This window comes from Micromonospora humidisoli, assembly GCF_016900955.1.
GTDB lineage: Bacteria > Actinomycetota > Actinomycetes > Mycobacteriales > Micromonosporaceae > Micromonospora > Micromonospora wenchangensis.
In genome coordinates this window covers 173,015-286,647 of the sequence record NZ_JAFEUO010000007.1, presented here as the reverse complement: position 1 = coordinate 286,647, position 113,633 = coordinate 173,015, and the positions used below count along the sequence as shown (strand labels likewise).

Annotated in this window: 104 protein-coding genes (2 of these 104 running past the window's edge); 44 read left to right on the top strand and 60 right to left on the bottom strand. The window is 73.4% G+C overall.

Going from position 1 to position 113,633, the window contains the following annotated elements; genetic code table 11:
• From JQN84_RS24965 to JQN84_RS24955, 3 genes are all read right to left on the bottom strand, one after another.
• Positions 1-839: the 5' portion of an ABC transporter permease gene (locus JQN84_RS24965; RefSeq protein ID WP_088642602.1), read on the bottom strand. The gene continues 85 nt to the left of window position 1, outside the view; only the first 839 of its 924 coding nucleotides appear in the window; it begins with the start codon at positions 837-839; its stop codon lies off the left edge, out of view.
• A 10-nt stretch (positions 840-849) separates the two neighbouring features.
• Positions 850-1,854: a Gfo/Idh/MocA family protein gene (locus tag JQN84_RS24960; RefSeq protein WP_204960990.1), complete on the bottom strand. Its 1,005-nt coding sequence runs from the start codon at positions 1,852-1,854 to the stop codon at positions 850-852.
• A gap of 73 nt (positions 1,855-1,927) precedes the next feature.
• Positions 1,928-2,818: a S1 family peptidase gene (locus JQN84_RS24955; protein ID WP_204960989.1), complete on the bottom strand. Its 891-nt coding sequence runs from the start codon at positions 2,816-2,818 to the stop codon at positions 1,928-1,930.
• Between the two features lie 185 nt (positions 2,819-3,003).
• On the opposite strand from JQN84_RS24955, the gene JQN84_RS24950 reads away from it, so the two are divergent.
• Both JQN84_RS24950 and JQN84_RS24945 read left to right on the top strand, forming a co-directional pair.
• The gene (locus JQN84_RS24950; RefSeq protein ID WP_204960988.1) at positions 3,004-3,663 is read left to right on the top strand and encodes a response regulator transcription factor; all 660 of its coding nucleotides are present in this window, start codon (positions 3,004-3,006) and stop codon (positions 3,661-3,663) included.
• On the top strand, positions 3,660-4,763 hold the full coding sequence (locus tag JQN84_RS24945) for a sensor histidine kinase (RefSeq protein WP_204960987.1): 1,104 nt from the start codon (positions 3,660-3,662) through the stop codon (positions 4,761-4,763). Before JQN84_RS24950 ends, JQN84_RS24945 begins: the two co-directional genes overlap by 4 nt.
• Positions 4,764-4,820: 57 nt before the next feature.
• Here JQN84_RS24945 and JQN84_RS24940 read toward each other — a convergent pair whose 3' ends face one another.
• The 3 genes from JQN84_RS24940 to JQN84_RS24930 form a co-directional block, all read right to left on the bottom strand.
• A complete protein-coding gene (locus JQN84_RS24940) occupies positions 4,821-5,234 on the bottom strand; it encodes an SH3 domain-containing protein (RefSeq protein ID WP_204960986.1) in 414 nt (137 codons plus the stop codon).
• 134 nt (positions 5,235-5,368) lie between these two features.
• Positions 5,369-9,127 (bottom strand): nSTAND1 domain-containing NTPase, encoded by a 3,759-nt coding sequence (locus JQN84_RS24935; protein ID WP_204960985.1) that lies wholly within the window; start codon positions 9,125-9,127, stop codon positions 5,369-5,371.
• A gap of 130 nt (positions 9,128-9,257) precedes the next feature.
• On the bottom strand, positions 9,258-9,716 hold the full coding sequence (locus JQN84_RS24930; RefSeq protein ID WP_204960984.1) for a septum formation initiator: 459 nt from the start codon (positions 9,714-9,716) through the stop codon (positions 9,258-9,260).
• A 135-nt stretch (positions 9,717-9,851) separates the two neighbouring features.
• Here JQN84_RS24930 and JQN84_RS24925 point away from each other — a divergent pair, with 135 nt between their 5' ends.
• Both JQN84_RS24925 and JQN84_RS24920 read left to right on the top strand, forming a co-directional pair.
• Positions 9,852-11,153 (top strand): sensor histidine kinase, encoded by a 1,302-nt coding sequence (locus tag JQN84_RS24925; protein WP_204960983.1) that lies wholly within the window; start codon positions 9,852-9,854, stop codon positions 11,151-11,153.
• Positions 11,154-11,228: 75 nt separating this feature from the next.
• Positions 11,229-11,759 carry a PepSY domain-containing protein gene (locus tag JQN84_RS24920; protein ID WP_204960982.1) on the top strand — a complete coding sequence of 177 codons (531 nt, stop codon included), beginning with the start codon at positions 11,229-11,231 and terminating at the stop codon, positions 11,757-11,759.
• 135 nt (positions 11,760-11,894) lie between these two features.
• On the opposite strand, the gene JQN84_RS24915 is transcribed toward JQN84_RS24920, so the two are convergent.
• Positions 11,895-13,289: an outer membrane protein assembly factor BamB family protein gene (locus tag JQN84_RS24915; protein ID WP_204960981.1), complete on the bottom strand. Its 1,395-nt coding sequence runs from the start codon at positions 13,287-13,289 to the stop codon at positions 11,895-11,897.
• A 245-nt stretch (positions 13,290-13,534) separates the two neighbouring features.
• Between JQN84_RS24915 and JQN84_RS24910 the strand changes: the two genes are divergently transcribed.
• Together JQN84_RS24910 and JQN84_RS24905 are read left to right on the top strand one after the other, a co-directional pair.
• Complete coding sequence (locus JQN84_RS24910) at positions 13,535-15,475, top strand: sensor histidine kinase (RefSeq protein ID WP_204960980.1); 1,941 nt, start codon at positions 13,535-13,537, stop codon at positions 15,473-15,475.
• Complete coding sequence (locus JQN84_RS24905) at positions 15,472-16,161, top strand: response regulator (RefSeq protein WP_307821425.1); 690 nt, start codon at positions 15,472-15,474, stop codon at positions 16,159-16,161. Before JQN84_RS24910 ends, JQN84_RS24905 begins: the two co-directional genes overlap by 4 nt.
• Before the next feature lie 71 nt (positions 16,162-16,232).
• On the opposite strand, the gene JQN84_RS24900 is transcribed toward JQN84_RS24905, so the two are convergent.
• Positions 16,233-17,015, bottom strand: a complete 783-nt coding sequence (locus tag JQN84_RS24900; RefSeq protein ID WP_204960979.1) for an SDR family NAD(P)-dependent oxidoreductase — start codon at positions 17,013-17,015, stop codon at positions 16,233-16,235.
• Positions 17,016-17,160: 145 nt separating this feature from the next.
• Here JQN84_RS24900 and JQN84_RS24895 point away from each other — a divergent pair, with 145 nt between their 5' ends.
• Both JQN84_RS24895 and JQN84_RS32395 read left to right on the top strand, forming a co-directional pair.
• Positions 17,161-18,030: a hypothetical protein gene (locus JQN84_RS24895; RefSeq protein ID WP_204960978.1), complete on the top strand. Its 870-nt coding sequence runs from the start codon at positions 17,161-17,163 to the stop codon at positions 18,028-18,030.
• 13 nt (positions 18,031-18,043) lie between these two features.
• Entirely contained in the window at positions 18,044-20,065 is a 2,022-nt protein-coding gene (locus tag JQN84_RS32395) for an ATP-binding protein (RefSeq protein ID WP_204960977.1), read from the top strand.
• A gap of 44 nt (positions 20,066-20,109) precedes the next feature.
• On the opposite strand, the gene JQN84_RS24885 is transcribed toward JQN84_RS32395, so the two are convergent.
• From JQN84_RS24885 to JQN84_RS24875, 3 genes are all read right to left on the bottom strand, one after another.
• Positions 20,110-20,952, bottom strand: coding sequence for an AfsR/SARP family transcriptional regulator (locus tag JQN84_RS24885; protein ID WP_204960976.1), 843 nt, complete (start codon positions 20,950-20,952; stop codon positions 20,110-20,112).
• A 386-nt stretch (positions 20,953-21,338) separates the two neighbouring features.
• Entirely contained in the window at positions 21,339-22,661 is a 1,323-nt protein-coding gene (locus JQN84_RS24880) for an FAD-dependent oxidoreductase (protein ID WP_204960975.1), read from the bottom strand.
• Positions 22,661-23,245, bottom strand: coding sequence for a 4'-phosphopantetheinyl transferase family protein (locus JQN84_RS24875; RefSeq protein WP_204960974.1), 585 nt, complete (start codon positions 23,243-23,245; stop codon positions 22,661-22,663). The genes JQN84_RS24880 and JQN84_RS24875 overlap by 1 nt, the downstream gene beginning before the upstream one ends.
• Positions 23,246-23,456: 211 nt before the next feature.
• Between JQN84_RS24875 and JQN84_RS24870 the strand changes: the two genes are divergently transcribed.
• The gene (locus tag JQN84_RS24870; protein WP_204960973.1) at positions 23,457-24,476 is read left to right on the top strand and encodes a methyltransferase; all 1,020 of its coding nucleotides are present in this window, start codon (positions 23,457-23,459) and stop codon (positions 24,474-24,476) included.
• A gap of 32 nt (positions 24,477-24,508) precedes the next feature.
• Here JQN84_RS24870 and JQN84_RS24865 read toward each other — a convergent pair whose 3' ends face one another.
• The 4 genes from JQN84_RS24865 to JQN84_RS24850 are packed head-to-tail and all read right to left on the bottom strand — an operon-like array spanning position 24,509 to position 28,608.
• The gene (locus JQN84_RS24865; protein WP_204960972.1) at positions 24,509-25,438 is read right to left on the bottom strand and encodes an acyl-CoA thioesterase; all 930 of its coding nucleotides are present in this window, start codon (positions 25,436-25,438) and stop codon (positions 24,509-24,511) included.
• Entirely contained in the window at positions 25,435-26,694 is a 1,260-nt protein-coding gene (locus tag JQN84_RS24860) for a glycosyltransferase (RefSeq protein WP_204960971.1), read from the bottom strand. Before JQN84_RS24860 ends, JQN84_RS24865 begins: the two co-directional genes overlap by 4 nt.
• Positions 26,657-27,577: an SDR family oxidoreductase gene (locus JQN84_RS24855; protein ID WP_204960970.1), complete on the bottom strand. Its 921-nt coding sequence runs from the start codon at positions 27,575-27,577 to the stop codon at positions 26,657-26,659. Before JQN84_RS24855 ends, JQN84_RS24860 begins: the two co-directional genes overlap by 38 nt.
• Positions 27,574-28,608, bottom strand: a complete 1,035-nt coding sequence (locus tag JQN84_RS24850) for a ketoacyl-ACP synthase III family protein (RefSeq protein WP_204960969.1) — start codon at positions 28,606-28,608, stop codon at positions 27,574-27,576. Before JQN84_RS24850 ends, JQN84_RS24855 begins: the two co-directional genes overlap by 4 nt.
• A gap of 328 nt (positions 28,609-28,936) precedes the next feature.
• On the opposite strand from JQN84_RS24850, the gene JQN84_RS24845 reads away from it, so the two are divergent.
• Positions 28,937-29,215 (top strand): acyl carrier protein, encoded by a 279-nt coding sequence (locus tag JQN84_RS24845; protein WP_145920544.1) that lies wholly within the window; start codon positions 28,937-28,939, stop codon positions 29,213-29,215.
• Between the two features lie 153 nt (positions 29,216-29,368).
• On the opposite strand, the gene JQN84_RS24840 is transcribed toward JQN84_RS24845, so the two are convergent.
• The gene (locus tag JQN84_RS24840; RefSeq protein ID WP_204960968.1) at positions 29,369-35,824 is read right to left on the bottom strand and encodes a type I polyketide synthase; all 6,456 of its coding nucleotides are present in this window, start codon (positions 35,822-35,824) and stop codon (positions 29,369-29,371) included.
• 334 nt (positions 35,825-36,158) lie between these two features.
• On the opposite strand from JQN84_RS24840, the gene JQN84_RS24835 reads away from it, so the two are divergent.
• Positions 36,159-36,980 carry a glycosyltransferase domain-containing protein gene (locus JQN84_RS24835; RefSeq protein WP_204960967.1) on the top strand — a complete coding sequence of 274 codons (822 nt, stop codon included), beginning with the start codon at positions 36,159-36,161 and terminating at the stop codon, positions 36,978-36,980.
• Positions 36,977-37,675, top strand: coding sequence for a class I SAM-dependent methyltransferase (locus JQN84_RS24830; RefSeq protein ID WP_204960966.1), 699 nt, complete (start codon positions 36,977-36,979; stop codon positions 37,673-37,675). Before JQN84_RS24835 ends, JQN84_RS24830 begins: the two co-directional genes overlap by 4 nt.
• Here the strand turns inward: JQN84_RS24830 and JQN84_RS24825 are convergent.
• Positions 37,665-38,555: an NAD(P)H-binding protein gene (locus JQN84_RS24825; protein ID WP_204960965.1), complete on the bottom strand. Its 891-nt coding sequence runs from the start codon at positions 38,553-38,555 to the stop codon at positions 37,665-37,667. The two genes, JQN84_RS24830 and JQN84_RS24825, sit on opposite strands and share 11 nt — an antisense overlap.
• 71 nt (positions 38,556-38,626) lie before the next feature.
• On the opposite strand from JQN84_RS24825, the gene JQN84_RS24820 reads away from it, so the two are divergent.
• Positions 38,627-39,550 carry a LysR family transcriptional regulator gene (locus JQN84_RS24820; protein ID WP_239486099.1) on the top strand — a complete coding sequence of 308 codons (924 nt, stop codon included), beginning with the start codon at positions 38,627-38,629 and terminating at the stop codon, positions 39,548-39,550.
• 46 nt (positions 39,551-39,596) lie between these two features.
• On the opposite strand, the gene JQN84_RS24815 is transcribed toward JQN84_RS24820, so the two are convergent.
• From JQN84_RS24815 to JQN84_RS24795, 5 genes are all read right to left on the bottom strand, one after another.
• Entirely contained in the window at positions 39,597-39,857 is a 261-nt protein-coding gene (locus JQN84_RS24815) for a hypothetical protein (protein WP_204960964.1), read from the bottom strand.
• A gap of 125 nt (positions 39,858-39,982) precedes the next feature.
• Positions 39,983-40,393 (bottom strand): hypothetical protein, encoded by a 411-nt coding sequence (locus JQN84_RS24810; RefSeq protein WP_204960963.1) that lies wholly within the window; start codon positions 40,391-40,393, stop codon positions 39,983-39,985.
• 214 nt (positions 40,394-40,607) lie between these two features.
• Positions 40,608-41,282: a hypothetical protein gene (locus tag JQN84_RS24805; RefSeq protein ID WP_204960962.1), complete on the bottom strand. Its 675-nt coding sequence runs from the start codon at positions 41,280-41,282 to the stop codon at positions 40,608-40,610.
• 135 nt (positions 41,283-41,417) lie between these two features.
• A complete protein-coding gene (locus JQN84_RS24800) occupies positions 41,418-41,999 on the bottom strand; it encodes a TetR/AcrR family transcriptional regulator (RefSeq protein ID WP_204960961.1) in 582 nt (193 codons plus the stop codon).
• 13 nt (positions 42,000-42,012) lie between these two features.
• On the bottom strand, positions 42,013-43,521 hold the full coding sequence (locus tag JQN84_RS24795) for an MFS transporter (protein ID WP_281898429.1): 1,509 nt from the start codon (positions 43,519-43,521) through the stop codon (positions 42,013-42,015).
• A gap of 123 nt (positions 43,522-43,644) precedes the next feature.
• Between JQN84_RS24795 and JQN84_RS24790 the strand changes: the two genes are divergently transcribed.
• Positions 43,645-44,034 carry a YybH family protein gene (locus tag JQN84_RS24790; protein ID WP_204960960.1) on the top strand — a complete coding sequence of 130 codons (390 nt, stop codon included), beginning with the start codon at positions 43,645-43,647 and terminating at the stop codon, positions 44,032-44,034.
• 24 nt (positions 44,035-44,058) lie between these two features.
• On the opposite strand, the gene JQN84_RS24785 is transcribed toward JQN84_RS24790, so the two are convergent.
• The 5 genes from JQN84_RS24785 to JQN84_RS24765 all read right to left on the bottom strand — a co-directional run bounded on the left by JQN84_RS24785 (position 44,059) and on the right by JQN84_RS24765 (position 48,207).
• Entirely contained in the window at positions 44,059-44,943 is an 885-nt protein-coding gene (locus JQN84_RS24785; protein ID WP_204960959.1) for a fructosamine kinase family protein, read from the bottom strand.
• Positions 44,940-45,584: a hypothetical protein gene (locus JQN84_RS24780; protein ID WP_204960958.1), complete on the bottom strand. Its 645-nt coding sequence runs from the start codon at positions 45,582-45,584 to the stop codon at positions 44,940-44,942. Before JQN84_RS24780 ends, JQN84_RS24785 begins: the two co-directional genes overlap by 4 nt.
• Before the next feature lie 84 nt (positions 45,585-45,668).
• Complete coding sequence (locus JQN84_RS24775; RefSeq protein WP_204960957.1) at positions 45,669-46,907, bottom strand: hypothetical protein; 1,239 nt, start codon at positions 46,905-46,907, stop codon at positions 45,669-45,671.
• A 108-nt stretch (positions 46,908-47,015) separates the two neighbouring features.
• A complete protein-coding gene (locus JQN84_RS24770) occupies positions 47,016-47,597 on the bottom strand; it encodes a nucleotidyltransferase family protein (RefSeq protein ID WP_204960956.1) in 582 nt (193 codons plus the stop codon).
• Positions 47,598-47,640: 43 nt separating this feature from the next.
• Entirely contained in the window at positions 47,641-48,207 is a 567-nt protein-coding gene (locus JQN84_RS24765; RefSeq protein WP_204960955.1) for a kinase, read from the bottom strand.
• A gap of 125 nt (positions 48,208-48,332) precedes the next feature.
• Here JQN84_RS24765 and JQN84_RS24760 point away from each other — a divergent pair, with 125 nt between their 5' ends.
• The 3 genes from JQN84_RS24760 (at position 48,333) to JQN84_RS24750 (ending at position 50,671) form a co-directional block, all read left to right on the top strand.
• Positions 48,333-48,773, top strand: coding sequence for a YkvA family protein (locus tag JQN84_RS24760; RefSeq protein WP_204960954.1), 441 nt, complete (start codon positions 48,333-48,335; stop codon positions 48,771-48,773).
• 392 nt (positions 48,774-49,165) lie between these two features.
• Positions 49,166-49,741, top strand: coding sequence for a hypothetical protein (locus JQN84_RS24755; RefSeq protein WP_204960953.1), 576 nt, complete (start codon positions 49,166-49,168; stop codon positions 49,739-49,741).
• Between the two features lie 246 nt (positions 49,742-49,987).
• Positions 49,988-50,671 (top strand): lytic polysaccharide monooxygenase auxiliary activity family 9 protein, encoded by a 684-nt coding sequence (locus tag JQN84_RS24750; protein WP_204960952.1) that lies wholly within the window; start codon positions 49,988-49,990, stop codon positions 50,669-50,671.
• 104 nt (positions 50,672-50,775) lie between these two features.
• Here JQN84_RS24750 and JQN84_RS24745 read toward each other — a convergent pair whose 3' ends face one another.
• Positions 50,776-51,297, bottom strand: a complete 522-nt coding sequence (locus tag JQN84_RS24745) for a PspC domain-containing protein (protein WP_204960951.1) — start codon at positions 51,295-51,297, stop codon at positions 50,776-50,778.
• Positions 51,294-51,617, bottom strand: a complete 324-nt coding sequence (locus tag JQN84_RS24740) for a PadR family transcriptional regulator (RefSeq protein WP_204960950.1) — start codon at positions 51,615-51,617, stop codon at positions 51,294-51,296. The genes JQN84_RS24745 and JQN84_RS24740 overlap by 4 nt, the downstream gene beginning before the upstream one ends.
• 147 nt (positions 51,618-51,764) lie before the next feature.
• Between JQN84_RS24740 and JQN84_RS24735 the strand changes: the two genes are divergently transcribed.
• Positions 51,765-52,586 (top strand): ABC transporter ATP-binding protein, encoded by an 822-nt coding sequence (locus JQN84_RS24735; protein ID WP_281898445.1) that lies wholly within the window; start codon positions 51,765-51,767, stop codon positions 52,584-52,586.
• 3 nt (positions 52,587-52,589) lie between these two features.
• On the opposite strand, the gene JQN84_RS24730 is transcribed toward JQN84_RS24735, so the two are convergent.
• The 4 genes from JQN84_RS24730 to JQN84_RS24715 are packed head-to-tail and all read right to left on the bottom strand — an operon-like array spanning position 52,590 to position 56,507.
• Positions 52,590-53,402 (bottom strand): ABC transporter ATP-binding protein, encoded by an 813-nt coding sequence (locus JQN84_RS24730; RefSeq protein WP_204960949.1) that lies wholly within the window; start codon positions 53,400-53,402, stop codon positions 52,590-52,592.
• Positions 53,399-54,433 (bottom strand): FecCD family ABC transporter permease, encoded by a 1,035-nt coding sequence (locus JQN84_RS24725; protein WP_204960948.1) that lies wholly within the window; start codon positions 54,431-54,433, stop codon positions 53,399-53,401. Before JQN84_RS24725 ends, JQN84_RS24730 begins: the two co-directional genes overlap by 4 nt.
• A complete protein-coding gene (locus JQN84_RS24720; protein ID WP_204960947.1) occupies positions 54,430-55,470 on the bottom strand; it encodes a FecCD family ABC transporter permease in 1,041 nt (346 codons plus the stop codon). The genes JQN84_RS24725 and JQN84_RS24720 overlap by 4 nt, the downstream gene beginning before the upstream one ends.
• The gene (locus JQN84_RS24715; protein ID WP_204960946.1) at positions 55,470-56,507 is read right to left on the bottom strand and encodes an iron-siderophore ABC transporter substrate-binding protein; all 1,038 of its coding nucleotides are present in this window, start codon (positions 56,505-56,507) and stop codon (positions 55,470-55,472) included. The genes JQN84_RS24720 and JQN84_RS24715 overlap by 1 nt, the downstream gene beginning before the upstream one ends.
• Positions 56,508-56,606: 99 nt before the next feature.
• Between JQN84_RS24715 and JQN84_RS24710 the strand changes: the two genes are divergently transcribed.
• Positions 56,607-58,319, top strand: coding sequence for an ABC transporter transmembrane domain-containing protein (locus JQN84_RS24710; RefSeq protein ID WP_204960945.1), 1,713 nt, complete (start codon positions 56,607-56,609; stop codon positions 58,317-58,319).
• Positions 58,316-60,169: an ABC transporter ATP-binding protein gene (locus JQN84_RS24705; protein ID WP_204960944.1), complete on the top strand. Its 1,854-nt coding sequence runs from the start codon at positions 58,316-58,318 to the stop codon at positions 60,167-60,169. Before JQN84_RS24710 ends, JQN84_RS24705 begins: the two co-directional genes overlap by 4 nt.
• Here the strand turns inward: JQN84_RS24705 and rpsD are convergent.
• Positions 60,157-60,765: a 30S ribosomal protein S4 gene (gene rpsD / locus JQN84_RS24700; RefSeq protein WP_204960943.1), complete on the bottom strand. Its 609-nt coding sequence runs from the start codon at positions 60,763-60,765 to the stop codon at positions 60,157-60,159. The genes JQN84_RS24705 and rpsD overlap by 13 nt on opposite strands.
• Before the next feature lie 73 nt (positions 60,766-60,838).
• Between rpsD and JQN84_RS24695 the strand changes: the two genes are divergently transcribed.
• From JQN84_RS24695 to JQN84_RS24680, 4 genes are all read left to right on the top strand, one after another.
• Positions 60,839-61,573 carry a DUF2470 domain-containing protein gene (locus tag JQN84_RS24695; RefSeq protein ID WP_204960942.1) on the top strand — a complete coding sequence of 245 codons (735 nt, stop codon included), beginning with the start codon at positions 60,839-60,841 and terminating at the stop codon, positions 61,571-61,573.
• Between the two features lie 87 nt (positions 61,574-61,660).
• A complete protein-coding gene (locus JQN84_RS24690; protein WP_204960941.1) occupies positions 61,661-62,209 on the top strand; it encodes a hypothetical protein in 549 nt (182 codons plus the stop codon).
• Positions 62,210-62,232: 23 nt separating this feature from the next.
• Positions 62,233-62,628, top strand: a complete 396-nt coding sequence (locus JQN84_RS24685) for an Imm7 family immunity protein (RefSeq protein ID WP_204960940.1) — start codon at positions 62,233-62,235, stop codon at positions 62,626-62,628.
• 82 nt (positions 62,629-62,710) lie between these two features.
• The gene (locus JQN84_RS24680; RefSeq protein WP_204960939.1) at positions 62,711-63,247 is read left to right on the top strand and encodes a P-loop nucleotide/nucleoside kinase family protein; all 537 of its coding nucleotides are present in this window, start codon (positions 62,711-62,713) and stop codon (positions 63,245-63,247) included.
• A 35-nt stretch (positions 63,248-63,282) separates the two neighbouring features.
• Here JQN84_RS24680 and JQN84_RS24675 read toward each other — a convergent pair whose 3' ends face one another.
• Positions 63,283-63,798, bottom strand: a complete 516-nt coding sequence (locus JQN84_RS24675) for a cellulose binding domain-containing protein (protein WP_204960938.1) — start codon at positions 63,796-63,798, stop codon at positions 63,283-63,285.
• Positions 63,799-64,088: 290 nt separating this feature from the next.
• Here JQN84_RS24675 and JQN84_RS24670 point away from each other — a divergent pair, with 290 nt between their 5' ends.
• Positions 64,089-65,117, top strand: a complete 1,029-nt coding sequence (locus tag JQN84_RS24670) for a hypothetical protein (RefSeq protein ID WP_204960937.1) — start codon at positions 64,089-64,091, stop codon at positions 65,115-65,117.
• Positions 65,118-65,242: 125 nt separating this feature from the next.
• Here the strand turns inward: JQN84_RS24670 and JQN84_RS24665 are convergent, their stop codons facing one another.
• The 3 genes from JQN84_RS24665 to JQN84_RS24655 are packed head-to-tail and all read right to left on the bottom strand — an operon-like array spanning position 65,243 to position 67,667.
• Positions 65,243-65,707, bottom strand: a complete 465-nt coding sequence (locus tag JQN84_RS24665) for a hypothetical protein (RefSeq protein ID WP_204960936.1) — start codon at positions 65,705-65,707, stop codon at positions 65,243-65,245.
• Between the two features lie 5 nt (positions 65,708-65,712).
• Entirely contained in the window at positions 65,713-66,357 is a 645-nt protein-coding gene (locus tag JQN84_RS24660) for an RNA polymerase sigma factor (protein ID WP_239486098.1), read from the bottom strand.
• The gene (locus tag JQN84_RS24655) at positions 66,354-67,667 is read right to left on the bottom strand and encodes a S8/S53 family peptidase (RefSeq protein WP_281898456.1); all 1,314 of its coding nucleotides are present in this window, start codon (positions 67,665-67,667) and stop codon (positions 66,354-66,356) included. Before JQN84_RS24655 ends, JQN84_RS24660 begins: the two co-directional genes overlap by 4 nt.
• Before the next feature lie 188 nt (positions 67,668-67,855).
• Here JQN84_RS24655 and JQN84_RS24650 point away from each other — a divergent pair, with 188 nt between their 5' ends.
• Complete coding sequence (locus tag JQN84_RS24650; RefSeq protein ID WP_204960935.1) at positions 67,856-70,468, top strand: CHAT domain-containing protein; 2,613 nt, start codon at positions 67,856-67,858, stop codon at positions 70,466-70,468.
• Positions 70,469-70,511: 43 nt separating this feature from the next.
• Here JQN84_RS24650 and JQN84_RS24645 read toward each other — a convergent pair whose 3' ends face one another.
• Positions 70,512-71,294: an inositol monophosphatase family protein gene (locus tag JQN84_RS24645; RefSeq protein WP_204960934.1), complete on the bottom strand. Its 783-nt coding sequence runs from the start codon at positions 71,292-71,294 to the stop codon at positions 70,512-70,514.
• Positions 71,295-71,484: 190 nt separating this feature from the next.
• Between JQN84_RS24645 and JQN84_RS24640 the strand changes: the two genes are divergently transcribed.
• A complete protein-coding gene (locus tag JQN84_RS24640; protein ID WP_204960933.1) occupies positions 71,485-73,182 on the top strand; it encodes an aminotransferase class V-fold PLP-dependent enzyme in 1,698 nt (565 codons plus the stop codon).
• A gap of 77 nt (positions 73,183-73,259) precedes the next feature.
• Here JQN84_RS24640 and JQN84_RS24635 read toward each other — a convergent pair whose 3' ends face one another.
• From JQN84_RS24635 to JQN84_RS24605, 7 genes are all read right to left on the bottom strand, one after another.
• Positions 73,260-73,841 (bottom strand): hypothetical protein, encoded by a 582-nt coding sequence (locus JQN84_RS24635; RefSeq protein WP_239486146.1) that lies wholly within the window; start codon positions 73,839-73,841, stop codon positions 73,260-73,262.
• Positions 73,842-73,846: 5 nt separating this feature from the next.
• Positions 73,847-75,253 (bottom strand): hypothetical protein, encoded by a 1,407-nt coding sequence (locus JQN84_RS24630; protein ID WP_239486097.1) that lies wholly within the window; start codon positions 75,251-75,253, stop codon positions 73,847-73,849.
• Positions 75,250-76,050 carry an ABC transporter ATP-binding protein gene (locus JQN84_RS24625; protein WP_204960931.1) on the bottom strand — a complete coding sequence of 267 codons (801 nt, stop codon included), beginning with the start codon at positions 76,048-76,050 and terminating at the stop codon, positions 75,250-75,252. Before JQN84_RS24625 ends, JQN84_RS24630 begins: the two co-directional genes overlap by 4 nt.
• 79 nt (positions 76,051-76,129) lie before the next feature.
• Positions 76,130-76,933 (bottom strand): cupin domain-containing protein, encoded by an 804-nt coding sequence (locus JQN84_RS24620; RefSeq protein WP_204960930.1) that lies wholly within the window; start codon positions 76,931-76,933, stop codon positions 76,130-76,132.
• Positions 76,930-77,487: an RNA polymerase sigma factor gene (locus JQN84_RS24615; RefSeq protein ID WP_204960929.1), complete on the bottom strand. Its 558-nt coding sequence runs from the start codon at positions 77,485-77,487 to the stop codon at positions 76,930-76,932. Before JQN84_RS24615 ends, JQN84_RS24620 begins: the two co-directional genes overlap by 4 nt.
• 157 nt (positions 77,488-77,644) lie before the next feature.
• On the bottom strand, positions 77,645-79,492 hold the full coding sequence (locus JQN84_RS24610; RefSeq protein ID WP_281898464.1) for a putative bifunctional diguanylate cyclase/phosphodiesterase: 1,848 nt from the start codon (positions 79,490-79,492) through the stop codon (positions 77,645-77,647).
• Positions 79,489-80,295 (bottom strand): SAM-dependent methyltransferase, encoded by an 807-nt coding sequence (locus JQN84_RS24605; protein ID WP_204960928.1) that lies wholly within the window; start codon positions 80,293-80,295, stop codon positions 79,489-79,491. The genes JQN84_RS24610 and JQN84_RS24605 overlap by 4 nt, the downstream gene beginning before the upstream one ends.
• 373 nt (positions 80,296-80,668) lie before the next feature.
• On the opposite strand from JQN84_RS24605, the gene JQN84_RS24600 reads away from it, so the two are divergent.
• From JQN84_RS24600 to JQN84_RS24590, 3 genes are all read left to right on the top strand, one after another.
• Positions 80,669-81,772, top strand: a complete 1,104-nt coding sequence (locus tag JQN84_RS24600) for a sporulation protein (protein WP_204960927.1) — start codon at positions 80,669-80,671, stop codon at positions 81,770-81,772.
• Between the two features lie 104 nt (positions 81,773-81,876).
• Positions 81,877-82,098 carry a hypothetical protein gene (locus JQN84_RS24595; RefSeq protein WP_204960926.1) on the top strand — a complete coding sequence of 74 codons (222 nt, stop codon included), beginning with the start codon at positions 81,877-81,879 and terminating at the stop codon, positions 82,096-82,098.
• A 135-nt stretch (positions 82,099-82,233) separates the two neighbouring features.
• Positions 82,234-82,404, top strand: a complete 171-nt coding sequence (locus JQN84_RS24590) for a hypothetical protein (RefSeq protein ID WP_204960925.1) — start codon at positions 82,234-82,236, stop codon at positions 82,402-82,404.
• 124 nt (positions 82,405-82,528) lie between these two features.
• Here JQN84_RS24590 and sigJ read toward each other — a convergent pair whose 3' ends face one another.
• Positions 82,529-83,473 carry an RNA polymerase sigma factor SigJ gene (gene sigJ, locus JQN84_RS24585; protein WP_204960924.1) on the bottom strand — a complete coding sequence of 315 codons (945 nt, stop codon included), beginning with the start codon at positions 83,471-83,473 and terminating at the stop codon, positions 82,529-82,531.
• A gap of 221 nt (positions 83,474-83,694) precedes the next feature.
• Here sigJ and JQN84_RS24580 point away from each other — a divergent pair, with 221 nt between their 5' ends.
• The 3 genes from JQN84_RS24580 (at position 83,695) to JQN84_RS24570 (ending at position 85,493) form a co-directional block, all read left to right on the top strand.
• Positions 83,695-83,997 carry an antibiotic biosynthesis monooxygenase family protein gene (locus tag JQN84_RS24580; RefSeq protein ID WP_204960923.1) on the top strand — a complete coding sequence of 101 codons (303 nt, stop codon included), beginning with the start codon at positions 83,695-83,697 and terminating at the stop codon, positions 83,995-83,997.
• 285 nt (positions 83,998-84,282) lie between these two features.
• Positions 84,283-85,050 (top strand): hypothetical protein, encoded by a 768-nt coding sequence (locus JQN84_RS24575; RefSeq protein WP_204960922.1) that lies wholly within the window; start codon positions 84,283-84,285, stop codon positions 85,048-85,050.
• Between the two features lie 80 nt (positions 85,051-85,130).
• On the top strand, positions 85,131-85,493 hold the full coding sequence (locus tag JQN84_RS24570; RefSeq protein WP_088642527.1) for a hypothetical protein: 363 nt from the start codon (positions 85,131-85,133) through the stop codon (positions 85,491-85,493).
• Positions 85,494-85,544: 51 nt separating this feature from the next.
• On the opposite strand, the gene JQN84_RS24565 is transcribed toward JQN84_RS24570, so the two are convergent.
• Positions 85,545-86,216 (bottom strand): hypothetical protein, encoded by a 672-nt coding sequence (locus JQN84_RS24565; RefSeq protein WP_204960921.1) that lies wholly within the window; start codon positions 86,214-86,216, stop codon positions 85,545-85,547.
• A 133-nt stretch (positions 86,217-86,349) separates the two neighbouring features.
• On the opposite strand from JQN84_RS24565, the gene JQN84_RS24560 reads away from it, so the two are divergent.
• The gene (locus JQN84_RS24560) at positions 86,350-86,979 is read left to right on the top strand and encodes a DUF4291 domain-containing protein (protein ID WP_204960920.1); all 630 of its coding nucleotides are present in this window, start codon (positions 86,350-86,352) and stop codon (positions 86,977-86,979) included.
• Between the two features lie 120 nt (positions 86,980-87,099).
• On the opposite strand, the gene JQN84_RS24555 is transcribed toward JQN84_RS24560, so the two are convergent.
• The 4 genes from JQN84_RS24555 to JQN84_RS24540 form a co-directional block, all read right to left on the bottom strand.
• On the bottom strand, positions 87,100-88,620 hold the full coding sequence (locus JQN84_RS24555) for a hypothetical protein (protein ID WP_204960919.1): 1,521 nt from the start codon (positions 88,618-88,620) through the stop codon (positions 87,100-87,102).
• Entirely contained in the window at positions 88,617-89,162 is a 546-nt protein-coding gene (locus JQN84_RS24550) for a hypothetical protein (RefSeq protein WP_204960918.1), read from the bottom strand. The genes JQN84_RS24555 and JQN84_RS24550 overlap by 4 nt, the downstream gene beginning before the upstream one ends.
• Positions 89,163-89,409: 247 nt before the next feature.
• Positions 89,410-91,410, bottom strand: coding sequence for an ABC transporter permease (locus JQN84_RS24545; RefSeq protein ID WP_204960917.1), 2,001 nt, complete (start codon positions 91,408-91,410; stop codon positions 89,410-89,412).
• On the bottom strand, positions 91,407-92,843 hold the full coding sequence (locus JQN84_RS24540; RefSeq protein WP_239486096.1) for an extracellular solute-binding protein: 1,437 nt from the start codon (positions 92,841-92,843) through the stop codon (positions 91,407-91,409). The genes JQN84_RS24545 and JQN84_RS24540 overlap by 4 nt, the downstream gene beginning before the upstream one ends.
• 755 nt (positions 92,844-93,598) lie before the next feature.
• Here JQN84_RS24540 and JQN84_RS24535 point away from each other — a divergent pair.
• A complete protein-coding gene (locus JQN84_RS24535; protein ID WP_307821422.1) occupies positions 93,599-95,134 on the top strand; it encodes a cellulase family glycosylhydrolase in 1,536 nt (511 codons plus the stop codon).
• 28 nt (positions 95,135-95,162) lie between these two features.
• Here the strand turns inward: JQN84_RS24535 and JQN84_RS24530 are convergent, their stop codons facing one another.
• Positions 95,163-95,756, bottom strand: coding sequence for an ATP-binding protein (locus tag JQN84_RS24530; protein ID WP_204960915.1), 594 nt, complete (start codon positions 95,754-95,756; stop codon positions 95,163-95,165).
• Entirely contained in the window at positions 95,756-96,337 is a 582-nt protein-coding gene (locus JQN84_RS24525) for a hypothetical protein (protein WP_204960914.1), read from the bottom strand. The genes JQN84_RS24530 and JQN84_RS24525 overlap by 1 nt, the downstream gene beginning before the upstream one ends.
• A gap of 235 nt (positions 96,338-96,572) precedes the next feature.
• On the opposite strand from JQN84_RS24525, the gene JQN84_RS24520 reads away from it, so the two are divergent.
• Complete coding sequence (locus tag JQN84_RS24520) at positions 96,573-98,927, top strand: AbfB domain-containing protein (RefSeq protein WP_204960913.1); 2,355 nt, start codon at positions 96,573-96,575, stop codon at positions 98,925-98,927.
• Between the two features lie 46 nt (positions 98,928-98,973).
• On the opposite strand, the gene JQN84_RS24515 is transcribed toward JQN84_RS24520, so the two are convergent.
• The 4 genes from JQN84_RS24515 to JQN84_RS24500 all read right to left on the bottom strand — a co-directional run bounded on the left by JQN84_RS24515 (position 98,974) and on the right by JQN84_RS24500 (position 102,672).
• A complete protein-coding gene (locus JQN84_RS24515) occupies positions 98,974-100,185 on the bottom strand; it encodes a chitosanase (RefSeq protein WP_204960912.1) in 1,212 nt (403 codons plus the stop codon).
• A gap of 239 nt (positions 100,186-100,424) precedes the next feature.
• Positions 100,425-101,246: an alpha/beta fold hydrolase gene (locus tag JQN84_RS24510; protein WP_204960911.1), complete on the bottom strand. Its 822-nt coding sequence runs from the start codon at positions 101,244-101,246 to the stop codon at positions 100,425-100,427.
• A 19-nt stretch (positions 101,247-101,265) separates the two neighbouring features.
• Positions 101,266-101,835, bottom strand: a complete 570-nt coding sequence (locus JQN84_RS24505; RefSeq protein WP_204960910.1) for a DJ-1/PfpI family protein — start codon at positions 101,833-101,835, stop codon at positions 101,266-101,268.
• Between the two features lie 93 nt (positions 101,836-101,928).
• Positions 101,929-102,672 (bottom strand): GntR family transcriptional regulator, encoded by a 744-nt coding sequence (locus tag JQN84_RS24500; RefSeq protein ID WP_239486095.1) that lies wholly within the window; start codon positions 102,670-102,672, stop codon positions 101,929-101,931.
• A 414-nt stretch (positions 102,673-103,086) separates the two neighbouring features.
• Between JQN84_RS24500 and JQN84_RS24495 the strand changes: the two genes are divergently transcribed.
• The 7 genes from JQN84_RS24495 (at position 103,087) to JQN84_RS24465 (ending at position 111,318) form a co-directional block, all read left to right on the top strand.
• Positions 103,087-104,517 (top strand): extracellular solute-binding protein, encoded by a 1,431-nt coding sequence (locus tag JQN84_RS24495; RefSeq protein ID WP_204960908.1) that lies wholly within the window; start codon positions 103,087-103,089, stop codon positions 104,515-104,517.
• Positions 104,514-105,458 (top strand): carbohydrate ABC transporter permease, encoded by a 945-nt coding sequence (locus JQN84_RS24490; protein WP_204960907.1) that lies wholly within the window; start codon positions 104,514-104,516, stop codon positions 105,456-105,458. The genes JQN84_RS24495 and JQN84_RS24490 overlap by 4 nt, the downstream gene beginning before the upstream one ends.
• Positions 105,458-106,375, top strand: coding sequence for a carbohydrate ABC transporter permease (locus tag JQN84_RS24485; RefSeq protein WP_204960906.1), 918 nt, complete (start codon positions 105,458-105,460; stop codon positions 106,373-106,375). Before JQN84_RS24490 ends, JQN84_RS24485 begins: the two co-directional genes overlap by 1 nt.
• A complete protein-coding gene (locus JQN84_RS24480; RefSeq protein WP_204960905.1) occupies positions 106,375-107,442 on the top strand; it encodes an ABC transporter ATP-binding protein in 1,068 nt (355 codons plus the stop codon). Before JQN84_RS24485 ends, JQN84_RS24480 begins: the two co-directional genes overlap by 1 nt.
• On the top strand, positions 107,442-108,518 hold the full coding sequence (locus JQN84_RS24475; protein WP_204960904.1) for an ABC transporter ATP-binding protein: 1,077 nt from the start codon (positions 107,442-107,444) through the stop codon (positions 108,516-108,518). Before JQN84_RS24480 ends, JQN84_RS24475 begins: the two co-directional genes overlap by 1 nt.
• A gap of 88 nt (positions 108,519-108,606) precedes the next feature.
• Positions 108,607-110,067 carry an NAD-dependent succinate-semialdehyde dehydrogenase gene (locus tag JQN84_RS24470; RefSeq protein WP_204960903.1) on the top strand — a complete coding sequence of 487 codons (1,461 nt, stop codon included), beginning with the start codon at positions 108,607-108,609 and terminating at the stop codon, positions 110,065-110,067.
• A gap of 42 nt (positions 110,068-110,109) precedes the next feature.
• Positions 110,110-111,318 (top strand): iron-containing alcohol dehydrogenase, encoded by a 1,209-nt coding sequence (locus JQN84_RS24465; protein ID WP_204960902.1) that lies wholly within the window; start codon positions 110,110-110,112, stop codon positions 111,316-111,318.
• 49 nt (positions 111,319-111,367) lie between these two features.
• Here the strand turns inward: JQN84_RS24465 and JQN84_RS24460 are convergent, their stop codons facing one another.
• Both JQN84_RS24460 and JQN84_RS24455 read right to left on the bottom strand, forming a co-directional pair.
• The gene (locus tag JQN84_RS24460) at positions 111,368-111,898 is read right to left on the bottom strand and encodes a hypothetical protein (protein ID WP_204960901.1); all 531 of its coding nucleotides are present in this window, start codon (positions 111,896-111,898) and stop codon (positions 111,368-111,370) included.
• On the bottom strand, positions 111,888-112,619 hold the full coding sequence (locus JQN84_RS24455; RefSeq protein ID WP_307821421.1) for an NUDIX hydrolase: 732 nt from the start codon (positions 112,617-112,619) through the stop codon (positions 111,888-111,890). The genes JQN84_RS24460 and JQN84_RS24455 overlap by 11 nt, the downstream gene beginning before the upstream one ends.
• Positions 112,620-112,839: 220 nt before the next feature.
• Here JQN84_RS24455 and JQN84_RS24450 point away from each other — a divergent pair, with 220 nt between their 5' ends.
• Positions 112,840-113,633: the 5' portion of a 5'-methylthioadenosine/S-adenosylhomocysteine nucleosidase family protein gene (locus tag JQN84_RS24450; protein ID WP_204960899.1), read on the top strand. 85 nt of this gene lie beyond the right edge of the window; only the first 794 of its 879 coding nucleotides appear in the window; it begins with the start codon at positions 112,840-112,842; the stop codon falls past the right edge of the window.

The window sequence follows — 113,633 nt, the reverse complement described above, 5'->3', positions numbered from 1 at the left end:
GTGATCACGCAGGCCTGCACGACCGAGTAGTCGCGGGCGGCGATGGCGTCGGTCATCAGCCGGCCCACCCCCGGCCAGGCGAAGACGGTCTCGACGATCACCGCGCCGCCGAGCAGGCTGCCGAACTCCAGGCCGGCCACGGTGACGACGGGGATCAGCATGTTGCGCATGGCGTGCCAGCCGACGACCCGGGTCTCGGACAGGCCCTTGGCCCGGGCGGTGACCACGTAGTCCTCGTGCAGCACGTCGAGCAGCCCGGAGCGGACCAGCCGGAGCACCACGCTGAGCAGCGGCAGGGCCAGCGTCACCGCCGGCATGACCATCGCGGCCGGGGACGCGGCGCCGGAGCTGGGCAGCAGGTGCAGGAACCGGGAGAAGACCAGGATCAGCATGATGCCGACCCAGAACGTCGGCAGGGACTGGGTGAGCATCGACAGCACCGAGACCACCCGGTCCACCACGCCGTTGGGTCGGGTGGCCGCCAGGGTGCCCAGGGCGAACCCGAGGACCAGGGCGATGGCGAAGGCGGTCAGCGCCAGGGCGGCGGTCGCCGACAGGTGGGTGAGCACCAGGTTCGTCGCGGCGTCGTGCAGCCGGAACGACTCGCCGAAGTCGAGGGTGACGGCCCGCCGGAGGAACTGGACGTACTGCACGGGCAGCGAGGCGTCGAGCCCGTACTCCCGGCGCAGCGCCTCGACGGCCGACTGGTCGGCGTCCGGGCCGAGCACCGCGGTCGCCGGGTCGCCGGAGACCGCGCGCATCGCGAAGAAGACCACCGTCGCCGCGCCGAACAGGACCAGTACCGAGATCGCGAGGCGACGCAGCGCGTACCGCAGCATCCCGGACCCCTCAGTGGCCGGGCGGCGGGTCGCCGGCCAGCGCCGCCTCGATGTCCTCGACGACGGCGACGGCCGCGCGGCCCTCCTCGCCGCTGACCGGTGTCGGTCCGCCGGACAGCGCGGCGTCGACGAACGCCTCCAGCTCGGTGCGCAGGTTGTACGCTCCGCCGCCGTCGCGGCCGGGCCAGAAGTAGGTGTCCATGAAGCTGGCCACCCCGTCGCGGCGGGCGTACAGCAGGTCGTTGTGGGAGAGGTTCATCTCGAGGATGCCGTGCTCACCGACGATCCGCAGACCGGCGTCGGCCCGCGACGGGCGGGAGTGCGGCAGCGTCCAGTTGTTCTCCATCGTGCCGATGGACCCGTCGTCGAAACGGACCGTGGCGTGCACGACGTCGTGGCTGGGCGAGAGCACCTTGCGGCCGACCGCGCCGGTGACCTCGACCTCGCGGCCGGTCACGAACCGGAGCAGGTCGGCGTCGTGGATGCCGAGGAACCAGGCGACCGAGGTCCGGTCCCAGATCCCCTCGCCCACCGCCTGCGAGGTGCACCGCCACACCTTGACGTGCCAGATGTCCCCGAGTTCGCCGGAGCGCACCACCTCACGCAGGCGCAGCACCCGGGGGTCGAACCGCAGCACGTGGCCGATCATGAGGGCGTCGGGATCGGGCCGGCCGGCGATGATCCGGTCGCAACTGGCCCGCGACAGCGCCATCGGCTTCTCCAGCAGCACCCGCTTGCCCGCGGCGAGCGCGGCGAGGGTCGCGTCCTCGTGCAGGTGGTCAGGCGTGCAGACGCTCACCGCGTCGACCTCGTCGAGGAGGTCGCCGACGTCCGGGACGGCCCGGACGCCGAGCTGGGTCTCGGCCCATTGACGGTTGCGCGACGAGATGTCGGCGACGGCGACCAGTTCGGCCTGCCGGACGTCGCGCAGCGCGCGGGCGTGCAGCTGTCCCTGGACCCCGACTCCGACGACACCGATCCTTAAGCGGTCCACACCCGGCCCCCACTGTTGCATACCACCGAAAGCTAGATGTGTACCTAGCTGCGATAGTTGTACACCTGCAGCGAGGGCCGCGCAAGACGCGAATTCACTTCCCCATCCGGCCCCCGACCTGCGGGATCGACGATCGCCGGTGGCCGCCCGCTCGGCGGCGACGCACCACCACGAGGGCCGCCGACAGCAGCACCATCCCCGCGCCGACCCCGGCCGACAGCCACCGGGCCGGCCCCGGCGACGGGTCGACCGTGTCGGCGATCCACTCCCCGAGCACGTCGGTGCGGGCACTGAAGTCGGGGCCCGGATGGGGACATCCCGGCCCGGTGCTGACCACGGCCACCAGGACGGCCGAACCGTCGGGGCGCTCCCGGAAGTACGGGCCGCCGGAGTCGTGCGGACACGGGCTGGTGTCCGCCCGGGGCCGCCGGCCGGAGGTCTCGACGAGGGCGGCACCGACCCGACCGACGGTGAACTCACCGGTCTGGAGCCGGTCCGTCGGCGCGACGGCGTCGGCGGCGGTCAGCCCGTACCCGGTCAACCGCAGCACCTCACCCGGCACCGGCGGCACGTCGGCGAGCCCCAGCGGCGGCACACCGGTGATCGCGGTGTCGAGTTCGACCAGGGCCACGTCCGCGTCGTCCGCCTGCCGGACCGCGACCACGTCGGCCTGGTAGCCGTCCCGGCCGCCGAGGTCCGTCCGCCCCACCGTGACACTCGTCCGCTCGGCCACCGTCCGGCTGACCCGCCGGCCGTCCGGGGTACGGAAGCAGTGGCCGGCGGTGATCACCCACCGCGGGGCGACCAGCGCGCCGGAACACCAGCTGTCCCGGGTGCCGCCGCCGTCCACCGGCAGGCCGGTCATGGTCAGCCGGGCGGTGAACCGGTACGCGCCGTCGGCCGCGTCCTCGCCGTGGGCGATCGCCGACGCCGGGCGGGGCGCGACGGGAGCGACGGCAACCGCCGTGGCCGCCACGGCGACCATGACACACTGTGTGGCGAGTCGGAGCACGGGTTCACCAGCCTGTACGTACGGGAGCAGGAACGCAGCGATGCTGCGCCCCCGGCCGTCCGGGCGGCGTCAGCGGCGCCCTTACCGGTTCTTTATGCGCCGGGTGCCAGCCTTGCGGGCGGTCCCGGGCACGGGGGAGGCGACGGGAAGGGGACGGCGTGCGGGTGCTGATGGCCGACGACGAGCGGGTGCTGGCCGACATGGTGGCCGAGGGGCTGCGCCGGCTGTCCATGGCCGTCGACGTGGTCTACGACGGCGACAGCGCCCTGGAACGGCTCGCCGTCAACCGCTACGACGTGGCCGTGCTCGACCGGGACATGCCCGGCCAGAGCGGCGACGAGGTGTGCCGGTGGATCGCCGGCTCGGCCACCGGCACCCGGGTGCTGCTGCTGACCGCCGCCGCCGGCATCCGGCACCGCGTCGAGGGTCTCGGCCTGGGCGCGGACGACTACCTGACCAAGCCGTTCGCCTTCGCCGAACTCGTCGCCCGGTTGCAGGCGCTGTCCCGGCGCTCCACCCCGGCGCTGCCCCCGGTGCTGGAACAGGACGGCCTCGTGCTGGACGTCACCCGGCACACGGCCGCCCGCGACGGGATGCCGCTGTCGCTGTCCCCCAAGGAGTACGCCGTCCTGCACGTGCTGATGCGCGCCGGTGGCCGGGTGGTCAGCGCCGAGGACCTGCTGGAACAGGCGTGGGACGAGAACGCCGACCCGTTCACCAACACCGTACGGACCACCATGGTGACCCTGCGCCGCAAGCTCGGGGACCCGCCGGTGATCCACACGGTGCCCCGCGTCGGCTACCGGCTCGGGGCATGAACCTGCCCTCACCGGCCCGGCGGATGCTCCTGGTCGTCGGGGCGCTCCTGCTCGTCGCCCCGTTCGTGACGACGGCCGCCGACCTGCTGCTCGCACTGTGGCGGGAGTTCGGCCCGTCCTGGTGCGCCACCCCCGAGTTGCGGGCGCCGGGCGACGACGCCCCGTTCGTCTGTGTCCAGGTGTTCCGGCGGCCGAGCATCCCCCTGGCGATCGCCGTGACGATCGTGCTGCTGGCCCTGTTCGCCGCCGCCTACCCGGCCGTGCGCTGGTGCCTGCGTCCGCTGCGGGACCTCGCCCCGGTGATCGCCGACGTCGGGCCGCAGAACCTGGGCCACCGGCTCAGGCCCGGCCCCGGCCGCGACGAGCTGGCCGTTCTCGGCCGCACCATCGACGAGATGATGGACCGGATCGCGGTGGGCTACGAGGCGCAGCGCCGGTTCGCCGCCGACGCGTCCCACGAGCTGCGCACCCCGCTGGCCGTCCAGCGCACCCTGATCGAGGTCGGCCTGGCCCGCACCCTCACCGACGACCAGCTCGCCCTGCTCGCCGCGCAACTGCTGGAGACCAACGAACGCAACGAGCGCCTGATCGAGGGGCTGCTGGTGCTCAGCGAGAGCGACCGGGGCCTGCTGACCCGCGTCCCGCTGCGGCTCGACCGAATCGTCGCGACGGTGCTCGACGCGCACCGCGGCCGGGCCGAGGAGGGCGGCGTCACGATCGTCAGCCAGTTGAGCCCCCGGCTGGTCGTCGGCGAGCAGGTGCTGCTGGAACGACTGGTCGTCAACCTGGTGCAGAACGGCCTGAAGTACAACCGGCCCGACGGCACCCTCACGGTGCGGGTGGGCACCGACCCGGCGCTGGTGGTCGAGAACACCGGCGACGACGTCCCCCCGGACGAGGTCGCCGCCCTGTTCGAGCCGTTCCGCCGCCGGTTCGGCAAGCGCATCGACCACAGCGGCGGCGCGGGCCTCGGGCTGGCGATCGCCCGCTCGATCACCCGGGCGCACGAGGGCATCATCACCGCCTCCTCCACCGGGCGCGACGGGCTGCGGGTGCAGGTCACCTTCCCGACCGTGGACACCGGCACGGCCGACGGCTGAGCCGGCGGGCCGACCCCGACCCTCCCGGGATCGTGGCCGGCCCGCCGCAGCGACGGATCAGTAGTTGCAGACGTCCACGCCGGGGATCCAGTTCGCGTAGCCGGTGTAGGTGTAGTAGTCGGCCACGTACCCCTCCCCGCCGCTGTAGGAGATGTAGTTCCAGACCGGATCGCCGTAGATGGTCTGGCCGGAGTGCTGGCAGATGATGTGCACGGCGGTGCCGGCCGGCACGGTCTTGATGGCCGTGCAGCTCTGGCTCGGCTGCGCCGCCTTGGTCGGGTGGTAGCAGTCCCGCAGGGTCACCGCGGTGTTGCCGATGCTCGCGTTGTACCAGCTCGCCTGTGCCGGTGCCGTGGTGACGGTGAGCAGCGCGGCGGCCGTCCCCGTGGCCAGGGCGACGGCGGTGGCGGCCCGCCGCAGCCGGCTTCCCGCCCGGGGCGAGGTCCGGCTGGTCGCGGAGGTGAGGTTCATCGGGTCTCCTTGGATCGGCGTCGGTGCGGTGGTCCCGCCCCACCAGCTGACTCCGCCGCCCGGGGTGCCGGGAAGGGCGGCCGACCGGTCCGGATGAAGTCCGTACCGGTGCCGTACAGACCCGTACAGGCTGGTCAGACGCACGGAGGCTGGTATCGGACGCCTGGCACGTAGCGACGCCAGTCGTCCCTGCTGATGGGGGCCCCGGACGTCGCGCAGACCCACCCCGAGACGCGGTCGGCGTCGGTGTCGGCGAGCCGGGTGACGTGATCGCTGCCGGCGGCGGCGAGCGTCCGCCCGTCGGGGCTGTACGCCACCGCGTAGACCGCGTCGGTGGCGCGGGACAGCACGGCCGTGGCGGTGGGCCTGGTCCGCTCGCCGAGGTCCCACAACCAGACGGTGCCGTCGGTGGCGGCGACGGCGAGCTGTCGGTTGTCCGGACGGAAGGCCACCATGTACGCGTAGCCGGCCGGGCCGGTCAGCGGTTCGCCGACCGCCGACGGGGCGGCCGGCGTGGTGACGTCCCAGAGCCGCACGGTGCTGTCGGCGCTCGCAGCGGCCAGGGTGCCGCCGTCGGGGCTGAAGGCGACGCTGTAGGCGTAGCTGTGGAAGCCGGTGAGTGGCTCGCCGACCGGTACCGGATCCACGCCGCCGGTCACCGCCCACAACCGGACGACACCGTCCGAGCCGGCGGAGGCGAGGAGCCGACCGTCCGGACTGAAGGCCACCGTCAACACGATCGCCGCGCCGACCTGCGTGCCGCCGACCCGCCGGCCGGCGTCGTCCCACAGCGTGATCCGGTGGTCGTCACCGCCTGCGGCGAGGAGCCGGCCGTCCGGACTGAAGGCCACGGACTGCACCAGCGCCGAGCCACTGACCAGGGTACGCACCAGCGCCGGCCGTCCGGGTCCCGCCAGGTCCCAGACCTGGATCCGGCCGGTCCGGGTGCCGACCGCCAGTAGCCGGCCACCCGGTCCGAAGGCGATCGTCCCGCTGAACGCGTCAGTGGTGGGTGACCGCAGCGGCGGCCCCAGCGGTCTCGGCGCGTCCGGTCGGCTGACGTCCCAGAACCAGACGGTCTCGTCCCGGCTGGCCACGGCCAGGCGCGTGCCGTCGGGGCTGTACGCGATGCTGAAGACGGCGTCCTGCGGCCCGGTCAGCACCGGGCCGGGAGGGGTCCGCCAGAGCCGGACCGTGCCGTCGGTGCTGCTGGTGGCGAGGCTCTCGCCGTCCGGGGTGAAGCTCACCCCGGTCACCGGGGAGGGTTGCGGCAGCACGCCGACCCTGCGGCCACCGTCGACCTCCCAGACCGTGACGGTGTTGTCGGAGCTGCCGGCGGCGAGGCTGCGGCCGTCCGGGCTGAAGGCGACCGCGTTGATCCAGCTGTTCGGGCCGGTCAGTGGCGTGCCGACCGGGCGGGGACAGCGGGCGTCGGTCAGCTCGAACAGCCGGACCGTCTTCTCCGCACTGCCGGCCGCGAGGGTGTGGCCGTCCGGGCTGAACGCCACGCTGAGGATCTTCCCGCCGCCGCCCGAAACGGTGCACACCGCCCTCGGGCGGCCCCGTGCCGACGTCTCCCACAGCCGCACGTTCCCGTCGGCTCCGGCGGCCGCGAGCAGCGGACGCGTCGGGTGGAACGCGACGGACTGCACAGCGGGGCCGGACCCGGCCAGGGCCGGCAGTTCGACCGGCTGCGCGGTTGCCGGGACGGCCCAGCGTCGCACCCGTCCGTCGGCGGTGCCGGCGGCGAGGACGGTGCCGTCCGCGCTGAACGACAGGGCGTACACGGTGGCACCGGCCGGGTCCGGAAAGGACTGGAGCGGCACCGGACGGCCCGGGTCACGCACGTCCCACAACCGCACGGTCCCACCGGCGCCGCCGGCGGCCAGCGTGCTGCCGTGAGGATCGAAGGCGACGCCGAAGATCTCCTCGTCGACCCCGGGCAGCGGGGTGCCCCCGGTGGTCGCCATGGCGTCCACGGGACGGGTGGACCACAGCCGAACGGTGTGGTCGGTGCCGCCCGCCGCCAGCAGGCGGCCGTCCGGGCTGTACGCGACCGCCTGGGCGGACCCGGCGAACGGGAGCAGCCGGGTCGAGCGGGCAACGGTGGAGGCGTCGAGGAGGCTGGACCGGGCCTCGACAGTGGGTGCTGTCCGGTAGGCGGCGAGGCTCAACTGCATGGCCAGGGAGACATCGCTGTCACGCAGCTTGTCGGCCCGGCCGGCGATGAACCGTGAGACCGCCTCGTTGCGCTGCCCGACGGCCTCGCGTCGTTGCCGCTCGGCGTGGGCGCGTTGATCGAGTGCCACCCCGGCGAACACGACGGTCAGCGCGGTCAGCACGGTCAGCGTCGTGACGAGTTGGGTCACCCGCCGGGCACGGCGTCGCGAGTGTCGCCGGGAGGCCGCCAGGAACTCCGCGGCGGGGGCGGTGAGGTCGGCGTCGGCGGACGCCGCCCAGGCCTGCGCAGCGGCGAGCCGGCTGCCCTGGTAGAGCTGCCCCGGATCGTGTCCGTCCGCCTGCCAGGCGAGGGCGGTGACGTGCAGCTGCCTGGCGATCAGCAGGCCGGAGCGGTTGCTGTCCAGCCAGCCTCGCAGTCGTGGCCACGCCGAGACGAGGGTCTCGTGACTGATCTCCACCGTGTCCGTGGCCGTGGTGATGAGCCGCTGTGCGACGTACTTCTCCAGGACCTGGGCGAGTTCGCCGTCGCTGTGGTCGAGGTCGGCCAGTTCCGCCGGAGTGACCCGCCGCCGGGTGTCCGCGGTCTCCGGGGCGACGTGCACCAGCCGCAGGAACAGGCGACGGGCCAGTTCCTGCTGCGGCCCGGTCAGCGAGGCGAAGACCGACTCGGCGGTCTCGGAGACGGCACCGGCGATCCCGCCGATCCGGCGGTAGTCGCCGATGGTCATCCGGCCGCCGCCCCGCGACCAGGTGGCGAGCAGGGCGTGGGACAGCAGCGGCAGCGAGCCGGAGCCGGGCGGGATGTCCCGCAGCAGCACCTCGACCAGTCCCGGTTCGACCTGCGCCCGGGCCCGGCGGGCCGGCTCGACGATCACGTCGCGGAGTTCGTCCTCGGTCATCGGCCCGATCGTCAGCTGCCGGTGGCGGGCGGTGGCCAACAGGGCGGGGAACCGCAGCGCCTCGGCGTAGAAGTCGGCCCGTAGCCCGATCACCACCACCGCGCCCCGCGGCCCGGCCGCCAGCCCGAACAGCCGATCGACGAACGCTCGCCGTCGGGTCTCGTCGACGCAGACGGTGAACAGTTCCTCGAACTGGTCCACGACGATCAGGAGACGACCCTCGCCGGTCTCCCCGACACCTTGCAGCCCGGCGAGGGGGTCGACGCCCGGCGTGCACAGCACGATCTCCCAGTCCGGCTCGGGACCGATCCCGGCGGCCCGGACCCGGGGGATCAGACCCGCCCGCAGCAGCGACGACTTCCCGGCCCCGGAGACCCCGACGGCGAGCAGCACGGCCCGGCCCGGGGGCAGGTCGGCCAACTGCCCGAGCAGGGCGGTGGTCAGGGCGGTACGCCCGAAGAACCAGCCGGCGTCCTCGGCCTGGTAGGGGCTCAGACCCCGGTACGGTTCCGCGCCGGACCGTCGCACCGCTGTCGCCCGGGCCCGACGCCACCCGGCGAGCCAGCGGGCGCGCTCCTGCGGGTCGTCCACCCCGCAGCCGGTCAGAACCTGTACCAGGAGGTCCTGCGACGCCAGCGACGGCAGCCCACGCCCGGCGAACCAGTCCCCGATCGTGCTGTGCGTGCCACCCGCCTGGGCGCGCTCCGCGACCTCGCGAACCGTCAGACCCGCCAGCAGCCGCAGGGCGGTGAGCTGCCGGCCGAAGCTGGAACGGTCGTCAATGGCTTCCGGGTCGGGACCGTTCTCCACCATGTCCCCTCTCCACCCCTGGCAGTACAGGGTGGAGAGATTACTCTGGGCAATCGAAAATCAACAGGTTGTGATTAGTCCGGCCGACCGCGCGGGCACCCGACAGGTTTCCCGTCGGTGCGGAAGCCGCAGCTCAGTCGCGCTCGCCCGGGCGGGCCACCGGTTCGCCACCGATGCAGCCCACGTTCACCTCGAACTCCCCCGCCGGGCCGGCGAAGGTCACCTCGGCGTCGTCGTCCGGGCCCCGGTCCACGTCCTTCACCCGGTAGTCCTGCGCCGGGGCCCAGGAAACCAGCCGCACCTCGGACCCCACGCACTCGGCGACCGCCGTACCGCCGGGGGTGGAGAAGCTGCGGCGCAGGCCGGGCGTCGCGGACGGGGACGACGGCGCGGACGCCGCCGGGGCCGACGGTGTCGCCGGGGTCGGTTCCGGGGCCGCCAGGGCCCGCTCGACCTCGGCCTGGCTGCGCACCCCGCCGGGGGTGCCGGTGATGCTCTCCCCGACCAGCCGGATCGCGGCCACCCCGATCAGGGTGGCGAGCACGGCGGCGGCCAGCCAACCGGCGGTGGCGAGGAGCGTACGGCGACCCATGCCCCGACTATGCCCCACCGGCCGCTAAGCCGGGCCCGGCGGCAGGATAAGCGGAGGTTAAGAGCCGGCCCGTGGCCGGTGGCACCGGCTAGCCTGCCTAGCGGTGGCAACCCTGCTCCTGATCGGGGACGATGGATGAGACGGCGGCTGGCGCTGCTGGTCGCGGCGACCAGCTGCCTGACCCTGGTGGCCTTCCTGGTGCCGCTGGCCCTGCTGGTGCGCACCGTCGCCGAGGACCGGGCCACCGTCCGGGCGACTGCCGACGTGCAGGGGTTGGTGCCGGTGGTCGGCACCGCCGACACGGCGACGATCCGGTTGACCGTGGAACAGCTCACCGCCGAGTCGGGGCGGCCGGTCAGCGTCTACCTGCCCGACGGCACGGTGCTCGGCGCGCAGGAGCCGCGTACCCCGGCGGTGGCGCTCGCCGCCCGGGGCCAGAGCCTCACCGCGGAGCTGGACGGCGGTCGGGAGATCGTGATCGCGGTGCAGGGCCGGGCCGACGGCACCGGCGTGATCCGCACCGTGGTGCCCCGCGCCGACGTCACCGCCGGGGTGGCCCGTGCCTGGCTGGTGCTGGCCGCGCTCGGCATCGTGCTCGTGCTGCTCGGCCTCGCCGTGGCCGACCGGCTGGCCCGTACCCTGGTCCGGCCGATCACCGAGCTGTCCTCGGTCTCGCACCGGCTGGCCAACGCCGAACTGACCGCCCGCGCCGAACCGGCCGGCCCGCCGGAGCTACGGGAGGTCGCCGGTGCGCTCAACCACCTGGCCGCCCGGATCCAGGTGCTGCTGCGGGAGGAACGCGAGCAGGTGGCGGACCTGTCGCACCGGCTACGGACGCCGTTGACGGCGTTGCGGCTGGAGGCGGAATCGCTGCGCGACCCGGACGACGCGGCGCGGATGGCGGCGGCCGTGGACGGGTTGGAGCGGGCGGTGACCGGGCTGATCCGGCAGGCGCGCTGGCGCAGCGACCCGGCCGACGGTGATCCCGGCGCGGCCACCGCCGACGCCGCCGCGATCGTGGGGGAACGGGTCGCCTTCTGGTCGGTGCTGGCCGAGGACACCGGCCGCACGGTCGACCTCGACCTCGCGGCCGGGCCGCTGCCGGTCGGGGTTCCCACCGACGAGTTGGCCGCGGCCGTGGACGCGCTGCTGGGCAACGTCTTCGCGCACACCCCGGAGGGCACCGGCTTCACCGTCCGGTTGACCCGGGAGCAGGCCGGTGCCGCGCTGACCGTCTGCGACGCGGGGCCGGGGATACCGGCCGCCCTGGTGCAACGGGGGGCCAGCCGGGCCGGCTCGACCGGGCTCGGCCTGGACATCGCACGGCGGGCCGCGCAGGCCAGTGGCGGTCGGCTCGACCTGGGGTCGGGTGCGCAGGGCGGCGCGGTGGTGACGCTGCGGCTCGGACCGCCCAGGTCGGCCTTAACCGGAGCTTAGGGTCGGCGCAGCGCGCCGCTATCCACCGCCGGAGCACGCTGAGCGCACCAACCGAGAACTCCGGAGGTACGCACCATGAAGCGCACATCCCTGCTCCTGGCCGCCGCCGGCGGCGCGGCCGTCCTCGCCGTCACCGGCACGGCGATCGGCGTGTCCGCCGCGGAACGGGCCCCCGGCCCCACCGCCACCGCGACCACCGCTCCGGCCCCGGTGGACCCCACCGGCACGCCGACAGCCGGCACCCCCGGTGGCACGCCGACGGCGGAGACGCCCGGTGGCAGCCCGACCGTGGCAACGCCTGGTGGCAGCACCGCCCCGGCCACCGACGACGCGGTGAGCCAGCAGCGGGCCGGTGAGATCGCGCTGGCCAAGGTGGGTGGTGGTCGGATCACCGAGATCGAGCGAGAGCGGGAGGAGGGCCGCCCGGTCTGGAGCGTGGAGATCATCAACGGGGACATCGAGCACGAGATCGACGTCGACCGGGAGAACGGCAACATCGTCAAGTCCGAGCAGGAGAAGGCGGACGACGACGACCGGTCCGGTCACGACGACTCCGACGACGACGACCGGGACGACGACTCCGACGACCGGGACGACGACGACTGACATGTGTCGGGTGCGGGTGCCCGGGCGGTTGCGCACCGCCGACCAGCGGTGCGCAACCGCCCGGTGCCGGCCCCGCACGGTGACGGGTGGGCTGCCCGGCAGAGATCGCCCGGACGGCCCACCCGTCGGTGTCGGTCAGAAGGTGTGCAGGTCGACCGCGAGGCCGCCGGTGCCGGCATGGCTGACCGCCACCCAGTCCGTGCCGGCCCCGGCGAGCCACCCCGGAAAACGGCCGAGCTGACGGCCCGTGTCCACCTCGTACACGAGCACCATTGGGCGCTCGTCCTCGGCTCCGCTGACCGCCACCAGCCCGGCCGTCACCGCCGACCGCCAGCTCGCCGACGTGCCGGGCAGCGCCGGGTCGGGCGCGGTCCAGCGGGAGGCACCGGTGGCCAGGTCGAGCAACGCCAGCGCGCCGGTGTCGGCGGTGTCACGCACCAGGACCGACCGGTCGTCGCCGTCGATCGGCACGCCCGCGTTGGCACCCTGCCAGACCGTCCGACCGGTGCGCAGGTCGACCAGTTGCGGTCGCTCGTCGGCGGTGACCGCGACGAGCCGGGTCCCGGCCCCGATCAGCTCCCTGCCGCTGCGGGGGTGCGCCAGCCGCTTGGCGCACTCGCCGTCCTCCCGACGCCCGCTGTAGACCGCGCCGGACCAGCCCTTCGCCCCGGTGCGCGCGTCGACGCTGGCGATGCTGACCGTGCAGCGCCCATCCCCCTCGGGCGGGTCGTGGTCGGTGCTGACCAGCAGGTCGTCGGCGGCGAAGCCGAACCAGGCCCGGTTCGGCAGCCGCCCGGCGCCGGCCCGCCCGGTGGTGGGGGCGACGGGGGTGTAGGTGGCCGCCCGGGCGGAGGTACTCAGCCGCACCACGACGTACCGGCCGGCGGCCGGCGCGTACGGCAGTCGCGCGCCGAGGGTCACGTCGCTGACCCGGGCGAACCGGTCGGAGGGCAGTTTCCACAGTTGGCGGCCGCTCTCCAGCTCCCGACCGATGATCACGCAGGTCGCCTTCGTGCCGGCACCGACGCATTCCCGGGCGTGGACGACCGTGCCCTGCACGACGACGTCCTGACTGCTGTCGGCCCGCCACCGGGTGGCCCCCGTGAGCGCGTCGAGCACCTCCACGCCGTCGCCGTCGTTGTCGCCGGCCACGATGGACCCGTCGGCGATCACGTACCGGTAGCCGCCGTCGAGCGGGTGCCGCCACCGCTCCTGCCCCGTGCCGCGGTCCACCGCCCGCAGCTCCCGCTCGTCGGGGATGACGATGAGCTGACCGGTCTCCCCCACCTCATGGTCGATCCGTCGCAGCGACACCGACCAGGCCGACGCCGGGCCCGGCGAGGGCGACGGGTCGGGCCCGTCGCGCAGCCGCTCGGGGGTCTGCTCGACAGGCGTCGGCGAGCGGGGCGGGCGGGGCGCGGCGCAGGCGGGAAGCCCGACGACCAGGGTCAGGGCGACGGCGGCGGTACGCCAACGGGCTGGTCGGTGCGACGGCACGGGTTCCCCCTCGGTGGACGGTCGAGCCGTCACCCTAGGACCCGCGCGCATCCCCTGCCACCGGACGGACGATGTGCCGGTCCCGGCGACGCGGGACATCCACCCCTGGCCGGCGGGACGGGACGCGGAACAGGCTGCGCTGCGCGTCCGCCGATCCGGCGGCACGCGGTGACCCGGAGGAAGCCCGTGGGTGTGCTGGTGCGGCCCCCGTCGCCGACGGCGGCCGGTGACGCCGTCCGTGGCGGTGGTGGTGGTCATGCTGAGACAGTGGACCGGCCATGCCGAACGTATCCGTGACCGCGCGATCGACCGGGTGGGCGGTGCTCACCGGCACCGTCCTGCTCAGCCTCGGCGCGGTCGTCGCCTGGTCGGTGGCGACACCGCCGTGGTCGGCCACCCAGCTGTACTCGCTCGTCGACCTGCTGGACGGCATCGTCTACGGCACCCTGGCGTGGCTGATCCTCAGCCGGCAGCGGACCGGCAGCCGGACGCCCGCCGTCATCACCTGCGCGGCAGGGCTGGGCAGCGGGGTCGCCGCCTGCGCCGGGCAGTGGCAGCTCGCCGTGGGTGGGCCGCCGGTGCTGACCGCGCTGCACCGGTGGGCCTGGGTGCCCGGCCTGTACTCGCTGGTCGTGGTGATGCCCTGGCTACTGCCGGACCGGTCGTTGGACCGGTTCGGCCGGGGCGCGGTCACCGCCGGGGTCGGCTACGTGGTGGTGACGATGGCTGCCGCCGTCACCGCGCCGACGCCGCTGGGGGTGCTGCCGCTGCCGGACGGGCTGCGGGGCGTCCGGGCCGCGCTGCTGCCCGTTCTGCCGTACCCGCTGGTCGGGCTCGGTCTGCTGGCCTGCGCCGGGTTGGGGTGGCGGTGGCGACGTGGCCCCGCCGCGCAGCGCCACGGCCTCGGTTGGGCGACGGCCGGCAGCGGGCTGCTCACCCTCGCCTTCCTCGCCACCCTGCTGCCTCCGGTCGTCCCGGCGGCCCTGCCGGCGCTGCTGATGCTCGCCTCGCAGGCGTTCTTTCCCGCCGCGGTGGCGGTGGTGGTGCTGCGCCAGCAGCTGTGGGGGCTGCGGTTGGCCGTACGCCGGACCCTGGTGTGGTACCTGATGACCGCGGTGGTGATCGCCGCCTACTGCGCGACGGTGGCGCTGCTCGACCGGCTGCTGCCGCAACGGCTGCCGCTGCCGCAACTCGTCGTGACCGGGGTGCTCGCGGCGGCGTTCCAACCGATGCGCGAGGCGGTGCAGCGGCGGGTGGACCGGCTGGTGCACGGCGAGGCCCCGGGGCCGCTGCTGCACCGGGTGGCGCACAGCGTCGGCAGCACCACCGAGATCAGTGCGACGATCGCCGCCGCGCTCCGGCTCGCCGAGGTACGCATCACCGAGGGTGCGCCGCAGCCGCCACCGCACCCGTACGGCTGCCCGTTGACCGTGCCGTTGACCAGCGGCGACCGGCTCGTCGGCCAGTTGCACGCCTGGCCGCTGCCCGGTGAGCTGCTCGACGGCCGGGCCCGCGAGCAGCTCACCGTCCTGGCCCCGGTGGTCGCCGCGGTCGTGGACCTGGCCGGCACCAACCGGGACCTGGCCCGTTCGCGGCAACGGCTGGCCGAGGTACGCGACGAGGAGCGCCGCTCCCTGCGCCGCGATCTGCACGACGGCCTCGGCCCCGCGCTCAGCGGCATCGGGTTGGGGTTGGCCGCCACCCGCAACCTGCTGCGCCGCGACCCGGAACGGGCCGAGGACCTGCTGGACCGGTTGACCGACGAGCTGACGGCACGGGCGGCGGAGGTCCGGGACATGGCGCACGGCCTGCTGCCACCGGTGCTCGCCGACGGCGGCCTGAGTCCCGCCCTGCACCTGCTGCGGGACCAGTACGCCCGGACCGGCCTGCGGATCGTGCTGCACGGGCCGGCCACCCTGACGCCGCTGCCGGAGCCGGTCGCCACCGCCGCCTACGGGGTCACCGCCGAGGCGATCCGCAACGTGCACCGGCACGCCGGGGTGGACCGGTGCACCGTCTCGCTGGACCAGCGGCCCGACCGGCTGCGGGTCACCGTCACCGACCAGGGTCGGGGCCTGCCGGCCGGCCCCACCGGCCACGGCGTCGGCCTGCACGCGATGCGGGAGCGGGCCGAGGCGGTGGGCGCGACCCTCACCGTGGGGCCGGCCGGCTCCCGGGGCACCAGCGTCTGCCTGACCGTCCCCCTGGAGCAGTCGTGACCGACACCCCGATCCGCGTCGCCGTGGTGGACGACCATCCGGTCTTCCGGCTGGGCATGGGCGCGTTGCTCGACACCCTGGGTGGCATCGAGTGCGTGGGCGAGGCCGCCGACGCGTCGACCGCCCTGGCGCTCGTCGCCCGGGTACGCCCGGACGTGGTGCTGATGGACCTGCACCTCGGCCAGGGGTCGGGGATCGAGGTGACCCGGCTGCTGCGCCGCGACCATCCGTCGGTGCGGGTGCTGGTGGTGAGCATGCTCAACGACGACGCGTCCCTGGTCGCCGCGCTGCGCGCCGGAGCCCGGGGCTACCTGCTCAAGGGCGCCTCGGCCGCCGACGTGGAGCGGGGTATCCGGGGGGTGGCCGGCGGCGACCTGATCCTCGGGGGTCCGCTCGCCGACCGGGCCGGCGCGCTGCTGGGCGGCCGCGCCGACGCCCCGTTCCCGCAGCTCACCGACCGGGAACGGGAGGTCCTCGAACTGCTCGCCCGGGGGTTGTCGAATCCGCTGATCGCGCACCGGCTCGGGTTGAGCGCCAAGACCGTCCGCAACAACGTCTCGGTCATCCTGGTCAAGCTGCACCTGGGCAGCCGCGCCGAGGCGATCGCCCTGGCCCGCGACCACGGGCTGGGCGCGCCCAGCCCGGCCGAGGCCCCCACCGCCCCGGTCCCGGGCCGGTCGGCGTGACCGGGGACGACCACGGTGGGACCGGGGTCGGGCGGTCCCCCGCCGACCGGCGCGGAGCCGTCGCCGGCCGGTCAGCTCGGTCGGGCGTCGGGCAGGGGGACGCCGGTGAGCTGCGCGCAGTAGGCCAGCAGGTCCTCCCCGAGCGGGGCGAGCCGCGACGGCGACGGCCGCCAGTCGCGGGCGCTGACGTACCGGCCGCTGACCAGCACGTCGGGGTCGGTGCCCACGGCGAGGCGCACCTGGGCGCGGGCGGCATCGTCGGGGCTGGTCGGGGCGGTCGCACCGCCCATCCGGGTGCGCACCCAGCCGGGGTCGAGCGCGTTGCTCAGGGTGGCGGGCCAGCGGCGGGCGACGGCGACGGCGAGCGCCAGGTCCAGCAGCTTCGAGGTGGCGTACGCCTCGACGCCGTCGAAGCGGCGGGTGTCGTACCGCAGGTCGCCCAGGTCGGCGAGCCCGTCGGCGGCCATCGCCGACGACACGAACACCAGCCGGCCGGGCGGCGGCAGCAACGCCGTCAGCAGGTACGGCGCGAGCACGTTGACCTGGAACGTCGACTCCAGCCCGTCCTCGGTCAACTCCCGTTCGACGGCGTCGAGACGGGCGATCCCGGCGTTGTGCACGATCGCGTCGAACCGGCCGAACGCGGCCAGCGACCGGGCGAGCGCCGTGGTCTGCGCCAGCGAGGCCAGGTCGCCGACCACCACCCCGGCCGCGTCCGGGACGGCCGCCTTGGCCACCGCCGCCCGTTGCTCGTCGCGGGCGTGCAGCACGACGCGGTGCCCGGCGGCGACGAGTCGCGCCGCGGCACACCGGCCGATGCCGTCCACCGATCCGGTGACCACCATGGTGCCCATACCGTTTCCTCCGTCCTGGCGCGACCGCACCCCGGGCAGGTCGCTGCCCTGACCGATGGGACCCGGCGTCACTTGGTGACGGCTGAACGGGGCCACCACCCGGCACGCCAGGTGGACGCCAAGTGGTGGTTGCTGTGCTGGGGGTATGAAGAGAATCCTCGCCATCGGCCTGACGCTCGCCCTCAGCGCCGGGCTGACCGTGACCGCCGCCGGCAGCGCGCTCGCCCGCCCCAACTGCGACGTGCCCGACCCGCCGTCGGCCTGCGACGACAGCCCGGTCGAGCCGACTCCCCCGCCGGTGGGCAGCGACAAGTACCCGATGGGCTGGCTGGAGTCGTGGGAGTACGTCGGTGGGGCGGTCCGGGTCAGTGGCTGGGCCAGCGACCCCAACGGCGGCCCGGTGCAGGTGACGGCGCAGACCGCCGTGCCGCCGGCGGTGACCCGTCCGGCGAACCTGTGGCACGTCGAGCGGGGCGGTTTCGTCGGCTTCTCGTTCACCGTGCCGAGTTCGGCGCTGGCCGGGGTGCACACGTTCTGCGTCACCGCGAACAACGTGCCCGACGGCAGCCAGCCGGTGCCGGAGGTCGTCCCGCTGGCCTGCCCGCAGTACCGGATCAGCCCGGCGACGCCGAGCGGGCTGACGCTGTCGGCCGGCTACCAGGAGGGCAGGCGGACGCTCGACGTCACCTTCACCGACAACTCGGTGCGGGAGGACAACTACCGGATCGACCTGAGCTGGCTGCAGACCACGCCGGACGACACCCCGACCGACCCGGGGCTGCCGACCACCCCGCCGGGCGGGCCCTCGTTGCCGATCCCGCAGCCCACCTGGGGTGCGCCGATCCCCACCACGGAGGTCGGCGTCGCGCGGGCGGTCATCTACGGCACCCCGGACACCGGGCGGCGTACCTGGCACTTCACCCACATGCCGCAGGCCTTCGTGCACGTTGTGGTGGTCTCGAACGAGGCGGGGCTGACCTCCGCCGCGCTCAGCGGAGGCATCTCCACCCGCTGAGCGGGGTCCGGACGTGACGACGATCGGCGTGCTCGGCCCGGTGCGGGCCGCCCGGGACGGCACGCCTGTCGACCTCGGCGCACCCCGGCAACGCGCGGTGCTGGCCCGGCTCGTCGCCGGCGGCGGCCACGTCGTGTCGGTGGACCGGCTCGTCGACGATCTCTGGGCGGGAGACCCGCCGCCCCGGGCCCAGGCCGCCCTCCAGGTGTACGTGTCGAACCTGCGCCGCGTCCTGGAACCGGACCGGCGCGCGCGGACCCCCGCCCGGGTCCTGGTCACCGTCGCCCCCGGGTACGCCCTGCGGCTGCCGACCGCAGACGTGGACGCCTGGCGGTTCGAGGCGGCCCTGCGCTCAGCGACGCCGGACGCCGCGCTCGGGCCCGTCGCCGTGCTCACCGTCCTCGACGCGGCGCTCGCCTGCTGGGGTGCCGGCACCCCGTACGCCGAATTCGGTGGGGAGCCGTGGGCGGACCGGGAGGGTGAGCGGCTGGCCCGGCTCCGGTCGACCGCCGTCGAGCAGCGCGCCGGGCTGCTGCTCGAACTCGACCGGCCGCACGAGGTAGTACGCGACCTCGACCCGCACGTCCGCGAGCACCCGCTGCGGGAACAGGCCGCGATGCTGCTCGCGGTCGCCCTGTACCGCCTCGGCCGGCAGGCCGACGCGTTGGACGTGCTGCGTACCGTCCGGACGACGCTGGCCGAGCAGTTGGGCATCGACCCCGGCCGGGCCCTGCGGACGCTGGAGACGGACCTGCTACGGCAGAGCCCCCGGCTGGAGCCGGCCGTCCCCGGGCCGCCGATGCGCTGCGCTCCGGGACCGCTGCCGGTGGCCGCCGTGCCCGGCCCGCCACCGGCGGCGACCGCACCGGACCCGCACCCGGTGTGGGGGCGTACCGCGGAGCTGGCCCGGCTGCGGGCGGCGGCCGACCGGGCCGCCCGGTCAGGGCTCGGCGTCTGCTGGCTCGGCGCGGAGGCCGGGGCGGGCAAGTCGACGCTGGTACGACAGCTCGCCGGGGTCCTCACCGACGCCGGCTGGGCGACGGCGGTCGGCACCTGCCCGCCGGTGGCGGGTGCTCCCCCGGCGTGGGCGTGGCGCGAGGTGGTCGCCGCCACCAGGCGGTTCCAGTCGCCCGGGGAGACGGCGCACCGGGGCCTGCACCCGCTGCCGGACCCCGACGGGCCGGACGACACCCGGGACGGGTACGACGAGTTCCACCTCCGTCGGGCCCTGGCCGCCCACCTGTCCCGGGTGGCCGGGCACGGCCCGCTGCTGCTGGTGGTCGAGGACGTCCACCACGCCGACGGGGCGACCCTGCGGGTGCTGCGGCATCTCGCCGCCGCGCTCGGCGACGCTCCGGTGCTGGTCGTGGTGACGTACCGGCCGGACGAGGTGCCCGACGACGTGCTGGCGGCGCGGGCGGCGCTGGCCGGGGTGCCGGCTGTCGACATCATCCTCGGCGGCCTCGACGCGGAGGCCGTCACCGCGGTGCTGCGCCGGCACGGCGTGCACGACCCTGCGGTGCTGCGTACGGTCCGGGACCGCTCGGCGGGCAATCCGCTGTTCGCCATCGAGCTGGCCGGGCTGGTCGCGGCGGAGGGGCCGGCGGCGGCGTTCGACGGTGTGCCGGCCGGCCTCGGGCACCTGCTGGCCCGCCGGCTGGCGCGGCTGCCGGCGGGCGCACGGACGGTGCTGCGGCACGCCGCGGTCTGCGGTGTGGAGGTCGACGTCGACCTCCTGCTCGCGGTCGACGGTGGCCCGGAGGAGCCGGTCCTGGCCGGGCTGGAGGCCGGGGTGACGGCTGGCCTGCTCGTCGAACCCGCGCCGGGGCGGGTGCGGTTCGCCCACGCCCTGATGCGTGACGTGATCTACCACGGTCTCCCGCTGCTGCGCCGGACCCGGCTGCACGCCCGCGTTCTCGCCGTGCTCCGCGAGCGGCGGAGCGACGACGTGCCGACGCCGGGACGGCACGCGCTGGCGGCCCGCACCCCGTCCACCGCCACCGACGCGGTGCGGGCGGGTCGCCGGCTCCGGTGATCAGGTCGTCCACCCGGGCGGTCCGCCCCGGGGTGCGGGGGCGGCTACGGGGTCCGGGGCCGCTGGAGGGCGAGGTGGTCGAGCAGCTGGGTCAGTCCGTCGTCCCGGGGTGCCACCTCCAGCGCCGGATCGTCGGCGAGGACCGCCTGTTGGAGCAGGTGCAGCCGCTTCGACGGCTCCAGCCCCAGTTCCTCCACCATGGAGGTGCGCAGCCGGTGGAAGACCGCCAGCGCCTCGCGTCGCTGGCCGCTGCGGTGCAACGCGACCATCAGCTGCGCGCACAGGTTCTCGTTGAGCCCGTGCTCGGCGATGAGCAGGGTGAGTTCGGCCAGCACGTCCTGGTGGTGGCCGAGTCGCATGCGGGCCTCGATGCACTGTTCGACGGTGGTGAGCCGGGTCTGTTCCAGCGCCTTGAGGCGGGGTTCGGCCACGGTGCCGGCGCGCACGTCGGCGAGCGCCGGGCCGCGCCACAGCGCGCAGGCGCGCACCAGCAGCGCCGCCGCGTCGACGTTCTCGCCGGCCGCCAGGGCGCGCCGGCCGGCCGAGGCGAGCTGTTCGAACAGGCGCAGGTCGAACTCGTCGGGGCCGACCCGGAGCACGTACCCGCCCGGAACGGTGACCAGCACCCGCTTGGCCACCTCGGCGACCGGGACGTCGAGCAGGCCGGCGAAGCACTTGCGGATCTGGAGCACGTACGTCTGGAGGGTGGTCAGCGCGCTGACCGGTGGGGACGCGCCCCACAGATCCTGGATCAGCGCGGAGACCGGCACGGTCTGGTCCGCGTTGAGCAGCAGCAGGCCCAGTACGCTGCGGGGCTTCGGGGCGGTCGGTGTGGCGGCGTGGCCGGCGTGGGCCAGCACGAGCGGTCCCAGGATCCGGATGTCCATGGCCTCTCCCCCAGAGAACGAGCTGCCTGCGTCTCGACGTGCCGCTGCGGGGACCGAACGACAACGGGAACCGCACCTGTCTCCATAGACAGGCGACAGTTACATGCGGCATTCACGTCTTTTTGCGTCGCAGTGGTACGTGGTTCGACTGAGAGGCTAGCCGGTTTCTGGACGACCGTCGTCGATTGTTCGAGCGATTTTCGAGCGATGGCGGGAACACCGAGGTCAGAACCCTCGGTGAAGCGAAAAAACAGGGCCCGGGTCGGACCCCGGCCGGAGCCCCTTCGGTGATCATCCGGCCACATCGACATCATTGATGGCCTTCATTAAAAATGGGATTTGTCGCCCCGAAGGGTCCCGACTGCCGCGCTTCGGGCGGGCAGGTTTCACCGCCGGCGCAGCGCGGCCGCCCCGACCCGCCACAGGAGGTCCGGTCGGCGCAGCCGCCCGGGGCCGGCGGTCAGGTTGACGACCTCCAGGAACGCCCGGTGCACCACCTCGTCGGTCACGGTCGCGTGCTGCACCGCCTCGGCCAGGCCACGGCGCAGCCGCCAGCCGAACGGTCGGGCGACCGTCACGTGCGGCAGGTAGCAGTCCTGCGCGGCGGAGAACTCCCAGGCGTCGTCCACCACCGCCCGGACCCGCCGGAAGTACCCGTACGCCGGCCGGTCCACCGCACCGGGTTCGGCAAGCCACTCGGCGAGCGCGAGCGCCTGCACGGCCGCCACCGAGATGCCCTGGCCGTAGGTCGGGTTGAACGAGGCGACCGCGTCGCCGATCGCCACCAGGCCGGCCGGGAACCGGTCCAGCCGGTCGAAGTCGCGGCGCACGCTGTCCGGGAAGCGGTGCACGTACACCTCGCTGGCCGGCTCGCACGCGTCGGGCAGCAACCGCAGCGGGGTGGCCGGGTTCGACCGGCAGCGCTGGAGGAACCCGTCCAGGTCGCGGCCCGGCCGCCGGTCGCCGTAGCCGCTGACCAGCGTCAGCCAACGGTTGCCCTCGACGGGGGTCATCGAGCTGGGTCCGGTGCGCGCCCGGCTCGGCGTGTGGACCGAGTACACCGCCACCTGCCCGGCCAGCCGCTGGCCGGGCTCCCGGTGGAACAGGCAGGTGGCGTAGCCGAGGTCGAGGGCCATCCGATGCTTGTCGGGTGCGGGGTAGTCGAGCCGGCCGAGCCAGTCGGCCAGCCGGCTGGACCGCCCGGTGGCGTCCACCACGAGGTCCGCCCCGTGCCGCTCGGCGTCGGTGTGGCCCCGGGCGCGGACCAGCGCGCCGTCGACCCGGCCGGCGGTGGCGGTGAGCCCGACGGCGGTCCCTGCGACCAGGGCCACGTTGGGCAGCGCGAGGACCCGCCGACGCAGGTGCCACTCCAGGAACGGCCGGGACACGCTGACCACGCTGCCACCGCGTACCGGGACCTTGGGCCGGCCGTCGAGGAACCACTGCGCCCCGCCGGGACCGCTGGTGACCAGTTGGCCGCCCTCGCGCACCATCTGCCGCACGACGCCTGGCAGCAGCCGCTCGATGACCGTCCGGCCCCGGCCGAGCAGGGTGTGCGCCTGACTGCCGTGCGGCGCGCCACGGCGGATCACCGGGGCGTCCGCCAACTGGTCGGGCTCGACGATCCACACCTGGTCGGCGTGGTCGGCCAGGACCCGGGCGGCCACCAGTCCGGCGATGCTGCCGCCGAGGACGAGCGCGGTCCGCATCAGCGACCGAGGGCCGGCGGTGGGGGGCCGGGCCGCACCGACGCGCGGGCGACCGCCAACACGTGACCGGGCAGTTCCCGGTGGGTCACCAGGACGCCGGGGGCATCGACGGCGGCCCGCCACGCCGGCGGTGCCGGTGGCGCGGTGCGCCAGCGCAGCAGCCGGCCGCCACGCAGCCCGGTGCCGTACAGCTTGGCCACCGCCTCCTTGCCGGTCCACAGCGCCAGGAAGTCGACGCCGAGCCGCTCCACCGGCCGCCCGCGCAGCCAGTCGGTGTCCTCGGGGGCGAACCACCGCCGGCTCAGCGGCAACGCGGGCACCGGGCGCAGCGCCTCCACGTCGATGCCGACCGGCCCGTGTCGGGACACCGCCACCGCGACCAGGCCACGGGTGTGGCTGACGCTGGTGTGCCAGCCGGTGGCGACGCCGCCCAGCACCGGCGCGCCCGCCGCCGTGTGTTCCACCGCGACCGCTCCCGGCGGGGTGCCGGCCATCGCCGCGGCCGTCTCCACGAGCAGCGCGCGGGCCGTCGCCCGCCCGTCGCCCACCGTGCGGCGCAGCCGCACCACCAGGTCAGCAGGCACCACGGTACGCCCCGACGGACGTACGCCCCGGGTGCCCGGCGGACCACCCGACCGCACCCATTCGATCCCCCACGGGTTCCCATTCACGACAATTGTCAGCGCACCCTGGTTAATGCGAGGATGACCGGGCCGAATTGACCATACCGAGGCGCCTGCGGGCCCGGCCCGCACTTCTCTGGACATTCACTAGAGTCTCAGTGGAGGGCCATCCGTGGCGCGTGACGACGACTACTTCCGCAAGCGGCTGCTGAACGTGCTCTGTGCCACCTGGACGGCGCAGGCGTGTTCGGTGTTCGCGCTGCTCGGACTGGCCGACCGGATCGCCGCGGGCACCACCGGCGGTGCCGACCTGGCGACCGCCGCCGGGGTGGACCCGGTGGCGTTACGCCGGCTGCTCGCCGCGCTCGCCGACGCCGGTGTCCTGCGCCAGACCGGCCCCGACGACTTCGTCCTGTCCGGTATGGGGGAATACCTGCGCACCGACGCCCCGGGTTCGGTACGCGACACGGCAGTCCTCTACGGCCAAGAGGTCTTCGCCTCGTTCGCCGGCCTGCTCGACACCGTACGCACCGGCCGCCCGGCCTTCACCGACCGCTTCGGCGAATCCTTCTACCAGTACCTGGGCGGACACCCCGAGCTGGCCGCGACGTTCAACGGGGCGATGTCCACCGCCCCGGAACCGCCACCGCCCCCCGCCCGGCTGTTCGACGACGCCCGGACGGTGGTGGACCTCGGCGGCGGCGACGGCGGCCTGCTCGCCGACCTCCTGCGGGCCCGTCCCGGGCTGCGCGGGGTCCTCGTCGAGCTGCCCGAGGCCGCCGCCCGGGCACGCGTCCGGCTCGCCACCGCCGGGGTGCTCGACCGGGTCGACATCGTCGTCGGCAGCTTCTTCGAGCAGGTGCCCACCGACGGGGACCGGTACGTGCTGCGGCGGGTCCTGCACAACTGGGACGACGGGAACGTCACCCGGGTGCTGTCCCGGGTGCGCACGGCGATGCCGGCCGGGGCGCGGCTGCTGGTGCTGGAGGAGTTGTTGCCCGCGCAGCCGCAGCGGGCCGGGGCCGGCGCGGGCACCTGGGGGGCGCCCCGCAACCGGATCGTCGATCTGCTGATGCTGGTCCTGATGGAGGGCCGGGACCGCACCGCGGCGGAGTACGGCCAACTCCTCGCCGACGCCGGCTTCGCCGTCACGGGCGTCACCGACGGCGTGATCGAGGCGGTCCCCGGCTGAGCGCGGCGGTGGGCCCGGCGTCGCTCCCCGGCTCAGCGGGCGGGCCGGGTCAACAGCAGCCCCTCCTGGGCCACCGTGGCCACCAGGTCGCCGTCGCGTGCGTAGAGGCGGCCGGTCGCCAGGCCACGACCGGCCCCCGCCCACGGGCTGTCGCAGTCGTAGAGCAGCCACTCGTCGGCCCGGCAGGGTCGGTGGAACCACACCGTGTGGTCGATGCTGACGCCGAGGTCACCCGGACCCCACTCGGTCGCGTGCCCGGCCACCATCGCGCTGAGCAGCAGGGGCAGATCCGAGATGAGCACCAGCGCGCCGGCGTGCAGCGACCCGTCGTCGGGCAGCCTCCCGGCGACCCGCACCCAGGCCCGGCGGTGCGCCTCGCCCGCCCGTTCCCCGACGGTCCGCGCCCCGGGCGGCGGGCCGAGGTACCTGGTCTCGAACGCGAACAGCATGTCCTGCACGGCGGCCAACCGGGCCGGCGCGTCGGCGAGCAGTTCGGCCAGGGTCGGCACCTCGTCCGGCGGCGGAACCTCGGGTGCCGGCCGCAGGTGCGCCGGCCCGACGCCGGGCTCGTGGAACGAGGCGGTCAGGAAGAAGATCGGGGTGTCCCGCTGGAGGGCGACCACCCGTCGGGTGGAGATGGACGGGCCGTCACGCAGGGTCTCGACCAGGTAGGTGACGGGCCTGCGGCTGTCGCCCGGCCGGGTGAAGGACGCGTGCAGCGAGTGCACCGGTCGACCGGGGCGCACGGTGTGCGCGGCGGCGGTCAGCGCCTGCGCGGCGATCAGCCCTCCGTACCGGCGGGTGCTGCCCCGCGTCGTACCGCGACCGGAGAACACCCCCGCGACGGGGACCAGGCGGTCCGTGGTGACCGTCGCGGGGTCGACGGGTGCCAGGTCGAGCAGTCCGACCACCTCCGCGACGACCGCCCGGGCACGGTCGGCGGCGGTCGCTGCGCCGCTCATCCGGCGAGGTACCTGTCGACCTCGTCGGCGGCGACGAGCGTGCCGTGCGGTTCCGCGCGCATCCGCTCGCCGAGCTGCGCCGCCCGCCGTCGCAGCGCAGCGGTGGTCAGGCGGGACATGCCCGCGAGCAACGCGTCCTCGGACAGGTCGGTGAACCGCACGTGCACACCGACGCCGAGCCGTTCCAGCTGGCGGCCCCAGAACGGCTGGTCGGCGTACGAGGAGCAGACCATCGTGGGGATGCCGGCGCGTACCCCGGCGGCGGTGATGCTGGCGCTGCCGTGGTGCACCACCATCGCGCAGTGCGGCAGCACCAGGTCGTAGTCCACGTAGGGCACCACCCGCAGCTCCGGCGACGTGGACGGCTCGACCCCGGCGAGGCCCCAACCCATGGCCACCAGGCCCCGCAGGCCCAACGACCGGCAGACCCGCCTGATCGACGCCATCATCGCGGCCGGGTCCGACACGTGCGTGCTGCCGAACGTCACCAGGACCGGAGGTTCACCAGCCGCCAACCATGCGGCCAGCTCCGGGTCGAGTGTGGACATGCCGGCGCGGTCCAGGTCGGCCGGGGTCAGCCGGAGGTCACCGACGATCGGACGGTAGGCGTCCCAGGTCAGGCCCGGCACCAGGGTGGGGCTGTAACCCTGCAGCTCCAACGGCCGCCGGAGCTGCTTCGGCGGCGGCGGCATCTCCGGGAGCCCGAGCTGGCGACGGAACTGGAACATCAGGTCGCGCCGGTACCGCCAGGCCCGTCGGGTGTAGTGCAGGTACGTCGCCCGGTTCGCCGCGGCGGTCGGCAGCGGGTCGACGGCCACCAGCGGATGCGGCACCACGTCGTTGGGCCGGGACGGGGTGAGGTCGTACGCGACGAGCGGGACGTCGTACGCCTCGGCCAGCGTCGCGGCCCACTGCTCGCTGACCACGGCGCAGACGATGGCCTCACTGCCGGCGGTGATCTCGATCGCCTCGTCGCCGAACCGACGGCCGTAGTCCCGGTACGCCTCGATCGTGATCTGCAGGAAGGAGTCGAGGGTGCTCTTGGTGACCCACTCCCGGCCCCGCTCGGTCTGCATCATCGACTGCTGGTTCCAGCCGACCGGCACCACGTCGAGCCCCAACTGTCGGGGCAGGTCCACCAGGTTCAGTGAGGCCGCGAGGCGTACCTCGTGGCCGTGGCGGGCCAGCTCGGCGGCGAGCGCGGTCAGCGGATAGACGTCACCGCGACTGCCGAGCGCCAGGACGGTGATGCGCATCGTCGTTCCCCTCCGGTCCTCGGTGCGGCGTCGACCCGTCGCCGGCGTCCAGGTCGGTGGAGAACGCGACCTGCCGCTGGTCCTCCAGCTCGGCCAGGCGCGCGGTCAGTCCGCGCCGGATCGTGGCGTACGCGTCGCTGCCCAGCGCGAGCCGCAGCGGGGCGGTCGGCCCGGTGGCGACATCGACCACGGCGGCGGCCATCTTCGCCAGGTCGCCCCGGCACGGCAGGCGACCGTCCTGCGCCCGGCGACGCAGGATCGCCGCCGGGGTGCCGGCGTAGGCGGGTGAGGCGGTGGTCAGCTCCTTGCTGCGCCCGAAGAACCCGGTGTGCACGGTGCCGGGCTCGACGATCGTCACGCCTATCCCGAAGCCCTTCACCTCGGCGGCCAGCGACTCGAAGAAGCCCTCCACGCCCCACTTGGTGGCGCAGTAGACGGCCGTGCCGGGCGAGCCCCGTTGCCCGGCCATGCTGGAGATCTGGATGATCCGCCCGCCCCCCTGCGCCCGCAGGTACGGCAGCGCCGCCCGGGCCAGGTGGATGGGCCCGGTCAGGTTCGTCCGGATCTGCCTGTCGACCTGCTCGCCGCTGGCCTCCTCGGCGGCGCCGACCAGCGCGTAGCCGGCGTTGCTGACCACCACGTCGAGGCGGCCGAGCGCCTGGGCGGCGGCGTCGACCACCTGCCGGACCTGCTCCGGGTCGGTGACGTCCAGCCGGGCCGTCCACAGGGTCCCCGACGCGGGGGGCCGCAGGTCGGCCAGGGTGCCCGGGTCGCGGGCGGTGGCCGCCACCGTCTCGCCCCGGGCGAGCAGTTCGGTCACCAGCGCCCGGCCGAGCCCGGTCGAGCTGCCGGTGACGAGCCAGGTACGCGGGGACACGGTCATGCCCCGGCCCACTCCGGGACGTCCAGGATCTCCAGGACCGCGCAGGACATGGTGGCCGGCGCGCCGCCGTACAGCAGCAGGTGGTCGCCGGCGGTGAGCTGCCCGGTGACCAGCAGGTGGTTGAGGGAGAGTAGCTGGTCGCTCGCGCCGGTGTGCCCGACGCCGCGGCCGAACTGCCAGGTGGTGCGCTCCATCGTGATGCCCAGCGGTTCCACCAGGTCGTGCTGCACCATGTACGCCGCCGCGTTCCCGCAGATCACCCGGGTCATGTCGGCCAGCTTGCGGTCCGCCTCGTCGAGCGTGCGGTCGATCAGGTCGAGCCGGGCCCGGTTGCGCAGTTCGTTGGCGTCGCTCAGCGACATCACGTTGGTGCGGAAGTACTCGGCCCGTTCGCGCATGTCGATCGTGCGGCCCTGGCCCGCCGCCGGGGGGTACAGCGGCTCGCCGCCCCGGTACAGCGGCTCCACCTCGGGCACCGCCACGCTGCCCACGGCGCACAGCCGGGCGAAGCCGTGGTCGCGGTCCAGCAGCAGCGCGCTGCCGGCGTCGCCCAGGATGAACCCGGGGGCCGAGTTCCACCTGTCGATCAGCGGTGAGCCGAGGTTCTCGGCCGTGGTCACCAGGACCGTCCGGTCCGCCGCCGCGCCGGCCAGGTGCCCGGCGGCGATCTCCAGCGCCGCGAACACGCCGTTGCAGCCCAACCGGACCTCGAACGCGGGGGCCGCCGTGCCGACGACCTCCCGCTGGATGTACGGGGCGGGCAGCCACATCTCCGGACCCTGGTGGTAGATGGAGGCGTGCAGCACCAGGCCGATCCCGCTCGGGTCGGCGGCGGCGCGGGTCAACGCCTGTCGGGCCGCGTGCACGGCCATCTCCGGCGGCGAGACGTCCCCGGCGATGCAGGCACCCGTCAGCCGGTTCTCCAGGTAGGCGGCCGGGCTGTAGTCGCCGCGCCGGGCGGCCTGCCCGGCGTCGGTCACGGGCGGCTGGAAGACACCCAGCCCGGACAGGTGAACGTTGGTGATCTTCAACCGCGTCTCCCGGGTCGGCCGGCCACGGCGTCACGTCCGCCTTTGGCAAGGACTGTAGTGGCCCCGCGCGGGCAGGCGGTGTACCCGACCTCGACGCCGGGCTGAGGACTGCTCGAATTCCGCTGCCGCTACGACTTCAGCACCCGTGGAGGCCATGTCCGGCGCATTGACCGGCGCGAGTGTCCGTTGGTAGCTTCGGCCCACTCATTTCGGAAATATGTCGTCGACCGACGTGATGACGCCGCGGGTCGTCGGTGACAGCCGATGACGACGTCGACCGACGCCGACCCCGCCGCCCCGCGCCATCCGAGAGGAAGGTAGCTCAACCATGTCAGCCGACGAGGTCCTGGCGTTCACCATGCAGGCGCTCCGCGAGATGAACTTCTACACCGACGACACCGGCCCCGACTCCATGCTGGGACCGTCCGGTGTGGACCTCGACTCGCTCGCCGTGTCCGAGCTCGCGCTGCGGGTCGAGGACCAGTTCGGCGTGACGTTCGACGACGACGACATCGAGACGCTCGCCATCATGACGCTCGGCGAGTTCGCCGCCGAGGTGGCCCGGCGTGCGGAGCTGATCCCGCAGGCCGACGCGGCACGCGGCTGACGGCGCACCGGGGCGACCGGCGCACGGGGCGACACCCCACGTACGACCCGGTGGCGGTGACCGGCACGCCCGCGGTCACCGCCACCACCCGTGCCCCGACCCGGGTGCGCCGAGAGCGGGTGCCCCGCCGTACCGCCCACCGGCCCGGCCCGGTCAGCGCCGGCCGGCCCCACCCAACTGGCTGAACACCTCACCTGCCAGGTCGGCGACGCTGTGGCCGCCGAGCATCTTCGCGATCGGCAGCAGCATCCCCAGGTCGCGCTGGACCCGGGTCCGGACCTCCACGGCCATCAGCGAGTCCAGGCCCTGCCGCTTGAGCGGACGCCGGGTGTGCACCTGAGCCGACGGCATGCCCAGCACCTCCGCGAGGACCTGGGCCAGGTAGCGTTCCACGGCGTCCCGGTCGGTCAGCGTGCCGGCCACCCCGGGCCCCGCCTGCGCGGTCCCCACCTCGCCGGCACGCGGCTGCCCGGGATGCGCAGGCGTGGCGTCGGAGACGTCCACCGGTCGCGCCGGGGCCGGGGCGGTCGGCGGCGACCCGGGGACGACGGCCGACGCGGCGGCGGGTACGGCGACGGCGGCGGGTACGGGTGCCGCGACGGCCGTGGGGTCGGCGAGCAGGTCGCGCAGCAGTGGAGAGGTCGCCGCGTCCGGGTGCGCGTCCGCCCACCGCCGCCAGTCCGCCGGCAGCACCACGCCGTGGGTGGCGTCGCGGGCCAGCAGCAGGCGCAGCGCCTCGATGCCCTCCCGGGGACTGAACGTGTCCATGCCGGCCGGGTTGATCGCCCGGCCGTGCTCCCGCCCGACCCGCGCCGGCATGCCTACCGACCAGAAGCCCCAGTTCACGCTGAGCGCGGTCAGCCCGGCGAGGCGGCGCTGGTCGGCCAGCGAGTCCAGGGCCGCGTTCGCAGCCGCGTACGCGCCGAGCATCGGGGAGCTGAGCACCGCCGAGCCCGAGGAGAACAGCACGAAGAAGTCCAGCGGCTGCTCGGCGAAGAGCCGGTGCAGCACGGCCGCGCCGGTGACCTTCGGGCGCAGGACCGCCGACATGGTCCGGTCGTCCAGCTCGGACAGGGCGCGGTACTCGATCACCCCGGCGGCGTGCACCACGCCCCGGATCGCCACCCCGTCCTCGCCGTGCCGCTCCACCACCGTCCGCATCGCCTCCTCGTCGGCCACGTCGACCGCCTCGTACGCCACCCGCACCCCGTGCCGGCGCAGCTCCGCCAGCCGGTCCGCGCCGCCGGTGCCGGAAAGCGGGGTACGCCCGGTGAGCACGATGTGCCGGGCCCCCTCGCGGACCAGCCAGTCGGTGACCACCAGGCCGAGGTCGCCGAGCCCGCCGGTCACCAGGTAGCCGGCTGTCGGATCGATGCGGACCGGCCGGTGCGGGACGGGTGGTGCGGCCGGCTGCGGCGCGGTCAGCTCCCCGACGGACACCAGCACCTTGCCGACGTGCCGGGCCTGGGCCATGTACCGGAACGCGCCGACCACGTCGGTCGCGGGAAAGACGCGGTGCGGCAGCGGTTCGAGCAGACCGGCCTGCACCAGGGCCAGGGTCTCCTGAAGGATCGCGCCGAGCCGACGCGGTTCGTTGAGCCCGAGGTCCACCACGTCGACCACGAAGAACGACGCCCCGCGCGCCAGCAGCCGCAGGTCGAGCCGGGTGCCCTCGACCAGGTCACGCCGGCTCAGCTCGACGTAGCGCCCCCGGTCGGCCAGCAACTCCACGCTGCGCAGCAGGCCCTCCCCCGCCTGCGTGTTGAGCACCACGTCGACGCCCTCGCCCCGGGTGGCGTCCCGGATCTCGTCGGCGAATCCGGTGCTGCGCGAGTCGGACACGTGCGCGACGCCCATCATCCGCAGCAGCGCGCGCTTGTCCGGGCTGCCCGCGGTGGCGTACACCTCGGCGCCGCGCCAGCGGGCCACCTGCACCGCCGCCAGGCCCACCCCGCCGGTGGCGTGGTGGATCAGCACCCGTTCACCGGGCCGCACCTGCGCCAGGTGCACCAGCGAGTGGTACGCGGTGACCATGGCCACCGGCACGGTGGCGGCCTCCTGCGCGGTGAGCCTGGCCGGCCGCCGGCGCACCAGGTGCGCGTCGACGCAGAGGTGGCCGGCGGCGGGTGAACGCAGCGAGATGGCCACCACCTCGTCGCCGGGCCGCAGTCCGGCCACGCCCGGTCCGACCCGGGTGACCGTGCCGGCGCACTCGCCGATCACGCTCGCGGGCTGGTCGGACAGGCGCGGATACAGGTCCATGGCGATCAGCACGTCGCGGTAGTTCAGGGCGAGGTGGTCGGCGCGGACCTCCACCTCGCCCGGCCCCGGCGGCCGGCGCGGCACCGGCACCAGGCGCACCCCGTCGAGCAGGCCGGGCGAGGTGACCTGGATCTGGTGGGTGACGTCGGCGTCGTCCGGCCGGGCGGTGGGCGTGGGCAGCAGGCGGGCGGCGTACCGCCGGCCGTCACGCAGCGCCACCTGGTCCTCCGGTCCGACACCTGCCAGTTCCCGGTCCAGCGCGGCGGCGAGTTCGGCGGGTGGACCCGCCGGGTCCAGGTCGACCAGCACGCAGCGCAGTTCCCGGTGCTCGTGGGCGACGACCCGGCCCAGGCCCCAGAGCGCGCCCTGCCACATCGACACGGTCCGGTCGGCGTCGCGCACCCGGTGCGCGCCCCGGGTGCCCAGCGACAGCCGGGGCGGCTCGGGCAGACCGGCGTCGGCGAGCGCCCGCAGCAGCCGCAGGACGCTGCCGCAGCCGAGGCGTTCGGCCTCCCCGGCCGCCTGCTGCGCCGACTCGGAGCCGTCGGGCTGCGCGTCCAGCGTCCAGAGGTGCACCACCTCGGTCGGCGCGAGACCGTCGAACCCGGCCCGGACGTCGGCGAGCAACCGCCGGTACTGCGCCGGTGCCGTCGGGTCGATCTCGTACCGGTCGGCCGCCAGCCGTTGGTACCCGTCGCCCGCGAACACCCGGACGTCGGCGGGCAGGGCGGCACCGACGCCGGACCGGTCGGCGAAGACCAGCCGGCGGTCGGCCGGCCGGTGCGGGTCGGACAGCGCCGGAAGCGGCTGCCAGCGCAGCTCGTGGAACCACCCGTCGGGGTCGCGCACCGAGTCCGGGGGCTGCAGGTACTGCAGGCGCAGTCCCTCGATCTCGACGATCACCCGGCCGTCGGCGTCGGCCACCACGAGGTCGCCGCAGACCGAGTCGGACCGCCAGGCGGTGACCGCGACGGCGTGCGCCCAGCCGGGGACGCCCGGGTCGGGGTGGACCGTCACCGCGTCGATGCCGCCCAGGACGAACGCCGACGACAGGTCCCCGGCCGGGATCAGCGACGCGAGGACCTGCCCGCAGGCGTCCAGCAGCGCCGGGTGGCAGGTGTACCCGGTCGGGTCGACCCCGGCGGGCACCTCGATGCGGCCCAGGGCCTGCCCGTCGCCCGTCCAGAGTTCCGCGATGCCCTGGAACGCGCCCCGCCACTCGTTGCCCCGGGCGGCGAACCGGCGGTAGAAGTCGACCCCGGTCAGGTGGTCGGGGCAGGCGGCGCGGGTCGCCTCCAGCGGCAGCCGACGCCGTCCGGGCGGCGCGGTGCGGGTCACCGTCGCGGTGACGTGCGTCGTGTCCGCCCCGGTCACCGCCACGTCCCAGGTGTCGGGTCCGCGCGGGGTGAACGTGGTGGACAGCGCGGGCGGCGGCTGGTCCGGACGCAGGAACAGCCCGTCGAGGTAGCGGATGTCGCGCAGCACGGGTGTCTGTCCGCCGCAGACCCCGGCGGCGGCGGTGTTCAGCAGCTCGACGTACGCGGTGCCCGGCAGGACCACGGTGCCCTGCACCCGGTGGTCGAGCAGGTACGGCTCGCGGGCCGGGTCGACGACCCGGTCCACGCGGTGCGGGGCCGGTTGTCCGGCCGGGGTCGGGGCGAGCCAGTACCGCTGGCGCTGCCACGGGTAGGACGGGAGCCGCACGTAGCGGGGCGGGGGCCCGCCGACCACCCGGTGCCAGTCGACCGGGCAGCCGGCGCGGTGCAGGGCGGCGACGGTGTCGAGCAGGCTGACCCGCTCCGGCTCGTCGCGACGCAGGCAGCCGACGGCGACACCGTCGGTCCCGGCCGCCGCCAGGGTTTCCTGGATGGCCGGCAGCAGGATGGGGTGCGGGCTGATCTCGACGAACACCGTGTCGCCCGAGCCGGCGAGGTGTGCCACCGCGGCCCCGAACCGCACCGGTTCGCGCAGGTTACGGATCCAGTAGGCGGCGTCCCACCCGGAGCCGTCGCAGGGGGCGTCGTCCACGGTGGAGTACAGCGGGACGTGACCCGCGTGGGGGGTGATGTCACCGAGGTCGGCCAGCAGTTCGTCGCGGAGCTGGTCCATCTGCGGGCTGTGCGAGGCGACGTCGACCCTGACCTGCCGGCAGAACACGCCACGCTCGTCGAGGCCCGCGACGATGGTCGCCAGCGCCTGCGGGTCGCCGGAGAGGACGGTCGAGGTGGGGCTGTTGCTGACCGCCACGGAGACGAGGTGCCCGTGGCCGGCCAGGGCGGCCTGGGCCTCGGCGGCGGACAGCTCCACCGAGTACATGACGCCCTGCCCGGCGACGGTGCGCAGCAGCCGGCTGCGCCGGCAGATGACCGCGCCGGCGTCGGCGAGGCTGAGCGCGCCCGCCGCGCCCGCCGCCGCCACCTCGCCCATGCTGTGCCCGACCACGTGGTCGGGTTCGATGCCCCAGTCGCGCAGCACCGCGCACAGCGCGGTCTGCATCGCCCACAGGGTCGGCTGGACGGTGTCGATGGACGCCGGGGCATCGGTCTCCCCGGTCAGCCGGGCCAGCAGCGACCAGCCGACCTCGGCGCGGATCACCTCGTCGCAGCGGGTGAGCGTGTCGCGGAAGACCGACGAGCGGGCCAGCAGTTCCCGGCCCATGCCGTCCCACTGCGAGCCCTGTCCGGGGAAGACGAAGACGACCGTGGGCCGGTCGTCGTCCACCGGTGCGGACGCGGTGACGCCGAGCCGGGGGCGGGACTCACCGGCGGCGTACGCCAGCAGCCGCTCGACCAGGTCGTCGGGTGACGCGCCGACGGCGGTCAGCCGGTTCTCGTGGTGGTCGCGGCGGGTGGCCGCGCTGAAGCACACGTCGCGCAACGGCAGGTCCCGTCCGCCGCCGCCCGGCCCGAGGAACCGCGCGTAGTCGGTGGCGAGGGCGGTGAGCGCCTCCCGGTCGGGTGCGGAGAGCACCAGGAGCTGCGCGTCGTCCCCGTCGTCGCCGGCCCGGTCGGCGGGTGCGGGTGCGGTGTACTCGCCGAGCACCACGTGGGCGTTGGTTCCGGAGATGCCGAACGAGCTGACCCCGACCAGGCCCGGCCGGCCGGTCTGCGGCCAGGGGGTGCGCTCCCGTACCAGTCGTAGCCGCAGCCCCGCCCAGTCGACCGCGCCGGTCAGCTCGGCGGCGTGCAGGCTCGGCGGGATCTCCCGGTGCTGGAGCGCGAGCACCGCCTTGACGACCCCGGCCAGCCCGGCGGCCGCCTCGGTGTGGCCGATGTTCGTCTTGACCGAGCCGACCAGGCAGTGCCCGTCCCGTCCCGCGCCGGCCACCGCGCCGAGGGCACCCAGCTCCACCGGGTCACCGGCCGGGGTCCCGGTGCCGTGCGCCTCGACGTAGTCCACCAGCGCGGCGGACACGCCCGCGTCGGCGTACGCCGCGCGCAGCGTCTCCTCCTGGCCGGCCTGGGAGGGCGTGAGCAGGTAGCCGCCGGACTGGCCGTCGTTGCCGACCGCCGACCCCCAGATCACCGCGTGGACGGCGTCGCCGTCGGCCTCGGCGCGGTCCAGTGGTTTGAGCACCAGCACCGCCACCCCCTCGCTGCGGACGAACCCGTCGCCGTGGGCGCTGCCGAACTTGCACCGGCCGTCGGCGGCGAGCATCCGGGCCGCCGAGAACGGGATGGTCTCCTCGGGGGCGAGGACCAGGTTCACCCCGCCGGCCAGGGCCAGTTGGGTCTCCCCGTTGCGCACGCTCTGGTAGGCCAGGTGCAGCGCCGCCAGGCTGGAGGAGCAGGCGCAGTCCACCGCCATGCTGGGGCCGCGCAGGTCGAAGGCGAAGGACACCCGGCCGGCCAGGAAGCTGCGCGCGCCGCCGGTCGCCGCGTGCAGGTCCAGCACCGACGCGTCGTTCAGCAGGTTCCCGTACGCCGACGACATGCCGCCGACGTAGACGCCGGTGCGGGTGGTGGACAGCCGGTCGCGGGTCAGACCCGCGTCGGCCAGCGCCTCGGCCGCGGTCTCCAGCAGCAGCCGCTGCTGGGGGTCCATCCGTTCCGCCTCCCGGGGCGCCACCCCGAAGTAGCCGGCGTCGAACTGGTCGATCTGGTCGAGGAAGCCGCCCCGGCGGCTGACGATCCGGTTCGGGGTGCCCGGTCGCGGGTCGTGGTAGGCGTCGATGTCGTACCGGCTGGCCGGCACGTCGGTGATCGCGTCTGCGCCGTCGCTGAGCAGACGCCAGAACTGCGCCAACCCGTCGGCGCCGGGGAACCGGCAGCCGATGCCCACCACGGCGACCGGTGTCCCGCCCGGTGTCCCGGCCCGCGTGCGCGCCGACTCGTCCCGTCCGGTCATCCGCCCCGCCTCTCTCGGCGTCCGTGTGCTGACTGCGACCCGAGTCTTCCGGCCACCGCTCGGAAACGACTTGAGAAACCACGGACGCCGGTGGGCAGACCCGCTCGTCTTCCGGTCGGGGCCGCCGGCACGGGGCCCCGCCCGGCCGTGGCCGGCGGTGGCCTCGTCCTTGAGAACGGCTCGACGACGGGCCGGGGACGGGTGCCGGCTGTCGACAACGACGGCCGTGGATCGATAGTTTGACAGCCGGTCCGTCCCGGCCCACAGGTCGGGCACCAGGGCGCATCCGGTGCGGTCCAACGGCACGAACCACCAGCACGATTGGACGCCGACCATGCGGGTCATCACCATCGCCACCGACCTCGACCACCCCTTCCTGCGGCGGCTGCTGGAGCCGTCCTGCGCGGCGGTGGGGCTCGAACTGGTCGTCCTGGAAGGACGGCAGAAGGGGTTCCGGCCCCGGGACAAGCGGGCGCTGCTGACCGACTACCTCGCCCGGCACGTGGCACCAGACGAGCTGGTGCTGTTCACCGACGCGTACGACACGCTCCTGCTGCGCGGGGAGCAGTACATCCGCACGGCGTACGCGGGTTTCCCGCAACGGGTGGTGTTCAGCGCCGAGCCGAACAGCTGGCCGATGGGCCCCGTCGGTCTCGCGTTGCACGAGGACCCGCCCGTCGGCCCGTACCCGTATCTCAACAGCGGCGGTTTCCTCGGGCCCGCCGGTGACCTCCTGGCCCTGTGCGCGGCGTATCCGGACCCCCCGAGCGGGCGTTTCCCGCTGCTGAACCGGCTGCGGGCGCACCAGGTCGACACGGACCGGCTGCACGGCACGAGCGACCAGTACTACTGGACCCTCGTGCAGCTCCTCGAACCGGACACCGTCGGGCTCGACCACGGGGCCGTCCTGTTCGAGAACTTCGCGCCCAGGGTCAGCAACTTCTGCGAGCTGAACCGCTGGACCGACGACTTCCGCACCCACGGCAGGCAGTCGGCCAGCTACCGGCGGGAACGCTCCCGGCTCCTGTCGCGGCTGCGCACGCCCAGCGGGGCGGCCCAGGTGCACTTCGCCTCCGCCCTGGCCAAGACGGTGGTCCTCGACCTGCTCGACGAGGATCTGCTGCCCTCCTGGCTGGTGGGGATGGTGGCACGGTGACCGCGCGACCGGAGTACGAGCAGCGCCACCGTCCGTCGCTGCAACGCAACGAACTCCAGCGCAACGACCTGCTGGCCATGCAGGCGCTGGCTCCGCTGTCACTGACGTACCTGCCGTGGAGCGCGAGCGCCATGCGCCCGAGCGGGGTCGTCGCGGTGCTCAACGAGATCATGGTGAACCGGCGGCGGTGCGTCGTCGAACTGGGCGGCGGGGTCTCCACCTTCTATCTCGGCCGGCTGCTGCGGCAGCGCGGCGGGCACCTGTGGACGGTGGAGCACGACGGGCGCTGGGCGGAACTGCTCGGTCAGGAGCTGGCCGACGAGGGCCTGGCCGACGTGGTGACCGTGGTGCACGCCCCGCTGACGTCGGTGCCGGCGTCGTGGCCGGGCGAGGAGTCGACCTGGTACGCGCCGGAGCGGCTGCGGGAGATGACCGCGGGCCGCCCCGTCGACCTGCTGCTCGTCGACGGGCCGCCCGCCCACCAGAGCGGGTACGCGCACGCCAGGTATCCCGCCGGTCCCTTCTTCGCGCCGCTGCTCGCCGAGGATTTCGCCGTCGTGCTCGACGACATCGACCGGCAGGGTGAGCAGGACATCATGCAATGCTGGGAGGAGGAGCTGGGGGTGACGTTCGAGCACCGCCCGACCAACGGCCGGATCGGCATCGGCCGCCCCGGTCCCGCGTTCACGGTGTGAGCGGGGCCTGCCGCTGCGCGACGGCGGGCGCGAGCGTCGACGCGCACCACTGCCGGAAGGTGGTCCCGCCGTCCCCGCCGGGCGCGGGCGGGTAGACGCCGGCGGCCTGCGCGCGGGCCATCTCGACCATGGCGTCGACGACCGCCGGGCTGGCTCCGGCCGCCGTGTACCGGGCACGGTGGTCCTCGAACGTGGCCCGGTGGTAGGTGACCGGGCGGCCGAGCGTCTCGGAGATGATCTGTGCCAGCTCGCGGGGAGTGTGGTCGACGGGCTGCCGGACGGGGACGCCGGCCCGGCCGGTCCAGGTGCGGTCGGTGAGCAGTGCCGTGGCCGCGGCGGCGATGTCGGCGGTGGCGACGGCGGGCAGCGGCGCGTCGGGGTCGGCGGGGAGCACGAACCTGCCCTCGTCGCGGATCAGATCGACCTGGCGCAGCAGGTTCTCCATGAAGAACGGTGGCTGAAGGGAGCGGTAGGCGGCCCCGCTGTCCTCCAGCGCCGAGTCCATCGCCCAGGCCGCCGCGAGCAGCCCCGACGGGCCGGTGAAGCCGCGGCCGAGTGAGGAGACCGCGACGACCCGGGATACGCCGTGGGCCCGGACGGCGGCCGCGATCGGGCGGGCGAAGCGGAGGTAGTGCTCGGTCACGTCCGGGGCGGTGTAGTCGGGCGGCACGAGCACGAACAGCGCCCCGGCGTCGGCCAGCGCGGTGTCGAGCACGGCGGGGTCGGCGTGGGAGCCGGCGACCACCTCGGCGTCGGTGCGCAGGTGCTCGGGCAGGCGGGCGGGGTCGCGGGCGACGAGGCGCAGCGGCGCGCCGGTGGCGTGCAGACGGGCGGCTACGGCGGCACCGATGGTGCCCGTGGGGGTCGTGACGACGATCATGACGCCCATCGTCACGCGGTGGGCGTCATGGTGAGAAGGACCGGTTCGGGCGCGATCATTACCCTGGGGGCATGAATCACGTGGAGTCGAGGGCGCTGCGCTACTTCGTGGCCGTCGCCGAGGAACTCAACTTCACCCGGGCGGCCCGCCGGCTCGGCATCGCCGCACCGGCGCTGTCCAGGGCGGTCGCCGGCCTGGAGACGGACCTCGGCGTACGGCTGTTCGCGCGCACCACCCGCAGCGTCCGCCTCACCGAGGTGGGCGCGCTGCTCCTGGCCGACGCGCGGGCGGCGCTCGTCGCGCTCGACGCCGCCACCCTGCGGGCCCGCCGGGCGGCCGGGGTGACTGACGGCAGGCTGGTGCTCGCGGTGAAGGCCGACGTCGAGGCGGGGCTGCTGGAGGACGTGCTCGCGGCGTACGCCACCGAGCCGGCGGCGGTGCCGGTCGAGGTCGTGTTCACCGGCTGGCGGGAACAGCCCCGGCTGCTGCGTGCGGGCGAGGCCGACGTGGCGATCGTCGTCGAGCCGTTCGACACCGACGGGCTGGACGTCGAGCCGCTGCTGCGGGAGCCGCAACTGCTGGCGCTGCCGGCCGGTCACCCGCTCGCCGGGTCACCCCGGCTGCGGCTGGCCGACGTCGAGGCGGGCCACCGGCCGGCGGTCCCCGGCGCGCACGTCTACGTACGGCACGGGGAGCAGCGGCCGCCGTTCGGGGACATGGTGCAGATGCTGCGGCAGATCGAACTCGGACGGATGGTCGCGCTGTTGCCCGCCTCGGTGGCCGCGCGCAACGCCCGGCCGCAGTTGACCTGGCGGCCGGTCGAGGACGCGCCGGAGGCGGCCTTCGCGGTGGCCTGGCCGCAGCATTCGCATTCGCTGGCGGTGGCGGCGTTCGTCCGGATCGCCACCGCCGTCGCCGCTGACCGCCCGGCCGACGCCTGTACGCTGCGGGCGACCGGGGCGACCGACTCCGGACAGGTGCGGGTCGTCCCCTGACCGGCCGACCAGAGCCGTCAGGCCGGGCAACAGGCAACCGGGGCTCTCAGCCCGCGATCGAGGCCCGGAAGTACCAGCCGTTGTACTGGCTGTCGGGCAGGGTGCGGTAGACGCAACTGTTGGCGACCTCGCCCCAGTAGCTGGCGTCGATGCGCCACTGCTCGCACTCCTCGTACGTGGCGAAGGCCCCGTTCCAGTCCCACGGCACGGCGGCGGCCGGGGCCGGCTGGACGGTGAAACTGACGGCGGCAGCCGCGGTGGCGACCACCGCGAGTCGGGTGAACCGGCGGCGCATCGGCTGGGGCATGGGGGTCCTTCCGCAGGGGTGACGGGACTGCGACCGATCGTAGATCCACAGTGGCCGATCGCTGATCCACCGTTCGGCCAACCCCCGGGAGGGCGGCGCGGGGCGGCCGGGCCGTACGGGAGGTGTCAGTCGTGGACGCCGACGTGGAAGTTGAAGACCGCACCGTTGCGCTTGAGGGTGAGGTTCCACTTCCCACCGTCCTTCAGCACCACCGGGTTGGAGGTCGGATACCGCTGGAGGAACCAGTCCTCCAACCGCTGCGCCTCCGTGGCGGCGAGCACCCCGACCTCCCCGATCGCCGCCGCGTGGTGCGGTTCCTGGTTGCAGCCGGCGTTGAACCGGTAGCTGCTGTCGCGGTTCCACCGGCCGCTGCCGAGCATCGTGACCGTCACCGGGCCGGAGTGCTGGAACGCCAACTGCGGGACCGCGGGATCGGCGACGACCACGCCGGGTGGCGTCTCCAGGGACGGGAACGGCACCGCCACCGTCTCGATGACGGCCTGCGATGCCCAGTTGAAGTCGACCTCGAACGGCATGCCCATCCTCCTGACCGGGGTGTCCCGTCCGCCGGCCTGTCGCGACGGCACGTCGACGTGACCCATCATGGGCGGGACCCCTCGTCACATGGCGGCTACTGTCCGTGCCCGGACACTGCCGACCAACCGACAGCGTCCGGCACGGACCCGGCCCGGCGGGCGGTGGCGACGCCGACCGTCGGTGGCGGACCGGTCGTCGCGCCGCCGGCCGTCGTCAGCAGGCGGCGCGCTGGCCGGAGTAGTGGACGCCGATCCGGCCGACCACGGTCAGGTCGGTCAGGGCGGTGTCGGCGGCACGGTTGACGTAGCAGGAGTACCGGTGCTGGTTGATCACCTCAAGGTGGATGTGCGCGCCGCTGTCCCCGTTGACCTGGTAGCAGCTGGAGTACCGGAACCGGCCGGTCTCGCCGAGCTTGGTCCACGGGCCGACCGAGGCGCCGACGACCACACCGCCGGGCTTGTTGTTCACGTGCATCACGTCCGCCCGGCCGACGACCCCGCCGGTCGTGGTGTCCCGGGCCTCCAGCCCGATCCGGTAGCCGCCGTCGGCGAGGTTGCCGGTCGCGCAGCCCGGCCGGACGGTGACCACGGTGACCGCGACCGGGTGCCCGGCCGCGGTCTTGGTGCCGAACGGGGAGACCACGGTGGCCCCCGGGTTGCGGTAGATGTCGACCGCCCAGTCGTTGGTGTAGCCCCAGTTGCCGAACACGATGTGGTGGTTGGCCGGCCCGGACCCGCCGAACCTGTTCCAGGTGGACGAGTCCTGGATCGGCGGGTAGACCCCGATCGCGTCGGCGGTGTCGTGCGCGGCGGCCGGGGTCGCCGGTACGGCGACGGCTCCCAGCACGAGCGCGAGTGCGCCGAACGTACGGGCGATGCGGAACCTCATCGTGCCTCCGAAGGGTGTGCGGAGCGGAACGAAACCACCTCGCCGATCGACGAGAGTGGATGAGGATACCGCCTGTGGCGGGACGTCGACAGCCGCCGACGTCGCGACCGGGACGGGCCGCGCCGGTCGCCCGGCTCAGGGCATGAACGTCTCCCACAGGTGCGGGTGCCGGGTCAGGTGCAGCAGCCGTTCCAGCAGTCGTCGGTGGGCCGGGGTGTGCGTCGGGGCCCCCCACAGGGGCGCGCTTCCCATGCCGTCCGCCGCCGCGACCACGAGCGCCAGCACGTCGGCGGGCAGCCCGTCGGCGGCGAGGGCCGCCGCCAGCCGTTCCGCGTCGGCGCGGGCGAGTTCGGCGACCGCGGGCAGCGTCATGAGCTGGGTGACCAGCGCCATCGAGGCGCGTACGGCGGCGTCGTCGTCGGCGGGGGCGACCGACGCGCGTAGGTAGGCCCGGGTCAGCCGTCCCGGTGCGGTGTCCGTGGGGTCCAGCGCGGCGTCGATGCCGGCCTGGAAGGAGGCGAGCTGGTCGCGGGCCAGTTCCAGGATCAGGTCGTCCTTGCTGGCGAAGTGGTAGATCAGGCCGCCCTTGGACACGCCGGCGAAGCGGGCGATGTCGTCCAGCGAGGCGTGGATCCCCCGGGCGCGGACGACGTCCGCGGCGGCGTCCAGCAGGGCACGTCGGGTGTCCTGCGGCGACCGGCCGGCTGTGCGTCCCACGGCGACACCGTACCTACGGCCGCGTGGGACGCGGTGAGGGGATGAGCACCCAGGCCAGCACCGCCGCGCCGAGGGTCAGCGCCGCGGCGAGCGACGAGGTGACCTGCACGCCGGTGATGAACGCGTCCCGCGCCCCGGCGGCGGCCTGCGGCGGCAGCACCTGCAACGCCGAGCCCAGCGAGTCACGGACCCGGGCCGCGTCGGCGGCCGGCAGACCGGACGGAACGCTCACCGCGTGCCGGTAGACCAGTGACAGCAGGGAGCCCAGCACCGCGATGCCCAGCACCACGCCGAGTTCGTTGGCGGTCTCGGTGATCGCCGAGACGGAACCGGCCTTGCGCGGGGGTGCGGCCGAGATGATGGCGTCGCCGGTCAGGGTCATCGCCAGCCCGATGCCGAGGCCGATGGGCACGAGCGCCAACCCGAGCCACAGGTACGGCGCGTGCGCGGCGACCGCCACCCCGGCCAGCCCTGCGGCGGCCAGGCCCAGGCCGAGCGCGATGGCCCGGCCCCGGCCGAACCGGGCAACCACCGCGGCGATGATCACGACGACGACGATCGAGGCCAGGGTCGCGGGCAACTCGGCCAGGCCCGCCTGCAGCGGGCCGAACCCCCTGGCGAACTGGAGGTACTGCGAGAAGAAGAACAGCATGCCGACCAGCGCGAAGATGGCGATGACGTTGGCGACGACCGCCCCGAGGAACGCCGGGTTGCCGAACAGCTCGACGTCGAGCATGGGCTGTTCCAGCCGCCGCTGCCGCCGCACGAACAACACCCCGGCGGTCACGCCGACCAGCAGGCAGGACACCGTCACGCCGTCGACGCCAGCCCCGACCACGTGTTTGACGGCATACACCAGCGGCACGACCGCCGCCATGGACAGCACCGCGGAGAGCACGTCGAAGCGGCCCGGTCGCGGGTCGCGGGACTCCGGGAGCAGTAGCACGCCGGAGACCACCACCAGGACCATCACCGGCACGTTGATGAGGAACACCGAGCCCCACCAGAAGTGCTCCAGCAGGAACCCGCCCACCAGTGGCCCGACCGCCGACCCGGCGCCGAAGGCGGTGGACCAGATGGCGATGGCCCGGGTCCGTTCCCCGCTGTCGGTGAAGATGTTGCGGATCAGCGACAGGGTGGACGGCATCAGCGTCGCGCCGGCCACGCCGAGCAGCAGCCGGGCCCCGATCAGCGCCGGTGCGCTGGGGGCGAACGCGGCCAGCAGCGACGCCGCGCCGAACGCCACCGAACCGACCAGCAGGACCCGCTTGCGCCCGAACCGGTCGGCCAGGTTGCCCATCAGCACCAGCAGCCCCGCCAGGGTCAGCGAGTAGACGTCACCGATCCAGAGGACCTGTTCCGCGGTCGGCGTCAGGCTCGCGGTCAGCGCCGGAACCGCCAGCGAGAGCACCGTCCCGTCGACGGCGAGCAGCAGCACCGCCGCGGCCAGCACGGCCAGTGCCGCCCACCGGCGGCGGGTGGACAGCACCGGAGCGGAAACCGGGGTCGAGGACGTGATCACGCCGGAACTGTACCGACCAGCCGGTACAGTTCGTCAGGGTGACCTGCCGCACCCCCGGCTGCCGGCCCGTCGGAGCGCGGGCAACCCGGGCACGGGGACCGGTCGGGTGGCAGGGTGGGGCACATGGACAGGAAGCAGGTCGACGACTGGCTCGTCGGTTACGAGCAGGCCTGGCGCACGCCGGGTACGGACACCCTGGTCACGCTCTTCACCGAGGACGCGAGCTACCAGCAGGGGCCCTATCTGACCCCCGTGGTGGGCCTGCCGGCCATCGCCCGGATGTGGGAGGAACAGCGCGACGGCCCCGACGAGGTCTTTCGGATGACCAGCACGGTCGTCGCGGTCGACGGCGACACCGCCGTGTCCCGCCACGAGGTGCACTACGGCGACCCGGTCACGCAGGAGTACCGCGACCTGTGGGTGATGCGCTTCGCCGACGACGGCAGGTGCCGGTCGTTCGAGGAATGGCCGTTCTGGCCGGATCGGCAGCCGCCCGGGGTGCCGCAGTCGTGACGGGGAGCGCCGGGCCCGGGTCGGTCAGGCCCGCGACCGGAACGGGGCCAGGGTGGCCCGGATCGTGTCGGCGGCACCCCAGTCGTCGTCGAACTGGGCCAGCACCGCCAGGTGCTGCCGCAGCTGGATGATCGGCATCCGGTCCCGCCAGTCGGCGTCGAGGCCGGTCAGCTCGGCGTAGACGGCGAAGAACCGATCCGACTCCGGTGGGGCCGCCGTGGTCCACAGGTGCGCCAGGTCCACCTCGGCCCACAGGTACGACACCGCCGGGTCGATCAACGCCGCCCGCCCCGACCCGTCGGACAGTACGTTCTGCGACCACAGGTCGCCGTGCGTCAGGCAGGCCGGCCGGTCCGGCAGCAGCTCGGGCAGCCGGGCACACAGCCGTTGCACCGCGGCCCGGTCGGCGGCGTCGAGCGCGGCCCGGACCCTCGGCTCATCCAGCCAGCGCAGCAGGCGGTGCTCGGCGAAGAAGGTGAAGCCGTCGTCGGCCCAGGTGTTGACCTGCCGACGACGCCCCAACCAGTTGTCCCGGTGCCAGCCGAAGCGGGGGTGGACGGTGCTGGTGTGCAGATGCGCCAGCGCGTGCGCGAACCGCTCCCAGAACGCCCCGTCCGGCGGCCTCGGCGACAGCAGCGACAGCACCAGCAGTTCGTGGTTCGCCACGAGCACGTCGGGGGTGGCCAGCCCGCCCTGCTCCCGCAGGGCCGTCAGCCCCTCGGCCTCCGCGCCGAAGGCGTCGCCGCCGGGGGCTTCGGCGAAGGTCTTGACGAAGACCGGCGGCGCGTCCCTGCGGTGGGCGATCCCGGCGAGCGCGGCGAGGCCACCGTTCACCGGCTCGACGGTGACGACGTCACCGATCCCGGCCCGCAGCAACCGTTCGGCGAGCAGTTGCGTCGCCCCGGTCACCCGCCGGTGCCCTCCTCGGCACCGTCGTGCTGGTCGCCGTCCAGATAGACGTGCTGGTGGCCGTGGCCGGCGTCGACGTTGACCTGATCGAGTTGGGTGGCGGCGACGGACCAGCCGGCGGCGGCCTGCTCCGCCTGCCGTTTCGCCAGTGCCGTCAGCGCCGCCCGCTGCGCCGGTGGCCCGGTGACCGCGAGCAGGTACGACTCGACGGCCAGGGACGTCTGTTCCACCGCGCCGCGCAGGCCACCGCGCGCCACGTTGGTCGCCGTGCTGCCCGACGGCGGGTTGGCGAACGGCTCCGCCGCCCGCAGCAGGGTCTGCTGCCACTGGCGTGCCTGCTGCGGGTCGGCGGTCGGCTCGGCCCGCAGGGCGTCGAGCACGGGGGTGATCTCGTCGCGGAGGCGTCGGGCGGTGGCCGTCAGCTCGGTGATCTGCTGGGCGTCCCGCTTCGCCTCGGCCCGGCGCAGGTCGGCGATCGTCGACTCGGTGGCGTCCGGTCGACCTACCGCATAGCCGATGCCGCCACCGACGAGGGCGACGACGAGCCCGATCGCGGCGACGACGGCGAGCCGGGACAGCCGGCGGCGGGGCGGTGGCGACGCGGCCAGCAGATACGAGGGCCTACCGGTACGACGCGACACGTCATCTCCCTGCTCGACGGGGACTGGTCGCAGCATAGTGCCGTCCGGCGGGCGGCGGGTCGGCCGTTTGTCGACCCGCCGGGGTCACCACAGCGCCACCACGGCATCGGTGCCCCCGTGGTGGCGCAGCACGGTCTCCGGCGTCGGATCGTGGCGCAGCAGCGTGTCCCGGACGAGGTCGGTGCCGGCGGCAAGATCGTCGAAGACCGCGATGTCCACGCTGACGGCGTGGATGACGTAGCCGCCGGAGGCGTCCCGGCGCATGCTGCTGCCGGTCTGCTCGGCGTGGCCCAGTCCCCGGTCGCGCAGCGCCCGGTCGAGGTCGCGGGTCACCGTGGTGGCGTACCCGCGTGGATCGGGCCGTCCGCCGACCTCCAGGTGCAGGCTCAGCCGGTGGCGGCGGGCCGCGCGCAGCGCACTCGGGCCGAACCACCGGGCGACGAGGGAGCCCTGCGCCGCGCCGGTGACCGTTTCGAGGATCCAGCAGACCTCGGCGGGGTTCGCTGGTTCGGCGAGCCCGCGCAGGAGCACCGGATGCCCGACGCCGGCGGCGGCGAGCACCCGGCCGGTCTGCGCGGCCAGGCTCAGGTCGCGGCCGGCGACGGCCCGGGCCGGCAGGTCACCGAGGGCGTCCGGCGCCGACGCGGGCACGGCGTCGGTGACGGTACGCCCGGCGTCGGCGAGCAGGTCACGCCAGGCGTCGAACGGGAACTCCGACTCCGGTCCACGCAGGCTGTAGAGCGTGAAGTCGCCGCCCTGTTCCTCATCCTGCTCGACGGTCCAGTTGCCGGCGTCGTCGCGCTGCCAGGTGACGCCCCTGCCGCGCCCGTCGCACCGGTACAGCCAGGAACGGACCGTCGGCCAGTAGGCGGCGGCGTCGGGGCCGGTTCCGAAGGCGGCGGCCAGCAACGGGGTGACCGCGTCGAGGTCGTCGTGCTCGCCGAGCAGCACGAACCGGCTGGCCAGCGCCAGCAGCGGGCCGGGATGCGGCAGGTCCGGGTCCCGCAGGGCGACGGCCCGGGCGATCAGGTCCAGTTCGTCCCAGCGCAGGGCGTGCGGGAAGGGGTGCGCGTCGTCGTCCCAGCCGAGCTGCAGCGGCTCGGTCACACCGGGCGGGCACACCCCGAGGTTGACCATGCCGAGATCGATGTCGATCTCCAGGACGAGGGTGTGACCGTCGCCGACGTCGGCGGTCAGCGTCCACCCGGGATGGTCCTCCCAGCGCTCGTCGTCGTCATCACCGTCATCGCCGTCGCAACGGTCGTAGGCCGACCAGAACGACGGGTCTTTCAGCAGGTCACGCAGGTCCGCGGGGAGAGGCACGCCGGGCATCGTACCCAGCCACCCTGACGTTTCCCCGGGTCGGTTCGGCACACCGCCGGGTGCGGATCCACGACGGCGGGGAGGGGACAGGCACCCTCCGCGACCCGCTCACCGACGGTCGGGGTCGACCACCCGTACGCCGGGCCAGCGTGCCACCGGACGCTGGCGGGCGAGCCGACGTCGGGACACCTCGCGGTCGGCCCGGGTCGGGTTGTGCCGCCACACCCCGTCGAGCAGGTCGTCCAGGCCGTACGGCGCGCAGACGGCGATCGTGTCGTCGGCGCGCAGGCGTACCGCGACGGCGGTGGCGTACTCGGGCCAGGTGGCGACCGCCTCGGCGATCGTCCGCAGCGGGGCCACCGGGTCGCCGCCGAACGTCGCCGGGTACCAGGTGTGCACGGCGGCCTGGTTCTTCGCCTCCCACGGCGGCTGCGGCCAGGCCGTCACCAGTCGCGCGGTGGCCCGGTCGTCGTTGGCACGGGTTAGGTCCGTCGGGTCGAGGAAGACCACGTCGACGTCCCGTACCGACGACGGTTCGAAGCCGTCGCCGTAGCGGCGGCCCCAGACGAGGTCCCGCACCACCCCTGCCCCGATCCACGCGTCGGGTAGGCCGGTGTCTCGGACCACCCGCAGCGCCCGCATCAACCACCCGCTGCCGCGGAGCAGGTCCCGTAGTTCGTCCTCGCGCACCCGACCAGCCTAGGAGCAGCGCGTGGACGGGGACGGTGGGTGGTCAGGGCCGCACCGGGAGGAAATCGGCGTCGCCCCCGGTCAGGGGCAGCCCGGCGGTGGCGGCGATCCGCCGGACCGCCTCCTGAAGCGGGGTCGTCTCGGGCAGGACCATCTCGTCGTCGTATCCGAGCAGGTCACGCGGGGTATACCAGCCCCGCATGTCGTCGGCGGTGAACTCGGTGGCCTGCGGACGCGTCTCGTGTCGTCGCAGGGTCTCGGGCAGCGACACGTCGAGATAGACGAACACCGTCCTGCCCCGGTGGCCGTCGCGCAGCGCGGTGAGCATCCGCCGGTACCGGGCGGTGTGGAGGATTCCTTCGAGGATCACGTGGTAGCCGTGGTCGAGGGCCAGCCGGACCGTCTGCCCGATCAGGGTGGGCGCGAGCCCGCCCGGCCTGTCCCGTTCCCGTAACACGACCCGCCGCAGGTAGTCCTGCTCGACCAGGGCGCAGCCGCGACCGTGCCGCAGCCGCATCTGCCGGGCGATGCTGCTCTTGCCCGCCCCGGAGTTCCCCCGGACGGCGATCAGGATCGTCCGGTCGCTGCCGGTCGGGATCACCTCGTCCATCGCGGTGGTCCTCCCCGGGGGTCGGCCGGTCGGCCACCGGCGTCACGTCGACCGGTGGGCCCGCCGGGACTCTGCGACGATGCCCTGGCCGCGCGGGCGGGTGCGGCGGAAGGGGGGCGGCGCGGATGGTCGCGGACATCCTGGTCGGTGGCGCGGTCGCGGTTGCGGTCTCGTGGGTGGCGTTGCTGGTCGGTCTGCTGATCGTACGACCGCAGGGCCCGTTGCTGACCGAGGCGCTGCGGGTCCTGCCCGATCTGGTGCGGCTGCTGCGGCGGCTGGCCGGGGACAGGACCCTGCCGCGCGGCGTCCGGGTACGCCTGGGCCTGCTGCTGGCGTACCTGGTCGTCCCGGTCGACCTGATCCCGGACTTCGTCCCGGTCCTCGGGTACGCCGACGACGCGATCCTCGTCGTCGCGGTGCTGCGCTCGGTGGTCCGCAGGGCGGGTGTCGGGGCGCTACGCCGGCACTGGCCGGGTACGGAGGACGGTTTCGCCGCCCTGTGCCGACTGACGGGCGTACGCCATGCCGGCAGCGACCACGGCCCGGGCGACGCCGGCCCCGGATGACGGGCGCGGCCGTTCACCGGATGACGGGGCGTGGGGAATCGATTCCGGCACTCTCACCTGCGGAGACGATCGGGCGGAACCCCCGCTGACACCCGTCAATGTTGCAAGAGCGGCTCCAGACGTGTTGGAATGGCTCATATCGCCGCAGCACGGGGGCAACCGTGCTGAGCACGGCCACAGCACGGGAGCACCGCGGTACGGGTCGCACGCCATCCTGGCGGGCACCGGCACGTCACCGCGCCGGGCCATCGCCCTGACGACGGGCATTCCGCCGGGCAGGCATCCGCACCTGCCATGCGCACCCCTGGCACATGTCCCCGACGACGGCGCGTTCGACGCCCCGGGCCACGGACGGTCCGCCAGCATCAGAACCGGCGACGAGGTGAGAAGCGATGAGTTCCGCTGAGAGTTCCGCGTGGTACCGGCACCGCCTGGTGTGGATGGCGGTGATCCTGCTGGTGGTGTCGGTCGGCACGGTCGTGCTGGCCAACCGGGGCGGCACGAGTGGGCAGCCGGCGGACCTGCCGGCGCAGATCACGGCCCGGATGCGTACCACGCTGGAGCGGGCGGACCCGGCCCAGCACCAGCATGCCGGGCACGACGCCCAGCAGGGTGCCGGCGCGGAGAAGCCGCCGGTGATCTGCGGGGTCCGCGTCTACGGCTACGAGCCGGCCGGGGCCGCCACGTTCGCCGACGTCAAGACGGTGTACGGCTTCCACCTGTGCGGGATCGCCGAGCAGAAGCGCCCCTGGGACGTGGCGGTCAAGCTGGCCGGCCCGCTGATCATGGACATGTCCACCGATCCCCCGGGCATCCGGGTCGTCGAGGCGACCGCGGAGGTCAGGTTCGTCGACCGGCTGCGGGAGATGTTCCCGCCCGCGTACGCCACGATGGCGCAGCAGGAGTCGCTCGGCGCGACCGAGATGGCCGACCTGCGTCGCCGCTACGACGCCGCCGCCAAGCTGTGACGCCCCCGGCGGCCTAGCGGTCGTCTCCGGCCACCGGACCGGCACCCGATCTGCGGTGATGCCGTGTCCCCGGTCCGTCGTGCCCGTCGACCGATCCGATGATCCCGGACAGCTCGACCAGATCCGACAGCTCGATCCAATCCGACTAAATATCGATCAACATTGATATTTGTAGCTATTGGTGCCACAGTGGATTCGGGAGCATTCGCCTCCCGATGTCTCGTACCGACGAATGGAGGATGAACAGTGCGTTCACACCAGTCCGACCAATCCGGCGGACGTCCCCGGTCCACCGTCCGCCGGTCCCTCCAGGCGCTCGTCCTGATGTTCGCCATGGTGGTCGGTACGCTGCCCATGACCAGCCCCGCCCAGGCGCACGGGACGATCATCAACCCGGCGACCCGGGCGTACCAGTGCTGGCAGACCTGGGGCAGCCAGCACACCAACCCGGCCATGCAGCAGCAGGACCCGATGTGCTGGCAGGCCTGGCAGGCCAACCCGGACACCATGTGGAACTGGATGAGCGCGTTGCGCGACGGCCTGGCCGGCCAGTACCAGCCCAGCACCCCGGACGGGCAGCTGTGCAGCAACGCCCTGTCCCGGAACAACTCGCTGAACAAGGCCGGGGCGTGGAAGGCGACCACCGTCAGCCGCAACCTCACGGTCCAGATGTACGACCAGGCCAGCCACGGTGCGGACTTCTTCCGGGTCTACGTCACCAAGCAGGGGTTCAACCCGGCCACCCAGACGGTCGGGTGGGGCAACCTCGACCTGATCACCACGACCGGGCGGTACGCGCCGGCACAGAACATCTCGTTCAACGTCTCGATCCCGTCGTCGCGTTCCGGGAGCCACGTCCTGTTCTTCATCTGGAAGGCGTCGCACGCGGACCAGACCTACATGTGGTGCAGCGACATCAAGATCGCCTGATCGACGACGCGCCACTCATCCGGCCCAGGGCTGCCCGCCCTGGGCCGGGTCCGCTTCCGGGCCGGCCGGGCCCAGCGCGGCCCGCAGGCCCCGCCGCCCCCGGCTCAGCCGGGTCGGGGCGCGTCCCGGCGGCGTTCGTAGTCGGCGACCGTCGGGACGACGGGAAGCACGAACAGCCCGACGAGGTACGCCACGGCGAGCAGCCCACCGGTGACCAGGGTCAACAGCAGCACGACGGTACGCACCCAGTCGACATGGAATCCGCCGTACGCCGCGAGGCCGAGACAGACGCCGCCGAACCACCCGCCTTCGCTGATCCGGCACCAGAACCGGCCGCGTACCGCTCCCCCGACCTCGGCCGGCACGGGGTGCGCCGGCCGCACCGGCCCGATTTCGGCCAGGATCGCGGTCATCCGGGCACCGGTCACCGGGTCGCCGTCCGGATCCAGCCGGTCGCCGACGGCGGCCTCCAGGTCACGCACGATCTCGTCGGCGTCCGGGTCGCCGCGCAGCGCACGTCGGGCGTCGTCGAGATACCCGCGCAGGGCGGCGTACGCCTCGCGGGTGGCGGGATAGGCCGCGGCGTGCCCGGTGAGGCGGATGGCGGTGGGCTCGTCCATGGTCATCGTCCAACCGAATCGATCATGCGGGTCAGGTCGTTCCAGTGCTCCCGGAACGCGGCGAGCCGCTGCCTGCCGGCGTCGGTGAGCAGGACGTACTTGCGGGGCGGCCCGGACGGCGACTCCCGCCACTCGTGGTGCACCAGCCCGTCCCGCCGGAGCTTGCTCAGCAGCGGATACAGCGTGCCCTCCTGAGCGGGGAAGTTCACCTCCCGCAACGCGGCGAGGATCTCCGCCGCGTAGCGCTGCCGGGACTCGACGGCGGCGAGCACGAGCGGTTCGAGCAGGCCGCGCCGCAACGCGACGAGCATCGGGTCGACCTGCATGCCGCTACCTTGCCACAGCAAGGTACCTGTTGCAATGTTGGTTGTTCGGGCAGGGCCCGTCCCACCCCGGGAGATCCGACCGGGCTGACCTCGGAGCTGTTGTTACGGTTTCCGCATGCTGCCCGACCGCCGCCCCACGGTTTCCCCGTGACCGCGCCGCCGGTGCTGCGGGTGACGGACGCGGCCGTCGTCCGCGACGGCAGGCCGATCCTGGCCGAGGTCTCACTGACGGTACGGGCCGGCGAGCACTGGGCGCTGCTCGGTGCGAACGGGGCGGGCAAGAGCACCCTGCTCAGCCTGCTCGGGGCGATCACCCACCCCACCCGGGGCACCGTCGAGGTGCTGGGTCACCGGCTCGGCCGGGTCGACCTGCGGGAGCTGCGTTCCTCCGTCGGCCACGTCAACCCACGGCACGACCCGGGTGCGCCACTCACCGTGCACGACGTCGTGCTCACCGGGCTGACCAACACCAACGACCGGGTTCCCCGGTGGGCGCCGACACCGGAGCAGAACGCCGAGGCCGACCGGCTGATCGGCCTGCTCGGCCTCGGTGAGCGGCACGGGGCCCGGTGGCCCACCCTCTCGCAGGGGGAACGGGGCCGCACGCTCATCGCCCGCGCGTTGATGCCCAGGCCCCGCCTGCTGCTGCTCGACGAACCCGCCACCGGCCTCGACGTCGCCGGCCGGGAACAGCTCATCGAGCGGCTCGACGCACTCCAGCAGACCTACCCGCAGCTCGCGTCCGTCCTGGTCACCCACCACCTGGAGGAGCTTCCTCCCGGGACGACCCACGTCATGCTGCTGCGCGACGGACGCCCGCTGGCGTCCGGCCCCGCCGACGAGGTCCTCACCGGCGACCAGGTCAGCAAGTGCTTCGACCATCCGATCCGCCTCACCCGCACCGACGGGCGGTGGAGCGTGCGGGCGAACCGTCCGACCGTGCGTCCGGATGGTCCGCCGGGTCGGTGAAGGTCAGGCGCGGCCGGCCGTGACGTGGTGGCGGCCGATCGGCAGCATCAGCGGCCGACCGGAGACCGGATCGACGATGACCCGGCTGTCCAGGCCGAAGACCGCCCGTACGCACTCCTCGGTCAGCACCTCGGCGGGCGGCCCCGCCGCGTGCAGGCCACCGTCGGCCAACGCGACGAGGTGGCCCGCGTAGCGGGCCGCCATGTTCAGGTCGTGCAGCACCATCACGATGGTGGTGCCGCGCGTCGCGTTGAGGTCGGTGAGCAGGTCCAGCACCTCGACCTGGTGACTGACGTCGAGGAAGGTGGTCGGCTCGTCGAGCAGCAGCAACTCGGTCTGCTGGGCGAGCGCCATCGCGATCCACACCCGCTGGCGTTGGCCGCCGGAGAGTTCGTCGACCGACCGGTCGGCCAGGTCGGCGGTGTGGGTGGCGTCGAGGGCGGCGGCCACCGCGCGGTCGTCGTCCCCGCTCCAGCGGGACAGCAGCCGCTGGTGCGGGTTGCGGCCCCGGCCCACCAGGTCGGCCACGGTGATGCCCTCCGGCGCGATCGGCGACTGGGGCAGCAGGCCGAGGGTGCGGGCCAGTTCCTTGGCCGGCATCCGGTGCACCTGCCGGCCGTCCAGCATGACGTGACCGGTGCGCGGGGCGAGCAGTCGCGACATCGACCGCAGCAGCGTCGACTTCCCGCACGCGTTGGCGCCGACGATCGCGGTGATCCGGCCGGGCGGGACGAGCAGGTCGAGTGATTCGATGACGACCCGGTCGCCATAGCCGACGGTCAGTTTCTCGGTCGTCAGGGCGTGGTCGGTGGTCACAGCGAGCCTCCGGCGCGGTTCGTGCGGACGAGCAGGTAGATGAGGTACGGGGCACCGAGCACCCCGGTGATCACCCCCACCGGGAAGCGGATGTCGAAGGCGAACTGGCCGATGAAGTCGGCGACCAGCACCAGCAGCGCGCCGACGAGGGCGGACGGCACCAACGGCGAGCCGCCGGCCCCGACCAGCCGGGCGGCGATCGGCCCGGCCAGGAAGGCCACGAACGCGATCGGCCCGGTGGCCGAGGTGGCGAACGCGATCAGGCCGACGGCCGCGACGATCGAGACCAGCCGGGTACGTTCCAGCCGGGTGCCGAGCGCCGCGGCGGTGTCGTCACCGAGTTGCAGCATGGTGAGGTTCCGGGCCTGGCTCAGCAGCACCGGGCCGAACAGGGCCAGCGCGGCCAGCACCGGAACGACCTCGTCCCAGGTGGAGCCGTTGAGGCTGCCGTTGAGCCAGCGGGTCGCCGCCTGCAGGTCCCACTGGCCGGCCTGGTTGAGGATGTAGGCGGTGGCGCTGTTGAGCATGGCGGCGATGCCGATGCCGATCAGCACGAGCCGGGTGCCGGCCACCCCGTCGGTGAACGACAGCAGGTAGATGAGTACGGCGACGCCGAGCGCGGCGACGATGGCGAAGACCGAGACGCCGGTCTCGCCGAGGCCGAGCACGATGATGCCGAAGGCCGCCGCGGCGCTCGCCGCCGAGCTGATGCCGATGATGTCGGGGCTGGCCAGCGGGTTGCGCAAAATGGTCTGGAAGGTGACGCCACCCATGCCGAAGCAGAGCCCGGTCGCCAGGGCCAGGACCGTGCGGGGCAGCCGGAGTTCACCGACGGTGAACGAGGCACCCGGCACGGTGTCGCCGAGGATCACCCGCAGCACGTCGCCGGCCGGGTAGAAGGTGCGTCCGACCATCAGCGAAACGACGACCATGGCGGCCACCGCCACGGCGAGGGCGGCGAGCACCGCGCGGCGTCGTCGGTTGCGCCGGACCCGGCCGTGGGTGACGGCCTGCAGGGTCGTGGTGCTCACAGTTCGCGTACCTTCTGCCGGCGGACGATGTAGATGAAGAAGGGGGCGCCGATCAGGGCGGTGATGATGCCGGCCTCGATCTCGTCGGGGCGGTTCACCACCCGTCCGGTGACGTCCGCGACGGTCAGCAGCGCCGCGCCGACCAGGGTCACGAACGGCAGCAGCCAGCGGTGGTCGAGCCCGACCAGCAGCCGGCACAGGTGCGGGACGATCAGGCCGACGAAGGCGATCGGCCCGGCGACGGCGGTGGCCGCGCCGCAGAGCACCACCGCGCCGGCGGCGGCGATCCCGCGCACCAGGGCGACGCGTTCGCCCAGACCGGCGGCGAGGTCGTCGCCGAGCGCGAGGGAGTTCAGGGCCCTGGCGCACAGCAGGCAGACGGCCAGCCCGGCGAGCAGGAACGGCAGGACCTGGCCGATGCTGTCCCAGCTGGCCCCGCCGACGCCGCCGACCTGCCAGGACTGGAAGTTCTCGGCGATGTCGCCACGGGGCAGCACGACTGCGGCCACCAGCGACGCGAGGGCGGCGGAGGTGGCCGCCCCGGCCAGGGCGATCTTGAGCGGGGTGGCGCCGCCGCGGCCGAGCGAGCCGACCGCGTAGACGAACAACGCGGACACCGCCGCACCGGCGATGGCGACCCAGATGTACGCGGTGGCGGTGTACAGGCCGACGGTGGCCATGCCGACGGCGATGGCCAGCATCGCGCCCATGTTCACCCCGAGGATGCCCGGGTCGGCGAGCGGATTGCGGGTGACGCCCTGCATCACCGCGCCGGACAGGGCCAGCGCCGCACCGACGAGGGCGGCGAGCGCCGTACGGGGCAGTCGCTTGACCACGGCTGCCTGGTCGAGGGTGTCCTGGGTGCCGCCGAGCGCGGCGGTGATGTCGGCCCAGCCGACGATCCGGGAGCCGAAGGCCACCGACGCGAGCAGGGTGAGGACCAGTGCGCCGAGGACCACCAGGAGCCAGGTCAGGCGGGTCCGGGCCGGACGTCGCCGCAGGGAGACGTCCGGCCCGGATGTCGTCGGACCGGTCATCAGAGCTTGTCGGCGGCTTTGCCGAGCAGGTCGACGTAGTCCTTGAGGACGTACGAGACGCCGAGCGGGGTCGGGTTGGCGGCGGTGGCGACGGGGGTGCTGCCGGGCAGCGAGACGAAGGAGCCGCGCTTGATCGCGGGGATCTTGGACAGCAGCGGGTCCTTCTGGAGGGTGGCCAGGGTGGTGCCGTCGGCGTCACCGTAGGTCACGATGATGTCCACGTCGCTGAGGTTCTGCACCTGCTCGGCGCTCTGGGTGAGGCTGAACTCCTTGGTGGTCGCGGAGGCCTTCGCGATGCTCTCCGGGTGGGTCATGCCGAGGTCGGTGAAGAACTGGGCCCGGGTGTCGTTCGTGGTGTAGAAGCTGATCTTGCTGAGGTCCGTCGGGTCGAGGTGGGTCAGGAACATCGCCGAGCGGCCGGCCAGCTTCGGGTAGCGGGCGGCCTCGTCCTTCATCTGCTGCTCGATCTTCGCGATCAGCGCGTCGCCCTCGGCGGCCAGGCCGAGGGCCCTGCTCTCCAGCGTGATGCTGTCGCGCCACGACGTCGCCCAGGGCGCCTGCGGGTACGCCACCACCGGCGCGATCTTGCTCAGGGTGTCGTAGTCCTGCTTGGTCAGGCCGGAGTACGCGGCCAGGATCACGTCCGGCCTGGTGTTCGCCACCGCCTCGAAGTCGATGCCGTCGGTCTCGTCGAACAGCACCGGGGTCGACGCGCCGAGTTCCTTGAGCCGCGCGGCGTCCCAGGGCAGCAGTCCGTCGCCGTCCTCGTCGCCGAAGTTGGCCTTGGCGTAGCCGACCGGGACGACACCGAGGGCGAGGGGCACCTCGTGGTTGGCCCAGTTGACGGTGGCGACCCGCTCGGGCTTCTTCGCGATCGTGGTGGTGCCCAGCGCGTGGGTGACGGTCAGCGGGAAGGTCGCCGCCGCGGCGCCGGACGCGGCGGGCGTCTCCCCGACGTCGGAGGACCCGCCGCAGGCGGCGAGGGCGAGCGCGGTGGTGGCCGCGACGATTCCGGCGAGCAACCGGGAGGGGCGCATGCGGAGTACTCCAACTCACATAGTAAGGACAGGCTTACCTAAAACTTGATCGGTAAAGTACTCCACGTTCCTGAGCCGTTGACCAGGGGGTTCTACGTAGTGAGCAAGGTCAGTACCGGTGCCGCGGTCCTGCGCCGGGCGGTCGCCCGCAACGGGTGGCACCTCTGGACCGGCACGGCACTGGCCGGCGTCTACCAGCTCTGCGCGGCCCTGGTGCCGATCCTCATCGGCGTCATCGTCGACCGGGGCGTCGCCACCGGAGAGGCGACCGCGCTGCTCGTCTGGATCGCCGTCCTGGCGGCGGTCTATCTCGTCCTGGCGGTGACCTACCGCTTCGGCGCACGACGCCTGCAACGGGCCATCGCCGCGGAGGGTCACCAGCTGCGGGTCGAGCTCGCGGCGCGGATCCTGGACCCACGGGTGCTGCGGACCGAACGGCACACCGGCGACCTGCTCGCGGTCACCACCACCGACGCCGAGTACACCTCCTACCTGCTCGACCACATCCCCCGGATCACCAGCGCGCTGGTGGCGGTCACGCTCAGCGCGGTCGCGCTGCTGCTGATCTCGACGCCGCTCGGGCTGACCGTGCTGATCGCCGTCCCGGCCGTGCTGGCGATCCTCACCCGCACCGCCCCGCTGATCGCCAGACGCGTCAAGGACCAGCAGGACCAGGCCGGCCGGGCCACCGCGCTCGCCACGGACCTGGTCACCGGGCTGCGCCCGCTACACGGCATCGGCGCGCAGGACGCCGGGGCGCGGCGGTACCGCCTGGTGAGCCGGCACAGCCTGGCGGCCACGCTGCGCGCCTCCCGGACCCAGAACGCCTACCTGGGCGCGTCCACCATGCTGAGCAGCCTGCTGACCGGGGGCGTCGCGCTGATGGCGGGCTGGTTCGCACTGACCGGCCGGATCACCGTCGGCCAGTTCATCACGGTGATCGGCTCCGCACAGTTCCTCGTCGAACCGTTCGGCGTGCTCGCGGTCGTGCCCAGCTGGACGGCCGCCGCCCGCGCGGCGGCGGACCGGGTCGCCGCCGTCCTACGGGCCGACGTGGTCCTGCCGCCGGGCACCGCCGCGCCGGCGGCCACCGGGTGCGAACTACGCCTGACCGACGTGACGTACGGCCCGCTCGCCGGCCTGCACCTGCACGTCCGCCCCGGGGAGTTCGTCGGCGTGGTCGCGCCCCGGCCGGCGGACGCCGAGGCCCTGGCGCGGCTGCTGGCGGTGCCCGCCGGACACACGGGTGACGTCCTGCTCGGCGGCGAACGGCTGGAGACCGTGGACCGGGGCCGGGCGCGCCACCTGCTGCACAGCGAGCCGCACCGCACCGACCTGTTCACCGGCACCCTCGCCACGAACATCGCCCTGCGCGACGACGCCGGGCAGCACGACGACGACGCCGGACGGCTCGACCAGGCCCTACGCGCCGCTGCCGCCGACGAGGTGGCACACCTGCACCCGGAGGGTCTGCACATGCCGGTCACCGAACGCGGCGCGAACCTCTCCGGCGGCCAGCGGCAACGTGTCGCGCTCGCCCGCGCGTTGCTCGCCGGAGCGCCGCTGCTGGTCCTGCACGACCCGACCACCGCCGTCGACGCGGTCACCGAGCAGGCCGTCGCCGACGGCATCCGGACGCTGCGGCACGGGGCGGACGGCGGTTACGGCACCGTCGTCATCACCGGCAGTCCGACGTTGCTCGCCGCCACCGACCGGGTCGTGTTCGTCGCCGACGGCGTCGTCGCCGCCGAGGGCACGCACACCGACCTCGTCACCCACCACGACAGCTACCGCCGGGCGGTACTGCGGTGACGTCCCCGATCCTGCCCGTGGCCGGCCCGCGCGAGAGCAGGGCGTGGCTCGGCGCACAGCTGCGGGCCCGCCGGGGTGCCGCCGTCGGCACGCTGGTCGTCGGGCTGCTCGCCGCCGCCACCGCGATCGTGCCCGCCTACGCCTTCGGCCTGCTGGTCGACCGGGTCCGCGCCGGTGGCGGCACCGGGGCGCTCGTCCCGGTCGCCGTGCTCATCGTGACCGCCGCGGTCGTCGGTGGTGCGGCCACCGGCGTGAGCGCCCACCTGATCCGCCGGTTGGGCGCGCACATCCTCGCCGACCTGCGCGAACGCACCCTGGACGTCGCGCTGCGGCTGCCCGTGACGGTGCTCGACCGGGCGGGCCGGGGCGACCTGGTCTCGCGGGTCGGCGCGGACGTCGGCGCCATCGACCGGGCCGTCACCGAGGTCCTGCCCACCCTGGTCTCGGCCCTGTTGCTGGCGGCGATCAGCCTCGCCACGATGATCGGCATCGACTGGCGGCTCGGGCTGGCCGGCGCGGTCGCCGTCCCGCTCTACGTGCTCGGTGCGCGGTGGTACCTCCCCCGGGCCGCGCCGGCCTACGCGGCCGAGCGGGTCGCCATCGCGCAGCGCTCGCAACGCTTCGTCGAGAGCGTGCAGGGCATCCGTACGGTGCACGCCTACCGGTTGGAGGACCGGCACCTCGCCGACATCACGGAGGTCTCGGCCCGCGCCCGGGACATCTCGACGAGCGTGTTCGCCCTCTACACCCGGTTCGTGGGCCGGATCCACGGGGCGGAGCTGGCCGGGCTGGGCGCGGTGCTGGTGGTGGGGTTCCTGCTCATCCGCCGGGAGGCCGTCACCCTCGGCGAGGTGTCGGCGGCAGCGTTGCTGCTACACCGGCTGTTCGGCCCGGTCCTGCAACTGATGGTCACCTTCGACAAGGCCCAGGACGCGGGGGCCAGCCTGGCCCGCCTCGTCGGGGTGCTCGGCACCGACCCGGACCGTCGGGCGGGCGGCACCGCGCCGTCGACGCACGACCTCGTCCTGACCGACGTCGGCTTCAGCTACGACGGGGCCACGCCGGTGCTGCGTGACGTGTCCCTGCGGGTCGGGGCGGGGCGGGTGGTGGCGCTGGTCGGCTCCACCGGCGCCGGGAAGACCACCGTCGCGTCGATCGCCGCCGGGGTCCTGCGACCCGGGCACGGTGTGGCCGGCCTGGGCGGCGTTCCCGTCGCCGAGCTGCCCGCCCGGACGATCGCCCTGGTCAGTCAGGAGACCCACGTGTTCGCCGGCCCGCTCGGTGCGGACCTGCTGCTGGCCCGGCCGCAGGCGTCACCGGACGAGCTCACCGCCGCCCTGGCCCGCGTCGACGCCCTGTCCTGGGTGCTCGCCCTTCCCGACCGGCTGGACACCGTGGTCGGCGAGGGCGGCCATCCGCTGACCCCGGCGCAGGCGCAGCAGTTGGCGCTCGCCCGGGTGGTGCTGCTCGACCCGGCGGTCGTGGTGCTCGACGAGGCGACCGCCGAGGCCGGCAGCGCGGGTGCGCGCGATCTCGAACAGGCCGCCGCCGCGGCGTTGGCGGGACGCACCGCCCTGGTCGTCGCCCACCGCCTCACCCAGGCCGTGACGGCGGACCAGATCGTCGTGATGGACCAGGGCGAGATCGTCGAGCGCGGCCCGCACGCCGAGCTGGTCGGGGCGGGCGGCAGCTATGCCCGGCTGTGGGCGGCGTGGACCGCCCGGGCCGACGACACGCCGGCCCGGGGCGGTGACGCGCCGGGGTCCGGGGTGGTCGGCGGCGGCCCGCCGGTGCCGCACCAGGGGCAGGCGCGGTGGACCGGGCCGCCGCTGACCGTTCAGCGGGAGTAGAACTCCACCACCAGCTGCTCGTCGCAGATCACCGGGACCTCGTGCCGGACGGGCTCGCGCACCAGGGTGACGCGCAGCCCGGTCAGCTCCACCGACAGGTACGGGCGGGGGCGGTCGTCGGCGTGCGCGCCGGCGGCGGCGAGCTGGAACGGCGGCAGGGCCCGGCTGCGCTCGCGTACCGCGACCACCTGGCCGGGCCGCAGCCGGTACGAGGGCCGGTCGACCTTGCGTCCGTCCACCGTGAAGTGGCCGTGCCCGACCAGCTGACGTGCCTGGTAGATGCTGCGGGCCAGCCCCGCCCTCAGCACCACCGCGTCGAGTCTCCGTTCCAGGAGGGCGACCAGCGACTCGCCGGTCTTCCCGACCCCCCGGACGGCCTCGTCGAACGTCCGGCGCAGCTGGGCCTCGCTGACGTTGTACTGGTGGCGCAGCCGCTGCTTCTCCAGCAGCCGTACCTGGTAGTCGGAGGTCTTGCGCCGGTTGCGGCCGTGCACGCCCGGCGGGTAGGGACGCCGCTCGAAGTAGCGCACGCACTTGCGGGTCAGCGGGATGCCGAGAGCACGGGAGAGCCGGGCCTTGGGGCGGGGGTGGTTCACGTTCGACGTCTCCGATCACATGGTCTAGCCTGCGAGTTAGGTAAGGCTAACCTACATTGAGGAGATCGGGATCATGCGACCCAGCCCGGCGGAGATCGTGCGTACCCTCGTCGCGGGCCGGCTGCCCGCCCTCGCCCACCTGGCCGGCAGCACCGGCCCGCAGCAGGTCCGGCACGCCACCGACCCGCAGGGCCGGGTGCTGCTGCTGGTGCCGACGTCCGGCGACCTCGCCACGGCGCTCACCCCACCGGCCGGGGACACCGACGTCGCCACCGTCCTCGACGTGCTCGACCTGCCGCCCACCGCCGACGCCCCCTCGCTCGGCCGGACCTGGGTCTCCGGCTGGGCCGAACGCCTCGACGGCGACGCGGCACGACAGGCCGCGATGGACTTCGCCGCCACCCGGCCGACTGGCGACCTGCTCGACGTGGGCAGCCGGTTGCGGCTGCACCGGTTCGCGGTGACCGAGGCCCGCTGGGAACGTGCCGGCGCGACGCGCCCGATCGACCCGCAGGAGTACGCGCAGGCCGAGCCCGACCCGCTGCACGCGGCCGAGGCGGACCTGCTGGCCGACCTCGCCGACCACCACGGCGAGCAGGTCGCGGCCCACCTGCGCCGGCGGTTGCAGCTGCCCGGGACCGAGTCGCCCCGGGTGGTCCGGATCGACAGGTACGGCCTGACGGTCGCGTACGGTCGGCCCGGCGCGGTCCGACGGGCGAGGGTGAGCTTCGCACGACCCGTCACCGACGTCGACGAGCTGTCCCGGCTGCTGCACCCGATGATCTGCCCCCGGCAGGCGGCGGCCTGAGCCCGTCGCGACGGCGCTGCGTTTCGACGAGGCGAACCGGCCCGCCCCGGGGTTTCACCCGTTGCCCGTTGCGGGTAGCGGAGGGCCGTGAACCGCGATCTCGTGACGGCCTTGCAGGCGGCCTGGGGCCTGCCGGAGTTCCGCGACGGGGTGCGCCACGTCATCGACCTCGACGAGGTGGCGCTGCTGCTGGCCGCGCTCTCCGTCCCGGACCACGACCGCGAGGTGGAACGCAGCCTGCTGCGGCTGCTGCGGTCCAGCCTGGACACCACCGAGATCCGGGAAGCGGTGTTGCTGCTGCTGGAACGCGACGAGGTACGCCGGCCGCTCCTCGCGGCGGTGGTGCCCCCGCGTGCCGACCGGCCGGGTCTGGCTGCCGCCGTCACCGCGGCGGCCGAGGACCCCCGGGTGCGGCGTGAGGTACGCGCGGTGCTGGACGACGCCCGGGTGCGCGAACTGGTCTGGCAGGTGGTCGAGAACCAGGTGGACGCCGACCGGGTCGGCCTGGTCCGCCGCGCCGCCGTGCTGTTCGTCAGGCACCCGAGCGTTCCCCGCCTCGCCTGGGCCCTGCGCCGCCACGGCGTCCTGCGCGAACTGCGCCGCACCGCTGCCTCCGATGATGACGCGGCGGCCTGACCAGCCGGTCCTACACTCCTGCCATGTTCGAGTACCACGGATGGATCACCCTCCGCTCGACAGCCGAAGCGGTCGACGACGACCCGCCCCTACGCCTCGACGAGATCCAGGATCTGATCAACGGGTACACCGGTCCCGGACTGGTGGATCTCCGCCCGGTCAACGGCGCACACCACGTCCATCTCGGCGGGTTCCGCAACCATCGGGGCGGCCGGGACGCCGACGTCATCGAGCTGTTCACCAGGATCGGTCACCTGGCCCCGGGGTCCTACGGGTTGCTGTACGTCCACGACGACGAGGACCCCGGGCACGAACTGACCTTCCGGGTACACCGGCTGGTCCGGGGCGCCGTCACCGCACACGCCGACCAGCTTCTGTCGCCGGTCATCCCCACCCTCGAAGACGAGTACGTCGACTGACAGCGGCGGGGCCCTTCGCTTGAAATCGCGAGCGGCATGCACACAGGTGGACGATGCTAGGGCGGCCAGCCAGGAGGTGACGATGGGGCAACCGACACTGTTCCTGACCGTGGGACTCCCCTGCACCGGGAAAACCACGGCGGCGCGGCGGATCGAGGTCGAGCGGAACGCCCTCCGCCTGACGAAGGACGAGTGGGTGAAGGCGCTCTACGGGCCCGGGAACCCTTCCCTGGCGGGGGCCGTCATCGAGGGGCGGCTCATCGGGATCGGACTGCGCGCTCTCGAACTCGGCACCAACGTGGTAATCGACTACGGCCTGTGGAGCCGCGACGAACGTTCCGCCCTGCGCCAGGCCGCAGCGGACCTCGGCGCGCGGGTGGAGTTGCACTACTTCACCCTCACCCCGGCCGAGCAGCGCAGACGGCGGGACCGACGTCAGGCCGACGCACCGCACACCACCTGGCCCATGGCGGATGAGGAACTCGCCGAGTGGGCCACCCGCCTCGACGTCCCCACGCCGGGGGAACTCGACGGCAGTGAACCCATCGATGCTCCCCCGGCGGGATTCCCGACCTGGCACGCGTGGCGCAGGTACCGCTGGCCCCCGTCGGCTCACTGAGACCTGCGGGTCGACCCGCCCGCCTGACCGCAGGCTCAGCCGAGCGCGCAGGGCGTCCCGTTGAGGGTGAACGAGGACGGGCTGCCGGTGTCACCGGTGTGGTCGGCCACGTACCCGATGGCGATCGCCCCGCCCGGCCCGATGGTGACGTGGTCGTCGTGGCCACGGGCCGTGACGGTGCCACTCGACGGCGAGTACACCGCGTTCCAGCCGGTGGTGATGCGTTGCCCGGTGGGCAGCGGGAACGTCAGCCGCCAGGAGGTGATCGTGGTGACGCCGGTGTTGGTGACGGTGATGCTGCTCGTCAGGTAGGTGTCCCAGGTGTAGGCCGAGTACCTGACGGTGCAGGCGACCCCGCTGGGCGGCGGGCTGCCCGGCACGGCACTACTGGGCGGCGGGCTGCCCGGCACGGCACCGCCCGACCCGGCGCTGCTGGCGGGTGGGGTCGTGCCGGCCGCGGCCGCGGTGGGCGCGCTGACACCACCCAGGGCGACGGCCAGCGTCACGGCCGCCGCGGCGGCGGCGGCGGAAAGGCTGCTCTTCGGTCTCATGGTGGCGGTGGTTCCTCCGGGGACGGCGCACGGCTGCGCGGCGGAGCGGGGATGCCCGCCGACACCGGGTGTCGGTGCACCTCGCGAACACCACACTAATCGACTTACTTCGATCATGTGCCGGGCAGACATCGACGACTGTCTTATTCGCCGGTCCTGGCGTCATCTGACGACCGGCCCCGCCACGGTATTTCCCGGCACGTTTACGGCTCTTCAACAACGTCATCGCGTCGATACGGCACCGCAACACGCCGCACTCGGCGTCCCCCGCCGATGGGAGAAAACCTGTCATGGGCAAGGTAGGAAAACGCGTCCGTCGCTCGACGCTGGCCGTCCTCACGGGCGCGGCGCTGGCCGGGCTGCTGGCGGTCACCGCCGCAGCCGCGGCACCCGGCGAGGCACCGCAGGGCAAGGCCGCCGCCGCGGCCCGTACCGACGTCTACATGAAGGACGTCACCGCCGACACCGGCTACCAGCCGCACTCGTACAGCCCGCTGTGGGCCAGCCCCGACATCAAGGTCTGTCCGACGGCCGTGGAGTGCTCCGTCAGCCAGAACCCGAGGGTCGGGGTCACCAACTACCTCTTCGTGAAGCTGCGCAACGCCGGGCCGTACGGCTCGGGCACCGACAACGGCGTGCTGCGCATCTACCGGACGACCCCGGGCGGCGGCGCCACCTGGCCGACACACTGGACCCAGATCGGCGCGGTCAGCGTGCCCGTCTTCGCGGGCGTCACCACGGTGACGATCCCGTGGACCGGGGTGCCCGGACCGGGCCACTTCTGCCTGCTGGCGCGCTGGGTCTCGCCCACCGACCCGATGACCTTCGAGGGCCCGAGCACCAGCGTCAACACCCAGTACAACAACAACATCGCCTGGCGCAACGTCGACTCGGTCCGAGTCGTCTCGGGCGGGCCCCGGGTCGTCCGGCCGTTCGCCATCGGCAACGTGACCACCGTGGAGACCAAGAACGACCTGGTCTTCACCCAGCCGGCGGAGCAGGCCCAGGGCGCCCGGGTCTTCGTCGACCTCGGCCCGACCCTGTTCGAGCGCTGGCAGGCCACCGGCAAGGTCGGCACGGGAGTCCGCCAGGTCGGCAAGACCGAGTTGGAGATCGTCGATCCGGGGCGGGCCAGCATCAGCGGACTGCTGTTGAAGCCCGGTGAGCGCATCGAGTTCTCGCTGGCCTTCTCGGCCGACACCACGCTGACCAAGGAGACCGCGCTCAACGTGACCCAGTTCGGGCCCGACGCCGACGGCACCGCGCGCGCCGACCTCGGCGGAGTGCAGTACCTGCTGGCCGGTGAGCAGCGGGAGTAACGCCGCCGCCACCTGAGGACGGGGGCGCGGGCCGGTCGGCCCGCGCCCCACCGTCGTCGCAGGCCGCGACCGGGCACCGGATGCGACGGTCGGGCAGGTCACGCACCACCCACCGGATGCGACGGTCAGCGCAGACAGACCCAGGCGGTGGATACCGCGTAGCCGACGGTACGCGCGCACAACTGCACCGGGCCCGGCGGTGGAACGCCCAACGAGAAGAAACCCACGGCGTCCACCGACGCCTCGTCGTAGGTGCCGGCGGCCGTGCGGGCACTGACCCGGCCGCCACCGGACGGGGAGAGCTGCCCGACGATCCCGGCGTCGCTCACCTCGATCTCCACCAGCACCGACCCGGCACGGAAGGACAGCGTCCGCGCCGACGCCGCGGAACGGGTCATGCCGGCCAGCTCGGCGTCGACGGCCGAGTCGAACGTCAGCTCGGCGACGGCCAGCTCCGCGTCGGCGGTACGCCAGGTGAACGCGGCCAGAGCCGCGCTGAGGTACGCCTCCGAGACCGGCCCGGTGTCCCACAGGGCCGCGCCCAGCTCCGTCGTCAGCGCCTCGTCATCCGCCGGCGGCCACGGCTCCATCCGGTTCACCCCCGTTTCGTGCCGATGGTGGAAGCTCCGAGAAACTCGACGATCGCCGGGCACTCCCGCAGCCTACGCAGGCATCGTGCCTGGGTGGGCCCGATGCTGCCGACCGGCACGCCCAGCCGCTCGGCGACCTCCCGGTAGCTCACCGGCGGGTCGGCCGTCAGCAGCGACAGCAACGCCTGGCAGCGCGACGGAAGCTGCACGAACCCCTCCCGCAACGCCTGTCGACGCTCCGCGCGCAGCAACTCGTCGTCCGGAGCGGGCGTCATCGCGGCCAGTTCCCGGGAGAACCCGTGCTGGTTCTCCAGGGTCTGGTCGTACGGGTCGACGGGGTGGGACCGGCGGCTCAGCCGGGATAGCCGGTAGCACTCGCGGCGGGTCGTGGTGGCCAGCCAGCCCGGGAGCGCCTCGGGATCGCGTACCCGATCCAGCTGCTCCACCAGGCGCAGCCAGACGGTCTGGTTGACGTCGGCCGCGTCGGAGCGGCTGAGGTCGTAGGCGCGGATGACCGCGTACACGACCGGGGTGTACCGGCGGACCAGCTCGGCCCAGGCCGACTCGTCCCCACCGGCGGCGGCGGACAGCAGACCGGTCGCGCTGGCACCTGTCACCGGGTCACCGCCCGGGGCGTCGACCCGGCTCATCCGACGAGCACCCCGTAGTCGGGGTGCCAGCGGGGGGCGGCGAGCAGGCTCGCGCGGGCCGCCTCCGCGCTGAGGCCACCGGCGGTCATCAGGGCGGCGAGCCGCCCGGAGACGTGTGCGGTGGCGAACGAGGTGCCGGCCCAGATGGCGAACCCGTGGAACTGCCGTACCGGCCTGCCGGGCAGCGGAAGCTTCCCCTCGACGTAGGTGCTGTGCCGCTCGCCGACGGCGCAGGCGTCCACCCAGCGCCCGTAGCAGCTGTCGGCCGCCGGCACCGGGCCGCCCGACGTCTGGGTGACCGCCGCGACCGCCAGCACCCGGTCCAGGGCGGCGGGCCAGAGCGGACGACTGGTCCCGGCGTTGCCGGCCGCGGCGACCACAGCGCTCGTCGCCGGCAACGCCGCCAGCGCGTTGGCCAGTGGCAGCGACGGCTGATCGTCCAGGGTGTAGCCGCCGAGCGAGAGGTTGAACACGGTGACCTGCGGCGCGAGCCGGCTCAGGGCGGCCACCACCGTCGACTCGTCACCCACCCCGTTCGGGTCCAGGGCCAGTTCCGGGTCGACGCGTACCCCCGGGGCGGCCTGCCGGACCACGCCCGCGACGAAGGTGCCGTGCCCGCCCTGCGTGGCCAGCACGTCGGTGCTGACGTAGAGCGGGTCCTCGTCGTCGAGTTGCGGCAGGTACGCGCCGCCGAGCCACTGCGGGTGGCAGACGCCGGCCTGCTGCCAGATCCCGGTGTCACAGATGCCGACGGTGACGCCGGCGCCCTCACCGAGCCGGCTCGGGTCGGGAGGCGGCAGCGCCGCGGCGGCGCTGGGCGGCGTGCCCGGGTTTCCCATGATGTTGCCCAGCCCGAGCAACACGTGGTGGGGCTGCACCGCGGGCACCTGTTGGCCGGGCCACTGCTGGGGGTCGCGCAGTTTTCGCACGACACCGGGGATGTCGGTCTCCCGGTCGAACAGCAGCCGGGTGACACCGGCGAATCCGGCGCCTACGGTGACCGGATAATCGTGGGCGCGCAGCCAGGTGGCGACCCGGTTGGCGTCGGCGGCGGCGGCGAGCAGTTGCCGGGGACGGTAGAGGATCTCCCGGCCGGGGACGGTGTACCGGCGTACGTTCTGGTCGGCGGCCAGCGCGGCCTCGAACGCCTTCTGGTAGGCGGTGGCATCGGCGTCGCCGGCCGAGGCGGGGGCCGGACGCGGCACGACACCGAACGGCGTCGCCACGGCCAGCGCGGACAGCGCCAGGATCCGCCGTCGGGACAGCTGGCCGCCCGGACCAGGCACGGTGGGGTGGTCAGACGGCGGCACGGATCCTCCATGCTCGTGAAAGAAGCGCGCCCACCGATGGTGAGCTCGGCGAATTCCCCGACCGCCAATTATTCCGGACCATCGCCGATTGTCAATTAGGGGCAACCGAGCAGGACACCCATTGACGACATTCCCGCGATGGATTCCCGGCGTTGACTCACGGCTGTTCGTCGTGGACTCTCTAGGGCATGCCCGACAGCACCGTTTGCGGTGCCGCGGCGGCCCAGGCGGCACTCGACGCCGTCCAGCGATTCCCACCCGAGGCGATCAGCATCGCCCAGCGGGTGCTCGCGAGCCAGACCGCCGACGACGACGAGCGCTCCACCGCCGAGCGGGCCATCGGGCTGGCCCTGCGCGAGCTCAACGACCTGCCCGGTGCGCTGCGCCACCTGCGCCGGGCGGTACGGGTGTCCGGCACCCCCCGGACCCGGGCGCTGGCCCGGATGAGCCTCGGGTACGTGCTGGCCAACGCCGGCCGTACGGCGGCTGCGCTGCGGGCGGTGACCGCCGCGCTGCCCCAGCTCGCCGGTGCCGACGCCGGCCGGGCCCGGATGCAGCGGGGGGTGGTGCTGCACTACCGCGGGCGCTACGCCGAGGCGGTACGCGACTACGGCATCGCCATCGACATCGCCCAACGCGAGAACGATCCGCTGTTGGAGGCCCGCGCCCGCAACAACCGTGGCCTGCTCAACGCACACCGGGGCTCCTCCGGTGGCACCGGCGACGACCTGTCCCGGGCGGCGGCGGTCTTCCACCGGCTCGGGCTCGATCTCGCCGCGGCCGACGCCAGGTGGAACAGCGGCATCGCCGCCGGGCAACGCGGCGAGATCGCCGTGGCGCTGCGCTGTTTCGCCGACGTCGACGAGGAGTACCGGCGGCTCGCCGTCCCGCGTCCGGCGCTGCTGCTGGACCGGTTCGAGCTGCTGCTGTCGGTGCCGCTGCTCGACGAGGCGGTCGAGGTGGCCGCCGCAGCGGTCCGGGAGCTGCACCGCCGGGGCATGGCCTCGGACCTCGCCGAGGCGCTGCTCGCCCAGGCCCGGGCCGCGCTGCTCGCCGACGACCTGGACACCGCGACCGCCGCCGCCGCGCAGGCCCGGGTCAGGTTCCGGCGTCAGGGCCGGCGCACCTGGGCCGCCTTCGCCCGGCACGTCGAGCTGCGCGCGGAGTTCCGCCGGGGCACCCGGACGGCGGCCCTGCTCACCGCGATGGTGCGGACGGCCGACGAACTCGACGCCACCGGCTGGCCGGGGCCGGCGCTGACCACCCGCCTCGAAGCCGGCCTGCTGGCCGCCGCCTCGGGTCGCGTCGACCACGCCGTGACCCTGCTCGACATGGCCGCGCAGGCCCGCCGTCGGGGCACCGCATCCCGCCGCGCCCAGGGCTGGTACGCGCTGGCCCGCTCGCGTCGGCTCACCGGTGACGACGCCGGGGCGGCCCGGGCGCTGCGACGGGGGCTGGCGGTGCTGGACCGGCACCGCACGTCGCTCGGCGCCACGGAGCTACGCGCGCACAGCGGCACGTACGGTCGGGAACTGGCCGCCGAGGGGCTCGACATCGCGGTGCGGGCCGGCGCCCCGGCCCGGACCCTGGCCTGGGCCGAACGCTGGCGGGCCAACACCCTGCGGATGCGTCCGGCGCTGCCCCCTGACGATCCGGACCTGTTCGCGGCGCTCACCGAGCTCAGGCTGGTCAGCAGTCTGCTGGAGGACGAGGTGCTGGCGGGTCGGCCGGCCCACGCCCTGCGTGGTCGGCAGGCGCGGCTGGAACAGCGCATCCGGGACCTGGCCCGCCGGGTGCCCGGGGGGACCGGTGTGGTGGACCCGCCCGGTGTGGGCGTGCTCGCCGGGCGGCTCGGCTCCCGGGTGCTGGTCGAGCTGGTCGCCCACGGCGACCGGCTGCGCGCGGTGCTGGTCCGCGACGGCCGGGCCAGCCTGCACGACCTCGGGCCGCTCGCCGAGGCGGTGCACCTGACCCGGTGGCACCGGTTCGCCCTGCGCCGGCTGGTCACCACCGGCGACACGGCGACCGCACGGGCCGGGGCCGGGCACGCCGCCGCCGCGCTGGACCGGCAGCTCTTCGATCCGCTGCGCCGGCACCTCGGCGACCGCCCCCTGGTGATCGTGCCGGTCGGGGCCCTGCACGCGGTGCCGTGGTCGGGTCTGCCGACCTGCGCCGGGCGTGCCGTGACCGTCGCCCCGTCGGCCACGGCCTGGCTGCGGGCGGACGGCGGGGAAGACCCGACCGGGCCGTCGGTGCTGGCCTGCGGGCCGCGCCTGCCGGCGGGGCAGGCGGAGGTGGCCCGGCTCGCGCAGGTGCTGCCGGGGGCGACCCTGCTCACCGGCGCGGACGCCACCGCCGACGCGTTGACCGCAGCATTGGACGGGGCCGGCCTGGTCCACATCGCCGCCCACGGCACCTTCCGCGCCGACAATCCGCAGTTCTCCACCCTGGAGCTGGCCGACGGCCCGCTGTTCGCCTACGAGTGGGAGCGGGTCGCCCGGCCGCCCGGCTGTGTGGTGCTGTCCGCCTGCGACTCGGGGTTGACCGGGGTCCGCCCCGGCGACGAGGTGATGGGCTTCACCGCCGTGCTGCTCGGCCTGGGCACCCGCTGCCTGGTCGCCACCGTGCTGCCGGTGCCCGCCGACCCCACCACGGCGCTGATGCTGGACCTGCACCGACGGATGCGGGCGGGGCTGCGCCCGGCGCAGGCCCTCGCCGACGCCCAGCGGGACTTCGTCGCCTCCGGCGACAGCACCGCCGCAGCCACGGCGGCGGCGTTCGTCTGCCTCGGCGCCGGTTGACGCGCTGGTTGACGTCCCGCCCCGGCACCGCCGCCGGTGCGGGTCAGCCCAGCGCCGCGACCCGGGGACGCAGACCGTCGATCAGCTCCGGCGGGGCGGCCAGCACCCGGCTGCCGCTCACCTCGACCGCGACGCCGGCCTCGACGGCGATCACCTGACCGGCCGCCCAGTCCCAACGGAACGTGCGGTCCTCGACGTAGGCGTCGCACCGGCCCGCCGCGATCCAGGCCAGCGCCAGCGCCGTCGAGCCCAGCATCCGTACCCCGCGCACGTCGGCGGCCAGGTCGGTGACCACGGCCGCCTGCACCCGGCGGTGGTCGACGTCGTAGGCGTAGCCGGCGGCGAGGACGACCTCGCCGAGCGGGATGCCGGCACGCCGGGTCAGCGGGGTGCCGTTGAGGACCGCACCGCCGCCCCGGACGCCGCAGAACGTCTCGTCGTGGACCGGGTCGTGGACCACCCCGACGACGGGCCGCCACCCGTGTCGGGTCTGCTGCTCGCAGGCGACACTGACGCACCAGAACGGTATCCCGGAGACGTAGTTGACGGTGCCGTCGAGGGGGTCGAGCACCCAGCGCAGTCCGGAGTCGCCGACGTGGTCGCTGCCCTCCTCGGCGAGGATGCCGTCGCCGGGGCGGCGGGCGCGCAGCAGCTCGACGATGCGCGTCTCGCTGGCCCGGTCCGCCTCGCTGACCAGGTCGGTGGGGGTGGTCTTGTAGTCGACGCGGCCGTGGTCGCCGAAGCGTCGCAGCAGTTCCCGGCCGCCGAGGCGGGCGGCCTCCTCGGCGACCCGCCGGCAGTCGTCCAGCTCGGCACCGGTCGCCATCGCGCTCTCCTCGGGATCGTCGGCAGGGCCGGTGGAGATCGTCGCACCCGCGCGGGCGCGGGCACCAGGCGGACGCGGCGAGCGGCGGGGCCGGCCGGTCGGGCACACTGTGGACGGCGGTCGGGGAACCGACGCTCGCCGACACCCGTCGACCCGCCCCGTCGCCACCGCGGTGGGGAGGCAGCGCGACATGGGTACGGTGGACACAGAGCGGCTGCTGGCGCGGATCCGCGACGGGCTGATCGGCGAGGGAGAGGTGCTGGAAGGCCCGTACGGGCCACGCCGGATCACCTACGCCGACTACACCGCCTCCGGTCGGGCGCTGGACTTCGTGGAGGACACCGTCCGGGACTGGGTCCTCCCCCGCTACGCCAACACCCACACCGAGAGTTCCGCCACCGGCCGGGTGACGGGGCGGCTGCGGGAGGACGCCCGACGGACGATCCTCGACGCCGTCGGGGGCAGCGACGAGCACGCGGTGATCTTCTGTGGGGCGGGGGCCACGGCGGCGGTCGACAAGCTGGTGGGCGTCCTCGAACTGCGGCTGCCCGCCGGGCCGGCGCGCCGCCACGGCCTGCTGGACGGCATCGCACCGCAGCAGCGCCCGGTGGTCTTCGTGGGCCCCTACGAGCACCACTCCAACGAGCTGCCGTGGCGGGAGACGTACGCCGACGTGGTCGTCATCGGCGCGGACGCCGACGGGCACATCGACCGGGCCGAGCTGGCCGAGCGGCTGGCCCGGTACGCGGACCGCCCGCTGCGGATCGGCAGTTTCTCCGCCGCCTCCAACGTCACCGGCATCCTGTCCGACACCGACGCGATCGCGGCGTTGCTGCACGCCCACGGGGCGCTCTCGTGCTGGGACTACGCCGCCGCCGGCCCGTACGTGCCGATCCGGATGGGCGAGTCGTCGCCGGGCGTCGGGGACGGCAAGGACGCGGTCTTCCTGTCCCCGCACAAGTTCGTCGGCGGCCCGCAGACCCCGGGCGTGCTGGTGGTGCGGCGGGACGTGCTGCGCAACCGGGTTCCGGTGGTCCCCGGGGGCGGCACCGTGGCGTTCGTCGACCCGGTCGGGCACCGGTACCTCGACGATCCGGTGGCCCGCGAGGAGGGTGGCACGCCGGCGATCGTCGAGTCGATCCGGGCGGGCCTGGTGTTCGCCCTCAAGCAGTCCGTCGGCACCGACGTCATCGCCGACCGGGAGGAACGGCTGTGGTCGCGGGCGCTGCGCCGCTGGTCGACGAACCCGGGGATCGTGGTGCTGGGCAACACCCGGGCGCGGCGGCTGCCCATCGTGTCGGTGCAGATCCGCCACGGTGCCCGCCATCTGCACCACAACTTCGTCGTGGCGCTGCTCAACGACCTGTTCGGCATCCAGGCGCGCGGCGGGTGCTCCTGCGCGGGCCCGTACGGGCACCGGCTACTCGGTATCGACGAGGAACGTTCCCGCGCGTTCCGGGTGGAGATCGCCCGGGGGTGGGAGGGGATCAAGCCCGGCTGGACCCGGATCACCTTCGGCTACTTCCTCTCCGAGCGGGTCGCCGACTATCTGATCGACGCCGTCGACCTGGTCGCCCGGCAGGGGCACCGGCTGCTGGCCGACTACCGCTTCGACGCCCGTACCGGCCTGTGGCAGCACCACCGGGGCCCGGGGCGGTCGTTGCGCCTGGCCGACCTGGCCCGCCTGCTGGCCGGCGGGGAACAGCCGACGCCCCGGCGGCGGGCCGGGGAGGACGCCCTGACCGGCTACCTGCACGAGGCGCGGTCGATCCTGGCCGATCGCCGGGACCAGGTCGACGAGGGGCCCACCGGCCTACCGGCCGGCGTGGAGGCGCTGCGCTGGTTCCACCTCCCGCCGGCCTGCACCGCCACCGCGTCGTCGCGCTGACCCGGGCGACGCCCGACCATCCGGCCGGCCGTCCCCCGGTCGGTCCCGGGAGCGGTTCCCGCCCGCCGCCGGGGCCGCTACTCCGACGGCTCCGTGCGGGCCGGGCCGCCGAAGGCGTAGGCGACCAGCCCGGCGAGGGCGAACGTCACCGCCGTCACCGTGGCGGCCCGGCTGTCGGCCGGCTGGCCCTGCCAGGTGGCGACCGCTCCCCAGACGCCGCCCTGCGGGTAGAGGGCCGCGATGGTGGTCCAGCCCACCGGCAGGAACCAGGACCGGGCGGCGCCGACCACGCTCGTGCACAGCGCGGTCAGGCCGAGCAGCCCGGCGGCGTCGCGGGCCACCAGCGCGGCCGGCCCGAACCGGGCTGCGGTGTGCAGCGTGGCCAGCAGCACCGCGACGACGATCACCAGGCCGGCGAGCACGTGCCCGCCGCGTCGCCAGGGCCAGCGCAGTGACGCCGTCCGGTCCAGGTTCGCGTCCGGGCCGGCGAGGGTGGGGGCGAGCGCCGCGACCATCAGCAGGACGGTCAGCACGACCACCAGCGGGGTGGCGTCCCGGTCCTCGGCGAAGGTCAGGTGCAGCACCCAGATCACCGCCGCGCCGCCGACCGCCGCGGCCAGGGCCAGGGGTACGCGCCGGGAGCGCAGGTAGAGCAGCATCCCGGTCACCTGGTGCTCCCGGACAGCAGCCCCTCGGGGTCCCGGCAGGCCAGCAGGGCGTCGCGGACGGCCGTGACCCGGGCCACCGCCTCCGCCTCGGGCAGTGCCCGCAGGCCCTGCCACAGGGTCCTCGCCCCGGTGGTGATCGCCGGGTCCTCCTCGATCATGCCGGGGACCAGCCCGACGTCCGAGCGCGGCTCACGGCCCATGAGCCAGTACGCCGCCGCCCGTTCGACGGTCTCGTTGCGGTTGCGGCAGTCGCCGTCGTACGGGACGCCCAACCCTCTGACGACCTCCAGGAACACGACGTCGGGGTGGGCGAGCCGGCCCCGCTTGTCGATCCGGACCTCGACCGTGACGACCCCGTCCGGGACGGTCGGCTGCTCCCGGCGGTACCCGATCGTGTGGGTGTCCTCGTGCACGGCGGTCGGCGCGCCCGGCAGTTTCGCCAGTGCCGCGAGGCCCTCCCGGGCCGGCGGGGTGATCGTGTCGAGCACGGTGGCGTGGACCCGGCTGACGCACACCGTCGGGGTGTCCTTGGTGCACACCAGTTCCCTGGCGACCGGGTCGACCGGCCAGGTGAGCACGTCCCGGTCGGTGGGGAGGATCGCCGTCGCCACCGCGACCCCGAGCAGCACCGGGAGCACCGCCATCACCCGGACCCGCCAACCGTCGGCGACGAACAACAGCAGCCCGGTGACGGCGAGCGTGATCATCGAGATCGTCAGCGCACCGCTGACCCGGTTGTCGATCGTCTGGTAGTCGTGGAACCCGCCGGAGCCGTGTGCCGGGGAGATCGCCGCAGCCACCCGTTCCGGGGGCGAGATGGTGGCGAAGAAGACCAGCAGCACCCCGCCCACCGCCAGCGCCGGGGCGGTCACCAGGGCCGGGAGCAGCCGCCCGATGCCCAGCCCCAGCCACGCTGCGGCGACCAGCGACAGCGCGCCGACCGCGGTGACGACGACGAAGCTCAGCAGCGGCACGTACGAGGCGGTGGTGACGATCCAGGCGATGCCCGCCACGGTCACCAGCAGGTAGGCGACCGTGAGGGTGAGGGCCATCGTGCCGAGCACCGGCAGCATCCGGGCGGTGCGGGGCCGGGCCGTGGTGGCGAACAGTTCACCGACCTTCGCCCGGTGTTCCCGGCGTCCCTGCCAGGCTCCGGCCGCGAGGGCGAGCGGCCACAGCAGGAGCAGGTACTCCCGGATGGTCAGGGCCAGCGCCATCCAGCCGGTCGACCAGCGGCCGGTCGCCACGTACAGCGCCCCCACCCCGACCACCACCGTCATCAGCGCGGCGCCGAGCGCGGCGGAGCGGCGTAGTTCGATCCCCGTGACGCCCACGCGGGCACCCCGCTTCCCCTCGGGCCGCCCGGCGGCGGCGGTGTGCACGTCGACGGTTCGCCCGCTCATCGGGTGGCCTCGGCGCGGTGCTGACGCAGCAGCGCGGAGTAGCCCCGCTCGGCCGGGCTGTCACCGGCGTGGCCGGCGTCGCCCTGCGCAGCGAGCACCTCGGGGGTGCCCCGCCACACCAGGCGGCCCTCGTTGACCAGGACGACGTCGGTGCAGGCGGCCACCACGTCCTCCACCAGGTGGGTGGAGACCAGCACGCAGGTGTCGCTGCCGAGGTCGCGCAGCAGTTCCCGGAAGTCGAGCCGTTGTTCCGGGTCGAGGCCGACGGTCGGCTCGTCGAGCAGCAGGAGCCGTGGGTCGTTGACGATGGCCTGGGCGATGCCGGCCCGGCGCAGCATGCCGCCGGAGAGGGTCTTCATCCGGGCGTCGGCCTTGGCGGTGAGCCCGACCCGGTCGATGGCCCGTTGCACCGCTGCGGCGACGCCCGCCTTGGGCATCTCCTTGAGCCAGGCCAGGTAGGCGACGAACTCCCGCACGGTGAACCGGGGGTAGTAGCCGAAGTGCTGCGGCAGGTAGCCCAGGGCACGGCGGACCGCCCGCAGCTCGGAGCGGCCGTCGACGGGGTGCCCCAGCAGCGTCAACCGGCCACCGGCCGGGGGCACGACGGTCGCCAGTGCGCGCATCAGCGTGGTCTTGCCCGCGCCGTTGGGGCCGAGCAGCCCGTGCACGCCGGTGGGCAGGGCCAGGTCGAGGCCGTTGACGGCGAGGTACCGGCCGGCCCGGACCTGGAGGCCTTCGGCGTGGATCGCCCAGGGATGGGTGGTGGTGGTCGTTTCGACCGCGCTCACCGCACGCATCGTCGCTGTCTCCTTCGATAATTGCCAGGGCAGGGTGGCGGTCCGGCCGGGTGGCCGTACCGCGGGGTCACAGGTGGGGTCAGTCGCGGTGGGAGAGCCGCCGGAACCCGTCGGCCCGGAGCAGGGCCATCACGGTCAGGGCGGCCGTGACCAGGGCCCAGGTGCGGGCGCTGTCGGCCGACAGCACCACCGGCATCCGGGCGGCGACGAGGCTGGGGGCGATCACCGCGAGCGTCCAGGCCGTGATGAGACCGAGCGCGGCGCGGCGTACGCCGACCAGGGTACCCAGCAGCAGGGTGGCTGCGGTGAACGCCAGGCAGGGCAGCAGCAGCAGCGCCAACGACGTCCCGGTCCCGGCGCCGACCACCGCGAGCGCGGGGATGACGAACGCCAGCACCGCAGCGGTGCGCCGCAGCAGCATCGTCAGGCCGGCGGCGGGCGTGGCCGCGATCAGTTCCCAGGCCGGATCGGCCCGGCGGTGCCAGGCAGCCGCCACGCCGGGCAGCGGCGCCAGGGGCGCGATCAGCAGCACCACCGAGGGCAGGCCGACCCACAGCGCGCCGAGCAGCGCGGCACAGCCGAGCACCGTCACCGTCATGACCAGCCAGGGCAACAGGGTGCCGACGAACCAGCGGTGCCGGGCCACCGACCAGGACCGGCGGGGGCCGGCGGGGGCCGGCGTGGCCGCGATCTCCCGGTCGAGGGCCGTGGCGACCAGGTCGATCACGGCCCGGCTCTGCGCCGTGGTGCTGCCCGCCAGGCGGGCCCGGCAGTCGGCGCAGTCTTCGAGGTGAACCTCGATCGCCCAGACGCTTGCCTCGTCGAGGCCGGGATCGCCGGTGGCGTACCGGTCGATCTGGGTCAGACTGGGGTGGGTGGTCATGACAGCGCCTCCCGTAGGGCGACCCGGGCCCGGCGGACGCGGGACTTCACCGTGTTTTCCGGTACGCCGAGCAGCACCGACGCCTCGCGCGCCGAGAGCCCGTCGAGGACCGTGGCCCGCAGGGCGGCCCGGACGGCGGGCGGCAGGGTGAGCAGGGCCTGCTCCAGTTCCTGGCCGATCCGGGCGGCCATCACCTCGTCCTCGGCGGCGGGGGCGGTGCTCGGCATCAGCTCCACCTGCGGCACCTGACCCCGGCGGGCGCGGCGGCGGAACGCGTCGACCAGCCGGTGCGCGGCGATGGTCCACAGCCAGCCCACGGCGCTACCCTGCGCCTCGCCGCCGGTGCGCGCCCGGGTGCCGGCGAAGCTGCCCGCCGCCCGCCAGACCGCCAGGTAGGTGTCCTGGAGCACCTCGGCCACCACGTCCGGGTCGGCGCAGCGGCGCCGTAGGCGCACCTCCAACCACGGGGCGGTACGCCGGTAGAGCTCGTCGAACGCCTGGCGGTCGCCACGGGCGACGCGGCGTACGAGTTCACCCTCGTCGTCCGCTTCCATGTCTGTCCTCACAGCTGGTAAGACGACGGCCGCACCGGATCGGGTCCCCGATTGGTGTGACCGGCATCACATCATCGCCGGGTCGGGCTGCCCCCATCCTGACGCACCCGGCCGAAGCGGGTCGACGGGCCGCCTGCCGTGCCGGTGCAGGTCAGTGCTACTGGGCCGCCGGGAACGCCGGCAGGGCGGTGTCCCGGGACACCGCGTCACCGTCGCGCTGAGCGACGATCCCGGCGGTGATCTCGTCGGGCGGCACCGGACGACCGAAGTGCCAACCCTGTCCGTTGTCGCAGCCGGTCGCGGCCAGCCGGTGGGCCTGCTGGGCGGTCTCGATGCCCTCGGCGGTCACGACCAGGCCCAGCCGGTGCCCGAGGGACACGACGGTACGCAGGAAGTCGTCGTCCGTGCCGGGACGGCGGGCCCCCGGCCGACGGACCGGCTGCGCCGACGGACGGGTCAGGCTGGCATCGAGCTTGAGACCGTGCAGCGGCAGGGAGCGGAGGTTGGCCAGGTTCGCATAGCCGATGCCGAAGTCGTCGATGACGATCCGGACGCCGAGGGCCATCAGCGCCGCCAGGGATTCCGCCACCACGCCGGTCAGGTCGATCACGGCCTGTTCGGTGACCTCCAACTGGAGCAGATGGGGCGGCAGGCCCGTCCGGTCCAGGATCTGCGCCACCTCCCCGGCCAGGCCGTTGCGGCGGAGTTGGCGTACCGACACGTTCACGCTCACGTACAGCCCGGGTTGGACCCGCTGCCACTCGCTGGCCTGCCGGCACGCCTGCTCCAGCAGGTGGCGGCCGAGCGCCACCACGAGGCCGGTGTGTTCGGCGAGGTCGATGAACCGGGCGGCGGTCAGCAGACCGAGCCGGGGGTGCCGCCAACGGGCCAGCGCCTCCACGCCGGCCAGCCGCCCGGAGCGCAGCGCGGCGATGGGCTGGTAGGCGGCGGTGAACTCGCCACGGTGCAGCGCCGCCGGCATGGCCGCCGACAGCCGGTAGCGTGCCGCGTCGGCGGCGCTACGGTCCTGGTCGAAGCGGCGCAGGATGGCCTTCCCGTCGGCCTTGGCCCAGTGCAGCGCGATCTCACTGTCGCGCAGCAGGGTGGCGCCGTCGTCGGCGACGGTGCCCTCGGCCACTCCCGCGCTCGCCGTCAGGGGCACTTCGGTGCCGTTGACGCGGAACGGGGCGACGAGCGTGGCCAGGGCCAGGTCGGCGATCTTGATGGCGTCCTCGGCGCAGGTGGTGTCGCGGACCAGGATCGCGAACCGGTCGCTGTCCAGCCGTGCCACCAGTTCGATCCGCGGGTCGGTGAGGGTAGCCAGCCGCTGGGCGATCTCGCGGAGCAGGAGGTCACCCACCTGGTGTCCGAGGACGTCGTTGACCGCGGCGAAGTCGTCGACGTCGAGGCAGCAGACCCCGATCCGGTCGACCGGCACGGCGACGGAGCAGAGGCGTCCCAGTTCCTCGGTGAACCGGGTCAGGTTGGGCAGGCCGGTCAGCTGGTCGTGGGTGGCGAAGCGGCGGAACCGGGCCTCGCTGACCCGCAACGCCTCCTCGGCCTGGGTGCGGGCGGCCAACGCGGCCAGCCGGACCGCGTCCTGCTCCCGCAGGCTGCGGTCGTGCGCGGCGGACGCGAAGCCGGCCGCGAGATCCGCCAGCAGGTCGTTGAGCCGGGCGGCGCGGGTCGGGTCGGCGGCGACGCCCAGCCCGGTGAGCAGTCGCGCGCCGACGACCGCGATCGTCCCGCCGAGCGCCTCCGGCGAGCCGAAGCCGGCCGCCACCAGATCGACGCCGATCCGCTGGCCCTCGCCCGGCCGTACCGGATCGGCGAGGACCGCGGTGACCAGCCGGTCGGCCAGCGCGCTGACGATCCGGTGCCGCTGCCCGGCGCTGATCGGCACGTAGTGGGCCCGGTGCAGGGCGGCGGCCCACGCCGTGACGAACTCCTCGACGCCCGGCCGGTGCCGGTCGTCGATGCCGTCGGCGTCGGGCCGATCGCTCACCTGCGGCGTCCGACTCCGACGTAGAAGCTCATCCGTTCCGGGTGCTCGCCGACCTCGGCCGGTGACTCGGGACGCCACAGCGGTGACCACACCACGCCGGGCTCCACCAGGTCGAGGCCGTCGAAGAACTCCTCCACCCGGGCCCGGGTGCGGGCGGTGACAGGCGTGTTGGTCCGGCCGCTGAGCCGGGCGCCCTCGCCCATCTCGTCCGGGCGGCTGTCGGTGGTGACGTGGCTGATCGCCACGCAACTGCCGGGGGCCAGCGCCGTCCACAGTCGCCTGACCAGGCCGTACGGGTCGTCGTCGTCGGGGACGGCGTGCACCACCGAGACGAGCAGCAGGCCGACGGGCCGGTCGAGATCCAGCAGCCGGCGGGTCTCCGGGTGCTCCAGGATGGCCTCCGGGTGGCGGAGGTCTTCGAGCAGGGCGACCGCGTTGGGCTGGCCGGCGAGGATGTGCGTGCTGTGCGTCACGGCCACCGGGTCGATGTCCACATAGACCACCCGGGCGTCCGGGTCGACCTGCTGGGCGATCTCGTGCACGTTGCCGACGGTCGGGATGCCGGACCCGATGTCGAGGAACTGCCGCACGCCCTGGTCGAGCATGTACCGCACCGCGCGGTGCAGGAACTCCCGGTTCGCCCGCGCGACCAGGCGGAGGTCGGGCACCGCGGCCAGCGCCTGGCGGGCGAATTCCCGGTCGACCTCGAAGTTGTGCGAGCCACCGAGCCAGTAGTCGTAGGCTCGGGCCACGCTCGGCCGGCTGAGATCGACATCCGCTGGCGCCCACTCCGGCCGTTCCATCGCCACCCTTCCCGCCGCCACAGTGACGTGACCGCCGCCACTATAGTCGGATATTTTCCACTACCACCCCGCACCGCGATCATGCTGCGGGATTGCGGCGTCGGCCGGCGGCCGGTATGTCCACACGGTACATACATCGACCGTCGCGCGCCCGGATCGGGTCGGACGTTGACGTCGGGCGCACGGACGGTGACTCACGGCTACGACCACGGGTCCCGGTTCACTCAGCCACCGTCCAGGTTTCGTTGCTAGCTTGCCGGCACAGCGGTATTCCACTGTGGATGCCGCTGGAGTCGTTGTCGGACAACGGTTTCGCGCAGTTCCGTCGGGTCCCGGGACATCCTGGGCCGGGCGGCCGTCGAGGGAGAGGTTCGTGGTGTTCACGAAGATGCTGGGCGCGTTCGGGGTGGGCGGCCCCAGCGTCGATACGGTCCTGGCCAATCCGAGCACCCGACCGGGGCTGACGCTCACCGGGCAGGTGAACCTGACCGGCGGCAGCCACGACGTGGAGATCGACCAGATCACCGTCGGCCTGGTCACCCGGGTGGAGATGGAGGGCGCGGAGGAGGAGTACGACGCGTTCGTGGAGTTCCACCGGGTGCCGGTCGCCGGCGGCCTGTTCCTGCGCGAGGGGCAGCAGCTCAGCCTGCCGTTCCAGGTGGCGGTGCCGTGGGAGACGCCGGTGACCGAGCTGAACGGTCAGCACCTGCCCGGCATGACGATGGGTCTACGTACCGAGGTGGCCGTGCGGGGCGCGGTCGACAAGGGCGACCTCGACCCGGTGTACGTGCACCCGCTACCCGCCCAGGAGCGCGTCCTGGAGGCGTTCGGCCGGCTCGGCTTCACGGTGAAGGCAGCCGACCTCGAACGGGGCCACATCTCGGGGCTGCACCAGACGCTGCCGTTCTACCAGGAGATCGAGTACTACGCGGCACCGCAGTACGCCCACGCCGTCACCGAGGTCGAGCTGACCTTCGTCGCCGACGAACACGGCGTGGACGTCGTGCTGGAGCTGGACAAGCACGGCGGGCTGTTCACCGGTGGACACGACTCGTACGGCCGGCACCACGTCGCACACGGTGACGCACACGGTGACTGGACCGCGCAGGTCGACGGCTGGCTCCGGCAGGCCGTCGACGGCCGGCAGGATCCGCACGCCGGTTACGGCTACGCCCCGCCCGCGCCTGCCTACGGGACGCCCGGCTACCCGCCGCCGCCCCCGCCGCCCGGCTACGGCGCGCCGGCTTACGGCGCACCCGCCTACGGGCAGCCTGTTTACGGGCAGCCCGCGTACGGGCACGCGGGGCACGGGCATCCCGGCGGCCACCACAAGGAGGGGCACCGCGACCACGACGGGCCCGGCATGGGCGCGGTCGCCGCCGGTGTGGTCGGTGGCGCGGCTCTCGGCTTCGCCGGCGGCATGATCGCCGACGAGATCTTCGACGACGAGGACGAGGGCGGCGACGAGGACGCCTGATCCCCCGCCCGGTCCACTGTGGATCGGGTAGCGCAACCATGATCTAATTAGTGTAGTTCGTACGTATATGGTCGGAATTTCCGATCAAGAGTCAAGGAGTGTGCATGCCCGCTAGCGCCGACCTCACCAAGCTGGTCGACAAGGCATACCAGGACAAGACCCTCACCGAGATCGTCGACGCCCCGGTGTCTGCCCTCGCCGGGGTCAGCGACGGCGACGCCAAGCTGCTCAAGGAGGCCTTCGGCATCACCACCGTGGGCGACCTCGGCCGCAACCCGTACTTCCAGACCGCCAACGCCCTGGTCGCCCTCACCGGCGCCAGCTGATCCGACCCGGTGGCCCGGGCTCCCCCGGGCCACCGGGCCCCCGCCCCCGCCCGCACCGCCGGCCGGACCCCGACGGCACCGGCTCACGGTCGCCGCCGACAGGCGCATCCGACCGTCCTGCCGGATAATCGTCCGATGACAAATCCTGACCTCGACCCGGACGTGTACCCGCCCCTCGACCCCCGCGAGCCGGTGCCGGACGACGTCGGCGAGCTTCTTCCCGACACGCCAGGCGAGCTGCCGGAGGCCCCGATCGAGCCGATGCCCGACGACGGCGATCCGGGCGGTGTGCCCGAGCCGGCCTGACGGCGGGCCCGTCCGGGCCGGCCGCACCACCGGGCACCGTCCCATCACGCCCCGGTCGGCGCGGGTGACGGTCGAGGCGCTACACCGGTGACGCCACCGTTCCCCCGCCGGCCCGGGGCGTCGCTCAGCGGCCCCGACCGGCCGGAACGTGCCGCCACCGGGCGAGCTTGCGGGGGTTGCGGACCACCCACAGGTGCCCGACCCGGCCGGTGCCGGTCGCGGCGAGCGCGAGCACGGCGAGGACACGGCCGAGCCGGTCGGTGGCGACCAGACCCGGCTCCCCGTTGACGGACGCCTCGTCGACCACCAGGTCGGGTTGCCGGTCCCACACGCCCAGCAGGAAACCGGCGACGGCCTGCGGCCCGTGCAGCGGTACGGCGGAAGCCGAGACGAGGCCGCCGCCGTCGGTGATCGCGGTGGCGTCCGGATCGAGCACGTCGACCAGAGCGGCGAGGTCGCCGGTCTGCCAGGCGGACCGGAACGCCCGCACGACCGCGGCGTGCTCGGCCGGACCCACCGGGGTACGGCGCTGCTCACGGACCCGACGCCGCGCCGACGAGGCGAGTTGCCGGCACGCGGCAGGGGTACGGCCGACGATCCCGGCGATCTCGGGGTAGGTGAACCGGAACACGTCGTGCAGCACGAACGTGACCCGCTCGGCCGGGGTCATCGCCTCCAGTACCACCAGCAGGGCCATCGACACCGAGTCGTCCAGGATCACCCGGTCGGCGGGGTCGACCACCGTCGAGGGTTCCTGGCTGCTCCACCCGGTCGCCGGGAGGGGTTCGGGAAGCCACTCGCCGACGTACTGCTCCCTGCGGGCCCGCGCCGTGGTGAGCATGTCGAGCCCGATACGGCCGGCGGTCCTGATCAGCCAGGCTCGGGGGTTGGCGACGGCGTGGCGTTCCCCGTCGCTGAGCCGGTGCCAGCGGATGTAGGTCTCCTGCACGGCATCCTCGGCGTCGGCGAGCGAACCGAGCAGGCGGTAAGTGAGCCCCAGGAGCACCGCACGCTCGCGGGTCACCGGGTCCGGCGAACCCGGGTGGCCCGGCCCGGCGTCCTGCGGCACCTCCGCTCCCTCCCCCGGGCCGGCACAACGACCGCCGCGCGCCGCCCACCACTATCGGATCACGTCCGGCGCGCCGGGCACCACCTGACAGTTCACCGACCCACGTCGTCTACCTCACCGAGCGGGCGGTCCCGTCCGCTCCCCCTGCAGCTCCGCGCGGCGTCGGGTGCGGCCCGCCGAGGCGGCACCGCCCGTAGGGAGCGCGAACGAAGGAGAAGACGATGTCCGACCACGTCACGTTCGTCAACGTCATCGACGTCGACCCGTCCCGACAGCAGGAGGTGATCGACCTGCTGGTCGAGGGCACCGAGAAGGTGGTGTCCCGGCGACCCGGCTTCGTCTCGGTCACCCTGCTCGCCAGCCTCGACCGGACCCGTGTCGTCAACGTCGCCCGGTGGCGCAGCGCCGACGACGTCAGGGCCACCCAGGTCGACCCGGAGGCTGCCGAGTACGCCCGGCGGACCGCCGCGCTCGCCCAGGCCAGCCCCGGTCTCTACACCGTCGTCGGCGAGTTCGCCCCGTGACCCCGACGGCGGCGGTCCGGTCGGCGACCGGCCGGCGCCGGAGTGGGGCTACCCCGACGGCCGGGCCGTTCCCGGGCAGCGCCGGTGTCCGCCCGGTCGGCTAGCCGGTGCCGGTGGTGCCCGGCCCGGCCGGCCGGGCACCACCGGTGGCGTTCGCGCTCGTGCGCGCCGGATGACCTGTCGGGTTCGAGCCGCGCGAGAACCTGACCGCCACCTTCGTCCTCACTCCGCTGGCCGCACCGCGCCCGACACCGGCGACCGGCGCACTGCTGGGACACTGCGCTCATGAGTCAGGGTGTGTCCGGTGTGGCGTCCGGCCGGTGGTGGGGTGCGTTGCGGATCACTCTGGTCCTGCTGTGGCTGCTCGGGGCAGCGACGACGTGGTGGACCGCCCCGCGCCAGCAGGACTACGACCGGGCCGGGGCGGACGTGGCCGCGGGCCGGGTGGTCGCCTACCAGTGGGGTGACCGGTGGGAGGTGGATCGTTCCCCGCTCTGGTTCGGTTCTGCCACCCTGTGGGCCTCGGGCCGCCACGGGCCGCTGTTCGCGTGGCGAACGTCCGACGGCCGGGTGCACTGGACGGACACCGACCGGTTCGGACAGGTGACCACCACCGGTGCCGTCGAGCAGGAAAGCTACTCCGGACCCGGCGCCGTCGGCATCGCGCAGGAACTGCGGGCCGCCGGGCTCGAACACCGTGCCGGTGACCTGCACGGACCGGTGTCCGCCGTCGGCGGAGCCGGTGTCCTCCTCGCCGTCGGTGCCCTCGTCGTCGTGGTCGCCGGCCCGGCACCGGTCCGGGGCACCAGGTGGTACTGGTTCTGGTTGATCTTCCTCAGCCCGTACGGTCTCGGGCTGCTGCTCTGGACGGCCCGGGAGCGGCCGTGGTCCCGGTCCGCGGCGGCGGTGGCCGTGCGGAACCCGACGGCCCCGCGGGACCGGGGCGTTCTCGGCTTCGGCCTCGGCATACTCGCGTCGGTTCTGCTCGGTGCCGTCCTGTTGATCCTCCACGGAGCACTGGGTGACTGGTGGGTGCCGCGACCTGACGCCTAGCGGCACGCGGTCCCCCGCCCACCGGCCGGGACGGGTCCGATCGGCCCTCGGGAGCGACCGGGGTGCGGCACAATGCGCCCATGACCTCTACCGGATCGTCACGGCTGTCGTTGTGGTCCACCGACTCGGTGCTGTCGATCGGTTCGCGGGGCTCGGTGCTGTCCATCGGCAGCGTCGGGTCGATCGCCTCCGTCGGCAGCGTCGGCTCCGCCGGATCGGTGCTGTCCATCGGGTCGGCGCTCTCGGTCGGATCGGCCCTGGCGTGGCGGTCCCGCTGGTCGTTGCTGGCCGACCGTTCCTCGGGGGTCGCGATGGGTTCCCGCGCGAGCGCCCGCGCGCTGGCCGGTCCGTCGGCGACGGTGGCGGCCGTGGCGCTGGCCGCCTACGCCGGCTACCTCCTGACGCGCAGCCGCCGGCCGGACGACGGCAGCCGGGGACGGTGACGTCGTCCCGGACGGCGGGGCCGCGTCGCCGCTGTCCGCTCCCGGGCCGGGTCAGCAGTTGCCGATCTCGTCGGTGCGCGTCACCGCCGCCGAGGTGAGCGGCTCGCCCGGCACGTCGGGCACCGGGTAGGGCGTTCCGTCGTGCGTCGTGAGTTCCCTGGCGTACGCGTCGCTGACGAGGAAGACGTGCAGTTCGAAGCGCTGTCCCGGCGACCTCTCGTCGCCGACGACGACCCGTTTGGCCCGCCAGTTGTGCGGGGTGGGGAAGTGCAGCGGCTGCTCGTAGAAGTAGCTCCCGCCGGCCGGGCGGACGAAGAGCACGGCGGTGCGGCCGGTCGGCGGCTCGTTCCCCGTGCCGAACACGTCCGAGCAGTTCGGCACCACCGTCGCGCTGGTGATCGCGAACCGCACCGTCGGCGTCCTGGTCACGGTCGGAGCGACCGTGGGACGCGGTGTCCGGGTGGGAGGTGGGCTCGGTGTCGTCGATGCCGTGGGGGTGGGCGGTGGGGTCGGTGGGTCGGTCGGCTCCGGCGTCCCGGGTGGGCCCGTCGTCGGTTCCGGCGGTGGGGTGGAGTTGGCCGCAGAGTCGGACCCCGCCGGTGTCTCCTTGGTGGCGGTGAGGTACGCCGGCACCGCCGCGATGACACCCACGACCAGTGTGACCAGCGCGCCGAGCGCCACCACCTGCTCGGCGGGTTTCAGCGTCCGCCACCATCGCCGCATACGCACCCTCCCGGGTCGACAGACACCTGCTTGCAGTGAACACCGCGCGGGCAACCCGGGCCCTCGTCCAGATGGGGTCGACGGTGCGGAATCCGGGTGGACCGGTCGGGTCCTGATCGTCGAGGATCGGCGGGTGTCCGTTCCCGAACGCCAGATCCGTGCCCGCCACTCGGCCACGACCGTCACCGTGTACCAGGCGTACCCCCCGGACATCGCGGTGCCGGCGGTGGCCGCCGGCCGTTTCGTGGCCCCGTTCAAACGGGAGCGGATGACGTGGATCAAGCCGTCGTTCCTGTGGATGATGTACCGCTGCGGCTGGGCCACGAAGCCCGGCCAGGAGCGCGTGCTGTCCATCGAGATCACGCGGGCGGGATTCGAGTGGGCGCTGGGCCGGGCCTGCCTGAGTCACTACGACCGTGACCTGCACGGCGACCGGGAGAACTGGTCACGGCAGTTGCGGACCAGTCCGGTCCGGGTGCAGTGGGACCCGGAGCGTTCGCTGCGGCTGGCCGCGTTGCCGTACCGGTCGTTGCAGGTCGGGCTGTCCGGCGAGGCGGTCGACCGGTACGTCGACGAATGGATCGTCACGGTCGAGGACGTCACCGCCACCGTCGGGCGGATCCGGGACCTGCTGCGCCGGGGTGACGAGCAGGCGGCGGTGGCGCGCCTGCCCGTCGAACACGTCTACCCACTTCCGGACGCGATCGCCGTGCGTCTCGCAGCCAGCCCCGCCGAGAATCCCGATCGGCGGCACCGGCCGTGACAGCGCATCCGCCGCCACCCTGACCGCGCCGGGTCACCGGCGCTGCGGCGGGTTCGGCCGCCGCCGCACCGTGCGCCCCGGGTCCGGGGCGCACGGTGGACGCCAGGGTCACGTTCCGGCTCAGGGCGGGAAGCCCGGTGGCCGGGGCCACTGCTCCGCCTCCGGGTCGGGTCGGTAGCCCGGTCGGGGTTGCCCGGCCGCCTGGCGTTCCGGGGCCGGTGACGCTGGGGGCACACCCGGCCGCTGCGCTCCCGCGGCGGGTGGAACCGGGGCGCCGGCCACGGAAGGATTGCCGCCGGGCGGTGGCGCAGCCGCCACGCCGACCACGGGCCGGGCCGCGCCGGACCCGCCCGGCACACCAGGCGCGGAGGGGGTGACGGGCCGTGCCGCCGGTGCCGGGTGGCCGTCGGGCTGCGGTCCCGGGAGCGCCCGTACGGCGGCAGCCCGGGGCCGCCAGACCGGTTCCGCACCGATCAGGCTGCGGAAGTCGAACTGGCACTTCGGGCAGGTACGCAGCGCGGTCTCGGCGCGGCGGTCACCGCATTTCTGGCAGTAGGTCACCACCGTCTCGTCGGCGTCCATCCCTTGGCAGCGGGGGCAGGCGAACGTGGGGCCCTTGTTGTTGAGCTGCACCAGGCGGCCGGCGAGCACGTAGGGCGTGACGAGGCCACTGATGCTGCTGGCCAGGTCCCGGGTCCGCCGGGTGCGCTCCTGCATGCGTTCCATCTCCGGGTTGGTGACCTTCTCCAACCGGCAGGTGGTGCAGGTGCGCAGGGTCCGTACCGGCAGCAGGCCACGCAGCCGTGCCTGCTGGTGCAGGAAGGTCACCGCCGGCACGTCCGCCGGCTCGACGGTGATCCGGTCCGTGTCGCCCGCCGCGAGGCGTTCCTCGACCCGGAACACCAGTGACTGCACCTGCCCGACCAGCTTCGGCGGCATGCCACCCGGTCGGCTGACGATCAGCGTGCCGACCATCAGCATGCCGTCGGCCAACTCGGCGGGAACCTCGGCGACGGTGTCGGCCGTCTCGAAGGTGAAGGTCGCACCGCCGGTACGGGCGACCACCGCCTGCCGCTGCGCCGACTCGCCGTCGAGCAGCCGGCCAGCGTGCCGGGAGAGCGCCGCCTGCGCCCGGTTGGCAAGGCCGGCGGCGTGCTGCATCATCGCCACGTCACCCGGGCCCGTCTGCCGCCACCACGGGGTGAACGAGGCCGCAGCCGTCGGGTCGAGCCGGCCGAGCACGGCATCGAACGCGCTCAGCACCGACTCGAAGAGACCGACGTACACCGAGGTGACACCCCAGTTCCGCCCCAGCCTGCCCGGCCAACGGTCGACCAGCAGCACGCCCACCCGGACGCCGGGGCCGTCGGCCTCCAGGGTGACCCGCAGCAGCACCGGCACCTGCGTCGGCGAGAGGGTGACCCCGCCCAGGCGGGAGCCGCGTACCGCCTCCAGGAGGCTGAGCTGCTCGGTCTTCAGGTCGAAGGCGAGGTCGCGGATGCTGCGCAGCAGGTGCTGGCGGGCCACGCTGGGCGGGGCGCCGAGCCGACGGTGGACGCCGGCCGCCAGCCGGCCGGGCTCCAGCCCGGCCGCGACGGCCGGCGGCACGGCGCCGGGTCCACCGGCGTCAGCCCACCTCATTCCGCTGCGTCGTAGGAGGTGCCGGCGTCGAAGCTGGACGCCGCGTCGTAGCCCCCGGTGTCGTACGACGTGCTGGCGTCGTACGACGTGCTGGCGTCATACGTCGTGCTGGCGTCGTAGCCGCTGGTGTCGTAGCCGGAGGTGGCGGCGTCGGTGCCGCTGGTGGCCCAGTCGACCTCGGCGGCGGCGGTCTCCATGTGGTCGGCGACGGCGTCGGAGTACTCGTCGGAGACCGTGTAGTTGCCCTCGGCGATGCTCGCGTGGTCGGCCGCCCGTGCCATGGCGTTCTCGGCGACCTCGACGTTGCCGGCCGCCGCGTTCTCCACGGCGTAGTCGGCCCAGTCCTGCGCGGAGTCGGCCCAGTCGTCACCGCTGTCCGCGTGCCAGCTCGACCAGTCCTGGTCGGCGACCGCGCCGCTGATCTCGCTCTCCACGATGGATGCCGACGGTTCCGGAAGCGCCGCCACCGCCTCGGTCAGGGTGGTGTCCCCGATCGGCGTGTCGGTGGTCAGGAAGTCGCCCCAGTCTGAGTCGGCACTCATGCTCTGATTCCCCAGCTTCTGATGAACGTTGCGGTCAGCGGTCGTCGCCGGGTGGTCCGGTCGAACGACCAGAACTGTCCCACGCCCACGCCCACAGCCGCGCGGTCGCGGCACCGGGCCCGCAGGGCGTCGGCCGAGGTCACGGCGGGTGCCGGCCGGCAGGGTGACGCCGGTGTCAACATGCCGACAGACCCGGTCGACGCCGCACCGGTCCGCCAGGTCGACGGTGACCGCCCCGGTGGCGGGGTCAGCCCTTCACCGCTCCGGCGGTGAGACCCTCGGTGAGGAACCGCTGCCCGAAGGCGTACATGATCACCACGGGGATGCTGACCAGCAGGGACGCGGCGGCGAGTTGCCCCTGCGGCACGACGTCACCGGTGATCATCGACTGCATGCCCACAGGGAGGGTCTTGTACTCGTCCTTGGTGATGAACACGAAGGCGAAGAGGAACTCGTTCCAGGCGTTGGTCAGGGTGAACAGGGCGACCGCCAGCAGTCCCGGCTTGGCCAGGGGCAGCACCACCCGCCCGAACGCCTGGAGCCGGGTGCAGCCGTCGACCAGCGCGGCCTCCTCCAACTCGATCGGGATCGACGCGAAGTATCCCGCCAGCAGCCAGGTGGCGAACGGCAGCGTGAAGGTCGGGTACGTCACCACCAGCGACCACAGCGAGTCGGTGAGCCGGGCCCCGATGAGCAGTTGGTACAGCGGGATGAACAGCAGCGCGCCGGGCATCACGTAGGTGACCAGGACCGTGACGGTGAAGCCCTGTGCCCCGCGGAACCGCAGCCGGGCCAGCGCGTAGCCGGCCAGGGCGGCGCAGACCAGCGCCACCACGGTGGACGCCACGGACACCAGCACCGTGTTGAGGTACCAGCGGCCGAACGGTTTGGTGGTGAACAGGTCGGTGAACTGTTGCATGGTCCATGGTGTGGGCCACAGGTCGTGCTCGTGCAGGACGATCTGGCCGTCGGACTTGAAGGCCGTGACGACGATCCAGTACAGCGGGGCCAGGACGAAGACGAGCAGCGCGGCCAGGGCGAGGCCGGAGGCCAGGCCCGACACCAGGGCGGACGTCCTGCGTCGTCCCCACGACTGCAACGCCGAGAGGACCCGGCCGACCGCCGCCACGACCAGCAGGACCACTCCGAGGAGCAGCGCCGACTTCCACATGATGTGGGGTGACGCCCACGCCAGCGCACCGGTGACCACCACGGCGGCGGCCCACGGCAGCGCCCGGCGTACCGGTCCGGCGGGTCGGGTGGGCGTGCTGTCGGCGTCCCGCCGCAGCAGCCGGACCAGCACGTACACCAGCACGCCGATGACCGGCAGCATGACGAGCGTGACGGCCGCGCCGGCACCGTACTGGAGTTGGAGGATCGCCTTGGAGTACGCGACCAGCACGTACGGCGCGGTCGCGTCGCCGGGGCCACCCTGGGTCAGCAACCAGATGAGGTCGAAGTTGTTGAACGTCCAGATCGACGACAGGGTGACCGTCACGGTGATGACGTGACGCAGTCCGGGCAGCGTCACGTGGACGAACCGCCGCCATGCCGACGCCCCGTCGACGGTCGCCGCCTCGTAGAGGTCGGCGGGGATGGCCTTCAACCCGGCGAGGAAGGCGACGGTGAAGAACGGCACCCCCTTCCACACGTTGACCATGATCACCGATGGCATGGCCAGGGACGGCTCGGACAGCCAGCCCGCCGGCCAACTGTCGACCAGGTGCGCGTCGACCAGCAGCGGCCCGATCCCCGACTCGGTGAGGAGCAGGTTGACGCTGCCGAAGATCGGGTCGAGCAGCGAGCGCCAACTGAACGCGGTGACGACCGTCGGCACCACCCACGGCAGCAGGAGCAGGCCGGCCAGCACGGCCCGCCCCCGGCGTCGGTGGTGCAGCAGCAGGGCCGCGGACAGGCCCAGCACCACCTTGAACACCTCGGCGTACGCGGTGAAGACGAACGAGTTCACCACGCCGGTGTGGAACTGCTCGTCGTCGGTCAGAGCGAGGTAGTTGGCCAGACCGACGAACACGCTGTGCTGGCCGTGCCGTTCGGTGGTGCTGGTGACGACCGCCCAACCGATCGGGACGAGCACGAGGGCGCCGACGAGCACGGCCGTGGGGGCCAGGAACAGCGCCGCCAGCCGCCAGTCGCGGCCGAGCCGTCGTCGGGTCGCGGGGCGGGCGGCGGGCTTGCGCCGTCGGGATCCTCCTGACGCCGGGGCCGACGCCGGGCGGACCGACGTCACTGCGGCAGACCCTGCTGGGTGAAGATCTGCACCATCTTGGCGTGGGCGGCCTGCACGGCCTGCGCGGGCGGGGTGCCCTGGATGACCTGCTGCATCATGTCGGTCAGCACGTAGGCGCCCACGGCGGCCTGCTGCCCGGCGCTGGCCTGCTGCGGGAAGTCCAGGCCGTTCTTCGTCGACAGCGGCAGTTTCTGCTGGGTGATCCTGCGCATGATGGGGAACGCCGGGTCGCCGCTGGTGAAGAACGGGTCGGCGTCCCAGACCCGGTCCCAGGCCGGCAGGGCCAGCCCCGGTGCCTCCTTCGCCACGCCGACGAGGGCGGGCGCGCTGACCAGGTACTGCGTCAGCAGCTTGGCGAGGTCGGCGTTCTTGGCACCCTTGAAGATGACGAAGCACTGGGACTGTCCCAGCAGCAGGGAGGTGTCGGTGGCCGGGCCGGTGCAGTCGGGGAAGACGTGGGTGCGTTCGTAGACCGGGTTCTTTTTGGTCTTGGAGTCGGCGTAGACGCTGAACTGGTTGCGGGTGTAGCCGAGGATGCCGGCGAGCCAGTTCTCGTTGTTGCTGGAGTCGGTCCAGGCGGCGACCCCCGGCGGCAGCATCGGCTTGTACTTCGGGTTGGTGTAGATGTCGCCGAGGAAGGTGACCGCCTGGACGGTCTCGGGAGAGTCGAAGGTGACCTTCCGGCCGTCGTTGGAGGCGATCGCCCCGCCGTAGGAGTTGATCAGGGCCTCGATCATGCCGTTGGCGTCACCGGAGCGGTTCACGGTCATGCCCCAGCCGAACCGCCGCTTGCCGGGGTCGGAGATGGCCAGGCAGAGGTCCCGCAGTTCCTCCCAGGTGTAGCTGTCCTTCGGGGTGATGCCCTTGTCCTGCATCCAGTCCTTGCGCAGGAACGACCCGATCCCGATGAAATGGTACGGGATGGCGTACCACCTGCCGCCGAAGACGCAGAAGTTCTTGGACTCGGCGGTGGGTTCGCCGTACTTCGCGGTCAGCGCCTGCACGACGTCCGTCACGTCCTCCAGGTCGCCGAGCGCCTGGAACTGGGCGACGAACCGCGAGTCGGTCATGAACGCGAGGTCACGCGCGACGCCCCCCTTGACCTCGGCGTCGATCTTGGCGACGACGTCACCGGCGTCGGCCTGCACCAGACTGTTTCCGATCTTCGTGCCGGTGGTGTCGGCGAACTTCCGGATCGAGCTGTCCAGGGCCGCGTTCGCCGCCTCCGAGTACAGCTTCTGCGACAGCATCCCCATCGAGGAGCCCTTCAACGCCGCCGCGGCGTCGACGAGTTCCTGCGGGACCTCGGCCTGTGCCTTGGGCGTCGACGGTCCACTTCCTCCGCAGGCGGCGAGGCCGGCAGCTCCGAGCAGCCCCACCCCCATTCCCAGGAAGCCGCGTCGGGTCCGTAACGAGCCGTCCTCCGTGGACATCTGTCTCCTCCCATTCGCCTCAACGCGACTCACCGATGGCCGGGGAAGGGTTACCCTCCCTTGTGGACGCTGGTGCCGTCCGCAACCGGGGACGATCGCCCGCCCTGATGGATGACCGCAGCCCGCTGCTGGCGCGCGGCAATCGGGAAGCGGCTCCGCCGGTGGCGGACCCTCCCCAGCCTGTCCGAGATGCTCGTGCCCCGGGCGGCCGGATGTCGGCCGGGGCGGCGCTGCGCTCACTCTACACATTTCGGAAAGTCGCGACCAGACTTTCCTTCCCACCGGAAGACACTTTCAACAATTCACTATGATCAATAGGGGTGTCGGTGACGCCACCGCCGGACGGGACGCCCGCCGCACGGCGGGCGTCGGTCACGGGCGGGGCGTCGAGGTGGCCACAGGCACGCGCGCACCGACCGGGCGGCACGGGGGCGCACCCGCCCGTCGCCCACGAGCCGGCGTCCCACGGCGGGGCGCTGCCGCGTGGGTCGCCCGACGACCACCCCGACCCGACACCACCCGACGGCCGCACCCACAACCAGCCACCCGCACCGTTTGCCGATCGATGGTCGTGCATCTATTCTTTGGCAGCCCATCGACTGCCGGACAGGTAGTCGAAATAATGTCGAAACGCTTCGACAACCGTCGCACGACGGTTGACCCGAAGACGGGAGATGCTGATGAAATCCACACTGAGGAGGGTTCAGTTCGCCGTGCTTTCCGGCGTACTGGCGCTGGCTGGATCGACAGCCGTCATGACGAGTTCCGCATCGGCCGACAGCATGACCCAACTGAACGCCACCCAGCTCGTCGCCAACATGGGGGCGGGCTGGAACCTGGGCAACGCCCTGGAGGCCAACGCCAACGGAATCCCCAGCGAGACGGCCTGGGGTAACCCGGTCGTGACGCAGGCATTCATCGACCGGGTACGGGCGGCGGGATTCAAGACGATCCGCATTCCGGTCTCCTATCTGGGAAACATCGGGGCCGCCCCGAACTACACGATCAGCTCCGCCTGGCTGAACCGGATCCAGGAAATCGTCGACTACGCCTACGGTCGCGGCCTGTACGTGCTGATCAACATGCACGGCGACGGCTACAAGACCATCAACGGTTCGTGGCTCATCTGCGACTCGTCGAACCAGACGACGATCAAAGACAAGTACCAGAAGGTCTGGCAACAGATTGCGACCAAATTCCAGAGCTACGGCGAACGCCTCGTCCTCGAATCCATGAACGAGGAGTTCGACGGGCAGTACGGCAACCCCACCCAGCCGTGCTACTCGAACATCAACGCCTACAACCAGATCTTCGTGGACACGGTCCGGCGGACCGGCGGGAACAACAGCTCGCGCTGGCTGCTCATCCCCGGCTGGAACACCAACATCGACTACACCGTCGGCAACTACGGCTTCGTGCTGCCGACCGACCAGTACCGGTCGTCGTCCGTTCCGGCCAACGAGCAGCGGATCATGATCTCCGTGCACTACTACGACCCCTGGGACTTCGCCGGTGAGGAGAACGGCACCATCACCCAGTGGGGGCCGGCCGCCACCAACCCGGCACGCAAGTCGACCTGGGGACAACAGGACCACATGGACGGGCAACTGAAGAAGGTGCGGGACACCTTCGTCGCGCGCGGCTACCCGGTGTTCGTCGGTGAGTACGGCTCGGTCGACAAGACCTCGGCCGACTCGACGAACAACCGGTACCGGGCGGACTACGCGCGCACCCTGGTAGCCACCGCCAAGAAGTACGGGGCGGCCACCGCCTACTGGGACAACGGCTACAACGGCGCGTACGGGTTCGGGCTGTTCAACCGCAGCAGCGGCGCGGTCACCCAGCAGGGCATCATCGACGCCATCATGAGCGCCGTCGGCGGCACCACCCCGACCACGCCGCCGACCACCACGCCGCCCCCGACCACCGCTCCCCCGACCACCACGCCGCCGCCGACGACCGCCCCGCCGACGACCCCGCCGCCCGGCGGGCGCTCCTGCTCGGCGACGTACACGGTGACCGGTCAGTGGCAGGGCGGCTTCCAGGCCGAGGTGCGGGTCACCGCCGGCGGCTCGGCGATCAGCGGCTGGACCGTGACCTGGACGTTCGGCAACGGGCAGCAGGTGTCGCAGGGGTGGAACGCGACGCTGACCACCAGCGGCGCGACGGTGACCGCCCGCAACGTCAGCTACAACGGCGCCCTCGCTGCCGGCGGCAACACGACCTTCGGTTTCCTGGGCTCGTCGGGCGGCACCAACGGCGTACCGGCGGTGTCCTGCGTGGCGAGCTGAGCGGGCGGCGACCGACGCGGGCCGGGGGTCACCGACCCCCGGCCCGCGCGGCTCCCGGCCCACCGGAGCCAGATCGGCCCAGCGCGCCCAGCAGCAGGTCGTAGGTGGCCTGCACCGCCCCCGCCGCGCTGGGCACCAGCACCGCCCCGGGGCGTAGGCGGACCACCCGCATCAGGTCGTCGTACATGGTGCCGAGCACGGCCGATCCGCCGGAGCGCGCGATGAGCTGCTGAGGGAGGCGGATCCACTCGTCGTCGGCGTCGCGCGCGCGGCGGTGGAACCGCTCGATCGCGGTCTCCCGCCCGTCGACCAGGACAACCTCGTGGAAACTCGCCCCCTGCTCGCGTGCGAGCGCCGCGAGACCGTCGATCTCGTCGACCGTCGCGAGGTACTGCGGCAGGACGACGTCACCCCCGCCGGCCAGCCGGACCGTCACCATCGCCCGCACCAGGGACCACACGACGGGCCAGGTGTCGAACTCCTCGTCGCGCCATCCGCCGACGAGGCGGTGCAGCGCGTCGACGTCGAGATTCAGGGTGCCGGGGTGGCGGTCGGCGTAGCGCGCCGAGAGGGTGGACTTCCCGATGCCCGGCGGTCCGTTCAGATGGATCAGTCGCGCCATCACGCACCCTCGGGGTGACGGTCACCCGCGTCGTCCAGGCCGTCGACCAGCAGCTCCGCCTCGTCCACCGAAATGGCCATCGTGGTGCCGAGCAGTTCGACGGCCTGCTCGCGCTGGCCGGCTTCCACGAGTGCCGCGATCCGGAGCCAGGCGAACGCGTCGGCCATCGCGTCGCTGTTCCCGCCAGGTGTCGACGGCCAGCCGGACGGCGGGGAGGTGGGGTCTGGGACCGGCCGGTCCCCCGCCGTACCGGCCGGGGCTTGCGCCGCTGGTGGCGCGGTGTCCGCAGCAGGCGTGCCGGCGCCCGGCGGGTCGGGAGCCACGAGGGCGCGGTCAGGACAGGCGGCTTCGCGACTGCGGGCAGCGGCGATCCGGGTGGCCGCGTCCCACGCGCGGGTGGCCGCGTCCGGGGACGCGGCGGCGGCGACCCGCGCCTCCAGCTCGCGGACCTGGGTGCCCGGCAGGTCCCGGCGGTCATCTCGGCGACGCAGGACCACCGTGATCACCGCGATAAGCGAGACCGCGACGACGAGACCCACCGCCAGGTTCAGCAGGCTCGCGTCGGTGCCGCCGGGGCTCACCGGGTCGGACGGCCCCGGCCGGGCCGGTGCCGGTCGGCGACGGCGCGGAGCGGTACCCGGGCCAGGCGGGATGCGGTCGGTACCCGGCAAGCGGCGGCCGGCGACACCGTCGCCACGCTCGTCGCGGTCCCCCACCCCATGCCTGGCATCGTACCGGCGGGAGGGCCGCCCGCCGGGCTGCGCCCGGTCCGTATGCGGTCCCTTTGTCCCTGAGGGTCCGATACCGTGAGACGGCATGACACGTCCCGATCCCGTCCGCCTCGCCGCACCCCTCCTGCTCGTCCTCACCCTGGTCGCCGGACTGCTCATCGCGCCGGCCGGCCCGGCGCACGCCGCACCGGCCAAGAACCCGCCGCTGACCACCCCCTGGACCGCGCAGGCGCTCGACGGCACACCACTGCCGGAGTACCCGCGACCCCAGATGACCCGGCCGGACTGGCTCACCCTCAACGGCGAGTGGCAGTTGCGCCAGTCCGCCACGGACGACGCCCCGGCGTTCGGCACCGACCTGCCCGAGCGGATCAACGTGCCGTTCCCGGTGGAGAGCGCCCTGTCCGGGGTGCAGCGCGCCGCCGCCGACACCCGCAACTACCTGTTCTACCGCCGCACGGTGACAGTGCCCGGGAGCTGGAACGGACGCCGGGTGCTGCTGCACTTCGGCGCCGTCGACTGGCAGAGCACCGTCTGGGTCAACGGCGTGGCCGTCGGTGGGCACACCGGCGGCTACGACGCCTTCAGTTTCGACGTCACCGCCCAGTTGCGGGGCGGCGCGAACGAGATCGTGGTGAAGGTGTGGGACCCGACGGACAGCCGGCAGAACGGCAGCCTGCCGCCGATCGGCAAGCAGACCAAGCAGCCCGGCGGGATCTTCTACACCCCCAGCTCGGGCATCTGGCAGACGGTGTGGCTGGAACCGGTGCCGGCCGCCTCGATCAGCAGGGCCGACCTCACACCGCGCCTGGCCGACAACACCCTGCGCGTGCGGGTTCTCACCCGGGGCGACGTCAGCGGGCACAGCGTCCTGGCCGAGGCGCTCGACGGCACCACCGTGGTCGGCTCCGCCATCGGCGGTTTCACCGAATTCACGGTGCCCGTGCCGAACGCCCGCCGCTGGTCGCCCGACACCCCGTTTCTCTACCAACTGCGGGTCACCCTGCGTAATGCCGCGGGCGTCCAGGTGGACCGGACCACCCACTACTTCGGCATGCGCGAGATCAGCACCGGCATGGTCGGCGGCGTCCTGCGGCCCAAGCTCAACGGCCAGTTCGTCTTCCAGATCGGCACCCTCGACCAGGGGTTCTGGCCGGACGGGCTCTACACCGCGCCCACCGACGCCGCGCTCGCGTTCGACCTGCAGAAGCAGAAGGACCTGGGCTTCACCATGGTGCGCAAGCACATCAAGGTCGAACCGCAGCGCTGGTTCTACCACGCCGACCGGCTCGGACTGCTGGTGTGGCAGGACGTCCCGTCGCTGACCGCGCAGGACATCGACGCCACCGACGCGCAGCAGGCGCAGCTCGAAGCCGAGGCCCGCGAGATCGTCGACGAGCACCGCAGCTCGCCGGCCCTCGTCACCTGGACCGTCTACAACGAGGGGTGGGGGGAACGGGCGCTGGCCGACACCCGCCGGGTCGCCCAGGCCGTCAAGACCCAGGACCCGACCCGGCTGGTCAACGCGCACAGCGGCCACAACTGCTGCCAGTCGTTGGGCGACCCGGGCACCGGGGACATCGACGACTGGCACGTCTACCTGGGGCCGGACTCGCCGGTGCCGTCGGGCAGCCGGATCGCCGTGCTCGGCGAGTTCGGCGGCCTCGGCCTGCGCGTACCCGGGCACGAGTGGAGCCCGAACGGCAGTTTCTTCGCCTACGAGTGGCAACCGAACTCCACCGCGCTGACCGACCGCTACGTCGGCCTCGTGCAGGGCACCCAGAACCTCATGCTCGGCAAGGGGTTGAGCGCGTCCGTCTACACCGAGATCACCGACCAGGAGGGTGAGCTGAACGGGTTCCTCACCTACGACCGGCAGGTGGTCAAGCTGGACCAGGCCCGGGTCCGGGCCGCCAACCTGGCCCTGATCGCCGCGTCACGGTCCGTCGGCAGCTCGACGCCGGTGGCGTTGCCGCTGAACAGCCGCCGGTCGTTGCAGGTGACGACCCCCGGGTACACCGACCGGTTCCTGCGGCACCGGGACAGCCTCGCCTACACCGAGGTCGTGAACGCGGACAGCTCGGCGCTGCTCAGGAACGACGCGACGTACACGGTCCGGGCCGGGCTGGCCGACCCCGCGTGCTACTCGTTCGAGTCGGTCAACTTCCCCGGGCAGTTCCTCCGCCACCAGGAGTCGCGGGTACGCAACTCCCCGAACGACGGTTCGGCGCTGCTGCGCGCGGACGCCACCTGGTGTGCCCGGGTCGGGGTGAGCGGGAGCGGGGTCTCGTTGGAGTCGTACAACTTCCGCGGCAGGTACCTGCGGCACTACGCCTCCCAGGTGTGGCTGAGCAACGGCACGGGCGGCGAGGCGTGGAACTCACCCACCCTGTGGGCCGCGGACAGCACCTGGAACGTCACGACCCCCTGGGCACCCTGAGCGGGGCGGTCCCGCCGGGGCAGCCACGCTGCCCCGGCGGTGGGGGTCAGCCGATGCGGAACTGGTCGCCGTAGACGGCGAACACCAGTGGCGTGTTCAGGTCGAAGTTGCCGTTGTCGAGGAACACCCGCTGGGCGGTGTCGACGCGGGAGGTGTCGGAGTGGGCCTCCTCCTTCTTCATCTCGACGACCCGCTCGTCGAGGAACGCGTTGAGCCAGGTCCGCTCGTTGCCGCCCTGCGCCGGGGGCTTCGCCCGGAGCAGGGCCCGGCTGCGGATCTGGCGCATGCCCTCGTACCCGTGCATGACCGCCGCGTCGTAGTAGGCGAACTGGCCGAGCGCCCGGACCCCGTCGTTCTTCCCGTCCCGCACCGAGGGGGTGAAGTAGACCCGGTCCCGTTCGGACTCCTGTGCGGCCCGGAACACGGAGTCGTTGGCGGCGGTGCGCCAGTCGCGAGGGTAGTTGGGGTCGAGGCCGGCGTGCGAGGCGGTGCCGTTGACGGCGCGCAGCGCCGGCAGGTAGCCGGCCAGCACGTTGCCGGGCTTGGTGTTCGTGTACGCCTGGACCAGTTCGAGCATGTCGCCGGTGCCGGAGCAGAAACCGATGATGCCGGCGGTGTAGCCCCGGCCGTCGCCGATGTCCTCGATGTAGGAGAACTGGGCGCGCCAGTCGAGCGAGGAGTTCTCGGCCGCCGAGACGAGCTGCATGGCGACGTCCTTCTTCGCCGGGTCGTCGAGGTTGACGCCGGCCGGGGTGGTGGCGGTCGGGGTGGGGGTGCCGCCGCCGGGCAGGGTCCACTGCTGGTGGGTGGTGCCGCCGCAGGTCCAGATCTGGAGTCGGGCGCCGTTGGCGGTGCTCCGGTCGGTCACGTCGAGGCACTTGCCCGAGGTGGGGTTGACCAGGGCGCCGCCGCTTGCGGTGGTCCACTTCTGGGCGCCGGTGCCGTTGCAGTCGTACAGCTGGATCTTGGCGCCGTTGGTGGTCGACGCGGCGGTGACGTCGAGGCACTTGCCGAGCGCACGGATCGAGTTGTCGCTGTTGCCCACCGTCCAGGTCTGGGCGGTGGTGCCGTTGCAGTCGTAGAGCTGCACGGCGGTGCCGTTGGCCGGGTTGGCGCCGGCCACGTCGACGCACTTGCCGGCCAGGCCGGTGATCGGGCCGGCGGTCGCGGCGCTGGCCGACGGCAGGCCGTAGCCGACCGCCGCGATGCCGGTCAGCAGGGCGCCCACGGCGTAGGCGACTGTTCTTGTGCGCACCATGGCGATCCTCGGGGAAGGGGCGGCGGGCCGCCGGCCGGTCGGTGCCCGGGCACCACATACGCCCGGGTGGGCACCGCAAGAAATAGGAAGCTCTGTTTACTGATAGCAGTACGTCGATCAACTGTCAATCACGGCACTGAGCGATCGTGCCAGGTCAGGACAGCGCGCGGCGCACCGGCCGACCCCACCGGGCGATCCGGGCGCGGAATCGGTGCCGACCCGACCGCGGCACCTGACGGTCAGCGACGGTGCCCGGTGCGGAGGAAATCCGCCAGCAGGTGCCGGAACTCGCGCGGGTGCTCGACCGCCGGCACGTGCCCGCACCTGCCGAACACGTGCAGCCGGACGTCGGCCAGGTGGTCGAGCAGGGGCCGGGTGGCCGGGCCGAGCGGGGTGACCCGGTCGTCGGCACCGTGCACGAGCAGCACGGGCGCGCGGATCGCGGCCAGTGTCCGCGCCGGGAGGGTGAGGTCGTCGACCCACCGCTGCCGGGGTGGCGGGAACAACCCCGCGTACGCGGCGACCCCGGCCAGCATCGCGTCCGCGCGGGCGGCGACCGCCGCGTCGGTCACCAGCGCCTGGTCGAGAAAGAGCCGGCTCAACATGTCCCGCGCCCCGGTCGGGCCGGCCGGGGCGGCCCAGAGCGCGTCGAGGTCGGCCGACAGCGACGCCCCGGGGGCACCCATCGTCGAGACCGCCACGACCCGGGTGACCCGCCCGGGGTGCTCGGCCGCCAGGGCCAGCGCCACGGCCCCGCCCATGGAGTGGCCCACCACGGCGTAGTCCCCGACGCCGAGCGCGTCCATCAGGCCCGCCGCCTGCCGGGTCCACAGGCGCAGACCACCCCGGGAGCCCACCGGGACGGGGGTACGGCCGAACCCCGCGTGGTCGGGGGCCAGCACCCGCCACGACGGGCCCAGCGCCTGCGCCGTCGCCGCCCAGGCTCCGGACCCGGTGGTGCCGGGTCCGGAGCCGTGCAGCATCAGCACCGCCGGCCCGGTGCCGCTGTCGAGGACGTGGACGGGCGAGCCGTCGACGGTGACCGTCCGCGTGGTCGTCATCGGCACCGGCCGGGTGCGCTCAGGCCGAGGGAGCGTCGACGGACTTCGCGAAGAGTTCCATCATGGCCCGGCCGAACTGCGGCATGTCGGGCCAGCCCCGGCAGGAGACGAGGTTGCCGTCGACCACGTCGGGCGCGTCGATGACCGTCGCGCCGGCGTTCTCCATGTCGCCGGTGATGGGCGGGAAACACGCCGTCTTGCGGCCCTTGAGCAGGCCGTACACCGCCGGGACCTGCGCGCCGTGGCAGACCAGGGCGACGGGGAGGTTGCGCGCGAAGAAGTGTTCGGTGATCCGCCTGACGTCGGCGTCGACCCGGATCCACTCGGGGGCCCGCCCGCCGGGGATGATCAGGGCGTCGTAGCGTTCGACGTCGACCTCGGCCCAGGGCACGTCGACAGGCAGTTTGCGGCCGTTCTTCTCCACGTACGCGTCGGAGTTCGGGTCGAACTCGTGGATGACCAGTTGCACGTCACGCAACGTGCGTGACGCGACGTCGATCTCCCAGCCGCCCTCCTGGACGCGGTAGTAGGGGTACATCGTGTCGAGTTCCTCGGCGGCGTCGCCGGTCAGGAGCAGCGCTCGGGGCATCTGCTTCTCCTCGCAATGTGGTGGCGGTGAGGTGGACGCGATCCAATCCGATCTGATCCGATTGAGCTAGCATTCCTCCGCCCCGCCCGCCCGTCAAGACCGCACGGTCATCGCGTCCGCGTCCCTGATCTCGTCGAACAGCCGGCGGAAGCGCTCGCCGGAGCGCAGGATGTGCCGGCGCATCGCGTAGGCGGCGGCGTCGGGGTCCCGCGCGGCGATGGCGGCCACCACCGCCTCGTGCTCGGCCATCGCCAGGTGCGTGACCTGGGTGTCGTGGTGCAGCCGGAACAGGTGCACGTGACTGTGTAGGCGGGCGAGCGTCTCCCGGATGACCTGGTTCTCCGCGCTGTGGGCGACCAGGTCGTGGAAGGCGGCGTCACGCAGCCCGAAGGCGCCGTAGGCGGTCGGCCCGACGCCCCCCTCCAGCTCCGCCATCTCCGCCAGCATCCGGCGCAGCCCGGCCACCTGCGAAAGCGACGCCCGCTCGGCCGACCTGCGCGCCGCCGCCGGTTCCAGCAGCAGGCGGACCTCCAGCATGTCCTCGAACCGCTGGCGGGTGATCTGGGGTGGGATGCGGTAACCGGCGTGCGGCACCCGGACGACCAGCCCCTCGGCCTCCATCCGGTTGAGCGCGTCCCGGATCGGCGTCTGCGAGACCCCCAGCTCGCGTGCCAGGACGTCGATCGTGACGCGGGAGCCGGGCTCGATCCGCAGCGACATCAGCTGTCCGAGCAGCGTGTCGTACACCTCGTCGGCGAGCCGGCCGCGCGATCGCGCGGGTGACGTCGTGCCCGGCGCGGCCGTGCGGCCCCGCGCGCCCATCGCTTCGTCGTCCATCGTGACGTGAGGTCCTTTCTTGCACCTTCGGGAACCTGTTGACATCAGTTACGACGCTGCGACATGCTGACGCCCCCCACCCGATCGTATAGGAAACGTGACGGGCGACCGTCATTGCGCACCGTCGCCGTAACGCCTGCCATCGCTCCACTCGATCAACTGGAGCCCCCATGAGCATGCTCGACGTCCCGCCCGGCCCGGCACCGGGTCCCGACGGGTCGTCCTGCCTGCCCACGGCACGACGACGAACCGGAACGACGACGAACCGGCAGGTCATGGCGCGTCCGTGACACCGGTCCACGGGGCGGCCCCCGCGCCGGCCCGGCACCACGCCGGAAACAACCAAGCACCTGCTCGGCGAGGCACATAGCGAGGCTCTCGACGTCCCCACCACCCCAGAAAGCAGGTACCACGATGCGGCACCCGAAGCGAATCGCCCGAACATCGGTCTCCCGGCGGAAGATACGGCTGGCGACGGCCGCCATGCTGCTGCTCGCCACGACCCTGGCGGCGTGCGGCGACGGGGACGACGGCACGAAGGCCGGCGCCCCGAAGGCGCCGGCGACGGTCCCCGAGCTCACCAAGGACCCGCTGACCCTCAGCTTCATCTGGTTCGAATGGCCCCCGGCCAAGGCGCTGGAGGACTTCGCGAATGCGGAGTACAAGAAGGAACGGCCGAACGTGACCATCAAGGTCAACACCGTGCCGAACGCGAACTGGCACGACGCGATGTTCACCCAGTTCGCCGCGCGCAAGACCGACTTCGACATCGCGATCCTGGATTCGCAGCACATCGGTGAGGCCGTGACGAACGGCAACATCCTCGACCTGACCGACTTCGTCAAGAAGAACATCGAGGTCGACGCCTACAACCCGTACCTGCTGGCGGCGTACGGCCAGTTCCCGCAGGCCGAGACCGGCAAGCGCGACGAGAACGCCAGCCTGTACGGGCTGCCGCTGCTCGGCGACACCTGGACGATGATCTACCGCAAGGACCTGATCGGCGACAAGCCCCCGCAGACCTGGGACGAGATGATCTCCGTCGCCGCGAAGTGCCAGGCGGACAACCCGGGCGTCAGCGGTCTCGCCTTCCACCAGGCCAACGGCTCCGACGCCGCGGCCGTCACCTACAACACGGTCAACGGCGTCTACGGCGGCAACCTCTGGGACGCCAAGAGCCGCAAGATCGACGGCGTCCTCAACGACACCGCCGGTCACGAGGCGATGGACGTCCTGGTCAACAAGATGAAGCCGCTGACCGCCAAGGGCTCCGGCAACTGGTTCATCGACGAGGTGAACGCGGCGGTCGCCCAGGGCAAGGCGTGCATCGCATTCAACTGGATCGCCGCCAGCGGCGGCCTGCTCGACCCGAAGCAGTCGACGCTCGGCACCAGCCGGGAGCAGATCCTCGGCAAGCTGGGGTTCGCCACCCTGCCGACCCAGAAGACGAACCTGGTCCCGCTCGGCGGGATGGGGATGCACGTGTCGGCCTACTCCCCCTCGGCGCAGCAGGCCGAGGCGCTGAACTTCATGCGGTGGTTCGAGCAGGCCGACGTGCAGAAGAAGTGGGCCGCGGCCGGTGGTGTGCCGTCGCGTACCGACGCCCTGCAGTCGCCCGAGTTCCTCAACGCCGGGCCGTTCAACCAGGTGTACGCCGACTCGGTGCCACGGATGCGGGACATGTGGAACGTGCCGGAGTACGCGCGTCTGGTCGACATCGAGAACACGAACGTCAACGCGGCGCTCAACGGCGCCAAGAGCCCGAAGGCCGCGCTCGACGACATCGCCCGGGAGCAGCAGGGCGTGCTCGACTCCAGCAACCGCAAGGGCGGCGGCGGGCTGTGAGTGAGCTGACGACCGACCGTCCCGGGCAGGTGGCGTCCGCGACGCCACCTGCACCGGGCCGGTCCCGCCGCCGGCTCAGCGACCGTGGCCTCGCCGTGGCCTTCATCTCCCCCGCGCTGCTGCTGTTGCTCGGCATGTCGGTGTTCCCGCTGCTGTGGGCGTTGTACCTGTCGTTCACCGACTACTCGGCCACCCGAGGGGGGCCCGCCCGGTTCGTCGGCTTCGGCAACTACACCGCCATCCTGACGTCGGCGCAGGTCCACCAACGGGCCCTGACCACGCTGATCTACGTGGTCGGCGCGGTCACCCTGCAGACCGTGCTCGGCTTCTCCATCGCCTACCTGATCTCGCGGCGCACCCACGGGCGGGGCGTGCTGACCACCCTGTTCCTGGTGCCGATGATGCTGTCGCCGGTCGTGGTGGGGCTGTTCTGGCGGTTCATGCTCGACGCGCAGTTCGGCGTGGTCAACAGCATGCTCGGCTCACTCGGCCTGGGGCAGGTGGAGTGGCTCACCCGGCAGCGGACCGCGCTGGTGTCCCTGATCGTGGTCGACACCTGGCAGTGGACACCGTTCATCATGCTCATCGCCCTCGCCGGCCTCACCGCCGTCCCGAAGTACCTGTACGAGGCCGCCTCGATCGACCGGGCGTCCGAGTGGTTCCGGTTCCGCACCATCACCCTTCCGCTGGTGTGGCCGCTGCTGCTCATCGCCGTGCTGTTCCGGGCCATCGAGGCGTTCCGGCTGTTCGACCTCGTCTACATCCTCACCAACGGAGGTCCCGGGGTCTCCACCGAGACGTTGTCGTTCCACGTCTACAAGGTGGCGTTCCTGGGCTTCAACACCGGCACCGCCTCGGCGTACGGGATCCTCATGGTCCTCGTCGTCATCGTCCTCACGCAGCTCTACCTGCGCTACCTGAACAAGCTCAAGGAGGGCTGATGGCCGTCTCCGTCGACGAGGCCGTGTCCGCAGGCCCGACCCCGGACCGCCCGTCCCCCGCACGCCGCGTGCGCCGCCGGGGCCGCGGCCGGTCGGTGCTGGAGGTCGTGCTGCTGACCGCACTGGCCGTCGTGATGCTCTTCCCGGTGCTGTGGATGATCGAGACGTCTATCAAGGAGAACCGGGACGTCTATGCCGTGCCGGCCGAGTTCTTCGGCTTCACGGTCACCCTCGACCACTTCAGGGACGTCTTCGTCGGCGCGGACGGCGGCCGCTCGGCACTGTCCGTGGCGTTCCTCAACTCCGTGGTCGTCGCCGGGGTGTCCACGGTGCTGGCCACCGTGCTGGGGGTGCCGGCGGCGTGGGCGTACTCCCGCTTCACCCTGAAGGCCAAGAAGGACCAGCTGTTCTTCATCCTGTCCACCCGCTTCATGCCGCCCGTGGTGGTCGTGGTGCCGATCTTCCTCATGTACCGCCAGGCCGGACTCATCGACACCAAGCTCGGCCTGATCCTCATCTACACCGCGTTCAACGTCCCGTTCACGATCTGGATGATGAAGGGGTTCGTCGACGAGGTGCCCGCCGAGTACGAGGATGCCGCCATGCTCGACGGCTACAGCCGCCTGCAGGCGTTCTGGAAGTTCACCCTCCCCCTGCTGGTGCCCGGCATCGCCGCGACGGCGGTGTTCGCGCTCATCTTCTCGTGGAACGAGTTCGTGTTCGCCATCTTCCTCACCTCCAGCGACGAGGTGCGTACGGCCCCACCGGCCATCGCCGGCCTGATCGGTGGCACCACCGTGGACTGGGGTCTGGTGGCCGCCGCCTCGGTGGTGTTCGCGCTGCCGGTGCTCGTCTTCGCCTACCTGGTACGCCGGCACCTCGTCGCCGGTGTGACCCTCGGGGCGGTGCGACGCTGATGGCGGGCATCGAGGTGAGCGCCCTGCACAAGCGCTACCCGGACGGCACGGTCGCCGTCGAGCACGTCGACCTGTCCATCGGCGACGGCGAGCTGTTCGTGATGCTCGGCCCGTCGGGCTGCGGCAAGACGACCACACTACGGGCGATCGCCGGCCTGGAACGGCAGACCAGCGGCGACATCCACATCGGCGACACGCTGGTCAACGACCTGCCGCCGGCCGAACGTGACATCGCCATGGTGTTCCAGTTCTATGCGCTCTACCCACACCTACGCACCCGCGACAACCTGGCGTTCCCGCTGCGGGCCGAGGGCCTGCCCAAGCACGAGGTGCGCGAGCGGGTCGAGGAGGCGGCCCGGCTGATGCGGCTCGGTCCGCTGCTGGACCGGCGGCCACGTCAGCTCTCCGGCGGGGAGCAGCAGCGGGTCGCGCTCGCCCGCGCCCTGGTGCGCCGGCCGCGTGCCTTCCTGATGGACGAACCGCTCACCAACCTGGACGCGGAGTTGCGGGCGGACATGCGCACCGAGATCAAGCACCTGCAGGGCGAGCTGGGGGCGACCATGGTCTACGTCACCCACGACCAGGTCGAGGCGATGTCGCTCGGTCACCGCATCGCCATCCTCAACAAGGGCCGCGTCGAGCAGATCGGCACCCCGCTCGAGGTGTACGAGCGTCCGGCAAGCCTGTTCTGCGCCGCGTTCATCGGCTCCCCGCCGATGAACCTCATCGACGTGGAGGTGGCCGACGGGGAACTGCGCGGTCCGGGCGGGTTGGTCCTCACCCCACCGCCCGGCCTGCCCCGCGACCGTCCCCTGGTGGCCGGCGTACGGCCGGAGGCGCTGGAGGTCACCGCGCCGGGGACGGACGGGTCGGTGCCGGCCCGCGTCGTCTCGGCCGAGTGGCTGGGCGACGAGATCATCTACGTGGTCGACCACAGCGGCGGACGCGACGTGCGGGTCCGGATGCCACCGACCGTACGGTTCGCCGCCGACGCGAAGGTCGGGCTGCGGCACACCGGCGGCACCCCGGCGGTCTACGACGTACGCACGGAAGAGCTGGTGGCCTGATGGGAACCGTTGCGGTACAGGGACTGCGCAAGTCCTTCGGCAGGGTCCGGGCGTTGGACGGGGTGACGCTGGACGTGCCGGACGGGGCGTTCTTCGTCGTCCTCGGGCCGTCCGGGGCGGGCAAGACGACGACCCTGCGGGCGATCGCCGGCCTGGACAAGCTCGACGCCGGGTCGGTGCACCTGGACGGCCGGGACGCGACCGCCGACGCCCCGGCCGTCCGTGACCTGGCCATGGTGTTCCAGAACTACGCCCTCTATCCCCGGCACACGGCGTACGAGAACATCGCCTCGCCGCTGCGGGCACGTCGCCGCCCGGCGGGCGAGATCGCCGCCGCCGTCGAGCGGATGTCGGGCCTGCTGCACATCGAACGGCTGCTGCACCGGCGTCCCGCGCAGTTGTCGGGCGGTGAGATGCAGCGGGTCGCCCTGGCCCGGGCGCTGGTCCGCAGCCCGCGCGCGTTCCTGATGGACGAGCCGTTGACGAACCTCGATCTCAAGCTCCGCGTCGAGATGCGCACCGAGCTCACCCGCATCCACCGCAGCCTCGGCGCGACCTTCGTCTACGTGACCAACGACCAGGTCGAGGCGCTGTCCATGGCCGATCAGGTGGCGGTGCTCAGAGAGGGGACGGTGCAACAGGTCGGCACCCCGACCGAGGTGTACGAGCGGCCGGCCAACACGTGGGTCGCCGGCTTCGTCGGCAGCCCGCCGATCAGCCTGCTCGCCTGCCACGCCGAGGGGGACCACCTGGTCGGCGCAGCCGGCTGGACGCTGCCCCGGCCCCGCTGGGCCACGGCGAAGGACGGCCAGGCGCTGCTGTTGGGCCTACGCGCGGAGGACCTGTCGGTGGAGCGGCGCGGCGACGCGTCGTTGCCCGGTGAGCTCTACGGGCTCGAACCGCTCGGTGACCGGACGGTGGTCGACGTGCGGGTGGGCGCGGAGATCCTCAAGGTCAAGGCGCGGCCCACCGTCACCGGCACGCCTGGCGAGCAGGTGCGGGTGACGGTCGACCTGGGCCGGGCGCACCTGTTCGACGCGGGCACCGGGCTGTCGCTCTCGGCGGCCGGACGGTAGCCGGGGCGGCGCCGGCCCGCACCGCTACCCGCAGGTGACCCGTCGCGGCACACCGGACATCACCACGAAGATCACAGGAGGCGACCCAATGAGTGACCCGATGGACGTCCTGGCCCCCGAGCACCGACGGCTGCGGATCGGCGACGCCTGGCGGGACGCCGCGAGCGGCGTCACCTTCGTCGTCGAGGACCCCGCCACCGGTACGACCGTCGCCGAGGTGGCCGACGCGGGCGTCGTCGACGGGCTGGCCGCGCTGGACGCGGCGAGCCGGGCTGCGGCGCAGTGGGCGACCACCCCGCCCCGGAGACGGTCGGAGCTGTTGACCGCGACCTACCGGGCGCTGACCGACCGGGCCGAGGAGGTCGCCCGGCTGATCACCCTCGAAATGGGCAAGCCGCTCGCCGAGGCCCGGGCGGAGGTGGCCTACGGCGCCGAGTTCTTCAGATGGTTCGCCGAGGAGGCGGTACGCGTCGAGGGACGCTACAGCACCGCTCCCGCAGGCGGGTACCGCATCCTCACCGTGCCGAAGCCGGTCGGACCGTGCGTGTTCGTGACGCCGTGGAACTTCCCGTTGGCGATGGGCGCCCGCAAGATCGCCCCCGCGTTGGCGGCGGGCTGCACGACGGTCACCAAACCGGCCGCCCAGACGCCGCTGACCATGCTGCTGCTGGCCCGCATCATGGAGGAGGTCGGCGTCCCCGCCGGTGTGGTCAACGTGGTGACCACCAAGCGTGCCGGTGAGGTGGTCTCGGCGCTGCTGGCCGACACCCGGACCCGCAAGGTGTCGTTCACCGGGTCGACCGAGGTGGGGCGGGTGCTGCTGCGCCAGGCGGCGGACAACGTGCTACGTACCTCGATGGAACTGGGCGGCAACGCGGCCCTGATCGTGTGCGCCGACGCCGACCTGGACGTCGCGCTGCACGGCGCGATGGTGGCCAAGATGCGCAACATCGGGGAGTCCTGCATCGCGGCCAACCGGATCTACGTCGAGGAGCCGGTGCGGGAGGAGTTCACGAAGCGGTTCACCGAGCGGATGGGCGCGCTGGTGGTGGGCAACGGCCTCGACGACGGCGTGGACGTCGGCGCGTTGATCGACGAACCCTCGGTGGCCAAGCTCGACGACCTCGTCGCCGACGCGGTCGGTCGGGGGGCCCGGATCCTGGTGGGCGGCGTGCGCCCGGACGGGCCGGGGCACTTCTACCCGCCGACGGTCCTGGTCGACGTGCCCGACGACGCGCGGATGCTGCGGGAGGAGATCTTCGGCCCGGTGGCGCCGATCATCTCGTTCACCTCCGACGACGAGGTGATCGCGAAGGCCAACGACACCGAGCACGGCCTGGTCGGCTACGTCTTCACCCGTGACCTGCAGCGGGCGTTGCGGTTCACCGAGGGGCTCGAAACCGGGATGATCGGCGTCAACCGTGGCCTGATCTCGGACCCGTCGGCCCCGTTCGGGGGCGTGAAACAGTCAGGCATCGGCAAGGAGGGGTCGCACGAGGGCATCGGCGAGTACCTCGACCTCACCTACGCGGCGATCGACCTGCCGTGACCGTCCCGCTCACCGTCGCCGCCGTTCCGGAGAGGCACCGCCATGCTTGAGACCGTCCGTGGACCACGCCAGCTGATCGTCGGCGAAGGGGTCGCGCAGAACATCCCCCGGGTGGTGGCCGAGAACGGCTCACGGGTCCTCGTGGTGACCGACCGGATCCTGCTGGGGCAGCCGGGCGTGGCCGGGATCGTGGCCGCCGTACGGGAGAGGGTCGAGGCCGTCGAGGTGTTCCCCGACGCGACGCCCGACGTGCCGCTCACCGACGTCGACCTGGCCGTCTCGGCCGCCGCCGCGGTGGACGCCGACGTGATCCTCGCCGTCGGCGGCGGCACGGTGATCGACCTCGCCAAGATCGTCGGCGTCATCCGGTGCCACGGCGGGACACCGCGCGACTTCTACGGGGAGTCGCGGGTGCCGGGGCCGACGATTCCGCTCGTCGCGGTCCCGACGACGTCGGGCACCGGCTCCGAACTGACCCCCGTCTCGGTGCTGACCGACCCGGACCGTGCGCTGAAGGTGGGGGTGTCCAGCGTCCACATCGTGCCGGACTTCGCGATCGTCGACCCCGAGCTGACCTACACCTGCCCGGCGAGCGTCACCGCCCACTCCGGCATCGACGCGTTCTGTCACGCGGTGGAGAGCTACACCGCGCGGGCCCGGCCCCACGGGCCGCGCGACCCGGTGGAGCAGGTGTTCCTCGGCCGTAACCAGGTCACCGACCACTACGCGCTCCTGGCTGCGGAGCGGATCGCCCGCAGCCTGCGCCGGGCCGTCGCAGACGGCGGCGACACCGACGCGCGCGCCGACATGTCCTACGGGTCGGTGCTCGCCGGGCTCGCCTTCTCCCACGCGGGCAACGCGGCCCCGCACGCGCTGCAGTACCCCATCGGCGCGGCCACGCACACGCCGCACGGCCTGGGCGTCGGACTGCTGCTGCCGTACGCGCTGCACGCGGCCCGGGACACCGTCGGTGACCGGCTGGCGACCCTCGCCGGGGTGTGCGGGCTCGACGTCGCCGACGCCTCGCCGGCCGAGGCCACCGACACGTTCCTCACCTGGCTCGACCGGCTCCTCGCCGACATCGGCATCCCGCGCACCCTGGCGGACATCGGGGTGGCCCGCGCCGACCTTCCCCGGTTCGCGGAGCTGGCCTCCGGCGTCACCCGCCTGATCCAGAACCATCCGGGGCCGACCGACACCGCCAGCCTGACCGCGATCCTCGAAGCGGCCTGGACCGGGGACCGGACCTGACCGGACCCGGTCGACGACCGGCCTCGCCCGCCGGCCGGTCCGGTGTGGTTCAGGCCAGGTCGACGTGCAGGAGGCGCTGCCAGCCCAGCACGAAGCTCGCGACGAGCAGCAGCAGGGACCCGGTGATCAGTGACCAGTGCCAGGGCCCGTTGACCCAGTAGTAGACGAGCCCGCCGAGCGCCGGGACGTTGAAGGTCAGCAGGTCGGTCGAGGCCTGGAGGATCTTGCGTAGTCGGCGGCGGTGGTCGCGGCGGTGCGTCTCCTCCCAGCCGAACACGGGCGCGGCCCGGGGGTGCAGGTCTTCCACGCGTGGGGCGAGCGCCGTGCGGACGTAGCGACCGATCGCCGAGATCTTCTCGTCGTTGGCGAGGTGCGTCCAGCCCAGGACCGTCGCCGCTCCCGACAGGATGAGCAGCAGCGCCCCCTGACTGCCCAGCGTGGTCACCCCCACCACGATGGCGGCGTACGCGGCCAGGGTGACGTAGATGAGGTTGTCCCGCAGGCCGATGCGGGCCCGCTGTTCCTCCTTGAGCTGCCCGTACTCGGCCAGGAGCAGCTCGCGCAACGGGTCAGTGGACATCACGGGCCCCCTCGTGACGGGCGCGCAGGATGGGGATCTGCACCAGCCAGGCCTCGCCGGGGCGGTAGAGCGCGGCGGGCCGTCCACCGTTGCGGGTGGTCTGTGCTCCGGTCGGCCGGACGAAGTCCGGCACGGCGAGGACCTTGCGGTGGAAGTTGCGGGCGTCCAGGGAGCGCCCCCAGACGATCTCGTAGACCCGGCGGAGTTCGGACATGGTGAACTCCGCCCCGCAGAAGGACGTGGCGACGGTGGTGTATTCGAGCTTGCTGCGGGCGCGTTCCACGGCGTCGGTGAGGATCTGGGCGTGGTCGAACGCGAGCTGGCCCGGCTCCGCGAGGATCTCCTCCACCGGGTACCAGTCGGCGTGGCGCGCGTCGCCGCCCGCAGCGGGCGTGCCGGGCGTCGGCGTCAATGCCAGATAGCAGACAGTGACGACCCGCTGTCGGGGGTCCCGGTCCGGCGTGCCGTACGTGGCGAGCTGTTCGAGATGGACCTGACCAGGGTCGAGACCGGTCTCCTCCGTCAACTCCCGCATCGCGGCGCGGGTCAGGTCTTCGTCCACTGTCGACAGAAAACCGCCTGGAAGGGCGAGGGAGCCGAGGTCCGGCTCGATACCGCGCTCGACCAACAGGACAACGAACCGGCCCGCCAGGACGGTGAAGACCGCCAGGTCGACGGCGATCGCGATCAACGGGGCGGTCCACTGCTTGTCGTTCGGCACGACGCTCCCCCTCTTTTGGTCAGCTTGACTATAGCATCGGAGCACACTTACGCTCAGCAGGGGAATCGTCACTGCCACGGCAGTTCGATCGAGCATTCCCGTGGCCGCCCCCCTCGGCCCGCACCTCGCGAACCCTCCGCAACCGCAGCGCCCGTAACGGGTCGCACCCATCCACCGTCCACAGAGGACGAATATTTCTGAGACGTACGAGGAGTGTCTGGTGATCGTCGTACTGGTGGCGCTCGAAGTCGAGCGCAGTGAGATCAGGAAACGCCTACAGGACATCCGTGTCGAGCGGCACCCCGCCGGCACCCACTTCGACGTGGGAACCCTCGCCGGGACCGGCGACGGGCCGTCCCGCCAGGTCGCGCTGGCGCTCGTCGGGCGGGGAAACCCCGCCGCCGGGGTCATCGCCGAACGTGCCATCAGCCACTACCGGCCGAGCGCGATGCTGTTCGTCGGGGTGGCCGGTGGACTGCGCGACTGGCTCACCCTCGGCGACGTCGTGGTCGCCACGAAGGTGTACGCCTACCAGGGCGGACGCAGCGAGGACAGCGGATTCCGGGCGTACCCGCAGGCCTGGCCGATCGCGTACGAACTGGAGCAGGTCGCCCGCCACCTCGCCCTCGACGGAGGCTGGGCGGGCGGCCTGGACCCGGTGCCGAAGGTCCACTTCGAACCCGTCGCCGCCGGTGAGGTGGTGCTGAACGGGCGCACGACGCCGGAGGCGCAGCGCCTGCACGAGCACTTCGCCGACGCCGTGGCGGTGGAGATGGAGAGCGCCGGCGCGGCCCACGCCGGACACGTCAACCACGCGGTGCCGACGGCCGCCATCCGTGGCATCAGTGACCGGGCCGGCGGTCGCAAGGACCAGACCGACGCCGAGGGTTGGCAGCCCAGGGCGGCGGCACACGCGGCGGCGTTCGCGCTGGCGCTGGCCGCCCGGCTCGACAGCGGCGACGCCGGCACACCGACCGCCCCGCACGAGAGCCGCTACACGGTGCACACCTCGGG

Coding starts and splice junctions, on each gene's coding strand:
- JQN84_RS24825 (WP_204960965.1), bottom strand. CDS start 38,555: ATGATCGTCGTCACGACCCCCACGGGCACCATCGGTGCCGCCGTAGCC.
- JQN84_RS24505 (WP_204960910.1), bottom strand. CDS start 101,835: ATGCCCCGAGCGCTGCTCCTGACCGGCGACGCCGCCGAGGAACTCGAC.
- JQN84_RS24760 (WP_204960954.1), top strand. CDS start 48,333: ATGGTCGCGGACATCCTGGTCGGTGGCGCGGTCGCGGTTGCGGTCTCG.
- JQN84_RS24500 (WP_239486095.1), bottom strand. CDS start 102,672: ATGGACGACGAAGCGATGGGCGCGCGGGGCCGCACGGCCGCGCCGGGC.
- JQN84_RS24555 (WP_204960919.1), bottom strand. CDS start 88,620: ATGAGGTGGGCTGACGCCGGTGGACCCGGCGCCGTGCCGCCGGCCGTC.
- JQN84_RS24840 (WP_204960968.1), bottom strand. CDS start 35,824: ATGACCGGACGGGACGAGTCGGCGCGCACGCGGGCCGGGACACCGGGC.
- JQN84_RS24940 (WP_204960986.1), bottom strand. CDS start 5,234: ATGAACCTCACCTCCGCGACCAGCCGGACCTCGCCCCGGGCGGGAAGC.
- JQN84_RS24855 (WP_204960970.1), bottom strand. CDS start 27,577: ATGACCGTGTCCCCGCGTACCTGGCTCGTCACCGGCAGCTCGACCGGG.
- JQN84_RS24615 (WP_204960929.1), bottom strand. CDS start 77,487: ATGGAAGCGGACGACGAGGGTGAACTCGTACGCCGCGTCGCCCGTGGC.
- JQN84_RS24765 (WP_204960955.1), bottom strand. CDS start 48,207: ATGGACGAGGTGATCCCGACCGGCAGCGACCGGACGATCCTGATCGCC.
- JQN84_RS24755 (WP_204960953.1), top strand. CDS start 49,166: ATGAGTTCCGCTGAGAGTTCCGCGTGGTACCGGCACCGCCTGGTGTGG.
- JQN84_RS24565 (WP_204960921.1), bottom strand. CDS start 86,216: ATGCGGCGATGGTGGCGGACGCTGAAACCCGCCGAGCAGGTGGTGGCG.
- JQN84_RS24530 (WP_204960915.1), bottom strand. CDS start 95,756: ATGGCGCGACTGATCCATCTGAACGGACCGCCGGGCATCGGGAAGTCC.
- JQN84_RS24520 (WP_204960913.1), top strand. CDS start 96,573: ATGACACGTCCCGATCCCGTCCGCCTCGCCGCACCCCTCCTGCTCGTC.
- JQN84_RS24605 (WP_204960928.1), bottom strand. CDS start 80,295: ATGGAACGGCCGGAGTGGGCGCCAGCGGATGTCGATCTCAGCCGGCCG.
- JQN84_RS24860 (WP_204960971.1), bottom strand. CDS start 26,694: ATGCGCATCACCGTCCTGGCGCTCGGCAGTCGCGGTGACGTCTATCCG.
- JQN84_RS24515 (WP_204960912.1), bottom strand. CDS start 100,185: ATGGTGCGCACAAGAACAGTCGCCTACGCCGTGGGCGCCCTGCTGACC.
- JQN84_RS24540 (WP_239486096.1), bottom strand. CDS start 92,843: ATGTCCACGGAGGACGGCTCGTTACGGACCCGACGCGGCTTCCTGGGA.
- JQN84_RS24660 (WP_239486098.1), bottom strand. CDS start 66,357: ATGAGCCGGGTCGACGCCCCGGGCGGTGACCCGGTGACAGGTGCCAGC.
- JQN84_RS24935 (WP_204960985.1), bottom strand. CDS start 9,127: ATGGTGGAGAACGGTCCCGACCCGGAAGCCATTGACGACCGTTCCAGC.
- JQN84_RS24650 (WP_204960935.1), top strand. CDS start 67,856: ATGCCCGACAGCACCGTTTGCGGTGCCGCGGCGGCCCAGGCGGCACTC.
- JQN84_RS24575 (WP_204960922.1), top strand. CDS start 84,283: ATGAGTCAGGGTGTGTCCGGTGTGGCGTCCGGCCGGTGGTGGGGTGCG.
- JQN84_RS24805 (WP_204960962.1), bottom strand. CDS start 41,282: ATGAGGTTCCGCATCGCCCGTACGTTCGGCGCACTCGCGCTCGTGCTG.
- JQN84_RS24495 (WP_204960908.1), top strand. CDS start 103,087: ATGCGGCACCCGAAGCGAATCGCCCGAACATCGGTCTCCCGGCGGAAG.
- JQN84_RS24625 (WP_204960931.1), bottom strand. CDS start 76,050: ATGCGTGCGGTGAGCGCGGTCGAAACGACCACCACCACCCATCCCTGG.
- JQN84_RS24595 (WP_204960926.1), top strand. CDS start 81,877: ATGCCCGCTAGCGCCGACCTCACCAAGCTGGTCGACAAGGCATACCAG.
- JQN84_RS24475 (WP_204960904.1), top strand. CDS start 107,442: ATGGGAACCGTTGCGGTACAGGGACTGCGCAAGTCCTTCGGCAGGGTC.
- JQN84_RS24810 (WP_204960963.1), bottom strand. CDS start 40,393: ATGCCGTTCGAGGTCGACTTCAACTGGGCATCGCAGGCCGTCATCGAG.
- JQN84_RS24745 (WP_204960951.1), bottom strand. CDS start 51,297: ATGACCATGGACGAGCCCACCGCCATCCGCCTCACCGGGCACGCCGCG.
- JQN84_RS24675 (WP_204960938.1), bottom strand. CDS start 63,798: ATGAGACCGAAGAGCAGCCTTTCCGCCGCCGCCGCCGCGGCGGCCGTG.
- JQN84_RS24945 (WP_204960987.1), top strand. CDS start 3,660: ATGAACCTGCCCTCACCGGCCCGGCGGATGCTCCTGGTCGTCGGGGCG.
- JQN84_RS24925 (WP_204960983.1), top strand. CDS start 9,852: ATGAGACGGCGGCTGGCGCTGCTGGTCGCGGCGACCAGCTGCCTGACC.
- JQN84_RS24955 (WP_204960989.1), bottom strand. CDS start 2,818: ATGGTCGCCGTGGCGGCCACGGCGGTTGCCGTCGCTCCCGTCGCGCCC.
- JQN84_RS24715 (WP_204960946.1), bottom strand. CDS start 56,507: ATGCGCCCCTCCCGGTTGCTCGCCGGAATCGTCGCGGCCACCACCGCG.
- JQN84_RS24820 (WP_239486099.1), top strand. CDS start 38,627: ATGAATCACGTGGAGTCGAGGGCGCTGCGCTACTTCGTGGCCGTCGCC.
- JQN84_RS24635 (WP_239486146.1), bottom strand. CDS start 73,841: ATGCTGCTCTACCTGCGCTCCCGGCGCGTACCCCTGGCCCTGGCCGCG.
- JQN84_RS24960 (WP_204960990.1), bottom strand. CDS start 1,854: ATGCAACAGTGGGGGCCGGGTGTGGACCGCTTAAGGATCGGTGTCGTC.
- JQN84_RS24570 (WP_088642527.1), top strand. CDS start 85,131: ATGACCTCTACCGGATCGTCACGGCTGTCGTTGTGGTCCACCGACTCG.
- JQN84_RS24510 (WP_204960911.1), bottom strand. CDS start 101,246: ATGACGACCACGCGGACGGTCACCGTCGACGGCTCGCCCGTCCACGTC.
- JQN84_RS24645 (WP_204960934.1), bottom strand. CDS start 71,294: ATGGCGACCGGTGCCGAGCTGGACGACTGCCGGCGGGTCGCCGAGGAG.
- JQN84_RS24845 (WP_145920544.1), top strand. CDS start 28,937: ATGTCAGCCGACGAGGTCCTGGCGTTCACCATGCAGGCGCTCCGCGAG.
- JQN84_RS24790 (WP_204960960.1), top strand. CDS start 43,645: ATGGACAGGAAGCAGGTCGACGACTGGCTCGTCGGTTACGAGCAGGCC.
- JQN84_RS24485 (WP_204960906.1), top strand. CDS start 105,458: ATGGCCGTCTCCGTCGACGAGGCCGTGTCCGCAGGCCCGACCCCGGAC.
- JQN84_RS24470 (WP_204960903.1), top strand. CDS start 108,607: ATGAGTGACCCGATGGACGTCCTGGCCCCCGAGCACCGACGGCTGCGG.
- JQN84_RS24740 (WP_204960950.1), bottom strand. CDS start 51,617: ATGCAGGTCGACCCGATGCTCGTCGCGTTGCGGCGCGGCCTGCTCGAA.
- JQN84_RS24680 (WP_204960939.1), top strand. CDS start 62,711: ATGGGGCAACCGACACTGTTCCTGACCGTGGGACTCCCCTGCACCGGG.
- JQN84_RS24920 (WP_204960982.1), top strand. CDS start 11,229: ATGAAGCGCACATCCCTGCTCCTGGCCGCCGCCGGCGGCGCGGCCGTC.
- JQN84_RS24480 (WP_204960905.1), top strand. CDS start 106,375: ATGGCGGGCATCGAGGTGAGCGCCCTGCACAAGCGCTACCCGGACGGC.
- JQN84_RS24880 (WP_204960975.1), bottom strand. CDS start 22,661: ATGCGGACCGCGCTCGTCCTCGGCGGCAGCATCGCCGGACTGGTGGCC.
- JQN84_RS24640 (WP_204960933.1), top strand. CDS start 71,485: ATGGGTACGGTGGACACAGAGCGGCTGCTGGCGCGGATCCGCGACGGG.
- JQN84_RS24720 (WP_204960947.1), bottom strand. CDS start 55,470: ATGACCGGTCCGACGACATCCGGGCCGGACGTCTCCCTGCGGCGACGT.
- JQN84_RS24865 (WP_204960972.1), bottom strand. CDS start 25,438: ATGAGCGGCGCAGCGACCGCCGCCGACCGTGCCCGGGCGGTCGTCGCG.
- JQN84_RS24665 (WP_204960936.1), bottom strand. CDS start 65,707: ATGGAGCCGTGGCCGCCGGCGGATGACGAGGCGCTGACGACGGAGCTG.
- JQN84_RS24835 (WP_204960967.1), top strand. CDS start 36,159: ATGCGGGTCATCACCATCGCCACCGACCTCGACCACCCCTTCCTGCGG.
- JQN84_RS24900 (WP_204960979.1), bottom strand. CDS start 17,015: ATGGGCACCATGGTGGTCACCGGATCGGTGGACGGCATCGGCCGGTGT.
- JQN84_RS24885 (WP_204960976.1), bottom strand. CDS start 20,952: ATGGACATCCGGATCCTGGGACCGCTCGTGCTGGCCCACGCCGGCCAC.
- JQN84_RS24930 (WP_204960984.1), bottom strand. CDS start 9,716: ATGGGTCGCCGTACGCTCCTCGCCACCGCCGGTTGGCTGGCCGCCGCC.
- JQN84_RS24535 (WP_307821422.1), top strand. CDS start 93,599: ATGACGAGTTCCGCATCGGCCGACAGCATGACCCAACTGAACGCCACC.
- JQN84_RS24695 (WP_204960942.1), top strand. CDS start 60,839: ATGCGACCCAGCCCGGCGGAGATCGTGCGTACCCTCGTCGCGGGCCGG.
- JQN84_RS24685 (WP_204960940.1), top strand. CDS start 62,233: ATGTTCGAGTACCACGGATGGATCACCCTCCGCTCGACAGCCGAAGCG.
- JQN84_RS24580 (WP_204960923.1), top strand. CDS start 83,695: ATGTCCGACCACGTCACGTTCGTCAACGTCATCGACGTCGACCCGTCC.
- JQN84_RS24670 (WP_204960937.1), top strand. CDS start 64,089: ATGGGCAAGGTAGGAAAACGCGTCCGTCGCTCGACGCTGGCCGTCCTC.
- JQN84_RS24620 (WP_204960930.1), bottom strand. CDS start 76,933: ATGACCACCCACCCCAGTCTGACCCAGATCGACCGGTACGCCACCGGC.
- JQN84_RS24590 (WP_204960925.1), top strand. CDS start 82,234: ATGACAAATCCTGACCTCGACCCGGACGTGTACCCGCCCCTCGACCCC.
- JQN84_RS24815 (WP_204960964.1), bottom strand. CDS start 39,857: ATGCCCCAGCCGATGCGCCGCCGGTTCACCCGACTCGCGGTGGTCGCC.
- JQN84_RS24550 (WP_204960918.1), bottom strand. CDS start 89,162: ATGAGTGCCGACTCAGACTGGGGCGACTTCCTGACCACCGACACGCCG.
- JQN84_RS24465 (WP_204960902.1), top strand. CDS start 110,110: ATGCTTGAGACCGTCCGTGGACCACGCCAGCTGATCGTCGGCGAAGGG.
- JQN84_RS24460 (WP_204960901.1), bottom strand. CDS start 111,898: ATGTCCACTGACCCGTTGCGCGAGCTGCTCCTGGCCGAGTACGGGCAG.
- JQN84_RS24895 (WP_204960978.1), top strand. CDS start 17,161: ATGAAGAGAATCCTCGCCATCGGCCTGACGCTCGCCCTCAGCGCCGGG.
- JQN84_RS24910 (WP_204960980.1), top strand. CDS start 13,535: ATGCCGAACGTATCCGTGACCGCGCGATCGACCGGGTGGGCGGTGCTC.
- JQN84_RS24630 (WP_239486097.1), bottom strand. CDS start 75,253: ATGAGCGGGCGAACCGTCGACGTGCACACCGCCGCCGCCGGGCGGCCC.